The organism is Peptoniphilus rachelemmaiella, assembly GCF_943169845.1.
Classification (GTDB): Bacteria; Bacillota; Clostridia; order Tissierellales; family Peptoniphilaceae; genus Aedoeadaptatus; species Aedoeadaptatus rachelemmaiella.
The window spans coordinates 1-112,678 of sequence record NZ_CALPBW010000005.1 but is presented as its reverse complement, the minus strand read 5'-3'; the positions used below and the strand labels follow the sequence as shown (position 1 = coordinate 112,678).

The 112,678-nt window shown below is 47.4% G+C and carries 139 protein-coding genes and 1 tRNA gene (1 of these 140 cut by a window edge); 128 read left to right on the top strand and 12 right to left on the bottom strand.

Translation table 11 applies throughout. The features are described 5' to 3' along the window. From nadE to KO087_RS03315, 48 genes are all read left to right on the top strand, one after another. On the top strand, window positions 1-405 hold the 3' portion of the coding sequence (gene nadE, locus KO087_RS03550) for an NAD(+) synthase (protein WP_215507791.1). The gene continues 300 nt to the left of window position 1, outside the view; the window shows 405 of its 705 coding nt (coding positions 301-705); the start codon falls outside the window, past its left edge; its stop codon occupies window positions 403-405. Between the two features lie 46 nt (window positions 406-451). Then, on the top strand, window positions 452-1,195 hold the full coding sequence (locus tag KO087_RS03545; protein WP_215507789.1) for a YebC/PmpR family DNA-binding transcriptional regulator: 744 nt from the start codon (window positions 452-454) through the stop codon (window positions 1,193-1,195). Continuing rightward, window positions 1,192-1,833 (top strand): TIGR01906 family membrane protein, encoded by a 642-nt coding sequence (locus KO087_RS03540; RefSeq protein WP_215507787.1) that lies wholly within the window; start codon window positions 1,192-1,194, stop codon window positions 1,831-1,833. Before KO087_RS03545 ends, KO087_RS03540 begins: the two co-directional genes overlap by 4 nt. Next, window positions 1,820-2,461: a deoxyribose-phosphate aldolase gene (gene deoC, locus KO087_RS03535; RefSeq protein ID WP_215507785.1), complete on the top strand. Its 642-nt coding sequence runs from the start codon at window positions 1,820-1,822 to the stop codon at window positions 2,459-2,461. The genes KO087_RS03540 and deoC overlap by 14 nt, the downstream gene beginning before the upstream one ends. Window position 2,462: 1 nt before the next feature. After that, the gene (lgt, locus tag KO087_RS03530; RefSeq protein WP_215507783.1) at window positions 2,463-3,242 is read left to right on the top strand and encodes a prolipoprotein diacylglyceryl transferase; all 780 of its coding nucleotides are present in this window, start codon (window positions 2,463-2,465) and stop codon (window positions 3,240-3,242) included. Window positions 3,243-3,364: 122 nt separating this feature from the next. Then, window positions 3,365-3,796 carry a division/cell wall cluster transcriptional repressor MraZ gene (mraZ, locus tag KO087_RS03525; protein WP_215507781.1) on the top strand — a complete coding sequence of 144 codons (432 nt, stop codon included), beginning with the start codon at window positions 3,365-3,367 and terminating at the stop codon, window positions 3,794-3,796. An 8-nt stretch (window positions 3,797-3,804) separates the two neighbouring features. Beyond that, entirely contained in the window at window positions 3,805-4,737 is a 933-nt protein-coding gene (gene rsmH / locus KO087_RS03520; protein WP_215507772.1) for a 16S rRNA (cytosine(1402)-N(4))-methyltransferase RsmH, read from the top strand. Window positions 4,738-4,750: 13 nt separating this feature from the next. After that, window positions 4,751-5,158 (top strand): hypothetical protein, encoded by a 408-nt coding sequence (locus KO087_RS03515; RefSeq protein WP_215507770.1) that lies wholly within the window; start codon window positions 4,751-4,753, stop codon window positions 5,156-5,158. A 139-nt stretch (window positions 5,159-5,297) separates the two neighbouring features. Further along, a complete protein-coding gene (locus KO087_RS03510; RefSeq protein WP_215507767.1) occupies window positions 5,298-7,472 on the top strand; it encodes a PASTA domain-containing penicillin-binding protein in 2,175 nt (724 codons plus the stop codon). Between the two features lie 14 nt (window positions 7,473-7,486). After that, window positions 7,487-8,446, top strand: a complete 960-nt coding sequence (gene mraY / locus KO087_RS03505) for a phospho-N-acetylmuramoyl-pentapeptide-transferase (protein WP_215507765.1) — start codon at window positions 7,487-7,489, stop codon at window positions 8,444-8,446. Window positions 8,447-8,455: 9 nt separating this feature from the next. Continuing rightward, window positions 8,456-9,766, top strand: a complete 1,311-nt coding sequence (murD, locus tag KO087_RS03500) for a UDP-N-acetylmuramoyl-L-alanine--D-glutamate ligase (protein ID WP_215507763.1) — start codon at window positions 8,456-8,458, stop codon at window positions 9,764-9,766. A 7-nt stretch (window positions 9,767-9,773) separates the two neighbouring features. Next, window positions 9,774-10,871, top strand: coding sequence for an FtsW/RodA/SpoVE family cell cycle protein (locus KO087_RS03495; protein ID WP_215507761.1), 1,098 nt, complete (start codon window positions 9,774-9,776; stop codon window positions 10,869-10,871). Then, on the top strand, window positions 10,868-11,965 hold the full coding sequence (gene murG, locus KO087_RS03490; protein ID WP_215507759.1) for an undecaprenyldiphospho-muramoylpentapeptide beta-N-acetylglucosaminyltransferase: 1,098 nt from the start codon (window positions 10,868-10,870) through the stop codon (window positions 11,963-11,965). Before KO087_RS03495 ends, murG begins: the two co-directional genes overlap by 4 nt. Next, complete coding sequence (locus KO087_RS03485; RefSeq protein WP_215507757.1) at window positions 11,962-12,897, top strand: cell division protein FtsQ/DivIB; 936 nt, start codon at window positions 11,962-11,964, stop codon at window positions 12,895-12,897. Before murG ends, KO087_RS03485 begins: the two co-directional genes overlap by 4 nt. A gap of 107 nt (window positions 12,898-13,004) precedes the next feature. Next, window positions 13,005-14,096 carry a cell division protein FtsZ gene (gene ftsZ, locus KO087_RS03480; protein WP_215507755.1) on the top strand — a complete coding sequence of 364 codons (1,092 nt, stop codon included), beginning with the start codon at window positions 13,005-13,007 and terminating at the stop codon, window positions 14,094-14,096. 54 nt (window positions 14,097-14,150) lie between these two features. Beyond that, a complete protein-coding gene (gene nrdR, locus KO087_RS03475; RefSeq protein ID WP_215507753.1) occupies window positions 14,151-14,612 on the top strand; it encodes a transcriptional regulator NrdR in 462 nt (153 codons plus the stop codon). A gap of 5 nt (window positions 14,613-14,617) precedes the next feature. Beyond that, window positions 14,618-15,943, top strand: coding sequence for a replication-associated recombination protein A (locus KO087_RS03470; RefSeq protein WP_215507750.1), 1,326 nt, complete (start codon window positions 14,618-14,620; stop codon window positions 15,941-15,943). Beyond that, window positions 15,924-17,312 carry an asparagine--tRNA ligase gene (gene asnS / locus KO087_RS03465; RefSeq protein WP_215507807.1) on the top strand — a complete coding sequence of 463 codons (1,389 nt, stop codon included), beginning with the start codon at window positions 15,924-15,926 and terminating at the stop codon, window positions 17,310-17,312. The genes KO087_RS03470 and asnS overlap by 20 nt, the downstream gene beginning before the upstream one ends. 13 nt (window positions 17,313-17,325) lie before the next feature. Continuing rightward, window positions 17,326-19,734 (top strand): leucine--tRNA ligase, encoded by a 2,409-nt coding sequence (gene leuS / locus KO087_RS03460; protein WP_215507748.1) that lies wholly within the window; start codon window positions 17,326-17,328, stop codon window positions 19,732-19,734. A gap of 68 nt (window positions 19,735-19,802) precedes the next feature. Further along, entirely contained in the window at window positions 19,803-20,201 is a 399-nt protein-coding gene (locus KO087_RS03455) for an RrF2 family transcriptional regulator (protein WP_215507745.1), read from the top strand. A 3-nt stretch (window positions 20,202-20,204) separates the two neighbouring features. Continuing rightward, the gene (locus KO087_RS03450; protein WP_215507743.1) at window positions 20,205-21,443 is read left to right on the top strand and encodes an AI-2E family transporter; all 1,239 of its coding nucleotides are present in this window, start codon (window positions 20,205-20,207) and stop codon (window positions 21,441-21,443) included. Window positions 21,444-21,566: 123 nt separating this feature from the next. Then, window positions 21,567-24,206 (top strand): alanine--tRNA ligase, encoded by a 2,640-nt coding sequence (gene alaS, locus KO087_RS03445; RefSeq protein ID WP_215507741.1) that lies wholly within the window; start codon window positions 21,567-21,569, stop codon window positions 24,204-24,206. A 48-nt stretch (window positions 24,207-24,254) separates the two neighbouring features. Next, window positions 24,255-24,512 (top strand): IreB family regulatory phosphoprotein, encoded by a 258-nt coding sequence (locus tag KO087_RS03440; protein ID WP_215507739.1) that lies wholly within the window; start codon window positions 24,255-24,257, stop codon window positions 24,510-24,512. Window positions 24,513-24,556: 44 nt separating this feature from the next. Next, window positions 24,557-25,498 (top strand): aldo/keto reductase, encoded by a 942-nt coding sequence (locus KO087_RS03435; protein ID WP_215507736.1) that lies wholly within the window; start codon window positions 24,557-24,559, stop codon window positions 25,496-25,498. 1 nt (window position 25,499) lies between these two features. After that, window positions 25,500-25,916, top strand: coding sequence for a Holliday junction resolvase RuvX (gene ruvX / locus KO087_RS03430; RefSeq protein ID WP_215507734.1), 417 nt, complete (start codon window positions 25,500-25,502; stop codon window positions 25,914-25,916). A 61-nt stretch (window positions 25,917-25,977) separates the two neighbouring features. Further along, window positions 25,978-26,433, top strand: a complete 456-nt coding sequence (locus KO087_RS03425; protein ID WP_215507732.1) for a Fur family transcriptional regulator — start codon at window positions 25,978-25,980, stop codon at window positions 26,431-26,433. After that, complete coding sequence (locus tag KO087_RS03420) at window positions 26,423-28,093, top strand: ribonuclease J (RefSeq protein ID WP_215507730.1); 1,671 nt, start codon at window positions 26,423-26,425, stop codon at window positions 28,091-28,093. Before KO087_RS03425 ends, KO087_RS03420 begins: the two co-directional genes overlap by 11 nt. A gap of 26 nt (window positions 28,094-28,119) precedes the next feature. Then, window positions 28,120-28,764 carry an O-methyltransferase gene (locus KO087_RS03415; RefSeq protein ID WP_215507728.1) on the top strand — a complete coding sequence of 215 codons (645 nt, stop codon included), beginning with the start codon at window positions 28,120-28,122 and terminating at the stop codon, window positions 28,762-28,764. After that, complete coding sequence (locus KO087_RS03410; protein ID WP_215507725.1) at window positions 28,757-29,980, top strand: peptidase U32 family protein; 1,224 nt, start codon at window positions 28,757-28,759, stop codon at window positions 29,978-29,980. Before KO087_RS03415 ends, KO087_RS03410 begins: the two co-directional genes overlap by 8 nt. Further along, on the top strand, window positions 29,977-30,606 hold the full coding sequence (udk, locus tag KO087_RS03405; protein WP_215507723.1) for a uridine kinase: 630 nt from the start codon (window positions 29,977-29,979) through the stop codon (window positions 30,604-30,606). The genes KO087_RS03410 and udk overlap by 4 nt, the downstream gene beginning before the upstream one ends. Window positions 30,607-30,710: 104 nt before the next feature. Beyond that, a complete protein-coding gene (infC, locus tag KO087_RS03400; RefSeq protein ID WP_215507720.1) occupies window positions 30,711-31,268 on the top strand; it encodes a translation initiation factor IF-3 in 558 nt (185 codons plus the stop codon). A gap of 10 nt (window positions 31,269-31,278) precedes the next feature. Then, window positions 31,279-31,470 carry a 50S ribosomal protein L35 gene (gene rpmI / locus KO087_RS03395; protein ID WP_215507718.1) on the top strand — a complete coding sequence of 64 codons (192 nt, stop codon included), beginning with the start codon at window positions 31,279-31,281 and terminating at the stop codon, window positions 31,468-31,470. 15 nt (window positions 31,471-31,485) lie between these two features. Next, window positions 31,486-31,836: a 50S ribosomal protein L20 gene (rplT, locus tag KO087_RS03390; protein ID WP_215507716.1), complete on the top strand. Its 351-nt coding sequence runs from the start codon at window positions 31,486-31,488 to the stop codon at window positions 31,834-31,836. A 57-nt stretch (window positions 31,837-31,893) separates the two neighbouring features. After that, window positions 31,894-33,243: a TrkH family potassium uptake protein gene (locus KO087_RS03385; RefSeq protein ID WP_251374903.1), complete on the top strand. Its 1,350-nt coding sequence runs from the start codon at window positions 31,894-31,896 to the stop codon at window positions 33,241-33,243. A 9-nt stretch (window positions 33,244-33,252) separates the two neighbouring features. Beyond that, the gene (locus KO087_RS03380) at window positions 33,253-33,903 is read left to right on the top strand and encodes a potassium channel family protein (RefSeq protein WP_215507714.1); all 651 of its coding nucleotides are present in this window, start codon (window positions 33,253-33,255) and stop codon (window positions 33,901-33,903) included. A gap of 4 nt (window positions 33,904-33,907) precedes the next feature. Further along, entirely contained in the window at window positions 33,908-34,669 is a 762-nt protein-coding gene (locus KO087_RS03375; protein ID WP_215507712.1) for a TrmH family RNA methyltransferase, read from the top strand. Further along, window positions 34,666-35,982 carry a histidine--tRNA ligase gene (gene hisS / locus KO087_RS03370; protein WP_215507710.1) on the top strand — a complete coding sequence of 439 codons (1,317 nt, stop codon included), beginning with the start codon at window positions 34,666-34,668 and terminating at the stop codon, window positions 35,980-35,982. The genes KO087_RS03375 and hisS overlap by 4 nt, the downstream gene beginning before the upstream one ends. Before the next feature lie 246 nt (window positions 35,983-36,228). Beyond that, window positions 36,229-38,133, top strand: coding sequence for a threonine--tRNA ligase (gene thrS, locus KO087_RS03365; RefSeq protein WP_215507805.1), 1,905 nt, complete (start codon window positions 36,229-36,231; stop codon window positions 38,131-38,133). Further along, a complete protein-coding gene (locus KO087_RS03360) occupies window positions 38,126-38,659 on the top strand; it encodes an SGNH/GDSL hydrolase family protein (RefSeq protein WP_215507708.1) in 534 nt (177 codons plus the stop codon). The genes thrS and KO087_RS03360 overlap by 8 nt, the downstream gene beginning before the upstream one ends. Before the next feature lie 103 nt (window positions 38,660-38,762). Further along, window positions 38,763-40,154 (top strand): hypothetical protein, encoded by a 1,392-nt coding sequence (locus tag KO087_RS03355; protein ID WP_215507706.1) that lies wholly within the window; start codon window positions 38,763-38,765, stop codon window positions 40,152-40,154. Next, a complete protein-coding gene (locus KO087_RS03350) occupies window positions 40,144-40,587 on the top strand; it encodes a prepilin-type N-terminal cleavage/methylation domain-containing protein (protein ID WP_215507704.1) in 444 nt (147 codons plus the stop codon). The genes KO087_RS03355 and KO087_RS03350 overlap by 11 nt, the downstream gene beginning before the upstream one ends. Beyond that, entirely contained in the window at window positions 40,574-40,891 is a 318-nt protein-coding gene (locus tag KO087_RS03345; protein ID WP_215507703.1) for a type II secretion system protein, read from the top strand. The genes KO087_RS03350 and KO087_RS03345 overlap by 14 nt, the downstream gene beginning before the upstream one ends. Then, the gene (locus tag KO087_RS03340; RefSeq protein WP_215507702.1) at window positions 40,827-41,348 is read left to right on the top strand and encodes a prepilin-type N-terminal cleavage/methylation domain-containing protein; all 522 of its coding nucleotides are present in this window, start codon (window positions 40,827-40,829) and stop codon (window positions 41,346-41,348) included. Before KO087_RS03345 ends, KO087_RS03340 begins: the two co-directional genes overlap by 65 nt. Then, entirely contained in the window at window positions 41,341-42,243 is a 903-nt protein-coding gene (locus tag KO087_RS03335) for a hypothetical protein (protein WP_215507701.1), read from the top strand. Before KO087_RS03340 ends, KO087_RS03335 begins: the two co-directional genes overlap by 8 nt. 74 nt (window positions 42,244-42,317) lie before the next feature. Beyond that, on the top strand, window positions 42,318-42,875 hold the full coding sequence (efp, locus tag KO087_RS03330; RefSeq protein ID WP_215507700.1) for an elongation factor P: 558 nt from the start codon (window positions 42,318-42,320) through the stop codon (window positions 42,873-42,875). Between the two features lie 14 nt (window positions 42,876-42,889). Next, entirely contained in the window at window positions 42,890-43,225 is a 336-nt protein-coding gene (locus tag KO087_RS03325) for a CD1247 N-terminal domain-containing protein (RefSeq protein ID WP_215507699.1), read from the top strand. Window positions 43,226-43,285: 60 nt separating this feature from the next. Beyond that, window positions 43,286-43,534, top strand: coding sequence for a hypothetical protein (locus KO087_RS03320; RefSeq protein WP_215507698.1), 249 nt, complete (start codon window positions 43,286-43,288; stop codon window positions 43,532-43,534). After that, entirely contained in the window at window positions 43,528-44,298 is a 771-nt protein-coding gene (locus tag KO087_RS03315; protein WP_215507697.1) for an ADP-ribosylglycohydrolase family protein, read from the top strand. Before KO087_RS03320 ends, KO087_RS03315 begins: the two co-directional genes overlap by 7 nt. A 347-nt stretch (window positions 44,299-44,645) precedes the next feature. Here the strand turns inward: KO087_RS03315 and KO087_RS09560 are convergent, their stop codons facing one another. From KO087_RS09560 to KO087_RS03265, 10 genes are all read right to left on the bottom strand, one after another. Continuing rightward, window positions 44,646-46,163, bottom strand: coding sequence for a TerB N-terminal domain-containing protein (locus KO087_RS09560; protein WP_215507696.1), 1,518 nt, complete (start codon window positions 46,161-46,163; stop codon window positions 44,646-44,648). A gap of 405 nt (window positions 46,164-46,568) precedes the next feature. Further along, complete coding sequence (locus KO087_RS03305) at window positions 46,569-47,258, bottom strand: stalk domain-containing protein (RefSeq protein ID WP_215507695.1); 690 nt, start codon at window positions 47,256-47,258, stop codon at window positions 46,569-46,571. 165 nt (window positions 47,259-47,423) lie between these two features. Beyond that, window positions 47,424-48,518: a tyrosine-type recombinase/integrase gene (locus KO087_RS03300; protein ID WP_215507692.1), complete on the bottom strand. Its 1,095-nt coding sequence runs from the start codon at window positions 48,516-48,518 to the stop codon at window positions 47,424-47,426. Window positions 48,519-48,533: 15 nt separating this feature from the next. Beyond that, window positions 48,534-49,052, bottom strand: coding sequence for an ImmA/IrrE family metallo-endopeptidase (locus KO087_RS03295; RefSeq protein ID WP_215507689.1), 519 nt, complete (start codon window positions 49,050-49,052; stop codon window positions 48,534-48,536). A gap of 386 nt (window positions 49,053-49,438) precedes the next feature. Then, window positions 49,439-50,380: an Abi family protein gene (locus KO087_RS03290; RefSeq protein WP_215507687.1), complete on the bottom strand. Its 942-nt coding sequence runs from the start codon at window positions 50,378-50,380 to the stop codon at window positions 49,439-49,441. A gap of 407 nt (window positions 50,381-50,787) precedes the next feature. Then, entirely contained in the window at window positions 50,788-51,585 is a 798-nt protein-coding gene (locus KO087_RS03285; protein WP_215507685.1) for a DUF5067 domain-containing protein, read from the bottom strand. 115 nt (window positions 51,586-51,700) lie between these two features. Then, window positions 51,701-52,255, bottom strand: coding sequence for a hypothetical protein (locus KO087_RS03280; RefSeq protein WP_215507683.1), 555 nt, complete (start codon window positions 52,253-52,255; stop codon window positions 51,701-51,703). Then, entirely contained in the window at window positions 52,224-52,832 is a 609-nt protein-coding gene (locus tag KO087_RS03275) for a hypothetical protein (RefSeq protein ID WP_215507682.1), read from the bottom strand. Before KO087_RS03275 ends, KO087_RS03280 begins: the two co-directional genes overlap by 32 nt. A gap of 86 nt (window positions 52,833-52,918) precedes the next feature. Further along, on the bottom strand, window positions 52,919-53,314 hold the full coding sequence (locus KO087_RS03270; protein WP_215507680.1) for a PH domain-containing protein: 396 nt from the start codon (window positions 53,312-53,314) through the stop codon (window positions 52,919-52,921). 30 nt (window positions 53,315-53,344) lie between these two features. Then, on the bottom strand, window positions 53,345-53,713 hold the full coding sequence (locus KO087_RS03265) for a helix-turn-helix domain-containing protein (RefSeq protein ID WP_215507678.1): 369 nt from the start codon (window positions 53,711-53,713) through the stop codon (window positions 53,345-53,347). Window positions 53,714-53,871: 158 nt separating this feature from the next. On the opposite strand from KO087_RS03265, the gene KO087_RS03260 reads away from it, so the two are divergent. Further along, the gene (locus KO087_RS03260; protein ID WP_215507676.1) at window positions 53,872-54,087 is read left to right on the top strand and encodes a helix-turn-helix transcriptional regulator; all 216 of its coding nucleotides are present in this window, start codon (window positions 53,872-53,874) and stop codon (window positions 54,085-54,087) included. Window positions 54,088-54,357: 270 nt separating this feature from the next. Here the strand turns inward: KO087_RS03260 and KO087_RS03255 are convergent, their stop codons facing one another. Continuing rightward, window positions 54,358-54,720, bottom strand: coding sequence for a DUF2513 domain-containing protein (locus KO087_RS03255; RefSeq protein WP_215507674.1), 363 nt, complete (start codon window positions 54,718-54,720; stop codon window positions 54,358-54,360). 48 nt (window positions 54,721-54,768) lie between these two features. Here KO087_RS03255 and KO087_RS03250 point away from each other — a divergent pair, with 48 nt between their 5' ends. From KO087_RS03250 to KO087_RS03010, 50 genes are all read left to right on the top strand, one after another. After that, window positions 54,769-55,248: a helix-turn-helix domain-containing protein gene (locus KO087_RS03250; protein WP_215507672.1), complete on the top strand. Its 480-nt coding sequence runs from the start codon at window positions 54,769-54,771 to the stop codon at window positions 55,246-55,248. A 13-nt stretch (window positions 55,249-55,261) separates the two neighbouring features. Beyond that, a complete protein-coding gene (locus tag KO087_RS03245) occupies window positions 55,262-55,456 on the top strand; it encodes a hypothetical protein (protein ID WP_068457848.1) in 195 nt (64 codons plus the stop codon). Then, complete coding sequence (locus KO087_RS03240; RefSeq protein WP_215507670.1) at window positions 55,453-55,668, top strand: hypothetical protein; 216 nt, start codon at window positions 55,453-55,455, stop codon at window positions 55,666-55,668. The genes KO087_RS03245 and KO087_RS03240 overlap by 4 nt, the downstream gene beginning before the upstream one ends. A gap of 8 nt (window positions 55,669-55,676) precedes the next feature. Then, on the top strand, window positions 55,677-56,261 hold the full coding sequence (locus KO087_RS03235; protein WP_215507668.1) for a hypothetical protein: 585 nt from the start codon (window positions 55,677-55,679) through the stop codon (window positions 56,259-56,261). Window positions 56,262-56,292: 31 nt separating this feature from the next. Further along, window positions 56,293-56,475 (top strand): hypothetical protein, encoded by a 183-nt coding sequence (locus KO087_RS03230; RefSeq protein ID WP_215507666.1) that lies wholly within the window; start codon window positions 56,293-56,295, stop codon window positions 56,473-56,475. Then, window positions 56,472-56,939, top strand: a complete 468-nt coding sequence (locus tag KO087_RS03225) for a siphovirus Gp157 family protein (protein ID WP_215507664.1) — start codon at window positions 56,472-56,474, stop codon at window positions 56,937-56,939. The genes KO087_RS03230 and KO087_RS03225 overlap by 4 nt, the downstream gene beginning before the upstream one ends. A 9-nt stretch (window positions 56,940-56,948) precedes the next feature. Next, window positions 56,949-57,143, top strand: coding sequence for a hypothetical protein (locus KO087_RS03220; protein ID WP_215507662.1), 195 nt, complete (start codon window positions 56,949-56,951; stop codon window positions 57,141-57,143). Beyond that, a complete protein-coding gene (locus tag KO087_RS03215) occupies window positions 57,127-57,843 on the top strand; it encodes a hypothetical protein (RefSeq protein ID WP_215507660.1) in 717 nt (238 codons plus the stop codon). The genes KO087_RS03220 and KO087_RS03215 overlap by 17 nt, the downstream gene beginning before the upstream one ends. A 91-nt stretch (window positions 57,844-57,934) precedes the next feature. After that, window positions 57,935-58,729 (top strand): DUF4373 domain-containing protein, encoded by a 795-nt coding sequence (locus tag KO087_RS03210; protein WP_215507658.1) that lies wholly within the window; start codon window positions 57,935-57,937, stop codon window positions 58,727-58,729. Then, window positions 58,716-59,285 (top strand): replicative helicase loader/inhibitor, encoded by a 570-nt coding sequence (locus KO087_RS03205; RefSeq protein WP_215507656.1) that lies wholly within the window; start codon window positions 58,716-58,718, stop codon window positions 59,283-59,285. Before KO087_RS03210 ends, KO087_RS03205 begins: the two co-directional genes overlap by 14 nt. A 2-nt stretch (window positions 59,286-59,287) precedes the next feature. Then, window positions 59,288-59,431, top strand: coding sequence for a hypothetical protein (locus KO087_RS03200; RefSeq protein ID WP_215507654.1), 144 nt, complete (start codon window positions 59,288-59,290; stop codon window positions 59,429-59,431). After that, on the top strand, window positions 59,428-59,766 hold the full coding sequence (locus tag KO087_RS03195) for a VRR-NUC domain-containing protein (protein WP_215507652.1): 339 nt from the start codon (window positions 59,428-59,430) through the stop codon (window positions 59,764-59,766). The genes KO087_RS03200 and KO087_RS03195 overlap by 4 nt, the downstream gene beginning before the upstream one ends. Before the next feature lie 48 nt (window positions 59,767-59,814). Continuing rightward, window positions 59,815-60,264 (top strand): pentapeptide repeat-containing protein, encoded by a 450-nt coding sequence (locus KO087_RS03190; protein WP_215507650.1) that lies wholly within the window; start codon window positions 59,815-59,817, stop codon window positions 60,262-60,264. A gap of 55 nt (window positions 60,265-60,319) precedes the next feature. Then, window positions 60,320-60,658, top strand: coding sequence for a MazG-like family protein (locus KO087_RS03185; RefSeq protein ID WP_215507648.1), 339 nt, complete (start codon window positions 60,320-60,322; stop codon window positions 60,656-60,658). Beyond that, window positions 60,655-60,873, top strand: a complete 219-nt coding sequence (locus KO087_RS03180; protein WP_215507646.1) for a hypothetical protein — start codon at window positions 60,655-60,657, stop codon at window positions 60,871-60,873. The genes KO087_RS03185 and KO087_RS03180 overlap by 4 nt, the downstream gene beginning before the upstream one ends. After that, window positions 60,870-61,163: a DUF3310 domain-containing protein gene (locus tag KO087_RS03175; protein WP_215507644.1), complete on the top strand. Its 294-nt coding sequence runs from the start codon at window positions 60,870-60,872 to the stop codon at window positions 61,161-61,163. The genes KO087_RS03180 and KO087_RS03175 overlap by 4 nt, the downstream gene beginning before the upstream one ends. 52 nt (window positions 61,164-61,215) lie before the next feature. Then, window positions 61,216-61,431: a hypothetical protein gene (locus KO087_RS03170; protein WP_215507642.1), complete on the top strand. Its 216-nt coding sequence runs from the start codon at window positions 61,216-61,218 to the stop codon at window positions 61,429-61,431. Further along, window positions 61,428-61,880 (top strand): single-stranded DNA-binding protein, encoded by a 453-nt coding sequence (locus KO087_RS03165; protein ID WP_215507640.1) that lies wholly within the window; start codon window positions 61,428-61,430, stop codon window positions 61,878-61,880. Before KO087_RS03170 ends, KO087_RS03165 begins: the two co-directional genes overlap by 4 nt. A 9-nt stretch (window positions 61,881-61,889) precedes the next feature. Further along, on the top strand, window positions 61,890-62,135 hold the full coding sequence (locus tag KO087_RS03160) for a hypothetical protein (protein ID WP_215507638.1): 246 nt from the start codon (window positions 61,890-61,892) through the stop codon (window positions 62,133-62,135). After that, entirely contained in the window at window positions 62,125-62,277 is a 153-nt protein-coding gene (locus KO087_RS03155) for a hypothetical protein (protein WP_215507636.1), read from the top strand. Before KO087_RS03160 ends, KO087_RS03155 begins: the two co-directional genes overlap by 11 nt. Beyond that, entirely contained in the window at window positions 62,274-62,504 is a 231-nt protein-coding gene (locus KO087_RS03150; protein WP_215507634.1) for a hypothetical protein, read from the top strand. Before KO087_RS03155 ends, KO087_RS03150 begins: the two co-directional genes overlap by 4 nt. Window positions 62,505-62,685: 181 nt before the next feature. After that, on the top strand, window positions 62,686-63,078 hold the full coding sequence (locus KO087_RS03145) for a hypothetical protein (RefSeq protein WP_215507632.1): 393 nt from the start codon (window positions 62,686-62,688) through the stop codon (window positions 63,076-63,078). A gap of 86 nt (window positions 63,079-63,164) precedes the next feature. Further along, window positions 63,165-63,359 carry a type II toxin-antitoxin system HicA family toxin gene (locus KO087_RS09620; protein ID WP_068457876.1) on the top strand — a complete coding sequence of 65 codons (195 nt, stop codon included), beginning with the start codon at window positions 63,165-63,167 and terminating at the stop codon, window positions 63,357-63,359. Window positions 63,360-63,420: 61 nt separating this feature from the next. Then, window positions 63,421-63,831, top strand: a complete 411-nt coding sequence (locus KO087_RS03140) for a type II toxin-antitoxin system HicB family antitoxin (protein ID WP_215507630.1) — start codon at window positions 63,421-63,423, stop codon at window positions 63,829-63,831. 313 nt (window positions 63,832-64,144) lie between these two features. After that, the gene (locus tag KO087_RS03135) at window positions 64,145-64,783 is read left to right on the top strand and encodes an HGGxSTG domain-containing protein (protein ID WP_215507628.1); all 639 of its coding nucleotides are present in this window, start codon (window positions 64,145-64,147) and stop codon (window positions 64,781-64,783) included. Next, complete coding sequence (locus KO087_RS03130) at window positions 64,758-66,044, top strand: terminase large subunit domain-containing protein (protein ID WP_215507626.1); 1,287 nt, start codon at window positions 64,758-64,760, stop codon at window positions 66,042-66,044. Before KO087_RS03135 ends, KO087_RS03130 begins: the two co-directional genes overlap by 26 nt. Window positions 66,045-66,055: 11 nt before the next feature. Continuing rightward, a complete protein-coding gene (locus tag KO087_RS03125; protein ID WP_215507624.1) occupies window positions 66,056-67,351 on the top strand; it encodes a phage portal protein in 1,296 nt (431 codons plus the stop codon). 3 nt (window positions 67,352-67,354) lie between these two features. After that, window positions 67,355-68,878, top strand: coding sequence for a phage minor capsid protein (locus KO087_RS03120; RefSeq protein ID WP_215507623.1), 1,524 nt, complete (start codon window positions 67,355-67,357; stop codon window positions 68,876-68,878). Continuing rightward, window positions 68,844-69,092 (top strand): hypothetical protein, encoded by a 249-nt coding sequence (locus tag KO087_RS03115; RefSeq protein WP_215507622.1) that lies wholly within the window; start codon window positions 68,844-68,846, stop codon window positions 69,090-69,092. Before KO087_RS03120 ends, KO087_RS03115 begins: the two co-directional genes overlap by 35 nt. Then, on the top strand, window positions 69,093-69,416 hold the full coding sequence (locus KO087_RS03110) for a YjcQ family protein (protein ID WP_215507621.1): 324 nt from the start codon (window positions 69,093-69,095) through the stop codon (window positions 69,414-69,416). 48 nt (window positions 69,417-69,464) lie between these two features. Further along, entirely contained in the window at window positions 69,465-69,725 is a 261-nt protein-coding gene (locus tag KO087_RS03105; RefSeq protein ID WP_215507620.1) for a hypothetical protein, read from the top strand. A 65-nt stretch (window positions 69,726-69,790) separates the two neighbouring features. Further along, window positions 69,791-69,867 (top strand) — tRNA-Trp (locus KO087_RS03100). Between the two features lie 69 nt (window positions 69,868-69,936). Next, complete coding sequence (locus KO087_RS03095) at window positions 69,937-70,503, top strand: phage scaffolding protein (RefSeq protein ID WP_215507619.1); 567 nt, start codon at window positions 69,937-69,939, stop codon at window positions 70,501-70,503. 12 nt (window positions 70,504-70,515) lie between these two features. After that, a complete protein-coding gene (locus KO087_RS03090) occupies window positions 70,516-71,571 on the top strand; it encodes a phage coat protein (protein WP_215507617.1) in 1,056 nt (351 codons plus the stop codon). Window positions 71,572-71,573: 2 nt separating this feature from the next. Continuing rightward, entirely contained in the window at window positions 71,574-71,954 is a 381-nt protein-coding gene (locus tag KO087_RS03085) for a head-tail connector protein (protein WP_215507614.1), read from the top strand. Next, window positions 71,955-72,347 carry a DUF6751 family protein gene (locus KO087_RS03080; RefSeq protein ID WP_215507612.1) on the top strand — a complete coding sequence of 131 codons (393 nt, stop codon included), beginning with the start codon at window positions 71,955-71,957 and terminating at the stop codon, window positions 72,345-72,347. Next, window positions 72,347-72,697 carry a minor capsid protein gene (locus KO087_RS03075; protein WP_215507610.1) on the top strand — a complete coding sequence of 117 codons (351 nt, stop codon included), beginning with the start codon at window positions 72,347-72,349 and terminating at the stop codon, window positions 72,695-72,697. The genes KO087_RS03080 and KO087_RS03075 overlap by 1 nt, the downstream gene beginning before the upstream one ends. Continuing rightward, the gene (locus KO087_RS03070) at window positions 72,694-73,104 is read left to right on the top strand and encodes a hypothetical protein (RefSeq protein ID WP_251374902.1); all 411 of its coding nucleotides are present in this window, start codon (window positions 72,694-72,696) and stop codon (window positions 73,102-73,104) included. Before KO087_RS03075 ends, KO087_RS03070 begins: the two co-directional genes overlap by 4 nt. Before the next feature lies 1 nt (window position 73,105). After that, window positions 73,106-73,597: a hypothetical protein gene (locus KO087_RS03065; RefSeq protein ID WP_215507608.1), complete on the top strand. Its 492-nt coding sequence runs from the start codon at window positions 73,106-73,108 to the stop codon at window positions 73,595-73,597. A gap of 22 nt (window positions 73,598-73,619) precedes the next feature. Beyond that, entirely contained in the window at window positions 73,620-73,958 is a 339-nt protein-coding gene (locus tag KO087_RS03060) for a DUF6673 family protein (protein ID WP_215507606.1), read from the top strand. Beyond that, on the top strand, window positions 73,951-74,508 hold the full coding sequence (locus tag KO087_RS03055; protein ID WP_215507604.1) for a Gp15 family bacteriophage protein: 558 nt from the start codon (window positions 73,951-73,953) through the stop codon (window positions 74,506-74,508). Before KO087_RS03060 ends, KO087_RS03055 begins: the two co-directional genes overlap by 8 nt. Before the next feature lie 34 nt (window positions 74,509-74,542). Next, the gene (locus KO087_RS03050; RefSeq protein ID WP_215507603.1) at window positions 74,543-79,546 is read left to right on the top strand and encodes a phage tail tape measure protein; all 5,004 of its coding nucleotides are present in this window, start codon (window positions 74,543-74,545) and stop codon (window positions 79,544-79,546) included. Continuing rightward, entirely contained in the window at window positions 79,546-80,076 is a 531-nt protein-coding gene (locus KO087_RS03045) for a phage tail domain-containing protein (RefSeq protein ID WP_215507602.1), read from the top strand. Before KO087_RS03050 ends, KO087_RS03045 begins: the two co-directional genes overlap by 1 nt. Before the next feature lie 2 nt (window positions 80,077-80,078). Beyond that, entirely contained in the window at window positions 80,079-80,855 is a 777-nt protein-coding gene (locus KO087_RS03040) for a phage tail fiber protein (protein WP_215507601.1), read from the top strand. An 83-nt stretch (window positions 80,856-80,938) separates the two neighbouring features. Then, on the top strand, window positions 80,939-81,553 hold the full coding sequence (locus tag KO087_RS03035; RefSeq protein ID WP_215507600.1) for a hypothetical protein: 615 nt from the start codon (window positions 80,939-80,941) through the stop codon (window positions 81,551-81,553). Further along, on the top strand, window positions 81,550-83,310 hold the full coding sequence (locus KO087_RS03030; RefSeq protein ID WP_215507599.1) for a phage tail spike protein: 1,761 nt from the start codon (window positions 81,550-81,552) through the stop codon (window positions 83,308-83,310). The genes KO087_RS03035 and KO087_RS03030 overlap by 4 nt, the downstream gene beginning before the upstream one ends. After that, window positions 83,307-84,620: a hypothetical protein gene (locus KO087_RS03025; RefSeq protein WP_215507598.1), complete on the top strand. Its 1,314-nt coding sequence runs from the start codon at window positions 83,307-83,309 to the stop codon at window positions 84,618-84,620. Before KO087_RS03030 ends, KO087_RS03025 begins: the two co-directional genes overlap by 4 nt. A 14-nt stretch (window positions 84,621-84,634) precedes the next feature. After that, a complete protein-coding gene (locus tag KO087_RS03020; protein WP_215507596.1) occupies window positions 84,635-85,081 on the top strand; it encodes a phage holin family protein in 447 nt (148 codons plus the stop codon). After that, window positions 85,062-86,336 carry a glucosaminidase domain-containing protein gene (locus KO087_RS03015; RefSeq protein WP_215507594.1) on the top strand — a complete coding sequence of 425 codons (1,275 nt, stop codon included), beginning with the start codon at window positions 85,062-85,064 and terminating at the stop codon, window positions 86,334-86,336. Before KO087_RS03020 ends, KO087_RS03015 begins: the two co-directional genes overlap by 20 nt. After that, window positions 86,281-86,520 carry a phage holin family protein gene (locus KO087_RS03010; RefSeq protein ID WP_215507592.1) on the top strand — a complete coding sequence of 80 codons (240 nt, stop codon included), beginning with the start codon at window positions 86,281-86,283 and terminating at the stop codon, window positions 86,518-86,520. Before KO087_RS03015 ends, KO087_RS03010 begins: the two co-directional genes overlap by 56 nt. 213 nt (window positions 86,521-86,733) lie before the next feature. Here KO087_RS03010 and ychF read toward each other — a convergent pair whose 3' ends face one another. Beyond that, the gene (gene ychF / locus KO087_RS03005; protein WP_215507590.1) at window positions 86,734-87,819 is read right to left on the bottom strand and encodes a redox-regulated ATPase YchF; all 1,086 of its coding nucleotides are present in this window, start codon (window positions 87,817-87,819) and stop codon (window positions 86,734-86,736) included. 121 nt (window positions 87,820-87,940) lie between these two features. On the opposite strand from ychF, the gene KO087_RS03000 reads away from it, so the two are divergent. From KO087_RS03000 to KO087_RS02860, 29 genes are all read left to right on the top strand, one after another. After that, window positions 87,941-89,161 (top strand): ATP-binding cassette domain-containing protein, encoded by a 1,221-nt coding sequence (locus tag KO087_RS03000; RefSeq protein WP_215507587.1) that lies wholly within the window; start codon window positions 87,941-87,943, stop codon window positions 89,159-89,161. A gap of 17 nt (window positions 89,162-89,178) precedes the next feature. Beyond that, the gene (locus KO087_RS02995; RefSeq protein ID WP_215507586.1) at window positions 89,179-89,973 is read left to right on the top strand and encodes an ABC transporter permease subunit; all 795 of its coding nucleotides are present in this window, start codon (window positions 89,179-89,181) and stop codon (window positions 89,971-89,973) included. Between the two features lie 46 nt (window positions 89,974-90,019). Continuing rightward, a complete protein-coding gene (locus KO087_RS02990) occupies window positions 90,020-90,862 on the top strand; it encodes an HAD hydrolase family protein (RefSeq protein ID WP_215507584.1) in 843 nt (280 codons plus the stop codon). After that, window positions 90,852-91,715: a ribosome biogenesis GTPase YlqF gene (ylqF, locus tag KO087_RS02985; protein ID WP_215507582.1), complete on the top strand. Its 864-nt coding sequence runs from the start codon at window positions 90,852-90,854 to the stop codon at window positions 91,713-91,715. The genes KO087_RS02990 and ylqF overlap by 11 nt, the downstream gene beginning before the upstream one ends. After that, window positions 91,696-92,307, top strand: coding sequence for a ribonuclease HII (gene rnhB / locus KO087_RS02980; protein WP_215507580.1), 612 nt, complete (start codon window positions 91,696-91,698; stop codon window positions 92,305-92,307). Before ylqF ends, rnhB begins: the two co-directional genes overlap by 20 nt. 75 nt (window positions 92,308-92,382) lie before the next feature. Next, the gene (locus KO087_RS02975) at window positions 92,383-92,751 is read left to right on the top strand and encodes an Asp23/Gls24 family envelope stress response protein (protein ID WP_215507578.1); all 369 of its coding nucleotides are present in this window, start codon (window positions 92,383-92,385) and stop codon (window positions 92,749-92,751) included. A 12-nt stretch (window positions 92,752-92,763) separates the two neighbouring features. Beyond that, the gene (gene nusB, locus KO087_RS02970; RefSeq protein ID WP_215507576.1) at window positions 92,764-93,279 is read left to right on the top strand and encodes a transcription antitermination factor NusB; all 516 of its coding nucleotides are present in this window, start codon (window positions 92,764-92,766) and stop codon (window positions 93,277-93,279) included. Further along, a complete protein-coding gene (gene xseA, locus KO087_RS02965) occupies window positions 93,266-94,597 on the top strand; it encodes an exodeoxyribonuclease VII large subunit (RefSeq protein WP_215507574.1) in 1,332 nt (443 codons plus the stop codon). Before nusB ends, xseA begins: the two co-directional genes overlap by 14 nt. Continuing rightward, on the top strand, window positions 94,587-94,790 hold the full coding sequence (xseB, locus tag KO087_RS02960) for an exodeoxyribonuclease VII small subunit (RefSeq protein WP_215507572.1): 204 nt from the start codon (window positions 94,587-94,589) through the stop codon (window positions 94,788-94,790). The genes xseA and xseB overlap by 11 nt, the downstream gene beginning before the upstream one ends. After that, on the top strand, window positions 94,780-95,556 hold the full coding sequence (locus KO087_RS02955; RefSeq protein WP_215507570.1) for a polyprenyl synthetase family protein: 777 nt from the start codon (window positions 94,780-94,782) through the stop codon (window positions 95,554-95,556). Before xseB ends, KO087_RS02955 begins: the two co-directional genes overlap by 11 nt. A gap of 4 nt (window positions 95,557-95,560) precedes the next feature. Beyond that, window positions 95,561-96,355, top strand: coding sequence for a TlyA family RNA methyltransferase (locus KO087_RS02950; RefSeq protein ID WP_215507568.1), 795 nt, complete (start codon window positions 95,561-95,563; stop codon window positions 96,353-96,355). A gap of 1 nt (window position 96,356) precedes the next feature. Then, window positions 96,357-98,012, top strand: coding sequence for a DNA repair protein RecN (recN, locus tag KO087_RS02945; RefSeq protein ID WP_215507566.1), 1,656 nt, complete (start codon window positions 96,357-96,359; stop codon window positions 98,010-98,012). A gap of 8 nt (window positions 98,013-98,020) precedes the next feature. Next, window positions 98,021-98,572, top strand: a complete 552-nt coding sequence (locus KO087_RS02940) for an NUDIX hydrolase (protein ID WP_215507564.1) — start codon at window positions 98,021-98,023, stop codon at window positions 98,570-98,572. Then, window positions 98,556-99,353: a purine-nucleoside phosphorylase gene (locus KO087_RS02935; RefSeq protein ID WP_215507556.1), complete on the top strand. Its 798-nt coding sequence runs from the start codon at window positions 98,556-98,558 to the stop codon at window positions 99,351-99,353. The genes KO087_RS02940 and KO087_RS02935 overlap by 17 nt, the downstream gene beginning before the upstream one ends. Window position 99,354: 1 nt before the next feature. Further along, window positions 99,355-100,668, top strand: a complete 1,314-nt coding sequence (locus KO087_RS02930; protein WP_215507554.1) for a thymidine phosphorylase — start codon at window positions 99,355-99,357, stop codon at window positions 100,666-100,668. Further along, window positions 100,655-101,263, top strand: a complete 609-nt coding sequence (locus tag KO087_RS02925) for a site-2 protease family protein (protein WP_215507552.1) — start codon at window positions 100,655-100,657, stop codon at window positions 101,261-101,263. Before KO087_RS02930 ends, KO087_RS02925 begins: the two co-directional genes overlap by 14 nt. After that, complete coding sequence (locus KO087_RS02920; protein WP_215507550.1) at window positions 101,260-102,003, top strand: segregation and condensation protein A; 744 nt, start codon at window positions 101,260-101,262, stop codon at window positions 102,001-102,003. The genes KO087_RS02925 and KO087_RS02920 overlap by 4 nt, the downstream gene beginning before the upstream one ends. Then, window positions 101,981-102,502 (top strand): SMC-Scp complex subunit ScpB, encoded by a 522-nt coding sequence (gene scpB, locus KO087_RS02915; protein WP_215507549.1) that lies wholly within the window; start codon window positions 101,981-101,983, stop codon window positions 102,500-102,502. The genes KO087_RS02920 and scpB overlap by 23 nt, the downstream gene beginning before the upstream one ends. Then, window positions 102,499-103,209 carry a pseudouridine synthase gene (locus KO087_RS02910; RefSeq protein WP_215507546.1) on the top strand — a complete coding sequence of 237 codons (711 nt, stop codon included), beginning with the start codon at window positions 102,499-102,501 and terminating at the stop codon, window positions 103,207-103,209. Before scpB ends, KO087_RS02910 begins: the two co-directional genes overlap by 4 nt. Beyond that, window positions 103,200-103,757: a tRNA 5-(aminomethyl)-2-thiouridylate-methyltransferase MnmM gene (gene mnmM / locus KO087_RS02905; RefSeq protein WP_215507544.1), complete on the top strand. Its 558-nt coding sequence runs from the start codon at window positions 103,200-103,202 to the stop codon at window positions 103,755-103,757. The genes KO087_RS02910 and mnmM overlap by 10 nt, the downstream gene beginning before the upstream one ends. Next, the gene (locus KO087_RS02900) at window positions 103,758-104,990 is read left to right on the top strand and encodes a BaiN/RdsA family NAD(P)/FAD-dependent oxidoreductase (RefSeq protein ID WP_215507542.1); all 1,233 of its coding nucleotides are present in this window, start codon (window positions 103,758-103,760) and stop codon (window positions 104,988-104,990) included. Then, entirely contained in the window at window positions 104,971-105,624 is a 654-nt protein-coding gene (gene cmk / locus KO087_RS02895) for a (d)CMP kinase (RefSeq protein WP_215507540.1), read from the top strand. Before KO087_RS02900 ends, cmk begins: the two co-directional genes overlap by 20 nt. Further along, entirely contained in the window at window positions 105,614-106,201 is a 588-nt protein-coding gene (locus KO087_RS02890; RefSeq protein WP_215507538.1) for a lysophospholipid acyltransferase family protein, read from the top strand. The genes cmk and KO087_RS02890 overlap by 11 nt, the downstream gene beginning before the upstream one ends. Beyond that, window positions 106,182-108,260 carry a bifunctional 4-hydroxy-3-methylbut-2-enyl diphosphate reductase/30S ribosomal protein S1 gene (locus KO087_RS02885; protein WP_215507536.1) on the top strand — a complete coding sequence of 693 codons (2,079 nt, stop codon included), beginning with the start codon at window positions 106,182-106,184 and terminating at the stop codon, window positions 108,258-108,260. Before KO087_RS02890 ends, KO087_RS02885 begins: the two co-directional genes overlap by 20 nt. A gap of 48 nt (window positions 108,261-108,308) precedes the next feature. Beyond that, the gene (locus KO087_RS02880) at window positions 108,309-108,881 is read left to right on the top strand and encodes a DUF5317 family protein (RefSeq protein WP_215507534.1); all 573 of its coding nucleotides are present in this window, start codon (window positions 108,309-108,311) and stop codon (window positions 108,879-108,881) included. Beyond that, the gene (gene cdaA, locus KO087_RS02875) at window positions 108,865-109,656 is read left to right on the top strand and encodes a diadenylate cyclase CdaA (protein ID WP_215507532.1); all 792 of its coding nucleotides are present in this window, start codon (window positions 108,865-108,867) and stop codon (window positions 109,654-109,656) included. The genes KO087_RS02880 and cdaA overlap by 17 nt, the downstream gene beginning before the upstream one ends. Further along, a complete protein-coding gene (locus tag KO087_RS02870; protein WP_215507530.1) occupies window positions 109,656-110,849 on the top strand; it encodes a CdaR family protein in 1,194 nt (397 codons plus the stop codon). The genes cdaA and KO087_RS02870 overlap by 1 nt, the downstream gene beginning before the upstream one ends. Window positions 110,850-110,912: 63 nt before the next feature. Further along, window positions 110,913-112,370, top strand: a complete 1,458-nt coding sequence (gene guaB / locus KO087_RS02865; protein ID WP_215507528.1) for an IMP dehydrogenase — start codon at window positions 110,913-110,915, stop codon at window positions 112,368-112,370. A 79-nt stretch (window positions 112,371-112,449) separates the two neighbouring features. Continuing rightward, window positions 112,450-112,678 (top strand): transposase (locus KO087_RS02860; protein WP_215507526.1); only part of this gene is annotated, 229 nt, incomplete at its 3' end.

The window sequence follows — 112,678 nt, the reverse complement described above, 5'->3', positions numbered from 1 at the left end:
GCAAAGGCCAATGTGAAGCCCCGCCTGCGCACCACCACGTTGTATTACTACGCCCAAGACAGAAACTACTTGGTCTGCGGCTGCTCCAATGCCAGCGAATACTACATCGGCTACTTCACCAAATACGGCGATTCCGCCTGCGATTTAATGCCCATCGTGGACTTTGTGAAATCGGAAGTGGTGGAACTGGCCAAGGCATTGGGCCTGCCAAAAGAAGTCATCGAGAAAAAACCCACGGCAGGTCTTTATGCCGGTCAAACCGATGAAGACGACATGGGCTTTACCTACGCCGAGTTGGATCGTGCCGTTCGCGGAAACAACGAAGGCGAGCACAAAGAGGCCATTGCCCGTCGCCACCAAACCAGTGCCCACAAGCGGGCATTGCCGCCGAGGTTTGAAAGATAAGTAGGGTGCGTGTTATAATTAAGCGTTATGAATAAAGGAGGTTATCATGTCAGGACATTCGAAATGGCACAACATAAAAAATAAAAAAGGAAAGGCCGACGCCAAGCGCGGCAAGATCTTTACGAAAATGGCGAGAAAAATTGCCGTCGCCGTAAAAGAAGGGGGCGACGATCCGGATTACAATCCCGCCCTGAAGGCGGCCATCGACAGCGCCAAGGCCGAAAACATGCCCAACGACAACATCGAGCGCGCCATTAAAAAGGCAGCCGGCGAAGGCGACGCCGGCAACTTTGAATCCATCACCTACGAAGGCTACGGCCCTTCGGGCATCGCCGTCATGGTGCAATGTTTGACGGATAATCGCAATCGCACGGCACCGGATGTGCGCCACGCTTTCGACAAACACGGCGGTAATTTAGGTACCGACGGCTCCGTTTCCTTCCTCTTCGATCGCAAGGGCCAATTGGGCATCGAAATCAAAGAGGGCATGGATCCGGAAGTTGTGGAAATGGATGCCATCGAAGCCGGTGCGGAAGATATTCGCACCGAAGAGGGCGGCATCGAAATCATTACTTCCCCGGAGGATTATCAAACCGTGCGGAAAAATTTGGAAGAAGCGGGCTATGAATTCGTCATCTCCGAAATCACCTATCTGCCTCAAACCACCACGGTCTTAGATGATCCGGAAGATCGCAAAAAAATGGCGAAGCTTATCGACCAGTTGGAAGAAAACGACGACGTACAAGAAGTCATTCACAATTGGGAAAACGACGACGAAGACGACGAATGAGGCCTATTTTAGCCGCGATTGTGGCCATTTGCCTGGTCTTTTTCCTGTTCGGCACGGCCACGGATTTAATCAGCGGAAATAAAGTGTACTACCATCGGCAGATGATTGAAAATAAAATTCCTGAAGAAACGGGAAAGTCCTTGCATGAATTGGACAAAATCTCCGACGGGCTCCGCGATTATTTAAAGCGGGGCGACAATCGGGTGTTGAAGCCTTATTTTAATCAGAACGAATTGGCACATATGGCGGATGTCTACGCCCTGTTTCACCTGATGCGCAAACTTTCGGTGGCGGCGGCAGTCATTGCTTTGGCCGGATTTTGCGGCTTGGCGAAAGGATTCGGTGTCAGAGAAGGGCTGAGAAGCGTCGGCCGGGCCACCTTGGTCTTGATCGCCACCTTTCTCGTCTTAACGGCCATGGTCGCCGTGAATTTCACCAAGGCTTGGTACACCTTCCACACCCTCTTTTTCTCCAACAGGTTATGGCAAATGGATCCCGCCACGGATCTGATGATCCAAATGCTCCCCGAGCCATTTTTCTTCGGCATGGTCAAGCGAATCGGCTTGATCGTGGCGGCGGGGCTCATTGTAATGGGCTCCTTTGCCTTATTGAAAGGAAGTAAACATGAGATTAAATAAAATGATCGATCACACCATCCTGAATCCCGATGCCACGAAAGACGAAGTCATTCGGGTCATCGACGAAGCCAAGGCCCATGAATTTGCTTCGGTCTGCCTTGAACCCTGCTGGGTATCTCTGGCGGCAGAGCGATTGGCGGATTCACCTGTAAAGGTGTGCACGGTAATCGGCTTTCCCCTGGGCGCCAACACGAAAACCGTGAAGGCCTTTGAGGCGAAGGAAGCCGTGGATAACGGCGCAGAGGAAGTCGACATGGTGCTGAATATCGGCGCATTAAAAAGCGGCGACTACGATCTGGTCTTGGAAGACATGAAGGCCGTGAGGGAAGCGGCGAAAGAAGCCGTGGTCAAGGTGATTCTGGAGACCTGCCTTCTCACCGACGAAGAAAAGAAGAAGGCCTGCGCCCTTGCCAAGGAAGCGGGCTTGGATTTCGTGAAGACATCCACGGGCTTTTCCACAGCCGGCGCCACGACAGCCGATGTGAAGCTCATGCGCGAAGTTGTCGGCGACAAGATGGGCGTAAAGGCCAGCGGCGGCATTCGCGACAGAGAAACCGCCGAAGCCATGATCGCCGCCGGAGCGAGCCGCATCGGCGCGTCGAAATCCATCGCCATCGTAGGAGAGTAAAATGAATCCCGTGGCATTTACCCTCTTCGGCCTGGAGGTGCGCTGGTACGGCATCTTTATTGCCACAGGCGCTCTGCTCGCCATCTTTTTTGCGGAAAAGCTCATCGAGCGAAATCCACGCGTGCCCAAAGAGGCGGCGGTGGATGTGAGCATTTTCGCCCTGCCCCTGGGCATTATCGGCGCCCGGACCTATTACGTTTTGTTTGAGTGGCAATATTACAGCGCCCATCTATCCGAGGTGCTCGCCATACGAAACGGCGGCCTGGCCATTCACGGCGGCCTCATCGGCGGCTCCTTAGCCATATTTATTTACTGCCGCGCGAAAAAAATCAGCTTTTTTGAACTGCTCGATATGCTGGCCCCCGGCGTCGTCCTGGCACAGGGCATTGGCCGCTGGGGAAACTTTATGAACGGCGAAGCCCACGGCGGCGTGACCACCGTTCCCTGGGCGATTAATGTAGGCGGGCAAATGGTCCATCCCACCTTTCTCTACGAATCCATGTTGGATGTGGGGATTTTCCTCTTTCTTTACTTTTATCTGTCGAAGAAGCGGCGTTTTTCCGGCGAACTGGCCGGGGCGTACATGATTTTATACGGCATCGGTCGCTTCTTTATTGAAGGGTTGCGCACGGACAGCCTCTACATCGGGCCGCTGCGCACGGCGCAAGTGGTGAGCATCATCGGCATCACCCTTGGCATTCTCTTGCTGTTGGTACAATCCAAGGGCAAAAAGACCGGAGATTATACCTTAATCGACGGGAAATCATCGACAAAGGAATAAATCAGACAAGGAAACCACCTTTTTAGGTGGTTTTTTTAATTTGTGCTTGAATACCCAATAAAATGGTGTAAAATATAGTTAAGTGGGAGAAAGTGGTAGAAAAGGGTTCAAATGGGGGCGCTATGTTTTTCGGTGAAGTAAAACACACCATGGATGCAAAAGGGCGCTTGGTCTTGCCGGCGAAATTTCGCGAAGGCATCAGTGACGGCTACGTCATGACCAAGGGCTTAGATCAGTGCATCTTTTTATTCCCCATGGACGAGTGGCGCCGCATGGAAGAGAAGCTGAAGACATTGCCTCTCACCAATAAAGACGCCCGCGCCTTCGTTCGCTACTTTTTCTCCGGCGCATGTGACGGCGAGCTGGACAAGCAGGGCCGGGTGCGCATTCCGCAAAATCTCACGGATTATGCGAAATTAGACGGTAGCGCGGTGATTATCGGCGTCGGCACTCGCATGGAAATTTGGTCTGACACCCTTTGGAACGACTACACCGACGACGACGCATTGTCTTACGATCAAATCGCCCAAAAATTATCCGATCTCGGCATTTAGGAGGGAACATGGAATTTCAACACGAGCCCGTCTTAATGAACGAGGTAATCGAGGGGCTAAAGATTCATCCCGACGGCATTTATATCGACGGCACCTTAGGCGGTGCGGGCCACAGCGGCGAAATCTTAAAGCGGCTTAAAGGCGGCCTTTTGATCGGCATCGATCAAGACGACGCGGCCCTTGGGGCTGCGAGAAAGCACCTGGAGAGCATTGGCGGAAATTTTCAGCTTGTGAAGGGAAACTTCGTCGATATGCCGGCCATTTTAAAGGCTTTACATATTGAAAAAGCAGATGGGATTTTGCTGGATATCGGCGTAAGCTCCCATCAATTTGACACGGCGGAGCGGGGATTCAGTTATCGCTTCGACGGGCCTCTGGATATGCGCATGGATACAAGCGCATCCTTAAGGGCTTCAGACATCGTGAATACCTACAGCGAAAAAGACCTGGCGAAAATCATAAAGAGCTACGGGGAAGAGCGTTGGGCCGAGCGCATCGCCCAATTTATCGTAAAAGAGCGAAAAGAGGCGCCCATTGCCACCACCTTCCAACTGGTGTCGGTCATAAAAAAGGCCATTCCGAAAAAAGTGCGCCAAGAGGGCGGTCATCCGGCGAAAAAAACATTTCAAGCCCTGCGCATCGCCGTGAATCGGGAACTGGACGTTTTGGAATCTTCCATTCCGGACATGGTTCGTCTTCTAAAGCCCGGCGGAAGGCTGGGAATCATCACCTTCCATTCCCTGGAAGACAGAATCGTGAAAAACAGCTTTCAGTATCTGTATAAAGATTGCATCTGCCCGCCGAGGCAACCCATTTGTACCTGCGGCAAGAAGCGTGAAATAGAAATCATAACCAGAAAGCCCGTGACAGCATCGGATGAAGAATTAAAGCGAAATCATCGGGCCCATTCGGCAAAGCTACGTATAGCTGAAAAAATTTAAGGGGAGTGTTATAATGAAACGAGTCGAAAATAAACGTCCCCGGCGGCGGCCCGCGAAAGGGCAGAAGCGGAAGTGGGTTTCCCGTTCGGCCCTTATCGGGATGATTCTTTGTATGCTCGGGATAACCGCCTGTTTGCAGCTGAAGGCCCATACGCATATCGCCCTTTTAAATGCGGCCATAGAAACACAGAACAAGGCCTTGGTCGACATGGACAAAACCCATAGGGACATGATTGCCGACTTAGATGAAATAAAAAATTCAGACGAGATGATGAAAAAAGCAAAGTTTCAGCTCGGGATGGTCTATCCCGATAACGATCAGGTAAAATACATCGACGTCAAGGTACGCAACGAAGAAAATGACGTCAACGAAAACGTCTACCTGAATCCGATGATCTCGGTACTGCACATTTTTAAATAAATAGTGGGAGGCTCTTGTGGGGGAGCAGAATAGGAAACAAACGAAAAGAGTGAGGAAGAGAAGTAGGAATCGTCGATTTCTTTTGAACCATCTTCGGAAGATGGACAGAAAAGTGGCGTTTCTATATGCGTTTCTCTTCTTGCTCTTTTTTATTTTGTGGTTGCGCGTAGGCTATTTGCAAATTTTCGATTCCGATAATTTAACGCGCCAAGCCCTGGCATCGACGACAAAAGGCGTGGTAAAGCCTGAGCGGGGCTTGATTGTTGATGCCGACGGAAATAAATTAGCAGCCAACATCAGCAAATCCGACATCTATGTAGATACGAGGGTGTTGGCGAAAGCGAAAGACAGGGAGAAGGAAGTGCAGAAGCTGAAACGCTTCGCCCTGAAGTCCCTGGATATGACCGAGGCGCAATTTGATGCGCGCATGAAAAAAAGCGGCCACGTTCCGTTGAAGCAAAATGTGGAGCGCTCCGTGGCCTTGCGCCTGAAAGACTCCGACATACCCGGCGTCGTGGTGGAAGATTTCGAAGCCCGCACCTATCCCAACAACGACTTGGCCTCTTTGGTCATCGGTTTTGCGGCAAAAGACGGAGACGGCCGCTATGGCATCGAAAAGTATTACGACGATGTTTTGCGCCTCGCGCCAACTTTCGGCAAGAAAACAAACAATCAATTGCCCATTCAGGCCGGCGCCAATTTAAAGCTGACCATTTCCGAATCTTTGCAACGAAAAGTGGAAGATTGTTTAGATACCCACCAAGAAAAAAAGCACGCCCATCGCATGACGGCCATCGTGCAGGATACGCAAACCGGCGCCATTCGCGCCATGGCCTCCACCGATGATTACGATTTAAATCACCCCTACAGCCCCACGACGAAAGAGCAAAAGGCTGTATGGAAGGATTTAAAAAGCGAGCAACAGGCGAAAATTTTATTCGACAATTGGCGGAATTTTTCCGTCAGCGACACCTACGAGCCGGGGAGTACCTTTAAAACCATTACGGCCGCGGCGGCGCTGGAAGAAAACACCACCAATCCGAAAAAGCATTATTACTGCACGGGCTATGTCCGCGACATTCCCGGTGTAACCATTACCTGTACATCCCTTCCCAATCCCCACGGGGACATTACCATGGACAAGGCTTTTTCCGAATCCTGTAATGTGACCTTTGTAAACATCGCCAGAGAGCTTTCGAAGGAAGGACTATTTAAATACATTCAAGCCTTCGGCTTCGGCGAAGTGACGGGAATCGACTTGCCGGCGGAACAAAAAGGCATCGTCCCGAAAAGCGTCAAAGAAATCAACGAGGCGCGTCTCGCTACCATGAGTTACGGCCATGGCATTGCCGTAACGCCCGTTCAAATGGTAACGGCGATTTCCGCAGTGGCCAACGGCGGCTACCTCTTAAAGCCCTACGTCGTTGATGAAGTTCAAGACGTAAGCGGCAATGTCCTGGTAAAACAAGGACGCACCGTCCGTCGCCAGGTTATCAGCGAATCCACCAGCGAAACCATGCGCACCCTCCTGATGCACGTCGTCGATCACGGCACGGGCACCATGGGTGCGGTGAATCGCTACCATGTTGGCGGAAAGACCGGAACCGCAGGCAAGGTATCGGATACCGGCGGCTACGAAAAGGATAAATACATCAGTTCCTTTGTATCCGTGGCACCCATCGAAGATCCTAAGTACACGGTACTGGTCATTGTGGAAGAACCTGAAGGGGATTACTTCGGCGGCACCGTAGCGGCGCCCATCGCATCAGAAATTATGGCGGCGGCTCTGCAGGAAGGGGACGTGACGCCGACAGGCAGCGATCAATCGAAAAAAGTGAAGAAAGTCATCGTGCCCGATGTAAAGAACATGCTTTTGGAAGATGCCGGAAAGGTATTAACCGATGCTGGACTTAAATTCAACATGGCCTCTGAAAATGTCGGCGACTTCGGCATGGTCATTAAACAGGCACCGGAAGCCGGCACGGAAGTGGACGAAAACACCATTGTGGATTTAAAAATCGATCCCAACGACGGGAAAGAGCGCAGTGTGCCCAATTTCCAAGGGAAGACGAAAAAAGAAGTGGAAAAGATTCTGGAGTCTTCCAAATTGGACTATGTACTGGAAGGGGAAGGCACGGTGGTGAGCCAAGAGCCCCTGGCCGGCGAGATTTTGCCTAAGGGCGAAAAAATCCATATTCGATTTGAAGCCGATGTCAATGACAAGAAATCCGACAAGCAAAACAATACAAACAACGGGAATACCGCAACGAAAGAAAAGACGAACAGAGCCCGCAGAAAGGGCCATAGCAATTAAAGGAGAAGGCAAGCATGAGTATAGTCACGGGAGTAATCAGCCTGGTGACGGGATGGATTCTCGCCATGATCGGCGGGAAAATTTTCATTCCCCTATTACAAAGATTACACGCAGGACAAGAAATTCGAGAAGACGGCCCCCAAAGTCACCTGTCCAAGGCGGGTACGCCCACCATTGGCGGGGTGATCTTTCTCACGGCGGCCCTTCTCGGGACCCTTCTTACGAAAAATATGACCTACGAAGTGGTCGTGCTGTTTATTTCCACCCTGGGCTTCGCCCTCGTTGGCTTTATCGACGACTACCTGAAAGTGGTCAATAAAAGGAATTTAGGCTTTACGGCCCTGCAAAAGCTCCTGGCACAAATTTTTATCGCCGTGCTTTTATATTTTCTTATTCTTCGCTCCGACAATTTAACCACCGCCGTGCTCCTTCCGGGGACCATGCGCGCCGTGGATTTCGGCATGTTCTTTATTCCCTTTATTATATTTGTCGTCGTGGGCACGGTGAACTCCGTGAACTTAACCGACGGCTTAGACGGCCTGTCTTCCACGGTAACGACGATTCTCCTTCTCTTTTTCGCCTTAGTCAGTGCCAAAATGGGACGATATGCCATCGCCTTATTCAGCTTGACTTTAGCCGGCGGCCTCTTGGGATTTTTGTTTTACAACAAATACCCGGCGAAAGTATTTATGGGGGACACGGGCTCCCTGGCCTTGGGCGGCGCCGTGGTCGCCATCGCCATCCTTTTGAACCTGCCCCTGCTCCTTCCCATTTGCGGCGGCATTTACTTTATCGAAACCCTGTCCGTCATTTTACAAGTCATCTCCTTTAAAACGAGGGGAAAGCGAATTTTTCTTATGAGCCCCATTCATCACCATTTCGAGCAGAAGGGGATGAGGGAAGTGCAAATCGTCGCCATGTTTGCGGTGGTGGAGCTGATCCTTTGCATCATAAGTTACTTCTTGATTTTTTAGGAGCGTGTCATGGAAAATAAAAACATATTAATTTACGGATTAGGTACCACAGGATTAAGCGCCATCGACGCATTGAAGGCGGACAATACCCTTTACGTCTACGACGACGACAAAAGCCGCGTGGATTTAGTCGAAGACGAATTGCCCTTTTACGACGGCGAAGCGGTTGATTTCGTCGTAAAAAGCCCGGGGATTCCCCTGGACAGCGGCCTGTTGCCTGCCCTGGCGGAAAAAGGCGTGCCGATTATTTCGGACATCGAGGTGGCCTATCACCTGAGTGCTTGCGAAAATTTCATTGCCGTCACGGGAACCAACGGAAAGACAACCACCACGGATCTCTTGTACCATCTTTTAATCGACGGCGGAAAAGTCGCCTATGTAGGCGGAAACATCGGCGTCGGCGTCTTGCCCTTGGCGAAGCGGGCAAAAAAAGACGATTACTTAGTTATCGAATGCTCCAGTTTTCAGCTGGAAACCACCTTGGATTTTCGGCCGAAAGTGGCGATACTTACCAATATTACGGAAGACCACCTGGATCACCACAAATCCGTGGAAGCCTACAGAAAGAGCAAAGAAAAAGTCTTTGCCAATCAACGGGATGAGGATGTACTCATTTTAAATATCGACGATCCTTACTTAGCCATGATCGGCGAAGAAATGGATCAGGCGCTGGTGGTAAGCACCACACCCGTCCAACAAGACGGTGCCTTCAAGGATCAAGAGGCCCTGTACCTGTCCCTAAAAGGGGAGAAGGTCTTTCTCATGAATCGCAGCGACATGCTGCTCGTGGGGGATCACAATGTAAGAAACGCCCTGGAGGCGGCCCTTTGCGCCTACGTTCTCGGCGTAGACGTGGAATCCATTAAAAAGACGCTGATGAACTATCGCGGCGTCAGCCACCGCATGGAATTTGTGGACACCTTTAACGGCGTAGACTACTACAACGACTCCAAGGGAACCAATCCCGATTCTACCGACGTGGCTCTGGCAAGTTTATCGAAGCCCATTCATTTACTGGCCGGCGGCTTTGACAAGGGAAGCGATTTTAAAGCCCTCTTTGAAAAACACGCCGATGCCATCGCCTGCCTCTATGTCTACGGCGCCACCAAGGCTGTCATTAAAGAAGAAGCCCTGGAAGCCGGCGTGAAAGAGGTCTTGGAATTTGAGACCATGAAAGAGGCCACGGAGGCGGCCATGGATCGGGCGGTTTCCGGCGAGGCGGTGTTGCTTTCTCCGGCCTGCGCCTCTTGGGACCAATTCCCCAATTACGAAGTGCGGGGCGATGAATTTAAACAAATTGTAAGGGAGAAATGGGGCTGATAAAACCATGGAACGAATCCGAAAATACGCTGATCCGCGCCTGCTTATTGCCATGGTCTCCCTCTTGGTCATTGGCATCTTTATGGTGGCGTCCAGCTCATTTACCGGCGGCCTCGCCGACCACGGCGACGGTTCCTTTTACCTAAAGCGCCACATCGCCTTTGTCATCGTCGGCACGTTGGCGGCCGGCGCGGGCTATGTCGTGCCCTTAAAGGTATTTCAGCGCCTGGCCTTTCCCATGTGGGTCGTGAGTATGGCCCTTTGCGCCGCCCTCTACACCAAACTCGGCGTAAATGTCAACGGCGCCACCCGCTGGCTCGCCATTCCCCACACCCACATTCAGTTTATGCCGGCGGACATTTTAAAATACGCGTCGATTTTTTACACGGCGAATCTCTGCGTGCTTCACCGGGGAAAGAGGAAGAAAGGCGGCTTTATTCCCATTGTCACCGTGATCGGGCTGTCCGTGGTCATCGTTATGAAAGAAGACTTTTCATCGGCCATGGTCATCGCCATTAGCCTTTTAGGCATGTTTTTTATCTCCGGCATGAATCTCGCCGAATTTATCAGCATTTTTTCTATGGGCCTCGCCTTTATGTACCTTTTTGTATTTCGCGTGGCCTACCGCATGAAGCGACTGACATCCTTCATTCATCCCTTCGACGACATCACCAACACCGACTGGCAACTGGCCCATTCCCTTTACGCCATCGGCACGGGATCGGTGACGGGGATCGGCTATTTTCGTTCCCACGAAGTGTTTGATCGCCTGCCGGAGGCCTACAACGACTTTATTTTTGCCGTCATCGGCGAAGAATTCGGCTTTATCGGCACCACGGTAGTCATTGCCCTCTTTGCCTTGTTTATACATCGCGGGTTTTTAACGGCGTTGAAGCAAAAAAGCCTTTACGAAAAACTCATCGCCACGGGGATCTTTCTCTCCATCGGCTTCCAGGCTTTTTTCAATATGGGCGTGGCCGTGGGGATTTTACCCGTCACCGGCCTTACCCTGCCCTATGTGTCCTTCGGAGGCACGGCATTGATCTTGGTCATGGGCATGAGCGGCATACTGCTTAGATTATCGAGAAAAGGAGAATTACATTGAAAGTCATTTTGTCCGGCGGCGGAACCGGCGGTCATATCTATCCGGCCCTCGCCATTAAAGAAGCCATGGAAAAGAAAGACGACAGCATCGAATTTCTGTACGTGGGAAAAAAAGACAGCATGGAAGAAGAGCTGGCGGCCAAATACAACATCCCCTTTGCGCCGGTACACATCCAGGGTCTTCCCAGAAAGAAAATCAACAAAGAATCCATTATGACCATGATGGAATTGTTCCACGGCCTGCGCGATGCGGGAAAGATTATAAAAGACTTTCGCCCCGATGTGGTCGTAGGCACGGGGGGCTATGTCTGTGCGCCCATCGTGTTGAAAGCACAGAACATGGGCATTAAGACGGCGATTCAGGAACAAAACGCTTATCCGGGAAAAACCAATCGCCTGCTCGCCAAGCGGGTGGATTTAATCGCCTACAGCTTTCAAGAAGCGGAAAAATATTTTCCGGAACATACAAAAAAACTTTACACCGGCAATCCCATTCGCGCCTCTTTTGAAAAAATCGACGAAGAGACGGGAAGAGAAGCCGTAGGCTACAATTTAGACAAGCCCCTGGTCCTTTCCTTCGGCGGCAGCGGCGGACAGGAATCCACCAATGAAGCCGTACTTGAAATCATGGAAAAACACCCGCACTTAAACTTCCACTTGGTGCATATTACGGGAAAAGAACATTACGACGACTTCACCCATCGCATGAGCGATGTGGACGAAGATTCTTACACCATTTTGGATTACTCCCATCAAATCCCGGAATACTTGGCCGTAGCCGATTTGGTGGTGGCATCCTCATCGGCCATGACTTTGGCGGAAATCAGTGCCATGCACCTGCCCTCCATTTTGATTCCTAAAGCATACACGGCGGGCAATCACCAATACCATAACGCCATGAGCTATAAAGAAAAGGGTGCGGCCGTGGTCATCGAAGAAGATGAGCTCACAGGCCACGTGCTTTTGAGCACGGTGGAATCCCTTTTAGACGACGAGGAAAAGCGGCGTGAAATGGGCGCCAACGCCTACCACATGGTCAACACCAAGGGCACCGATGCCATTGCCGAGGCGATTTTAGGACTCGTGACGCCATGAAGCCTGAAAAACCGAGAAAACGTCCGCGGCGAAAAAAGAAACTGCAGCGAAAATACCGCAATCGGCGCATCGCTCTGGTTCTCGTTTTAGCCATCATCATCGGCGGCCTCTTCGGCTTTTCGAGATTTACGGCCATGAAAGACGTGGAAGTCGCCGGCACGAAAGCCGTGAGCAAAAACACCGTAGTGAAAATCGCCCGCGAATTCATGGGCAAAAGCTACTTCCGATTAAATAAGCAGCAGCTGAAAAATCGCCTGGAACAAATTCCCTATGTTAAAGAGGCCCATATCGGGCTCAGCTTTCCTCATACCCTCACCATTTCCATCGAAGAGGAAAAGCCCTTCGCCCAGTTATACAGCGGCGAAGGCTACATTCTCGTCAACGATGATTTCCGCGCCCTGGAGACCACCCGCTCCTACGATCCCAATTTGCCGAAGATCACCGGCGTCGTCACCCATGGGGTGCGCATGGGCCAAGTGGCCTTTAAAAGCACGGGCAACGGAAAAAAGATTCACATGATTAAGACCTTGTTTGCCTCCGAAATGAAGAAAGACATTCACACCGTCTCCATTTTGGATCGTGGTATGCGCGTGGCTTTTTCCGACGGAACCATGGTGCATATCTCCAGTTTTGACGATGCGGAATATAAGACGAAACAGCTGGAAGAAATCCGCAAAGAAATGAAGGCGAAAAACGAAGACTACCGCGAGATCTATCTGGATCAGGGGGATCATCCGGTGGCGGTGAAGCCCTCGTCTTTAGACGAAGAGGAGGCGCCGGAAAATGAAGCTTCCTTCGAAGAAGAAGGGGAAAAGCAGGCGGAAAGAGATAAAAGGGATGAAGGCGGCAAAGTCAAAAAAACCGAAAAAGACCCTGATGCCCGCAACGATGAAAAGCGAGAACCGTCGAAAGCCACAGATGCCGCTGAATAAGGTAGATTGAGCCGTGAAGGCATCTTGACTTGTAGGCTATTTGTCTATAAAATAGAATCAATTGATATGATATTAAAGGCCCATTGTGCGCGACTAGGAGGAGTAATATGTTGGATTTTGATATGGATCACGAAGAATTTGCAAAAATTAAAGTAGCCGGTGTCGGCGGTGGCGGTAACAACGCCGTCAACCGCATGATTAATGCAGGGGTGAAAGGCGTCGAGTTTATTGCCGTAAACACCGACCGCCAAGCACTTAAAAATTCCCTGGCTGAAACGAGAATTCAAATCGGCGAAAAGGTAACCAAAGGCTTAGGCGCCGGCGCCAATCCGGAAATCGGCGAACAATCCGCTGAAGAAAGCCTGGATGAAATCAGAGAAGCCCTCGAAGGCGCGGACATGGTCTTTATTACGGCAGGCATGGGCGGCGGTACCGGTACCGGTGCGGCTCCGATTATTGCCGATGTAGCGAAAGAACTTGGTGCCCTTACGGTCGGCGTCGTAACCCGTCCCTTCGCTTTTGAAGGCGCTCGCCGCATGAAACAAGCGGAAAAGGGCATCGATGCATTACAAGGCAAAGTCGATACATTGGTCATCATTCCCAACGATCGCCTCTTCAGCATTTCCGATAAGAAGACCACCTTCTCCCAAGCCTTCCAAATGGCCGATGAAATTTTGAAACAAGGGATCCAAGGGATTTCCGAATTAATCAGCGTTCCCAATGTCATTAACCTTGACTTCGCCGACGTAAAGACCGTTATGCACGACAAGGGCATCGCCCACATGGGTATCGGTTACGCCTCCGGCGACGATCGCGCCACGGAAGCGGCAAGAAATGCCGTAGAAAGTCCCCTTTTGGAAACATCCATCGAAGGCGCCAAGTCCGTACTATTAAACATTACGGCAGGCAACGACCTGGGTATGTTTGAAATGAATGAAGCCGCCGATTTGATCCGCTCCACCGTAGACGAAGAAGCCAACATTATCTTCGGTGCCGGCATCGACGAGTCCCTAAAGGATCAAGTAAAGATCACGGTGATCGCCACGGAATTCGGCGATGATCGCGATGTTCAACCGAAAAAAACAAGCAAGAGCTTTGTCGGATCAGGCGACGATAAAAAAGAAGAAAAAACAGGATCCGCCAAGAAAAATAAGGATGATGAGTTAAATATCCCGGATTTTCTTCGCAGAATGAGATAAGAGATTTTTGACGTATCCTTCAGGATACGTCTTTTCTCGTTTAGGAGGTGAATCATGCGCTGTCCCTATTGTCAACATCAAGAATCGAAGGTCGTGGATTCCCGACCCACAGAAGAAGGCGCCTCTATTCGGCGCAGACGTCAATGCATGGCCTGTGGCAGACGATTCACGACCTATGAACAGGTAGAAGTCGTGCCCATGACCGTGAAGAAAAAAAGCGGCGGCATCGAGGTCTTCGATCGCAATAAAATCTTAAAAGGGCTGATTAAATCTTGTGAGAAACGCCCCGTGCCTTTGGAAGCCATGGAAGCGGCGGTGGATGATATCGAAATGACGCTGGAAGCGAAGATGGTCAAGCAGATTTCATCGGATGAAATCGGCGAAATGATTTTAGAACGGCTGAAAGATTTGGACGAAGTGGCCTATGTCCGCTTTGCCTCTGTGTATCGCCGGTTCCAAGACATCGACAGCTTCATGGCGGAGCTGGAAGCGTTGCGGCAAAAGAAAACGGACTGATTGTTATGGATCTGTTTTCATTTCAAGCGGAAAATCATTTAGAAAAAAGCGCGCCCCTGGCCCAGCGCATGCGGCCCGAAACCCTTGAGGATTACGTGGGCCAAGAACACGTCATCGGCCCGGGCAAATACATTCACAGGCTCATGGCATCGGGCTTTATGCCCTCTTTGCTTTTTTACGGGCCGCCGGGCATCGGTAAGACCACCTTGGCCGAGATCATGGCGAAGGATTCCCATCGGGCCTTCGTGCCCTTATCTGCCGTCACAAGCAATGTGAAGGAGCTTCGCAAGGTGCTGGAAGAGGCCGAGGAGAGGCTGGGGGCACAGGGTCGGGAGACGATTTTGTTTTTAGATGAAATCCACCGATTCAATAAGTCCCAACAAGATGTGCTGCTTCCTTATGTGGAAAAGGGAAAGATCATATTAATGGGCGCCACCACGGAAAATCCCTATTTCTACGTGAACGGCGCCTTGCTTTCCAGATTGCAGGTGGTGCAGCTCTATCCCTTAGACGACGATGCCATCAAAGCACTTTTAATGCGGGCCCTTAGTGACGACGAGAAGGGCTACGGAAAAGAAGAGGTGGCCTTCGAGGCCGGTGCATTGGAGGGGCTCATCGATTTAAGCCACGGCGACGGAAGATACGCCCTGAATCTTTTAGAGATTGTGGTATTGAGCACGCCGCCGGATGAGGCGGGGCGCATCCACATTACGACACAGGATCTGGCCGATGCGTCTATGACGAATAATCAAGCCTACGACCGAGACGGAAACAATCACTACGATACGATATCCGCCTTTATAAAATCCATTCGCGGCTCGGATCCCGACGCGGCCATTTATTATATGGCGAAAATGCTGGATCGAGGCGAAGAACCGGAATACATCGCCCGGCGCATGATTATTTCCGCTTCGGAAGACATTTCCAATGCGGATCCCCACGCGTTAAATTTAGCTGTTGCCTGCTTCGAGGCCCTTCGAATCATCGGCATGCCCGAGGGGCGAATCCCCTTGGCGCAAACGGCGGCCTATTTGGCCTCGGCGCCGAAGAGCAATCGGAGCTACCTGGCCATCGGGGAAGCCATGAGTGATGTGAAAAAAGGCGTGGGCTCTGTGATCCCGCCTTACTTGCGGGATCAGCATCAGCCCATGGATCCACACGAAGGCTATCGCTACCCACACGCCTACCCCACGGGCTATGTGCCGCAGCGGTACCTGCCCTTGGATATGAACGAAAAAACCTACTATCGACCGACGGAAAGAGGCTACGAAAAAAAGCTCGCCGCTTATTTAAGAGAGATCAAACAGGAGGATACCAGTGGAAATTCGTGAAGTATTAGAGAACTATAAAGATTACTTAGGCCAAGATTTGGTGTTGGAAGGTTGGGTGAAAACCTCCAGAGATTCGAAGAATTTCGGCTTTATTCAACTCTCCGACGGCAGCGGCTTCGACGGCATTCAAGTGGTTTATGAATCGGACATCGAAAACTTTAAGGAAATCGCCAAATACCCTATTTACAGCTCCATTTGCGTGGAAGGGGAATTGGTTGAAAGCCCGGGAGCAAAACAACCCATTGAAATTCACGCGAAAAAAATCACGCCGGAACACTTGGCAGAAAGTGACTATCCTCTGCAAAAGAAACGCCACACCTTTGAATATCTACGGACCAAGGCCCACCTTCGTCCCCGCACCAATACCTTCCAAGCGGTGTTCCGGGTGCGTAGCTTAATCGCTTTTGCCGTGCACGAGTTCTTCCAAAAACGTCGCTTCGTCTACGTTCACACCCCGATTATTACGGCCAGCGACGCCGAAGGGGCAGGGGAAATGTTCCAAGTTACCACCTTGGATCTGAACAATCCCCCGAAAGACGACGAAGGCAAAGTGGATTTCAGTGAAGACTTCTTTGGCAAACATACGAATCTTACCGTCAGCGGTCAACTGCAAGGGGAAGCCTTCGCCACCGCCTTCAGAAACATCTACACCTTCGGACCCACCTTCCGCGCTGAAAACTCCAACACCCAACGCCACGCGGCGGAATTTTGGATGATCGAGCCGGAAATGGCCTTCGCCGATTTAGAAGACAATATGAATGTGGCGGAAGATATGCTTAAGTACATTATTCGCTACGTTTTCGAACACGCGCCTCAAGAAATGGAATTTTTCAATTCCTTTATCGATAAAGGCCTTATCGATCGCCTGAAAAATGTGGTTGAATCGGAATTTGTTCGGATCACCTACACGGAAGCCATTGAGATTTTGGAAAAGAGCGATCACGAATTTAAGTACCCGGTGAACTGGGGCATCGATCTTCAAACGGAACACGAACGCTACATTACGGAAGAAGTTTACAAAAAGCCCGTCTTCATCGTAGACTACCCGAAAGAAATTAAGGCCTTCTATATGCGCGAAAATGAAGACAAGAAGACCGTCGCCGCCATGGACCTTTTGGTGCCAGGCATCGGCGAAATCATCGGCGGCAGCCAACGGGAAGAGCGAATGGATGTCCTCGTCGAAAAATTAAAGGATTTCGGTCTGGACGAAGAAAGCTACAGCTGGTATTTGGACCTTCGTCGCTACGGTAGCGTGGTTCACTCCGGTTACGGACTGGGATTTGAGCGAGCTGTTATGTACATTACCGGCATGAAAAACATTCGCGACGTCATCCCCTTCCCGCGGACCGTCGGCAATGCAGAGTTTTAGAAAGGCGTAAACGATGAAAAATTATGATCCTAAAGTCATCGAGAAGAAATGGCAAGATTTTTGGGACGAACACGAGACCTATAAAACCGTCATTGAACCGGAAAAGAAAAAGTTTTATCCCTTAGTTGAATTCCCCTATCCCTCGGGACAAGGGCTTCACGTCGGCCACCCGCGCCCCTACACGGCCCTGGACATTGTGGCGAGAAAGCGTCGCCACGAAGGCGAAAACGTCATTTTCACCATGGGTTGGGACGCCTTTGGCTTGCCCACGGAAAACTACGCCATTAAGAACAAAATTCATCCCCGCATCGTCACGGAAAATAACATCGCCAATTTCAAAAAGCAATTAAAAAGCCTGGGCTTCAGCTTCGACTGGTCAAGAGAAATCAACACCACCGATCCGAAATACTACCGCTGGACCCAATGGATTTTCCTGCAATTGTTTAAACGCGGCTTGGCTTACAAGGAAGAGATGCCCGTCAACTGGTGTCCCTCCTGTAAAGTTGGCCTGGCCAACGAAGAAGTGGTTGGCGGCAAATGCGAGCGTTGCGGCACGGAAGTAAAGCACAAACGCCGCAGCCAATGGATGCTGAAGATTACCGCTTATGCCGATCGCCTCTTGGAAGGATTGAATCACGTCGACTTCATCGAGCCTGTTAAGATTCAACAACGCAACTGGATCGGCAAGAGCGTCGGTGCGGAAATTCACTTTAAAGTGAAGGATACGGACACGGTATTGAATGTATTTACCACGCGACCCGATACCTTGTTCGGCGCCACCTACATGGTGGTTGCACCGGAACATCCCATTGTAAAAGACCACCGCGACATGATTAAAAACATCGACGAAGTGGACGCCTACATTGCGGAAGTGGAAAAGAAATCCGACTTCGAGCGGACGGAGCTGTCTAAAGAAAAAACCGGCGTGGCCCTGGAAGGCCTTTACGGCGTCAATCCGGCCAACGGCAAGGAGATTCCCATTTGGATTTCCGATTACGTCTTAATGACCTACGGCACCGGCGCCATTATGTCCGTACCCGCTCACGACGAGCGCGACTGGGAATTTGCGAAGAAATTCAACCTGCCCATCGTCCCCGTCATTGACGGCGGCAATGTGGAAGAAGCGGCCTATGTGGACGTCCATACGGGCCATATGATTAATTCCGGCTTCCTGGACGGCATGGAAGTGGAAGATGCCATCCACAAGATGATCGAGTGGATTACGGAAAAAGGCCTGGGCAATCGCCAAACCAATTATAAATTGCGGGACTGGGTCTTCTCCAGACAACGCTACTGGGGCGAACCGATCCCCCTCATTCACTGCGACGACTGCGGATGGGTGCCGGTGCCTGAAGAAGAGCTGCCTTTGGAACTGCCCGAAGTGGAAAATTACGAACCCACGGACAACGGCCAATCCCCCTTGTCGGAAGTAGAGGAATGGGTCCACACCACCTGCCCGAAATGCGGCAAGCCCGCCATGCGCGAAACGGACACCATGCCTCAATGGGCCGGCAGCAGCTGGTATTACCTGCGCTACACCGATCCCGATAACGACGAAGCACTGGCGAGCAAAGATGCGCTGGAATACTTCATGCCTGTGGATTGGTACAACGGCGGCATGGAACACACCACCTTGCACTTGCTCTATTCCCGCTTCTGGCATAAATTCCTCTACGATATCGGCGTCGTCAACACCGATGAGCCCTACCAAAAGCGGACGAGTCACGGCATGATCTTAGGGGAAGACGGCGGCAAAATGAGTAAGAGCCGCGGCAATGTCATCAATCCCGACGACATCGTCAACACCTACGGTGCCGATACATTGAGAACCTACGAAATGTTTATCGGCGACTTCGAAAAATCCGTGCCCTGGTCCGACAACGGCGTCAAAGGCTGCCGTCGCTTCCTGGAAAGAGTTTGGAATCTGGCGGAAAATGTTCAACCCGGCGATGCATTCAGAAAAGAGACGGAAGTCTTTATGCATCAAACGATCCAAAAAGTCAGCTACGACTACGAACACTTAAAAGCCAACACGGCCATCGCTCAATTAATGAGTGCCGTGAACCTCTTCCAAAAAGTCGGCGTGAATGCGGCTGAATTTAAAACATTCCTCATTCTCTTAAATCCCGTGGCACCCCACATTACGGAAGAACTTTGGGATATGTGTAAAATGGGCGGCTACCTGTGCGAACAAAGCTGGCCCACCTTCGATGAAGCAAAAACCCTGGAAGATGTTATCGAAGTGCCCGTTCAATTCAACGGCAAGGTACGCTTTAAGATTACATTGCCCAGAGAGGCAACGAAAGAAGAAGCCATCGAAGCCATGCATAAGGATGAAAACTTCGCTAAACAAACGGAAGGCAAAACCGTCGTCAAAGAAATTTACGTTCCCGGCAAGATCTTGAATGTCGTTGTCAAGTAGTTTGACAGGATAGGGTGAATGGAGTATCTTATTCATAGAAAACAACTAGGAATTAAGGAGGTGAAGACATGAAGTTATCGACGAGGGGTCGTTACGGCCTCATGGCCATGTACCATTTGGCGGAAAACTATGGCAAAGGCCCGCTTTCGGTCAATTACATCGCTGAGGCGGAAGGCCTTAGTGTGGCCTATTTGGAACAACTGTTTTCACGCTTAAAAAAACGTAAATTAGTCGAAAGCATTCGCGGCGCCCAAGGGGGCTATGTATTGGCCTCGCCGCCGGAAGACATTGCCATCGGCGAAGTCATCGCGGCCCTTGAAGGTGAAATGGCATTTTCCTGCTGCACAGGCGATGAAGAAATCAATTGTGAGCGAGGCGTGGCCTGTTCAGCCAAATCCATTTTAGACCGCATACAGGACGAAGTGGACGGCGTTTTAAATTCCATGTCCCTGGCGGATATGAGGTAGCCTATGAATCAGTTTGATTCCTTCTTTAATGTAGTGACCCCGAATTTCCTCGTGGCAGTTCGGGGGCTATTGCTGATTTTGCTCATTGCGCTAAGCGTTTATTATCTCATCAATATCGGCAACCAATACATCGACAAGAGCCGGCGCATCCACGTGGATTTAAAAATCGTCGGGCTCATCCTTCTTGGAATTTTGGCACTGATCGCCATGCGCTACGTGTTTACGAAATTTCCCGTCGTGCGCACGACCCTGGCGGCCTTGGCCATTTCCGTGATACTCGCCTACATTATTAATCCCTTGGTGAATTATCTGGAGACGAAACGGCTTTCCAGGCGCCTCGGCGTTTTAATCGTTTACGTGGGCTTTATACTCATCTTGGTGCTCTTATTTGTCGTGGTCTTACCGAAGACCATTGAAGAGCTGAGGAATTTATTTATCGCCGTGCCCCAGTGGCTCAACGAGTGGAACGCCCGCATTCTCGATGTATCCGATCAAATCGAGAAGATGACGAATTTAGATATGTCGCGGATCATGTCCAGCGGGCAGAAACAGGTGGAAGCCTATGTCAATTCCCTGGAGAACAGCTTCCTGGATCAGATTCGCTCCATGGCAAGCGGCATGTACGCCGCCTTGGGCCGCATCGTCACCTTTGTTTTGGTTTTGATTCTTACCTACTACTTTACGGTGGATAAAAACCGCATCAAGGTCAAAATGTACAAAGCCATTCCCCTGAATTATCGCTCGGACATTTTAAACCTGGCCGGCGAAATCAATTCGGCCATGATGGAATTTTTGAAAGGGAAATTGCTCCTCGCCTTTATCGTCGGTCTCATGACCATGTTGATGCTCTTTATCCTCGGTGTAAACTTCGCCGTGGCCATCGGGCTCATCACCATGATCGCCGACATCATTCCCTACATCGGCCCCTTCCTCGCCTTTGTACCGGCCTTTTTCTTCTCCTTTATGGATTCGTGGACCAAGGCCATTTGGGTGGCGGTGCTCTTCTTCTTTCTGCAATGGGCTGAAAACAATTTGTTTGCACCGAAAATTTTGGGCAAGCGCACCGGTCTTCACCCGGCCATGGTGCTCCTTTGCATCTTTATCGGCGGCGGCACATTCGGCGTCATCGGCATGATTTTATCCGTGCCCATCTTCTCCATATTGGTTATTTTGAAAAACTTCGTCATGATGAAGTTAAGGGAAGACAAGAGGAAAAAAGAAGAATTAAGAAAAGTACAATAAGCGGCGGTTTATCTGCCGCTTATTTTCTTTTTCGCCGGCGGCGAAACGGTGCAAGAAAATTGACTTTCGCCCCGTACGACTTTATAATTTTATACAGAGACTATACAAATATCGGGAGGCATTATGAAACCATTGGGATTACACGAGATACGCTCCGCGTTCTTGAACTATTTTGAACATAACGAACACTTGGCTCTGCCCAGTTTTTCCTTAGTACCGCAAGGGGACAAATCCCTGCTTCTTATCGGTGCGGGTATGGCGCCGATGAAGAAATTCTTTACAGGAGAAGCGGAACCTCCCTCCCACCGCGTGTGTACCTCGCAAAAATGCATCCGCACCGGTGACATCGAAAACGTGGGAAAAACAGACCGCCACGCCACGTTTTTTGAAATGCTCGGCAATTTTTCCTTCGGCGATTACTTTAAGCACGAAGCCATTCACTGGGCTTGGGGCTTTTTAACCGGCGTCCTGGAAATTGATCCGAACCTTCTCTGGGCCACGGTCTATTTAGATGACGACGAAGCCTTTGCCATTTGGAACGAAGAAATCGGCCTGCCGAAAGAACGCATCGTGCGCTTGGGCAAGGACGATAACTTCTGGGAACTGGCTGTGGGCCCCTCCGGTCCCTGCTCGGAAATTTATTTCGACCGCGGAGAAGAACACGGTTGCGGCGATCCGGACTGCAAGCCGGGTTGCGATTGTGATCGCTACATCGAAGTGTGGAACCTCGTCTTTACCCAATTCGATAAAGACGAAGAAGGGGAATACCATCCCCTGGCCAATCCCAACATCGATACGGGCATGGGCCTGGAGCGGATCGCATCGGTGCTGCAAGAAGCCAACAATATTTTCGAAATCGACGCCATTCACGCGATTTTGGAAGATATTTGCGCCATGGCCAATTATGAATACGGCACGGACAAGAAAAAAGACGAATCCGTGCGGGTCATTACCGACCACATTCGCGCCATTACCTTTATGATCTCCGACTCCATCGTGCCCTCCAATGAAGGCCGGGGCTATGTGGAACGTCGCCTGACCCGTCGTGCCGCCAAACACGGACGCAATTTAGGCATCGAAGGAGCGTTTTTGTACAAACTTTGCGAAAGCGTCATCGATTCCTGGAAGGTGCAGTACAAAGAACTAGACGACAATCGCGAAGTCATCGCCCGCGTTATTTTGCGGGAGGAAGAGCGCTTCTTAAAGACCCTGGAAACAGGCATGAGCCTTTTAGATGAAGAAATCGCAAAATTAAAAGAAGAAGGCAAGAAGGAGCTTTCCGGCGCCGAAGCCTTTAAACTATACGACACCTATGGCTTCCCGGTAGACCTTACGGAAGAAATTCTCTCAGAAGCGGGCATGAGCCTGGATGAAGCGGGATTTGAAAAGGAAATGGAGGCCCAAAAAGTGCGGGCCAGAGAAGCCAGAGACGATTCCGACGAAATCGGATGGTCCAGTGCCTCCTCTTTCGAATTGAACGACGTGGACGAAGCCATCGAATTTGTCGGCTACGAAACCACGGAAGTCACCGAGGCGAAGCTTTTGCACATCCTCGCTAAAGGCGAAGAGGTGGAACAATTAGGCGCAGGAGAAAAAGGCCTCTTCTATTTGTCGCCGACGCCATTTTACGGCGAAAGCGGCGGCCAAATCGGCGATACGGGAACCATTACCGGCGACGGATTTAAAATTCGCGTGGAAGATACCCAAAGAACGAAAACCGGCCACATCTACGCCGTGGGTACGGTGGAAGAAGGCATTGCCGCAGCGGGCAAAGTCGATGCTGCCGTGGACAACATGCGAAGAGAAAAAATTCGCCGCAACCACTCCGTCACCCACTTGCTTCACAAAGCCCTGAAAGACCGACTGGGCGATCACGTCAATCAAGCCGGCTCCTATGTAGGCCCCGACTTTATGCGCTTCGACTTCACCCACTACGAAGCCGTCTCGAAAGAAGATCTTCAAGCCATTGAAGAAGCGGTAAATGAGGAAATTTTCAAATCCCTGCCCGTCAAGACGGAAATTCTTTCCTACGACGAAGCGAAAAACGCAGGGGCTGTCGGCCTCTTTGAAGACAAATACGGCGATGAAGTGCGCGTCGTGTCCATGGGCGACTATTCCAAGGAACTTTGCGGCGGTACCCACGTGGATAACACGGCCCAAATCGGTTTATTTAAAATCCTTTCGGAAAACGGCATTTCCGCCGGGGTACGGCGCATGGAAACCGTCACCGGCCCCGCGGTATATCAATTGCTGAACCACTCCATGGCCATCAACAAAAAAATCGCCGGCCTCTTAAAGGCCACTGACGATGTGGTTATCGACAAATTGGTTCAACACCTGGATAAGGAAAAAGGACTGGAAAAAGAACTTACGAAGCTTCACGCCGACATGGCCAAGAGCAAAATGGCCGAAGAAGTGGGCGAAGTGGAATCCATCTCAGGCGTCAATGTGATCCGTGGTCACTTCACCGACGTGAGCGTGGAAGATTTAAGAAACATGGCTGAAAAACTTCGGGATAAGGAAAGCGCGCTGATCGTACTATCCACTGTTTCGGAGGGAAAAGTAAACTTCGTCAGCGCGTCCCCCAAAGCCTTAATCGAAAAAGGCTTTAAAGCCGGCGACATCGTGCGCGAAGTGGCAAAAATTGCCGGCGGCGGCGGTGGCGGTCGTCCGGACATGGCCACGGCCGGTGCCAAAGATGCAAGCAAAGTCGAAGAGGCCATGGCGCGGGTAAAAGATATTGTAAATGCCATAGGAAACTAATGTCCCCTGATGGAATTTATGGTATAATACGCTTATGGAGGAGATTATATGGACAATAATCAGTTTGAGACGCATATATTCGAGAAAACCAATGGCGACAGCGAGAAGATTCGCACGGGAATAACCACTGTATTTCATGCGTTAGAAGACAAGGGATACGATCCCATCGATCAAATTATTGGCTATATATTATCCGGAGATCCCACCTATATAACCAGCCACCTAGACGCGCGCAGTATCATTCAATCCATTGAACGTGACGAACTTCTGTCAGAATTACTGACATTCTATTTAAAGGAAGATTAGAGATGGGCTTGGGCTCATCTCTATTCTATTTTTAGGAGCGATTTATGGCAGTTTTAGGGAAAACAGGGATCGAGGTGTCGCCGCTTTGCTACGGCTCGTTGACCTTTTCGAGGTTTCAGGCGAATTTACCCTTAAAAAAAGGCACGGAATTATTGGTTTATGCCAACGAAAAGGGTATCAACTTTATTGATACGGCAGAAATCTATGATAACTACGCCTACATCGACGGGGCGATAAAAGAACTCGGGCGAGAGGCATGGGTGATTACATCCAAGGCCTATTGTTACGATGAAAAAACGGCCGACGCCAGCGTAAAAAAAGCGCTGGAGGAATTGGGAACGGATTACCTTGATATATTCATGTTACACGAACAGGAGTCCCTCCTGACCCTAAGGGGCCACAAAGGCGCATTAAACCGCCTGGTGGAATTAAAACAGGCGGGCTTTATCCGTGCCATCGGCATTTCCACCCATTTCATTGGCTGCGTCAATGCCACGGCGCTTTTCCCCGAGATCGAAGTGATTCACCCCATTATCAATCGAAGAGGCGTGGGGATTCAAGACGGAACGCCGGAAGAAATGCTCAACGCCATAAGCGAGAGACACAAAAAAGGCATCGGCATCTATTCCATGAAAGCCTTGGGCGGCGGCCACTTAATCGCAGAAAACAGAGCGTCTTTAAAGTGGATTTCGTCCATCGACTGCATTGACTCGACCGCGATCGGCATGCAGTCCAAAGAAGAAATCGACTACAACGCGGATCTTTTTTTGCGTGGCAAGGAAAACGAAAAGGCATTGGAAGATGTTTCGAAAAAGAAACGGAAGTTAATTATCGGCGATTATTGCATTGGCTGCGGCAGTTGTGAAAGTCGCTGCAAACAAGATGCGATACATGTACAAGAAGGCCGCGCCGTGGTAAACGACAAGTGTATTTTATGCGGCTATTGTGCGACGGTATGTCCGGAATTTTGCATTAAAGTGATTTAAAATGAAACGATTATTGGGACTCGATATTGGTAACAAGACCATCGGTGTCAGCGTCTCCGATCCCTTAGGCATTACGGCTCAAGGGGTGACGACGATTATTCGGACATCGAAGGCGGAAGATGTCGAAGCGCTGAAGGCGCTTATCGACAAGTACGACGTTGAAAAGTTGATCGTCGGATTACCGAAAAACATGAACAATACATTGGGTTTTCAAGCCAAAAGAACCATGAATTACGCCGATTATTTAAAAGAGGCCCTAGACATGGACATTGTTTACGTGGACGAACGACTCACCACATCCGGTGCTGAAGCGGTGCTGATGCAAGGTGGCGTGCGCAGAGAAAACAGAAAAAAGCACGTGGACAAATTGGCGGCTGTATTGATTTTGCAAACATATTTGGATCAAATGTCCCTTTGATAAAGGGATTTCAGTGTGACTATCGGCGATCGGTGACAGTAAAAAATATAGGTGGTGCCCCATGGAAAATACATTTAAAGAATTCTTGCAAGGAAAAGGCTATAAGTTTACCAGACAGCGTCAAGTCGTAATGGAGGTTTTTGCTGAAAGAGAAGGCGAACACATGACGACGGAAGAAGTGTTTCAATACGCGGGAAAGAAAATGCCGGAAATCGGTATCGCCACGGTTTACCGTGCTGTGAGCTTGTTGGAATCCCTCGGTTTTTTAACCGCACTCACCTTTGAAGACGGCACGACCCGCTACGAACGCCGCATTGAAGATGAAAAGCATAAACATCACCACTTGGTTTGTAATATCTGCCACGAAATTACGGAAGTGAATGTAGACTTACTGGACGATTTAGAAGAAGAAATAGAAAAAACCGTGCATTTTCATATTACCGACCATAATTTAAAATTTTACGGTATCTGTGATAAGTGCAGTCGGAAACAAGAAGGAGAAGCCAATGAAGAATAAACAGAAACTTCGCATCATACCCCTGGGCGGGTTGCGCGAAGTTGGAAAGAACATGACTGTCATCGAATTTAAAGACGAGCTCATCGTCGTCGATTGCGGCATGACCTTTCCTGAAGATGACATGCCGGGCATCGACATCGTCATCCCGGACATTCAGTATTTAATTAAGAATAAACATAAAATCAAAGGGATCGTCATTACCCACGGCCACGAAGACCATATCGGAGCCGTGCCCTATGTATTAAAACAGATTAATGTACCGGTGTACGGAACCAAGCTGACTTTGGCGCTTTTGGAAAACAAACTGAAGGAACATCGCCTCCTGCGCTCGACGAAAATGGTAAACGTCAGCTACAAGCAGCCGGTAAAAATCGGCAAGTTTTTCGAAGTGGAATGGGTACAGGTCAATCACTCCATTCCCGATGCGGCGGCCTTGGCCATTACCACGCCGCTGGGCGTGTTGGTTCATTCCGGGGACTTTAAAGTGGACTTTACGCCCATCTCCGGCGATCCCATCGACTTAAATCGCCTGGCGGAAATCGGCAATCGCGGCGTTCTGGCCTTGTTTAGCGAATCCACCAATGTGCTCAGGGAAGGCTTTTCCATGAGCGAGCGAAAAGTCGGTGCCACCTTCGACCGCCTTTTCGCCCTGATGCGCAACAACCGCATCATTATTGCCACCTTCGCCTCCAATGTGTATCGGATCCAACAGATCATTACGGCGGCGGAGCGCTACAATCGCAAGGTGGTCTTAAGCGGCCGAAGCATGTTAAATGTCATGGGCATTGCGGAAAATCTGGGCTATTTAAAAGTGAAGCCCAATACCATTGTGGATATTAAGGACATGAATAAATACAATCCCCGCCAACTGGTGTTGATCACCACGGGGAGCCAGGGCGAACCCATGAGCGCAATGACCCGAATTTCCACCGGCGAGCACAAGCGCATTCAGCTTACCAAAGACGATGTGATTATTCTTTCCGCCCATCCGATTCCCGGAAACGAAAATGCGGTGAACACGGTCATCAACCGTCTTTTGGACAAAGGGGTCCGCGTTATTTACGAATCCCTGTCGGAAATTCACGTCTCCGGCCACGCTTATCAAGAAGAGCATAAATTGCTCATCAATCTTTTGAAGCCGAAGTTCTTTATCCCGGTACACGGGGAAGTGAAGCACTTGTTAAAACACGCGGAAGTGGCGCAAAAGATGGGCATTCCCAAAAACAATATCTTCATGATGGACAACGGCAATTGCCTGGAGATGACCAAGACCGAAGCCCGTCGCGTGAAAGATGTGGAAGCGGGGCAAGTGTTAATCGACGGTTTGGGCATCGGCGATGTGGGCAATGTCGTGCTTCGGGACAGAAAGCATCTCTCTGAAGACGGCTTAATCATTGCCATTATTGCCATGAACAAAAAAACCGGTCAAATGGTTTCGGGCCCGGACATTATTTCCAGAGGCTTCGTCTACGTTCGCGAATCCACAGATCTAATGAACGACGTACGGGACATGGTGACGAAATCAGTGGAAAATTGCAAGACGCAAAACATCAAGGACTGGTCTTCGATTAAATCGCAAATTCGCGACGATTTAAGAAACTTCATTTTTAAGAAGACGAGAAGAAACCCCATGATTCTGCCCATTATTATGGATGTTTAATAGCCGGTTTAACCGGCTTTTTTCTCATGCACGTAACAGAACCATTTATCGAAGCCTATTTGGCGGAGCTACTTCCGCCGCAGACCGGGTATCTAAAGGAATTACGCGCCTTTGCCGAAGCCGAGGGCGTGCCCATTGTGGATGTGCAGGTGGAAAATTTTTTGAATTTCTTCCTGCCCCTTCTGGGTGCAAAAAAGATACTAGAGCTTGGGACGGCAGTGGGCTATTCCGCCTCCATGATGGCGAAGGCATTGCCCGAGGCGGAAATCACCACGGTGGAGCTGGATCCGGACCGGGCCATTAACGCCCGTACCCATTTTCAAAATCAACAGTTGGAAAACAGGGTCCGCTTAATCGTCGGCGATGCCGAGGAATTTATTCAAACGGATGAAGGCAGCTACGATTTTATATTTATCGATGCGGCGAAAGGGCAGTATGAGATCTACCTGAAAGAAAGTTTGCGCCTCCTTTCAGAAGGCGGCGTCATCCTCATGGACAATGTCCTCTTTCACGGTATGCTCGCGTCGAAAAAATTATTTAAGCGCCGAAAAATCACCATCGTGAAGCGGCTGAAACGCCTCTTGCGTCGCGTTTTAAATGCACACGATTTATCGGCTACGGTGTTGCCCATCGGCGACGGATTGTTGTTATTAAGGAGATTGGATGGATAAGATAGAACTATTGGCACCGGCCGGGGATTTGGAGAAGTTAAAGACCGCCATCGACTATGGCGCCGATGCGGTTTACCTGGGGGGAGAAGCCTTCGGCCTGAGAAAGGCGTCGAAAAATTTTTCCATTGAAAAAATCAAAGAAGGCGTCGCCTATGCCCACGCCCGGGGCAGGAAAGTGCACGTCACCTTAAACATTATTCCTCACGACAAGGACTTCGACGGCTTGGACGAGTACCTTCACGCTTTGGAAGAAGCGAAGGTGGATGCGGTAATCGTCGCCGATCCCGGCATCTTTATGCGGGTGAAGAAGGCGTCGAAGCTTCCCGTTCACATGAGCACCCAAGGGAGTTTGACCAATAGCGAGACCGTGCGTTTTTGGCGGGATTTAGGCGCCGAACGTGTGGTGCTCGCCAGAGAGCTCACCTTGGATGAGATTCGCGCCATTGAAAAGGATGTGGACGGGGTGGAAATCGAGACCTTCGTCCACGGCGCCATGTGCATGAGTTACAGCGGCCGCTGCCTCATGAGCAATTACATGACGGGAAGAGATGCCAATCAGGGCGACTGCGCCCAGCCGTGCCGCTACAAGTACCGTCTCGTGGAAGAAAATCGCCCGGGGGAATACTTCCCCATTGAATCTACGGAGGAAGGCAGCTTTATCTTAAACTCCAAGGATCTTTGCATGATCGAACACATCGATGAATTAATCGAAGCTGGCATTCGATCCTTAAAGATCGAAGGGCGGGTGAAAAGCGCCTACTACTTGGCCACGGTAATACGGGCCTATCGCATGGCCATCGACGCCTATTACGCAGATCCGAAAAATTATCGCTACGACCCCCGTTGGCTGGAAGAGATAAAAAAAGTGTCCCATCGAGATTTCACCACGGGCTTTTACTACGGGGAAGCCAAGGGGCCTGAAGGAATCAGCGATTTCGTGACCTACATCAAAGATTACGATTTTGTCGGCGTCGTCTTAGACTACGACCCCGAGACGAAACGGGCCACCATCGAGCAGCGTAACCGAATTTTTGTCGGCGACGAGGTGGAGGTTTTCGGGCCGGGGAAAGACTATTTCACCTGGACCATCGAGGACATGGTTGATGAGGCGGGCACGCCTCTGGAGGTAGCCAACAAGGCGCGGCAGGTATTTACGGCAGCCATTCCCCACCCGGTGGAAGCGAAGGATATGATTCGAAAGAAGGTAGAGGATTGAAACCCATCTTAATCGGCATTTGCGGCGGATCGGGAAGCGGCAAGAGTACCGTCACTGAACAATTGTTGGAAAATACCGGCGATGCCCGTTGTACCGTGATTCGTCAGGACAATTACTACAAAGATCAAAGCCATTTATCGCCCGAAGCGCGGGTGAAGACCAATTACGATCACCCCTTTGCCTTTGACAACGAGCTGTTCATCGACCATTTAAAGGCATTAAAGGCGGGCAAAAGCGTGGAGATGCCGGAGTATGATTTCTCCGTGCACAACAGAAAAAAAGAGACGATTCGCCTGGAGCCCAAGGAGATTATTCTCATCGAAGGGATTTTGCTCTTCTCCGAACCGCGGGTCTTGGATCTTTTGGACATGAAAATTTTTGTCGATACGGACAGCGACGTGCGCATTCTCCGCCGCATCAAGCGGGACATGAAAGAACGTGCCCGCAGCTTGGATTCGGTCATCGATCAGTACATGGCCACGGTGCGCCCGGCTCATTTGCAATTTGTAGAGCCCTCGAAACGCTACGCCGACATCATCGTGCCGGAAGGGGGCCACAACAAAGTGGCGGTGGATTTGATTCAAACGAAGCTAAATCATATTTTGGCTGAAATAGAAAAAGCTTGACACATCTTGTAAAATTTGATAGACTAGTCGAGCATGAAGAAGAAGTCCGCTTCTCACCTTACGACAATGGTTTTAAGGTTTTGTTCCAATCATTTGGCGGGTCTTTGTGTGCCCGCTTTTTTTGTTGCCTATGGAGGTGTTTAGTCATTAAAGAAATTCAAATCAATGGAGAAATTCGCGCGAAAGAAGTGCGCTTAATTGATCCGAAAGGTGAACAGTTAGGTGTTGTATCCATTGAAAAAGCAAGAGCCATTGCTGACGAATTTAAATTGGATCTCGTCAATATTGCGCCGAAGGCGAAGCCGCCGGTCTGTCGCATCCTTGACTACGGAAAGTATCGTTACGATATGATGAAGAAAGAAAAGGAAGCGAAAAAGAAACAAAAGACGATTACGGTAAAAGAACTTCGTTTGACGCCGAAGATCGAGACCCACGATTTAAACACCAAGGCCAATAAAGCCAAGGATTTCTTAAAAGACGGCAACCGCTTAAAAGTCGCCGTACGTTTCCGCGGCAGAGAAATGGGTCATACCGAAATCGGTCGCGAAGTCTTGGATGAATTTACGGAACTTGTCTCGGAATACGGGGAAGTAGACAAAAAACCGAAGATGGAAGGCAGAAACATGGTCATGTTTTTCCGCTCGAAATCGGAGAATAAGTAGGAGGAATACAATGGGTAAAATGAAAACGCACAGAGGTTCCGCCAAGCGTTTCACTAGAACGGGAACCGGCAAATTAAGAAGATTCAAAGCCTACAAAGGTCACTTAACAGGCAAGAAGACAGCAAAGAGAACGCGGAATCTGCGTAAAGGTTCGTTGGTTTCCACGGCCGATGTTCGTCGCATCGACAACATGATTCCGTAATCGGGGAGGTAAGACATGGCTAGAGTAAAAAGAGGCGTCAACGCAAAGCGTCGTCATAAAAAGGTATTAAAACAAGCGAAGGGCTACTTCGGAGCGAAATCGAAATTATTCCGCGTAGCAAATCAAGCGGCAATGCGCTCCATGAGCTATTCCTTTGCCGGCAGAAAGCAAAGAAAGAGAGATTTCCGTAAACTTTGGATTACGAGAATCAACGCTGCCGCACGTTTGAATGGCATGAGCTACAGCCGCTTTATCAGTGGATTAAAAAAAGCCAATGTAGACATTAACCGCAAGGTTCTTTCCGAACTGGCTATTCACGACCCGGATGCATTTGCACAACTCGTTCAAGTAGCTAAGGGAGAATAAGTGCTACACCCCATGGGGATACTCCCTGTGGGGTGTATTTTATTTTAGGAGTAGAGCGTGAAATTACGGAATCGTCTTCAGAAAAAAATTTCCCATAACCCGTCTTTTGTCTTGGCCATTTCCTTTTTGGTTTTAATTTCAATCGGCACATTGCTTTTAATGCTCCCGCAAGCCTCGGCGGATCACACATCGGCGGGATTTGTCGATGCCTTGTTCACCGCCACCTCGGCTTCTTGCGTCACCGGACTCATCGTGCGCAACACCGCCGCCGGCTGGACGATCTTTGGGAAATGCATTATCCTCGGATTAATTCAAATCGGCGGTTTAGGCACCATGACCATGCTGATGTGGATTTCAATTTTTACCGGTCAGCGCATTTCATTAACGGGGCGGCTGTTTATAAGAGAGCAGCTCAATGCCGACAGCTTAACGGGTTTGGTGCGTTTGTTAATATTTGCCACCCTCTTGACCTTGGCCATCGAAGGAGTGGGGGCGTTGGTGCTCTCTTTTCATCTTGTGCCACTTTACGGCATGAAAAAAGGCATCGCTTTTTCGGTTTTTCACTCGGTGAGCGCCTTTTGTAACGCCGGTTTCGACCTGTTCGGTGATTCCCTCGTGCCCTATCAAGGGGATTTCTTGATCACCCTCACCATCGCCGCTTTGATTATTTTAGGGGGATTGGGCTTTGTCGTGTACGCGGATCTTTGGCGCTACCGAAGGCGCCGCCGCTTGAGTCCTCATACGAAATTGGTCATCGTCACTACGATCGCCTTATTAATTGCCGGGACGATGATGGTCTCGGTATTCGAGTGGAACAATCCCCTCACCTTGGCATCCATGCCCTTACACGAAAAGCTCTTGGCTTCATTTTTTCAGTCCACGACATTTCGTACGGCGGGATTTAATTCCTTAGACATGGGCGCCACCACCGACCCCACCGCCTTCGGCAGTTGCCTCTTAATGTTTATCGGCGGTTCCCCGGGCTCCACGGCCGGCGGATTAAAGACCACCACCTTCGCCGTCGTCTTGGCGGCCACGTGGGCCAGTCTTCGCGGCAGCGACGATACGGAAATGTTTCATCGCCGCGTGGGAAAAGACATTGTACGAAAGGCCTACTCCCTCTTCGTCATCGGGGTGGCTTTGGTCTTTACCGTCGCCTCCGCCGTCGTCATGTTTGAGGCGGGAAATGTAAAGTTGTTGGACGCTTTATTCGAAACTTTTTCCGCCTTCGGCACCGTCGGCGTCACCCGTGGCATTACCATGATGCTGAAGAATTCGTCTAAATTAATTCTCGCTTTTACCATGTATTTGGGACGAATCGGCCCGACCACCTTTGCCATGGGGCTGTTTCACAAAGAACACAAGCGCAAATTCCGCTATGCGGAAGGAAAATTTATCGTGGGATAGGAGAGAGGTATGGTTAAAAGTTTTATTATCTTTGGCCTCGGTCGATTAGGTTCCACCGTGGCAAAGACCTTATATCATATGCACAACGACGTTTTGGCGGTGGACATGAATCCCGAGCGGGTGAAGTACGTGTCGGAGGATGTGACCACGGCCATTCAGGCCGATTTAATGGATGAAGATGTCTTCGACGATTTGGGCCTGAGCAATTTCGATTGCGCCGTCATCGCCATCGGCAGCAGCTTGGATTCCGCCATTATGGCCACCATCGCCTGTGTGGAAGCGGGGGTTCCTTTAATCGTCGCCAAGGCGCCGACGAAGCGTTACGGCCATATTTTAAAACGCTTGGGGGCCCACACGATAATCTATCCGGAAATCGACATGGGTATACGTCTCGCCAAACAACTGACGGACAACGGCATTACCGATTACTTTGAACTTTCCGACGACTACGGCATCATTGAATACGAAGTGTCGGAGAAATGGATAGGAAAGAGCATTCGCGATCTCCAACTCCGCCGAGACTTTCACGTCAATGTCATCGCCATTCGTCGGAGCAAAGACCTGATCGTCCGTCGTGTCGCAGAAGAAGAATTGCAGCGCAATGACATCATTATTTTCTTCGGTAGCGACGACGACTTAAAGCAGCTTCAACACGAGTAACGCGATGAAGACCATTGATTCAAAAGACAATCGCCGCCTAAAGTCGTGGAAAAAGTTGAAGGACAAAAAGTACCGCAATGCATCCAATGCCCTCTTAGTGGAAGGCGCCGTGGTCATTGAAGAGGTACTGGCTGAAGGTTTTGTTAAGGAGCTTATCGTGGATAAAGACAAGCTCAATGAGCACCGTGATCTTATCGAGGGCGCAGCGGTGGAAACCACCGTGCTGGATCACCGCTTGTTTAAGGAGCTGGCATCCACGGAGAGCAACCAGGGCATCATCGCCCTTTGCCGTAGTTTTTTAGTGGAGGCGAAAAGCTTGCCGAAAGCGGGCCGCTTCCTCTATACAGACGGCATCCAAGATCCGGGAAATTTAGGCGGCATGATTCGATCCGCCGAAGCCTTCCGCTTCGACGGCGTGCTTATCGGGCCCGGAACAGTGGATCCCACCAACGACAAGTGCATTCGCGCCTCCATGGCCTCGGCATTTCGCTTGCCCGTGGCCTATGTGTCAGACGAAGAGCTATTGGTCTATAAGGAGCATTGCCGCTTTGTGGCCCTGGATATTCGCGGCGAGGGCATGACCATTGACGGGGAAAACAAAGACATCGTCTTGCTCGTGGGCAACGAGGCCCATGGTTTGCGGGAAGACATATTGAATGAAGTGGATCTGCGCTTGCGGATTCCCATGAAAGAAACCATCGATTCATTAAACGCCAACGTGGCCGCATCCATCGCCATGTTTGTAATAGAAGGAGGAGGACAATGACACAGATCGTACAACCGTCCACATTGCCGGGCTTTATGGAACTTCTGCCCAAAGACCAATTGGTCTTTAATCGAATGAAGGACATCATTCGAAAAAATTACGAAGAAAAGGGATTTTTGCCCATCGACACGCCGGTTTTGGAAAAAGAGGAAGTCCTCTTAGCCAAAGGCGGCGGCGAAACGGAAAAGCAAGTCTACGCCTTTAAAAAAGGCTCCACAGACATCGCCATGCGCTTCGACCTTACCGTGCCCCTGGCGCGCTATGTGGCCCAACACTACAGCGATTTAAGCTTCCCCTTCCGCCGCTACCACATCGGCAAAGTTTATCGCGGCGAGCGGGCACAAAAGGGCCGCTTCCGTGAATTTTACCAATGTGATATCGACATTATCGGAAACGGCTCCCTGTCTTTGTTCAACGACGGCGAAATCCCCTCGATTATCGCAAAGACCTTCCAAGACTTGGGCTTTGAGGCATTCACCATCCACATGAACAACCGCCGAATTTTAAACGGCTTTTACCGAGCCCTGGGCGTCAGCGACTCCCAAGAAGTGCTTCGCATCGTGGACAAGGTGGATAAAATCGGCGTGGAATCGGTGAAAGAAGAGCTTTCAAAAATCGGCTTGACCGACGATGCCGTTGAAAAAATCGCCGAATTCATCAATATTTCCGGCACCACCGACGAAGTGTTTGCAGCCCTCGACGCCATGGCCATCGACGACGAGGAATTTAAAACCGGCGTCAGCGAATTAAAAGAAGTCTTTTCCATCGCACGCACATTAGGCGTATCGGATAAGCACATGATTCCCGACATGAAAATCGCTCGCGGCCTGGATTACTACACAGGCACCGTCTACGAAACCATTTTAGACGACTACCCTGCCATCGGCTCTGTCTGCAGCGGCGGCCGTTACGACAATTTGGCGGGCCACTACACCAAGCAAAAACTGCCCGGCGTCGGCATTTCCATTGGCCTGTCTCGCCTCTATTACCAATTAAACGAAGCGGGGCTCTTAAAAAGCTACGATGATGCAGCTTCAGCCTGCTTGATTATTCCCTTCGACGAGACGAAAGAAGAAGGCCTGCGCTTGTTAAAGACCTTGAGAGATGAAGGCATTCGCTGCATCTTCTACGGCGAATCGGGAAAAATCGGCAAGAAATTTAAATACGCCGATCACCTGAATGTGGCCTACGCCATCGTCCTCGGTCAGGCGGAAGTAGAAAGCAACATGCCCAAGCTCCGCAACATGAAAACAGGGGAAGAAGTGGCAATGAGCCCGGAAGAAATAATCAAATTTTTAAAGCGTGAGGTATAATGCAGAAACACAGTTGCAAAAGCAACAGGGATCTGCTATACTTCTTACCATGAATGAAGGGACGAGTACACAAAGCCTTAGCGAAAGAGGATGGTGAAAGCTCTTAATTTTGTGGAAAACCAACCCGGACGTCTGCCTTAATCGGCAGCGCTTAACAGGCGTTACATGTTTTGAGAAGTAATGAAGGTGGAACCACGGTACCGATCGTCCTTTTGGGGCGGTCGGTTTTTTTAATTGAGGTGAATGATGTTTAAAGTAAGTTATCCGGACGGAAGTTCAAGAGAATATGATTCGAAGAAATCGGTCAAGGAATTAATCGCCGATATTTCCCAAGGCTTGGAACGAGCCAGCGTCGGCTGTGTTTACAACGGCGTAATTTTAGGAAAACACGATTTTATCGACGAAGACGGCGCCATTAAAGTCGTTAAATTCGAAGACGAAGAAGGCAAACAAATCTTCTGGCACTCCACGGCCCACTTAATGGCCTGTGCCATCAAGCGGTTGTGGCCCAACACGAAATTTGCCATCGGCCCTTCCATTGAAAATGGCTTCTACTACGACATTGACTTAGATGAACAATTGAGCACCGACGATTTGGAAAAAATCGAAAAGGAAATGAAGGCCATCGTAAAAGAAGGCCCGGTCTTTGAACGAAAAGTCCTTTCCAAAGCCGAAGCGGAAGAACTCTTCAAAGATGAACCCTACAAAATCGAGCTCATCGAAGATCTGCCTGCCGATGAAGAAATTGCCATTTATACTTTAGGCGATTATGTGGATTTGTGCCGTGGACCCCATTTGGAAAATGTAAAAGACATTAAGGCCGTGAAGCTCACGTCCATTGCCGGCGCTTACTGGCGTGGCGACGAAAAGAACAAGATGCTGCAGAGAATCTACGGCATTTCCTTCCCGAAACAAAAAGAATTAGACGAATACATGGAACGCTTAGAAGAAGCCAAGCGCCGCGACCACAGAAAGATCGGCCGCGAACTGGATCTGTTCAGCTTCCGCGAAGAAGGCCCCGGCTTCCCCTTCTTCCATCCCAAGGGAATGTTGGTTCGAAACGAATTGGAACGCTTCTGGCGCGACCTGCAAATTGAAAGAGGCTACGGCGAAATTAAGACGCCCATGATCTTAAACGAAGACTTGTGGCACCGCTCCGGTCACTGGGATCACTACCGCGACAACATGTACTTCACCAAAATCGACGGCGAAGACTACGCCATTAAGCCCATGAACTGCCCGGGATCCATTTTGGTTTACGAACAATCCATGCACTCCTACAGAGACTTCCCCATTAAGCTCATGGAATTCGGCCAAGTCCACCGCCACGAACTTTCCGGCGCCCTGCACGGCCTGTTCAGAGTCCGTACCTTTACCCAAGACGATGCCCACGTCTTTATGCTTCCTTCGCAAATTCAAGAAGAAGTCATTAAGCTTATCGACTTAGCCGATGAACTTTACAATACCTTCGGATTCGACTACACCGTCGAACTCTCTACCCGTCCCGAAGACAGCATGGGTACTGACGAACAATGGGATATGGCCATTGACGCCTTGAGAAAAGCCCTGGACAGCAAGGAAATGGACTACGAAATCAATGAAGGCGATGGCGCATTCTACGGCCCGAAGATCGACTTCCACCTGCGCGATGCCATCGGTCGTACCTGGCAATGTGGAACCATTCAATTGGATTTCCAAATGCCCCAAAGCTTTGAATTAACCTATATCGACGAAAACGGTGAAAAACAACAACCGGTTATGAGTCACCGCGCCCTCATGGGCTCCATGGAACGCTTCTTCGGTATTTTGGTCGAACACTTTGCCGGTAAATTCCCTCTGTGGCTCGCACCGGTACAAGTCAAAGTGCTTCCCATCAGTGAAAAATTCGAAGATTACGCCCTGAAGGTGACCAAAGAATTTTCCGATGCAGGCATTCGCGTCGAATACGATGAACGCAATGAAAAGATCGGCAAGAAGATTCGCGACGCACAAATGGAACGAGTCAACTACATGGTCATCGTCGGTGAAAAAGAAGCGGAAAGCGGAAAGATCTCTGTTCGCGACCGCGACGGCAATGAACGCAGCGATGTAGAATTCGCCGATTTCCTCAGCGAATTGAAAGAAGAAATCGAAAGCAAGAAAATTGACTAAAATCTTTGCCTTCGGCGACTCCTATGTGGCGGGCTACGGCGTCGATTTCGATCAATGCTGGGTCAGTCGGCTGGCGGAGATACTGGATAAGCCCATTGCCAACTTAGGCATGAACGGCGCCTGGATCACAGAGCTTTCTCAAATGCCTCCCGTGCTCAAAGAAGGCGATGTGCTGTTGGTTTTAGGCGGCGCTAACGATCTCCTCGGAGAAGGAACCGTCCCGCAGGTCATAGGGGCTTACGAAAAACTCGAGGCCTACGCCCGCGGGCGAAACGCCAAAGCGGTGATTATCCTGCCTCCGACCCCTGAAATCGTAGACGACGATCTCTTTGTGGGAATGAACATGATCGTGTCACTCCAAGAGAAGATGAAAGAGCTGAATCAAAAGGCCCAAGGCCTTCACTTGGATTCGGTTATTCCGAAGGATCCGGCCCTTTACATCGACGGCATTCATCTCATGCCCGAGGGCCACGAAATGATCGCCCGCGCCGTATATGATTACGGAAAAGCCAATGCTGTTTTTTAAAAGGAGAGCTTGCACCTTGTGCAGGCTCTTTTTATTGTTTTTCACGGAAATTCCATCGACAGGCACGAGGCCCTTTGATACAATAATCGGAAGAGGTGATGGTGTGAATTTTGACTTTTTTTCTTCTCGCAAAGGGGACATTCCCGAGCGAAACAGCGAGATGAAGCCATACATTAAAAATGTAATCAATCGAATAAAAGAAGGAAACTTTTCTAAAAAAGAACAGGCGGCTTTAGCGGCGGTGCTGATTTTAGCGGCATCGGGTACCGGCTACGGCGCCTTTGTTCACGCGCCCATGGCGCAACAGGAAGCCCTTAAAGCGGCGCTCAATGCCATGCCTTCTGTTGCCCACGCCCAAGAAGGCGACGGCGCGGCCTTTGCCAATAAAAAAACCACATTAAAAGAAACGGATGTGGAACAGGCCGTGGCAAACGACGTGGCCTCGGATCCCAATGTTGAGATCACCAGCGAAGAAGTGGTGCCCGACGGCGAAAATGCCGGGCTCATGAACTTGGTGGTCGAACACAGCGGATCCACCGATGCCTTGAGTCAGTATTTGGAAACCCTGCAAGGCGTCTCCTATAAATTAAACATCGATTCCATTAGCTACAATAAAGACCCATCCAATGTGGAAACGACGACCATTCGCCTGTCCATTCCCTACGATATTGTGGACAATTCCTTGGCATCGAAGACATTCAATACCCCGGCACCGGAAGCAACCGCCCCTGCGGCACCGGACACGACGGCTACACCGGGAAGCGGCAGCACCTTTACGCCGCCGCCGAGCACATCGAGCTCGAGCCACAGCACATCGTCGAGTACATCCACCTGGCGACCCGTCTATCCCTCCACATCGAGAACCACCACGACGCCATCTGCGACGAGGCCCGCAACGTCGACGCCGGCACCGAATCCCGTGCCTCAACCGAAGCCCGCGGCGCAGGCAAAACCGCAAGTGAAGCCTCAATCGGATACGCCGCCGAAGACGAAAGATACCGTCAACTTGGCACCGGCTGTTACCCGGTATTCCGTCTTCGATTGTCTCTTGTCGGCCACCACGGATGACGGCCTGCCCGTCGTGCTGGAACCGCAAACGGGAAAAGACGTAGACAAGCTCTATCAAGCCTTGCAAATGAAATTTGATACGCCGAAACGAGAAGGCGCCGAGCCCATTGCCCGCGTCATCGCCATGGATACAGGAGGATTCTACCTGCCGAAAAACGGCTATGAATTCAGCATCGATGTGGCGGCCGGTGCAAAGACAGAAGGCAATTTCAGCCTGATCCTGGCCGATCTCGAAGGCAACAGCAAGGAAGTGTTGCCCCTTCGAAAAGAAGATATGGGCGACGGATTCTTCCGAATTTTCTTCCCCTTAAACGGCATGGACGGCACGATTCGCGCCACGCAAATCCGCTACAGCTTTGTCGATCCGGGGTCGGTGAATGAATCGATGGCCATTCGAAACGTTCAAATACTCTCCCATGAAAACTAAATGTAAAGCCATGACCCTTGTGGAGCTGATTTGCGTCATCGCCATTGTGGCGGTCCTCATCACCATCGGGGTCATGGGCATGAAAGGCGTTCGGCGATTTAAAGCTGAACGCCAAATTCATACCATGGCAGGGGAATTGAGCGATCTGAGAAAGCGCGCCATGATGACGCGCAAACACACGCGCATGAACTTCCGGGGCGACAGTTACGTGGTGATCTGCGACGAAAAGGAAAAAGTCGTCTCTTATGAAAAAGACCTGGAATTCGTTGATATGAATACATCGGAAAAGCACAACGATTTCGCCTTCAGTCCCTCGGGCAGGCCTTCCAACAGCGGAACCGCCACATTTCGCGTTGGCAAGAACACCTTTCATCTCATCGTAGCCCCGGTGAGCGGACGCATACGAATGGAGAGAGCCAATGAAGAAAACTAGCTTTACCTTATTAGAAGTCATGGTGGCCGCGGCCATTATCGGCCTGATTACTATGATGCTCAGTGCCTTTTTAGGGGGAAGCTTCAAACAATTAAACGAACAGGACACGAAACGAGACAGGCTGAATCGCAGTGTCAATACCATGGAATCCTACATGGCCTATGCCGATAAAGCTGAAGAGGGAATCCGCGTGCGCATTACAGACTACGACAAAGCCACGGAGAGAGTGGAGGTGCTTGATGAAACGACGGGGCAGAGCCTTTTGGTATCCCTCCGACCGAAAAAAAGCCTTTACACTCCTTGAGCTCTTGCTGGCATTGGCCATCGGCGCGGTCCTTATCGCCCTGTTGGGTCAAATCCTATTCAGCGGGCTTCGCGGCGCGGCCGGCTTCACCGAGCGTGTGAATCGCGACAACGACGTCACCTTTGCTTTAAACAGCATGGTGGATGAGCTACAGGGCGCCGATGCCGTCTACCGCATTCAAGAGAACGCCGTTCAATTTTACGTTCGAGAAAAAGGGGAAGAGGGCCATAAAGTCGTGACATACATTTTTGAGGGCGATATACTGTCGCGATACGCCTTTCATAGCCACATAAAATACGAAAAAAATCGATTGGGCCTTGCAAAGGGCATCCGCACCCTTCTATTGAAGCATGTGGATCAAATGACTTTCGAGAAAAAGGGAGACCTTTTAGAGATCCGCCTGCGTGCGGGGAAAGAAACGAAGCGAACCGTCGCCTTGCGAGGGGCCTATGAATAGGCGCCGCGGTTCCATCGCCTTAATGGCGATATTTATCTTTGCCATCATCAGCCTCCTGTCTTTGGTGATTTTTTCTCGCATCGAAGACAATCTATTGTTGATTCGCACGGAAAAAGATGAGAAACAAGCTTCTTACTACGCCGAGTCCCTGGCCTATTTAGCCAATGAGGGGGTCAACAAAGAGCTGATCGCTCGCGTCGTAGAACACGGTATCACGGAGCAATTGCCTGCAGTGTCCTTTGACGATGTGGAAGACAAAAAGCCGACGCTGTTTCCCGTCAAGGAAAAGGGAGCCTACACCGCACTAAAACTGGAAACGGCCTGCACCTACAAAGGCATTAGCGGAAAAGCGACCCTTAAATTCAACGGGGTGAACCCTCTTTTCAATCAACAAGACGGCGTGCTCAGCGTAGAAGAGATGAAAGACGCCGGCGTCTATGACAACTGGCAGTCCCTGCTTGAAGAAAATTTTAAAAAACCATCGAAAGACGGAACGCGCCTGCTCCATACCGAAGGCCCGCTCCATTTGAAACAAAAAGACGGCCGCATCCTTCAAGTCGCGCCGGACGGGACAGAAAGCCCCTTTCTCGACAACATGAGTAATCTGCGGTGGGAGATGGCAGGGGCCCTTGAAACAGAAAGCCCTCTGGAGATGGTCGGCGTCCTATGGTTAAAAAAAGGCGCCTCCGTGAAAGGCAACATCCATCTAAGCGGTGTATTCATCCGAGAGCCCGGTTCGGCAGTAGAGGGACAAATCATCGTAGACGGCCTTCTCATAGGGGAGAAGAACGGGCCGATAAAAGTAAACTTTCAGCCCCGGTCCGCGGAATTACACTTCTGTTTTTTCGACGATTTCATTAAACCCAGCGGCTACCGTTTAAAAAAGCTTTACTAAGGCGGCAGCTCACATCTTGTGGGTTATTTTTCAATTTGATATAATAAATAGGCAGTACAATTAAGGAGGAAATTATGATCTCAGCTGGTGATTTTAGAAAAGGTGTAACTTTTGTTAAAGACGGAGACGTCTACCAAGTCGTGGATTTTCAACACGTTAAACCGGGAAAAGGTGCGGCCTTCGTTCGTGCTAAAATTCGTTCGGTTTTAAACGGCGGTGCGAAGGAAACCACCTTCAACCCCTCGGAAAAGTTTGAAAGTGCCGTTATCGAAACGAAGCAAATGCAATACTTGTATTCCGACGGCGAACTTTACTACTTTATGGACACCGAATCTTACGAACAAATGCCCATCGAAAAGGAATTCGTGGAAAACGCATTAAATTTCATGCGTGAAAACGACATGGCGACGATTCAAATCTATCAAAACAAGCCTTTCAACGTCACCCCGGAAAACTTTGTCGAATTAGAAGTAACGGAAACCGAGCCCGGCGTAAAGGGCGACACCACTTCCGGCGCGACAAAACCCGCTACCGTTGAGACAGGTTTCACCCTACTTGTGCCCTTGTTTGTCGATCGGGGAGATATTATTCGCATAGACACACGTTCAGGCGAATATATGTCCAGAGTGTAGCCAAGGAGGCAACCATGAAAAACATTTTGCAACGCATCGCTTACGTTCAAGGTTTAGCAGATGGATTGGGACTGGAAGAATCGTCGAAAGAAGGCCAAATTTTACTGGAACTCGTCGACGTGGTCGCGGAATTGGCAGAAGTCGTCGATGAAAAATTCGAAGACATGGAAAGCTATGTCGATGTCGTAGAAGAAGACTTAGCTGAATTGGAAGATTATGTTTACGAAGACGACGATTTTGACGATTACGACGATTTCGATCTGGACGATTACGACTTCTTCGATACCTACCCGGAAACATCCGAGGAAGCATTCGAAGACATTGAAGTATCCGAAGACGAAGCTGAATAAAAATGAACCGCCTGCGGGCGGTTTTTTTGTATAAGATCAGAGCACAAGGGCGGTATGAAAATGGCGAATCAATTTAAACATGAATCAGACGACTACATTCCCTTGTTAGATAATGGGAAAATTTACATTAGGCCAGATTGGATGCCTTACGACGAGCTGTTTGTTGATTTTGTTAACCCTTTGAATAAGAATGACATCATGCAGAAGTTTGTAAAAATCAATTCATTAACCAAAGAAGAATTCATTAAATACCAAAAAGCAGGAAGAATTCCCGCGGATTATAAAATCGAGGAGTGGATCAAATGTTGAAATCGGCGATTTACGGCTTCGCTATCGGCGATGCCCTGGGCGTGCCCTTTGAATTCAAAAAACGGGGAACTTTTACTTGTGAAGGCATGACCGGCTACGGCTCGTGGAACCAGGCGCCGGGCACTTGGTCCGACGATACGAGCATGACCTTGGCTACATTGGATTCCATCAAAGAAAGAGGCTGCATCGACCCGGAGGATATGCGGAAGCGGTTTTGCGAGTGGCTCTACCAAAGCGCCTACACGGCCAATGGCGAGACATTCGACGTCGGCACGACGACGCGCATTGCCTTAGAGCAGGGCGGCGGACTGGACGATTACCACGCCAACGGGAACGGTTCACTGATGCGCATTTTGCCCTTGGCATTCACAGAAGCCACAGACGACGAGATCAGAGCCGTATCGGCCATCACCCACGCCCATAAACTCTCCAGGGAGGCCTGTGTCGAATACGTTCATTTGGCGCGGCAATTGATTCGCGGCGAAACACTCCGCATGGACGAAATAAAAACCAAACGAGTGGAAGATATTCAATCCACCGGCTTTGTTTTGCACACATTGGAAGCATCCATTTGGTGCTTGCTAACTACCGCATCGTATCGAGAAGCCGTGTGCACGGCGGTAAACCTCGGCGATGATACGGACACCACCGCAGCGGTGGTCGGCGGCTTGGCAGGGATCATGTACGGCTTCGACAGCATCCCGAAGCAATGGATCGATCAATTGAAGAATAAAGCACTTATCGATTCGATATTGAATAAATAAAAAAGGACGCAATACAATGATGGAGCCCAAATTTTATCCCTATTTAACCGAGAAAAGAGCGAAGACTGAGCACGGCTATAAATACATAGTCTTGAAAGAAGATACACCGAAAGACTTAAAAGATAAATACATGAAAATCGTTGCTGAGCAAGATGAAAGATTGAAAAGGGGAGAAATGATCATTATGCTTTAAAAAGGCAAAAGAGCTTTTCTGAATCCTTCGTTTTCTAAGAGAGGGCAGAAGAGGAAGCAAGGATCAAAATGTACAGTTGCAAGGAAATAAAGTAAAAAAACGTCTGGGGCGTGTGAATCCTTAGACGTTTTTTCATTGGCACTAAAAAATCTGTTTACTCGGCGGTTTTCATCTTTCTCTCTTCGCGAAGCTGCAATTTGGTTTTTTCGTGGGCTTCCTGAAGAAGACCATAGAGTGCGCTTTGAATATCCGGATGGCTTAGGATATCGGGAAGTTCTGAAAACCGACTTTCTTGAGATAAAGAATAATTAGCAAGGAATATCGTTATGGAGTCAGTTACTTCCTTATACTGCTCCTCTTGAATGATAAATTGATTTATTCCAAACTGTTCTTTTAAACAACGAGAAAGATTGGCTTCAAATTTTTGAGGTTCATTTTTAATATAGCGTGGATTCGTCCACCCAACTTTTTTAGCAAACAATATTATTTCATGGGTGGTGAAACATTTCGTAACGGCACCTTTTATTGTGGCATAAAGTGGTATGCTCAAATTTCGCAGATTTAAACGTGCTATCCAATCGGGTCTTTTTGCCATCATAGCGGCAATTAAAATGGCATCGTTGGAATAGCTATTAAAAGAGTTATTCTCGGAATGATATTTTTTAAGTTCAAAAATCATTTCTACGGCTTGCTCAATTTTTTCAGTAAATAAAAAGCGCTCCAAACCGTAATAAAAAATAAAAACGTATGAAATGTCGATGGGCTGAGATATGTCTTGAAGCCATTTTAAATAGATAAAACGCTCTACGGCAGTAAGCTTGTCGTAAGCCGGGTAATAGCCTATTTTTTGATCTTGTGTTCCCTCAACAATGGGTAAATGCACATTAATAGCAGAAGGTTCAGATTGAAAACTGATTTCGAAAGAGTAGAAGCCATTGTCGAAGGTTTGTGTTTCTCGTTCTATATTTCTATACGGGCCATTAATAAACCAGAGCAGATCAAATACATTCGGAGGGACAAGTTCACGTAAGTTTCGCACATCCATATTGTCTTTGGTGGGAGCAATTGCAGCATTGTCTGTATCGGGAACTTTGGGAGCAGAAGTCGGTAAGACATCGACTGCTTTTTTGTCGTCGATAACGGGGCTTTTCGTTTGTGTAACCGCTTCAGTTTTCGGCTTAGATAGAATATTTATTCGAGGCTTCGATTTTTGATATGCGGCGTAAGCAAGAATGCCGTAGAGAACGCCGAGGAAAATGTTCGGATGTCCACCGAATAAGGCACCCCATGAAGCAAGTCCCAGAATTATCGCGATAAATTTTAACCACCGACGTGGTGGCCGTGTCAAATATTGATCCGGAGAGTCGCCTTCGTTTTCCAATCCCTGCTTTACGGTTTCGGGTTTTGTTGCACTGTAATGAAACTTTGTTTTTTTCGGTTGCTTCGCTTTCTTCTTCTTTGGTGAGCTCACCGGTTTAATGGGTTTTAGTAAATCTACGGTCGTTTTATTGTAGACTTTGTTATAAACAGCCTTTTTTGGATTCTTTATGTAACCCATGCCTTTTTTTCCGTAACCGGGAATAAGTGCTTTTTTTACAGAGCGTTTCAACCTGCCGGTCGTTCTGGCTTTAAAGCTTTTTTTCAAGCTGGGCTTCCTTACGCCAAACTTCATAGTACTCCTCCTAAACTGCGAATTTTTCCATTCTTTCACATTTATAATTTAGTCAAGTCGCCGTGGGTGAAATAAATGGCGTTCTCTGGATTTTAAAACAAATGTACTTGTCGCTAAAAGTATATCCAAGAAGTTTTCGAATAGCAATGAGCTTGGGGAAATTGAGATTTCATAAAACAGAGATAAATGCCGTTTCTATATTTTCTTCTAAATTAATTGGGATGAAAGCAAAACCGAAAGTGTAAACGACACTCAATACCATGGGTTTGCAGCCATTACAAAAATAAAATGAACTTAAAGCCTACGGGACGATGCAAGACTTTAGGAAGTTTGCACGCATATGTCATCAAAATAAAAAGCCGTTGGTCACTATAACCAACGGCTTCTACTATCTGTACATAGACCTTATCTTTTCGCGCGTCTGTAGCCGGCTGCCTGGGCCTGAGCTTCACTTTCAAATAGAATAGTATTTCTTGGTGAGATTTTGTGGTAGCTTGCATCCTGGGGAAGGTGGTAGATACGAGAATTTCTATTTCCGCGTATATGTCCTTTTCCCTGTGGGGCACCTATTGCCTGTGCTTTGTTATTGCTTTGTACAATTGGTGAAACAGGCTTTTTTTGCACGATAGTTTCAGTTATATTTGAATTGTTCGAGGACACTTCGGGACGATAACCCGTCCCAACAATGGCCGTATAGGTTGTCTGATCCCAAGATACCGGTTTACCCATGGCTTCAGCAATGACGCGAAGGGGTAGGAAGGTACGGTCATTACGAATCATGGTCTCCGTGTCCATAGCTACTTTTGCATCCCCGGCACGATAATAGGCCTCACCGGGGAAGAAGATGTAATCCTTATCATTGATTTTAATAAGAACTTGACGCTCCTGCGCTTTCCACTGAATATCAAGCCCCAAAGCTTCAGCAACTTGGCGCAGAGGAACCAGCGTTCGGTCTTTATGAATAAAAGGTGACACATCGCCTGTAATATAACGACCTTCGACCCAAAGTCTGGCATCACGGGCATTTGCCGATTGCGGAACAAAGCCTATCAGCATGGACGCGGCCAGCAAAATAGATAGAAATTTTCTTTTCAAATCAGAGTCCTTTCCATGAGAAATTCATAAATGTTCGGATGAAAATTGCTGTTAATTTGTTATGAAAAAAACGCCTAAAGCGGATCAGACATTGAACTTGAAATGTCTAATGTAACGCGATAACCATGCGGGTTACAGATATTTTTACGCCATTCGTGCGCCAAATTATAAGATGCTATACGTATCTATCACATCAATCTTTTCATCGTCGAAGACTTCAGTGTAGATGTTTAGGGTGGTGGTCACTTTTGCATGGCCCAATAACTGAGAGACGGCTTTAATGTTGGCGCCTTGCTCAATGAGGCGCGTTGCGAAGGTGTGGCGCAGCATGTGTGGTGTCAGCTTGCGTTCGATGCCGGCTTCCTCAACCAGTCGATCAAAGTATCGCCTAAAGTTTGAGAGGGTCCTGAAGTTGAATGTCGACGAGTAGAAGACGAGGTTCAAGACGTTGTTTTCCGGGTCGTTGTTTCGTTCTCTTTCTTTTATTATAGCATAGGCATCATCTGAAAGGGGAACAGTACGAACGCTGTTGTCTGTTTTTGGGTAGGGTTGCAAGCGGGGATTTCCATGTTCTTCTACCATGATTTGGGCGACGGCGAGGGTACGGTTTTTAAAGTCGACGTTGTCCCAGGTAAGTCCCGTCGCTTCGCCGATGCGTAGGCCGGTGGTGAGCAGGAATAAAATGAGGTTGGCATATTCTTCCCGGCGGCATCGTTCGACAAGTTTGTCTTGTTCCTCTCGGGTGAGGGCGCGAACGGTGACGGTTCTTGTTTTGGAGAGTTCGGTTCCTATTGCCGGGTTTTTGTCGATAAGGCCAATGTCCACTGCTTTTTTCAAGCAAGAGGTGATTCTAGACTTGATTGCCCGGGCCAAGGCGCGGGAGTGTTTTTTATCGATTGTATTGATGTGGGTTTGTAATTGGATGGTCGTAAGATCCTTTACGCGATAATCGCCCAACGGTTCAATGAAGTGGTTGCGCAGCTGGTGTTCGTAGGTGAGGTAAGTGGTGCTGTTTATATTCGGGCGTTTGTACTCTTCGAGCCATATTTCAGCCCATTCCGCGACAGTTATATTTGATCCGTCAAAACCATTAAATGCCTTCAACTTGATATTAACTTGTTCGCGAGCTTCTTTCTTCGTTTTGCCTGTACCGCTTATACGTACACGTTCACCTTTGGCGTTTGTACCGACGCTTATGGTCAGCTGCCAATTTCCGGATGCGAGTTTTCTCCAGGTGCCTTCGCCATAGCCTCTTGCCATAATGATTCTCCTTTCTTAGACACCGCCACGTATATCACGAGTGAGGTTATCTTGGTAGTAGTTACGTTGGACAGCGGTGTGATAGTGGTGATCTTTGATAATTTGTTTCCTGCGAATGTCCATGGCCTGCTCGCTTACGGCCATGAACCCTGACAATATGCGGGTTTCATAGTCTCTGTAAGCGACCATGAAATGAAAGGGCATGAGTAGGGCCCCGGCCATATCATTGGCTTCTTGCTCTTTTTGCGCATAAGGGATGTGCTTCCGTTTGTCGAGGTGGCCCAATGCTATGTGGGACAGTTCGTGTGCAATTGTGAAGCGATTGTGGGTTACGCGGTGGTTTTCCGTGTCGATGCAGATGAGGAAGTGATTTTTGTATTGAAGAATGTAGCCACTTTCACCGCGAAGATTGCTTTTAACGATGGAGGCATTCAGTTTTTTTGCGACTTTTTTCAAGTCGGTGGGGAAGTGCAGGGGGTGTTCTGTTGAAAGTAGCAGATTGGCTGCCAGCTGCTCGATGGTTTCTTGCGTCATAAGGTCACCTTTCAAAACGTTTGTTCTTAAAGACGTGAAAAATAATAGGATAGCACCTCACCTGTTAAAACAGGGAAGAGGTGACTCTATCCTTAATATGGCTATTTGACGTTAACTAGGCTCATGTTAAATCACTGAAAAGGCATTTTCAGTTAGACGTCTGTTTCTCTACGTAACACAAAAAGGCTTCCGCACCGGAAGCCTTCATGGTCGGACAGAAACCCTGTCCAGTCACATTGTTAATATGATTGTACCATGAGACTTCGATTTGTAAACACGAAAATGGAGAGTACATTCATTCAAATTGAATATCGCGGTTTGATAATTGCCGATGCAGCTATACCCTGTTGCAGCAGGGTAGGGGCTTTTTTATTTCTAGTTAACTGCTACTGTTGTAATTTCTCTAACTGCTCGGGGAAGCCTAAGTCGTCACAGATTCTTTTGTAGGCGTTGAGATCGATGTGGCGTCTGAGTTTATTAAAACGCTTCACGATCGCATTATTTAATTGCGTAAATTCATTTGGGGTTAAAAAACATTGCATAGTGAGAAAGGCATTATAAACATCGTTTCTAGGTGCACGTTGATCAATGTTATAGGGGGCATGCAAATAACGGTTGAATCTATTGTTCTTAATGCATTTGTAGTCAATTACTTTGTTATTATGGGCAATGATGTTCCTCAATTCTACAATGTTTATTAAATAAGATTCAAGCTGATCGGCCTGGAGAATAGCGGCCTGATTTTTGCAGTTTTCTTTCAAAAAATAGCTGTGATCTTTGGATATCGTATTTCGAAGAGACATAGTCATAATTGAATAGAGTTTTGAAGTCTGGCCAAAGGTTAGATTGTTAACCAGAACCCACATAGGGACATCATGGTGTTCGCTTACATAGTGGGAAATTGAGTTATCACGATTTCTAGACTGTTTTAGAATAATATTAGATAGTTGCGAGATATTTTTAGAGGCATTCAGTTTTTGCTTGTCCTCGTAGTGGTTAATGTCAAGGTAGGGAAATGGAATATCCCTATAAAATTCGCTATAACGGTACGCAAATATTGATTTAAAGGTTTTTTCCGCATCTATAATGAATTTAAATAGTGTTGATTTTAGATTCTTATCGAAGTGGTGCACAGCAACAATATGATCAAATGTCGTGCCTTGTTGATAGAAGTCCTTTTTCTCAAAGAAGTACTTACTGTAGCAGTTAATAAGATTGTAATAGTTATTGTGCAAAATGTAATTGGCGGTTTTTTCTTCGTCTGTGATTATGAGTTCACGTTCTCTCAAAATATCAATTTGTTCGCTTAACGTTTTAAAAGGTTTCATAAAAAAAGGTCCTCCACTACTAGAATGGAGGGCCTTTTCCGCAAGCAAGTTCCCTTGGGATACTTACTGCTAATCTCTATCCTCATTTTACATTCTAGGTTTTGTTTTTGCAAGCAGTTTTACGAATTTATTAATGTGTTTTTCTATCTACCGGTATTGTCGGGTTCGTTTTTCTTTAAAGCAAAAAATCCTTGGTTTTGCCCGTCCCCGTATGGTGGGGGAGCTACTTCCAAGGATTGATATCAGTTTCAGAGGTTTCCCTCTTAAAATAATTGTAACAATCCTTGACGAGTTGTCAATTCTTTATTCCAATAAATCGAAATAAATTGGAATAAGATAGCCTCATAATTATCGCGAGTTCTTACCCTGAGAACGAAGGTAGGGCCTAGTTATCTTCCTAATCCAGGCTATTGTTCGATCAACTTTTCAAAGTCATTGCCGAACATGGACCTTAGATAGACATTGGCCGAAGGATCGTTCAGTTGGAAACCAACGACAACTTCAACCGGCGTGTTAGGCTTTACTTGAGTTTCGCCCATTTTGACCGCTTCGGGCTTATAATCATCAGGGAATAAGCCATTCGCCCCATTTAGTAAGTCGACAGTAGCATCCGTTTCTTGCTCGCCCTTAATGGCAGTAGCAAAGTTTAACCAAGGGTTTTGCGGCTGGTCTGTTTTATTTACGTAGTCCATGGTAATGGCCAAGATTTTCTTTCCATATTTTCCATCAAGGAATTCGAAGTTTTTCATGTCGAAAGAAGCAAAATTCGTCTCATAGTTGACAACCTCTTCAAAATCGACGGTTTTGGAAATAATTTTGTCTTGCTTAACCACAAGGAACGGCGTTTCAGAATCGTCTTCGAAATAAAAATACAGCGTAAAGTTGGGAGAAACATTTTCTTTTAATAGCTTTGCCTCATTAAACGCAGCATCTAAAAACTTGGTAGTGAAAGTGGGGTGAGCTCCGTCGATGTTAAACACGGTATGATTGATTGCCATCTTTTCTATATCGTAAGTAGCAGAAATGGAACTATTTTCATTGTAGCCTTCGTAAAATTCTTGAAGTTTTTTTTCATCAATCTTCTCGTGAGCTGCAGCTGATTTGGCGGGCGCATTCGAAGCAGCATCGTTCTTTGCTACTTCTTGGTTTGAACATGCGGTGATCAAGGTGATTGATAAGAGTAACGGGAGCAATATTTTTTTCATGGGATCCTCCTTATGTAATCGAACATACGAGTCTACGTCTATTTAACGGCGAAGGCGGCTTAACATAGTAAAGGCGAACGTCTTGCTGCGTTGGCGTGTGGTAAAGGCAAGGGGTTTATCGTTGTTGTACTTGTGTTGTGGTTGATTCCGATGTGATCGATTGAATTATTGAAGTGAAGCCTTGGTTGATTTGGGTGAGCCCTACGAGGAAAGCAATGACTAATCCTATAATCGCAACGAGGTTAGCAATGTTAAAGTGACGATTTTGTTTTTCTATATCTTGTACCTTCTCTTGTGTCTGATATAGAATCGTCTTCATTTCAGCGACTGATTGATTAAACCTCTCTTCAGATTGCCGTTGAGATTCCGCTATGCGCGATTCCATTTGTTGTAATCTTTCTTCGGCACGCATATCACGTTCGCGCATCTCATTTCTAAACTCTCTATTATCCAGTTCCATTTTTTCAATGTATTTTTCCAGTGATCTATTGTCCATATCATCTCTCCCTTCGCTATCATTCCATCCATTATCTATAGTATACCTAGAATTGACGGTCTTTTCAGTAAAGAAAGGAGATGCGTTGTTTGAGGAGTTTTGTATTATATGAAAATCTATAACTTTAGCTTCATTCGGCATATCAGTCCTCAAATCTGTTACGAATGGCTTCAAACGAATTGATTACAGCATCGAGGTTATGTCTGTTGAGCAGCAAAGAAAGTTCTTCGCCGTCGTTTCTTTTTAAGAGAACATTGACATGGTCTGTATCATCCAATTGATTTTCAATGTATCGGATAGAAGCCAGGCTAAAGGGATTAATGTTACCTGAATTGAGGAACATGGGATTCGAAAAGAATGATTCGTTGAATAAACAAAAATTTGTAAACTCTCTTTCAAAGGCCTCCAATAATTCTATGTCATATTGCTTTGTCAGATCGGAGAATAACTCATCATCTTCGGCTGTTGTTTCTCCGTACTTCATGGAATTATAAGCGTGATGCCTGTTCCATATTATGGTATCTCCATTTTCATGGATGGGATTGCCTAAGAATAGAAGGTCTGAAATATGGAACCCGAGAAATTGAACGGTAAAATCCGTAATTTCTGAATAGTAAAACGGCAAGTTCGGCTTATCTCTATAATGAGCGAAAAATGCGTTACCGGTTTTAAAGATCGTTCGATCTTTTGTGAATTTTAGGAAGGTTTCATAGTAGATGGAATAAAGTTGACCATGTGACCCTGCAGTCATGAGGGAGGCTCCTTTCCGATAATAAGAGAGAATAATAAAACCTATGTTCGACACAAAGTGATTTTTAAAAGGGCTAGTGCCCTTTTTTATTCTTCTTTAAAGTCTGATAAATCGCCACCTAGAGTAGCGGCAGCGATGATTCTGTCAAGTTTCCGAACGTCGGCTTTGGTGCCAAGTTTTATTTTTATACGACCGGCTTTTGTCCAGAGTTCAATCTCCGAATTCCAATCTAGCGTACCTGCGTTTTCGGAAGAATACATAATGATGGAACTGTAGGGGAGAGAGTAAATTTCAACCTTTTTCCCGGTCAATCCTTGTGCATCTCTTACGATAAGTCTCTTGTTTGTAAAAATTGCACAATCACGAATCGTTGAATAGGCACAAACAGCTGTTTCACCCGGTATTAAGAGCTCACGTATGTCAGCAGGGACGGTACACTCAGAACTGAAAGTCCAGGCTAAAGGTGCAAGATCTTGTGGCATAAATTCCTCCTATCACATATGTAGTAAAAATTACTTATTTTTTTCTTCGTTTTCTTTCGCGTTGACGCTATCGATGAAGATGTTGGCGATTTCGATCATTTTCGCTTTCGCTTCCGGAGTGAGTTCGCGGTTGGCCCGGCGTAAGATTTGCACGCCTTCCGGAAAGCCTTCGAGGAGAGGGTCGCGATTAGAACTAACTTCAGATTTACCGGCTAGGTAATCGATGGAAGTGTCAAAAATGGTTGCTAACTTGGCCAATGTATTAATGTCTGGTGTGCTGTATCCAGTCTCATAATTTGAGATAGTTGACAATCTAACCGACATTTTCTCAGCAAGTTCCTTTTGGGTCATGTTGTTGTCCTGTCGAAGTTTTTTAATGCGTGCCCCAATAGTATTCATAATCTCCTCCTACAAATAAATTGTATTCGATTGACGGATGAATTTCAAACATTCTGTAAGAAATACAAGAATATTGTAAAAATGCCTTGACAGTACAAGTAACATGTAATACCATAAATACAAGATAGTTGTAATTCGAAGGCGCTTGGAGGTGAATTATGGAAGTTAAATTACAAAATCGGTTAAAGAACCTTCGAGTAGAAAAAGGATACACTCAGCAATTCATGGCCGATTATCTTGGATATAGCGGAGTTTCAGGCTATTCAGAACTCGAGAGAAATGGAAATAATATTGACCTAAAGAAGGCGATAAAGCTTTCAAAGCTATTTGATGTTGAAATCAATGAAATTTTTTTGCCTGAAGAGTACAAATAACTTGTATAGCGCCTTTCCGTTCTACCTATATACTACGTCAATCACGTCGCTTCCTCTATAGCACGTGGTTGCAGGGAAGGCCGGATGTACGGAATGGAGTTGCAAGGAAGGAGGAGTGAGTGATGAATTTATCAATTACAGATACGAGCGAGGTTTTCAGTATAAAAATAGACGACAAAGAAATTGAAAATGTTTCAAGTTATTCTTTATCGTCTGATTCGGATATTCTCCGTTTACGTTTAGAGCTAACAATACCGAAGTCAAAAGTTTCTATTCAAGTTGACCATTGATCAGGTCTGTCGTTACTTTGACTGCAATCTTGCTAAGTATATCTAAAGATGCCCCGCCAATTTGTTTTGATAGGCTTTTGGTCTTTTCCCAGCTGGTTTTGGGGCGAATATTATCTAAAAACTGATGGCCGTCCCAGGTAATTGACTGAATGATGATTAAGCACCCTCCGCCGATAAAGTGGCTGACTGAACCTTTGAGATAGCCTGCTTCTATTAGTTTTGTAGCGGTGTAAAGGGTGTCGGGGTCGGTATCTCCGGTTTGTAGATGGATGGCTTTGTCGAAATCAAGATTCTCCTCTAAATGGAGAAGTAGGTTTCTAACGTTATCGGGATTTAGTTTCACGTTAACATCTCCTTTCGAGGTGATTATAGCAAATAAAGGAGGTGAGTGATGGGTGGTTGTCACAAGCGTACGCAGGAAAACCCGTTTTACAGGGCGCGTATGGATGCGGCGGCGTACAACGATGCCTTAAAAAGTCGTGAAGGTGCGGCTGAGGCGCTGGGGGTACATCCGTCGACGATTGCAAATTATGAGCTGGGGACACGATGCCATCCGCAGCCGGATTTGGTGCTTATGATGGCGGATTTGTATCGTGCGCCGGAGCTTTTAAATTTCTTCTGTTCGAATGAATGCCCAATCGGCCTTGAAACGGTGGCGGAGCTTTCCCTGAATGGGATTGATCGCATCGCGATTCAGACGCTTTCGAGCTTGAAGGATGTGGAGTCGGTAAAGGATTCCTTGATCGAGATCGTGGCCGACGGTGTCGTCAGTGCAGATGAGGAAGAGGCGTTGGAACAAATTTTGGAGCATTTGGAGGCCATTGCTAAGGCGGCCAAGGAGCTTCGGCTATGGATAGAAAAGAATGTTTAGAGAGGGGGCTTGTATGAGTCGACGGCCTGAAATTATTGATGCGAAGACGATTATGGCTGACTACCATTTGAAGAAGCATGATGCTTATCGCATTTTACACAATGCGGATTGCCCAGTGTTGACGGGTGGAAGCGGTGGCAAGTTTTTGGTTGAGCGCAGTGCGTTTGAGGCGTATTTGTTTCGCGGAAGGGAGCGTGTGAAGGAATGAAACGAAGAGCGTGTGTGATGTATAACGACGCGAAGTATATACGGCGCAGGACCATGGCGTTCTTGGCCATTATCGGCTTGGTGGCGCTGGTGAGCTTTATGTTGGCCGTTGCTTGTGATGAGTTGGCGGAAAGTGCCTGTGTGACGCAGCTTAACAATAAAGCGGCGTGGGCGGTGGCTTACAGTAAGGAACGCGGCCAGTACCCCTATTAGGAGGAAGCATGAATAGTCAATGGAAGTCGCTGGCGGACATTCGCCCGAAGGTGATCGCGCTGCTTAAGCACCACGGACCTACCGAGGTTGTGGCCGATGTGGTCGGCATCGCCGATGAAACGGTGCAGCTTATTTACTCGCGGAAAAGGGAGTATGTAATCGGTCCAGTGGCAGAAAAGATTGAAGCAGCATTTGATGCTTTGCCCAAGTGGCGTCAACAGCAACCTGTCGCGGCACGGTGTAGTCAACGGCAGCCCATCGTGGCACGATGCAGCGAAGACATGAGGCCTTTAATTGCAGGTGAAGACACGGGCATGTATTGGGATGCGCCGAAGCCGAAAAATATAGGCGGAACGCTGCGGGCGTTGGAAATAGGAAAGTGGTATTTCGTGACCTACAACAAAATGAATGGAACTAGACATAACAAGAACTTCGTTTCCGGGAAGGTCATCGGTGAATACACCCATTATTATTTGTTTGAGGATGAGCGCGGGTTGAGGTCTTCGGTGCTAAAGAATGATTTGTGCCGAGAGACGACGCGCGTAAATGAAAAAATCTCGCCGGACAGGTGTCCAAGCGAGATCATTCAATAACCACCATTAGTATAACACAAAGGAGATCAAAATGTATTACGAAGACGTTGAACCCTCGACAATCGGGGAAATGTTGGAAGGAAAATTGGAGGAATTAAATCGATGCGAAATCAATATTCGCATCGGTGAGGCGGCGAAAGAAAAGAAGCCGGTGCTTTTAGTCGAGATTAACAACTTGTGCCGGCAGTTGATGGAAGAGGAGGGCGTGAAATGAGGCTTTACGATATTACTGAGATTTATGAGAATCTCGAGAACATCGACGACGAGGTGGCCGTTGCGGCAGCCATGGATGGTGTGGAAGCAGCCCTTGAAGAAAAGTTGGAATCCACGGCGAAGGTGATTCGCAATCTGGAAGCGGAAGCGGAGGCACTTGAAGCAGAGGAAAAGCGGCTGAGAGCCCGGAAGACGGCGGTAAAAAATCGCATCGCGGATATTAAGGGCTATGTGCAACAGAATCTGGAAGCCATGGGCAAGGACAAGGTCACTTCGGGGATCTTTAAGTGGAGCATTCAGGCGAACGCGCCGAGCGTCAACATTCTCAATGAAGATCTTATCCCCGATGCTTACTGGAAGATCGAACGCAAGCCCATGAAGACGGAGATCAAGAAGGCCATTGAGGCCGGGGAGCTGACGGAAGGCGTAGAGCTGGTACGCACGAAGTCGCTGCGGCTTAGATAGGAGGCAAACATGGATTTGAAGTTAGACCGGAAGATTAAAATCGCCGCTTTGCAGACATTTTTTGAAGAGGACACGGATTTAAGCAAGCTTTTCACGCGTCGATTGGCGGCTTATGTCTACGACAATTGGGAGCTCTTGGACCGGGTCATCGCCGGGAAAGTGGAAAATTTAAGTGAGGAGGTTCGTTATGTCGAATGTGAATGAAATGCAAGTGCAAGAGGTAAATGCCCTGTCTTTGATTGAATCGACGAATTTGCAGTCGATCCAAGGCAGTATTCAAAAGATCAAGCAGTTTCAGACGTTGGTGCAAAGTCAATTTACACAAAATCACGATTTCGGCGTGATCCCCGGCACGGGGAAGCCGACGCTTCTTAAGCCTGGCGCGGAAAAGCTGATTATGCTCTTGGGCCTGACCAGTGAATTTGAAATTCTGGATTCGACACGGGATTTCGATACGGGTTTCTTCCAGTATCAGGTGGCATGCCGGTTGAAAAAGAACGGCGAGGTCATGACGGAAGGCTTCGGCAGCTGCAACACGCGCGAACGAAAATACATTAAGCAGGATCCTTATACCATGGACAACACGGTGCTGAAGATGGCCAAGAAGCGTGCCATGGTGGATGCAGCATTATTGGTAGGCTCTCTGAGCGACGTCTTTACACAAGACATTGAGGATATGGATTTATCCGGGAATCAGTACACGAATCAACAAAAGGTCTATACAGACCGCGACGGCACGATTTCCCAAGCGCAGGCGAAGCGGCTCTATGCTATTGCCAAGGGCGATGCTGAGTTGTGTAAGTCGGTGATGAGTAAGTACGGCTATGGCCACAGTGACGAGATCAAGAAGACGGATTACGAAAAGATTTGTCAGGAAGTAGAGGCAGAAGCAGCCAATAAATAATCGGTGAGGGGCATAGGCCCCTTGCCATGCCTTTTGTACGCATATCTAGCGCCGAATCGGTTCTTGGTATGCCTACAGTGATGGAGGTAGTATGGCAACAACACAATATTTCCCGCATTATTCCAATGCCAGGAACGACGAAAAGATCCTTGCATTGCGCATGAAGCATGGGATGGAGGGCTACGGCGTTTTCTTTGCTATCCTCGAGCGACTCCTAGATAGTACAGACTACATGCTTTCCACAAATTACAATTTAATTGCTTTTGACTTCCGGGTGAGCAATGAGTTTATAAAATCGATCGTCGAAGATTTCGGTTTGTTTGAGTTTACGGAAGATCACGAATCTTTTTATTCGGTCCGCTTTTTGGAACACATGGACTATAAGGATGACGTCTCCAAAAAGCGTGCTGAAGCCGGCAGAAAAGGCGGGCTTAGTAAGGCGAAGAAGCAATTGTCTAGCAAATGCTTAGCAAATGCTAAGCAAAGCTCTAGCATTAAACGAAACGAAACAAAACAAAACGAAACGAGACGAAACGAAACGAAACCAAACCCCGCGGCGGTTTCTTTTTTCGAGACCGCGTGGCAGGCTTATCCCAACAAAAAAGGCAAGAGTGCCGTAACGAAGAAGGCCAAGGCGGCGATTCAAGACCTCGGAGAAGATGCTATTTTGCGCGCAGTGGAGAACTACAAGCAAGATGTGCTGAATCAACGCGCCAATGGGTTTACGTCTCTTGCGTTTATGAACGGGTCGACGTTTTTTAACGGGCGTTATGAAGATTTTTTAGATGCGAGCAGCATCACGCCGTTGAATGGGCCTCGGCCGGCATCGGGGACGGAGCGCACAAGGCAGGTACTGGAGGAGATGATGCAGGATGAACGAGAATAAAATACCGCAGGCCTATGCGAATTTGTTTATGGGCATCAAAGAGAGCTACCCGAAGTCCGGCCTTTTTGAAAATCGATTGGCCATTGAATTCTGGTTCAAGATGCTCGGAGACATTCCCATTGATGTTCTCACAAAGGCTGTGGCAAAGCACATCGCGACCAACAAGTTTGCGCCGACCATTGCAGAGATTCGGGAACTCGCCACTGAAGAGGATGTGGCGATTCGTGATTTCTCGTATGGTTACGGGCTGGTGCAGCGGGCAATATCACGTTTTGGAGGCTATCGGGAAGCAGAGGCCATTGCTTGGATTGAAGAGCGAGACCCGATCGCCGGGAAGGTGATTCGCCGCTTAGGCTTTCAAAGCTTTTGTTTGAGCGAAGATCCGATGGCGGACCGGGCGAATTTTCGCATGGCCTATCAGAACACAAGCGCCATTGAACGTAGGGAGGCACAATTGCCAGAGAATCTGCGAAGCCATGGGAAGGAACTGGAAAGTAAAAAAATGAAAATCGAAAATATGCTCGAGGAAGTGGCAAAACAAAGTCCATGGAGGTAGGGATGGTTCAAGTTCTGATGATCCCTTACCGCAGCTTTAAGGAGCGGGTGAGGCTGGTAAAGGCGCTTGTCAGCAAAGGCTATTATGTGGAGGTTGAAGGCGGCTATTTGTATTGCATTCGGCATGTGGAAGGGAGCGTGTTTTGAGAGGCAAGGAAGGGAAGATTCAGCGAGAGATTGCCGATGCCATTAACGGCACCGGGCTGGGCCGCTGTTGGGTGGCGACCAGCGGGCTTTTAAAAAGTCCGGACGGGAAGCGTTTCGTGCGGGCGCTGCCGGAGGGTTTTCCGGATCTCTTCGGCTACCGAAAAGCGGATGGCAAGATGTTTTTCATCGAAGTGAAGACGGCATCGGGCAGGGTTTCCCAGCCGCAGATTGATTTTATGCGGTCGGATGTATCGGCGAAGGTGCTATACGGCATCGCGCGGAATGTGGATGATGCTTTTGAAATCTTGGGATATGAGCAAGGGAAGCTGTTGTAGTTAAGGTTTGTTAAGGATTTATGCGGGCTTGGAAGAACGGGGCAGATTATGAACAAAGATGAACTGCGAGAAGTATTGCGAGAGCACGAAAATTGGTTGTGCAGTCACAAAAAAGAAGGCGTCCGCGCGAATCTAAGAAACGCAGATATAAGAGGAGCGAACCTCAAAGGTGCTTTTTTAGAGCTTGCCATTTTTAGCGGTGCAGACTTGAGAGATGCAGACTTATGCGACGCTTGTTTAGTAGAGGCAGATTTGAGCGGCGCAAATTTAAAAGGCGCAGATTTAAGCGGTGCGAATTTAGGCTGGGCAAATTTAAAAGATGCCTGTTTGGCAAATACAAATTTAGCATATGCAAGCATGATAGGCGCAGATTTGAGAGGTGCCGACCTAACTGGTGTAGACTTGTGCGATACAGACTTAACCGACGCAGACTTAACCGGTGCGGACTTGACCAATGCCGACTATGTCGAGGGAAGTTTGGAAGTGGCTAAATTATAAAACACAGGGCTAGATAAACATGTCGGAAATCCCGACAGATTGAAGGGAGTCGAAGATGAACGAATTGATTAAGAAAGTGGAAGCGTGGGGCGAAGAAAAGGGGATCGTGGATCCTTCCAACGCGGACAAGCAGTTCATGAAGTTTATGGAAGAGGTCTTCGAGTTTAAGACCATGCTGGATCTTGAGGAAATCAATTTTGGCGGCGGAGGATACTATATACAATTCGACAACACGAAGATGGAATTCGGCGATGTATTGGTGACTCTGGTCATTCTGGCCAAGCAATTAGGGATCGACTGGGAAGAGTGTTTATCCATGGCCTATGAAAAAATCAAGGACCGCAAGGGCAAGACCATCGACGGCGTTTTCGTAAAAGAGGAGGATTTGGCATGATTCAACGAAACTTAGACGGCGTGTATTTCAGAGTGGAACGCGACGGGAAATGGGTGAACCGCTGCTTTTCCGATCTAACGGAAGACGAGATGCACCAGGTGATGGCCGGGCGGCCTATTGCGTGGGTGCAGTCCCTTTGCGTGATTTTGGGGCAGTCTATACGGGGAATAGGCGATGCCCTCGATTTGTACAACGGGGAGGATGATGAGGAGTGACAGACTTCAATACGCCGGCGCACTATGTTCTGGAAGACGGGTCGGACAGTATGGCGATTCTGGCGAAGCTCCTCGGGGAAGAACAGTACGTCGGCTTTCTTCGTGGCAATGCCTTCAAGTACCTAATTCGCTATGCCCTTAAAGGTGGGCTGGAAGACTTATACAAGGCAGAGGATTATGTCGCGAGACTTGCGGCAAAAGTCGAGGCCGAAGAAAAAGAATCGGGAAGCCATTCCCACGGTATAAACATTCCGGCGCATTGTTACGTTAAGAAAAACGGGGAAGAGTAGTTAAGAGTAGTTTCTAGTAACTTTCTAGTAACCTTCTAGTAGGAGGCGGAAAATGAGGTTAAAGATTGAATTTGATTTAGTGGAAGATGTAGAAAAGCAGGAAAAAGATTTTGGGATAAAACCGGAACTTATATCCAAATATAAAAGCGATAAAGAAAAGTTTTACAAAAAACATATGGAAGATATAAAAGAGGCGATAAAAAAAGAATTTACGTTCGATGAATACGCATGGGTTGAGAACTTAAAAGTTAGAGTGGTGGAAGAATGAATCTAGTCGCACTATACGGGCGCCTTACACGCGACCCGGAATTAAAATACAGCCAAGGCGGCACCGCGAACTGTTTCGCCACGGTTGCCGTGGATCGGGGAATGAGTCGCGAAAAGCGCCAAGAAGCGGAAGCAGCGGGGCGGCCTACCGCCGATTTCATCGGCATCAAGGCCTTTGGGAAGACCGCCGAGCTGTTGGCCAATTACTTTCGTAAGGGCAATAGAGTGGCCTTTGAAGGACGGATACAGACGGGAAGTTACGAGAAGAACGGCGAACGGGTGTATACCACGGATGTCATTATTAACCGCGTCCACTTTATCGAGACCGCAGCAGAAAACGGCGGCAGCAATGGCAGCAGCAATGGCGGACAAACGTTCGGCCCGCAGGGCGGAAGCAATGGCGGTGACGTGGGATATTATCCGATAGACAACGCGGACGTGCCTTTTTAGGGGGAGAAAATGAGAATTGAAATTCATTTAAGCGACAGCGAAGTCGTGAAAACAAGGATCGAAACCCAAAAACACAAAAGCGAAGAAAGGATAATGATGAACGTATCAGGGACCTTGATGGAACAAATCGAGGATACCGGATTCGTGTGCATCCCCGAAAGCGGCGGCTATCGCGTAATAAATGGCGACGAAATCAAAGAAATAAGAATCATTGGCGATGAAAAAGAAATGAGCATCATTGCCGATGAAGAATAAAAATAAAACGCCGACCTATAACCTCACCTGGGCGCAGATCGAGCAGATCAAGAAAGACGCAAAAGCCGAGGCAGCGGCCGAAACGGTGGGGCGTGCCCTGGAAGAGGAGATCGGCCTGGAATTTACGTGGAGGGAAAAATGAACACAGCAGAAAAACAAGTATTATATATAGCAGCGTTTAGATACGCGCTGGGGCGAAGCACGTATATCGTGGATATTATCGCGCGGATTCTAAAAGATAACAGCGACGAATTGACGGAAAAGAGCAAAGACCTAATTATAAAAGAGATCGCCGAGTGCAAAAATCTGGGGATGGATTGCGACGCGAAAGCATGGCGCGGTCTTTCCGAGCATTTATCGGACCGGTGAAAAAATATGGTGGCGACGGCAGAAAGCAAACACAACATCTTTTTCGACTTTTTACGTTTAGTGGGCGAGAGCCCAAGCAAGCCGTCGCGGAGCGCTACGCGGCACAATGAGCGCGGGGTGGGACCTTGCCGCGATACATAACATAAGGCGCAGGGAAAAGGCGCAAGCATAAGGGGGCAGCATGGACAAAGAAACGCTGGAAAACTACAGATACATTAAGAAAGAGATTCGACAGTTGGAACGACGCATTAGCCGGCTCCATGCCCCTTTATCTGATCGGGTGACGGCATCGAACGCGGAGTTTCCATATCAGCCGATACATGTGCGGATTGAAGGCGTAGACATAAAGAAGCAAGCCCTCGAAGAGATTCTGCGGAAGCGCCTTGCAGCTTGCCTAGATGAGACGATTCGCATCGAAGATTTCATTTCGTCGATCGAGGACAGCAGGACGAGGATGGTCTTTCAAAGGCGTTATGTCGACGGGTGGAGCTGGCAGAAGATATCGCGCAGCATGGGAAGCATGGATGAAAGCCATGCCAGAAAAATACAAAATAGATTTCTCAAAAACCATTGACACGTATTGAAAACACGTATATACTAATAATGTCCCAATCGCCCATATTCTTATCTTAAAAAATCTTTCTGCAGAAAGGATGGAATATGCCAAGAAAAAAATACAAAGAAGTTGTTGAGAAACTACTCGCAAATGGTTGGGAACATGTAAGGACTAACGGTTCACATGAAATTTACCGAAATAAAAAAACCGGTGTAAGTGTACCTATAAAATGCACCTCTAAGGAGATTCCGGCCGGTACTGTGAGTAGCATTCAACGGATAACAGGGCTCAAGTTTTAACCCTGTTATCCAAACACCTTCTTATGTGACAATATTAAATGTAAATGAGAAGGAGGAACTTATGAAGGATCGCTATATTTTTCCTGCCATCATTTCATTTAGTGAAGATGAAGGGATATACGATATAATATTTCCTGACATAAGTAATGGATTTACTTTTGCAGAGAGTGAAGACGAAATCATGGAGTCGGCTAAAGAAGTTTTAGAGCTCTGTTTATATGATCTTGAAGAAAATGGGAATGAAATCCCTTCACCAACGAGTTTTTCGAGTTTATTGAACAAAGGACTATCCGTTGTTTTAGTGGAAGTGTGGATGCCCTTAGTAAGGGATAAGTTTCAAAATAAATCGGTAAAAAAGACACTGACTATACCTAAATGGCTTAACGATGCGGCTCAAGAATATAACATCAATTTTTCTCAGTTGTTGCAAACGGCCATTAAAAATTATATTGGAATTGATACAAAGAGGTAGCGCAGGCCGCCTCTTTTATTTTTGTCCGTTTTGTCCGATTTTGCCGTGGCATAATGGTAGTATGGATAAGTAGAGAGATCTCCCGCGGGAGGTTTCTTTTTTTATGTCCTGAGGTAGCTCGGAGGGGCCTTCTTAAATGAATCGTAAGCATGGACTGTTTCGAACGGATGGTACATTTTGATCTCCTATTTCCTCGAACCGAGCGGGGCGCAAAGCACGGCATTTCAGTTGCGCGGGGTGGGTTTCAGCCGTGATACATAAGACAGAATATATAGAGAATAATCTATGAATAAGTTTTTAAAGAGGTGGGGTGATGTCGAGCCGTAAGTTGAATTATTGTGGCGCAAAGACGCGCGCAGGGACAGCGTGCAAGAAAACAGCCGGATGGGGGACGGATCATGTGGGAACCGGCCGATGTAAATTACATGGCGGAAAGAGCACCGGGCCAAAACCGGAAAACATGCGCGGCAACAAGAATGCAGAGAAGCACGGTCTGTTCAGTAAATACTTGCCGGAAGAAACACAGGCACTTTTAGATGCCATCGAATCATTAAGTCCGCTGGATATCCTATGGGAGAACATCAAAATTCAGTATGCGGCCATTATTCGGGCACAGACGATCATGGAGGTAAAAAATCGTGAAGACCTAGTGCGACTAGAGAAAAAGAAAAGTGAGGGTGAATTCGGTGATGTCGTCGAGTACGAATATCACACGGCTTGGGATCGCTACGAACGCTTCTTAACATCGCAAGCGAGAGCGATGACAAATCTAACAAATATGATTGTGAAGTACGAAGCACAATGTAATCAAGGACTTGCTACAGAAGAACAGAAGCTTCGGATCGATAAACTCAAGACTGAAATCGATAAGCTGAAAGGAATTTCAGAAGAAATTGAAGACTTAGATGAAATCAAGGAATTAGTTTATGAAAAAAAAGACGATTCCATTTAATTTTAGCGATAAGCATATCAACTATATTCGCGGATGTAAAGAAAACATGTACAACGTGGCAGAAGGTGCGGTTCGTGCCGGTAAAACGGTGGATAACATATTCGCTTTCGCTATGGAATTGATGATGGTACCCGACAGAATCCATCTCGCAACTGGATCAACGGTAGCCAATGCAAAATTAAATATCGGAGATGCTAACGGCTTCGGTCTTGAATTTATTTTTCGAGGACAATGCCGCTGGAGCAAATATAAAGACAATGAGGCCTTGATTATAAAAGGGCCTCATACTAATTTTAAAGAGAAAATTGTTATATTTGCGGGCGGTGCGAAAGTTGACAGTTATAAGAAGATACGCGGTAACTCGTACGGAATGTGGATCGCAACAGAGATCAACTTGCATCACGATAATACGATCAAAGAAGCATTCAACCGAACAGCGGCTGCGAAAGTAAGAAAGTTCTTCTGGGATTTAAACCCGTCACATCCGAAACATAAAATTTATGTCGAATACATTGACCGGTACCGAGATATGGGCGACGAATTGATCGGCGGATATAACTACGAGCATTTCACCATTGACGACAACATTAATCTTCCGAAAGAACGTATTTTAGAAATCAAAAGTCAATATGATCCTAATACGGTCTGGTACCATCGAGATATTTTAGGTCGCCGTATGGTGGCAGAAGGTCTGATCTATCGGAACTTTGCCAACAATCCGAAGAAATATATCTTAGAGAAAATCTCAGAACCGTTGATCATTCAAATCGGCTTAGACTTTGGTGGATCTGGTTCAAAGCATGCGTTCGTCGCAAGTGGAATAAGTCGAGACTTGAAACGATTGTACGCACTGGCAAGCAGAAGAACAGAACCTGAAGATCCTGAAACGCTTTATAGAGATTATTTAGAGTTTGAGCGGTTTGTTTCGATGAAATATGGACCGGTCGCAGCATGCCACGTAGATTCCGCTGAACAAGTTTTAAAACGAGGCATTCAAACAAAAACTGTTACGCCGATAAAAAATTCAATAAAGAATGAAATCAACGACCGAATTAGAGTGACTGACCAACTTATGAATTCAGGTCGTTTTTATATGACAAAAGATTGTGAGAGTTTGTCCGAAGCATTGTCTATGGCTGTTTGGGATCCGGATAAACCAACTGATTTTATAAGGTTAGATGACGGAACATCCGACATAGATACGTTGGACGCGTTCGAATATTCGTGGGAAAGATATATTAAAGCATTAAATGTACTGTAGGAGGTGAAAGCGTGTTACAAGATGAGATTAGACAACGGCTTGGAATCAATAAATCAAGCAATCAAAATGATTTTATGTTGTGGATGGATTGCTACCATGGCGAATACCCCTGGCTCGGTGGTGACAATTTAGAAAGTCTAGGTTTAGCTGCGAGCATTTCGTCCGAGTTTGCAAGACTTGCGACCATTGAATTGGAAAGTGAAATTGTAAACGACGAAGAACTAAATCAAATCTATCAAGAAGTGATCGATCATTGTAGGAACTTTACAGAGTACGCCATGGCATTTGGCGGTTTGATTATAAAGCCGTACCCAGCGGGCGATGAGATTAAGTTTGATTTTGCCACACCCGATCGTTATGTTATTAAAGATATTAACAGTCACGTGGTTTTCATCGATCGAACAATCAAGTTTGAAGATGATAAAAATGTTTATTACACGCGGCTTGAAGAGCATGTGAGAGATGACCATTGGATCGTGACGAATTCATTCTATCGCTCTGAAAACTATTCAACATTGGGCGAATTATGTACTCAAGATAGTATTGCCGAGTGGGAAGGAATTGTTCCTGAATCTGTGATTGATTATGATCGACCGTTATTCGCCTATTTGAAGAATCCTCAAGCGAATAACCTGGATTGGCAAAATAAAGAAGTAGTTTCGTGTTTTGCAAGAGCATTGAGCTTGATTCAAGATGCAGACGAACAATACCAACGCACCTTATGGGAATTTAGAGGTTCTGAACTTGCCATTGATGCCGACGTAACTGTCTTAACACAAAGAGGAGAGCTTCCTCATGGTAAAGAAAGATTATTCCGAAATCTCGGGATTGATCAAGAGTCGGGATTTTATGAAGTATTTAGCCCCGCGATTCGAGATTCTTCTTTGTTCAATGGTCTAAATAAAATCCTTCGCCGAATTGAATTCACTGTTGGGCTTGCTTATGGAACACTGTCTGAAGTAGATCAAGTGGACAAGACGGCAACTGAAGTGAAGGCGAGTAAGCAACGATCTTATGCCACAATCGTTGACATTCAAAAAGAAATTCAAAAAGCGTTGGTCGCAACAGCTGAGCTGATTTGCTTCTGGCTAAACAAACAAGAACCCGACATTAGTTTTAGTTTTGATGATTCCTTGATCGTGGATAGCGAAACGGAACAGAAGATTCGAATGCAAGAAGTGGCAGTCGGTTTGATGAAGCCTGAAAATTATTTGATGTGGCGCTATGGAATTTCTGAAGAAGAAGCAAAAAACATGCTACCTGGTGTCGAAGAAACGGATGATGAAGATGACGAAACGGTGGAGTAGCCTATGCTTAGCCCAGATTATTTTGTCGGAGCTGATAAACAGATTCAGAAGTATTTAGAACAACTTGAAGACGATGTGCTTCGGGATGTAGCGAGACATTTAAGAACCGCGACCGGGAGAAATCAAATGGAAGCAATGATTGATGTAGATTACAGCCTTAATGACATGACGAAGAAGGTTGCAAAGTTTTCAAATCAATCGGTCTCCGAAATTGAAAAGATCATGGAAGCGGCAGGTGTAAAATCATATGCCTATGACAAAAAGCTATATGCAAAAGGGAAAAAGCATCTTCCGGATTACCAAGACAATTTATCGGTCATGAAGTTCGTTGAGGCAATTAAAAGACAAAGTGGAAATGATTTAAAGAATATCACCAAAACTACCGGTTTCGCCGGCAAGGGGTTGACGCAGTTTTACCGGACAGAACTATCTCAGGCAGTTTTAAATTTAAGATCCGGCGCCTTTTCTTCCGATCAAATTATTCGACAAATGGTCAATAAATGCGCCGACCGCGGCTTGGTAAGCATAGACTATGCCTCGGGAAGAACGATACGAATAGAATCTGCCGTGCGAATGTGCGTAAACACAGGATTTAGACAGTTAACGACGCAAATGGGTCTCATGAACGCGGAACTTGTCGGCCAAGATTTAATGGAAATATCCGCGCATGCCGGCGCAAGACCCACGCACCAAGAATGGCAGGGGCAGATTGTTTCATTAAGTGGGAAACCTGATTATTTGTCGTTGAATGATATTGGTTATGGCTCTGCTGACGGTTTTAGTGGCGTTAATTGTAGGCACAGCTGGTACCCCTTCTTTGAGGGAATCTCTGAACCTGCATATAGTGATTTCGAAGAACCGCGACCGTTTGAGTATAAAGGGAAAAAATACACTGCGTACGAAGCAGGTCAACGCATACGGCATCTGGAAAATTCCATCAAGAAAGAAAAACGAAAGATTACTATGTATGACGAGCTTGGCTACGAAGAGAGTGTAACGACGCACAAAGTGCGAGCACAGCGGTTGCGCCATGAACGGGATAAATTCAGCAATCATGCGAAGGTGTACAGGACAAAAAAAGATGGGTATAATAGGAGTGATAGAAACATTTCCGGCGCAATATCGGATGAGCACTCTCAAGAGGCAAGAAAGCATGCGAAGCTCTATTACAATGAGATTCGGAGCCAAACTACTGACGTAGCAAGAATCGCAGCGAGCACTGGTTATGAAGAATCTATTATAAAAGAGATAAAAGAGTATCTTTTCATCGATAAACACCATTTGATTGACGGTTATCGTAGATTCGATCCGGACTTTGCCATTGCTCAAAGCTGGCAACGATTAGCTCAAAATGACATTAAGAAACATGATTTAACATTGTTAAAGCACGAAGTCCATGAACGAAGGCTGATAGCTAGAGGAATGACGCAAGACGAAGCGCACAAAGAAACATCGAAGTTATACAACTATAAGAAAGAGGCAGGTGAGTATTATGCTAAACTTAAGAAACGTAAGAAAAGAAAATAATGTCATTTCTGCGGATTATTACCCTGAAGATTGGGGTGAGTTTGGCACCGTTTCTGTCAATTGTAACGACTTAGATGATTATGAAGTCAATCTTAGCCCGAAGGATAAAAGGGAATATAGTGGCTATCCGTATGCAATTAACGCATTAAATGCCCTTAGAGATATGGTAGAAGGTGAGCGCGAGATAAAAGACTGCGTAGTGATGTGGTATTAGATGATTGAAGATTTCAAGATAATTTACAGCATTCTATCAACGCTTCAAACCTCTCTAGATTATCCGAAGGTTGATGTCGAACGCTTAAGTGCAGAACATTTGGAAATCAACAAGCATCGGCGCGATCATCTATTAGAAATGCTCATAGATGCAGGATATATTAAAGGAGTCCAGGTCCGGCGCTACGAAGACGGAAGCTATCTTTTAATGTTGAATGATGTTCAAATTACCCTGAAAGGCTTAGAGTACTTAGAGGAAAACTCTATTCTAAGGCGAGTTCAACGTGAGTTAAAGGGAATCAAAGAAACAATTCCCGGGTTATAAAGCAGAGCTCTTATTCTGAGTAAATAGGAGCTTTTTTAATGCAAGAATATGAAGCTGACAATAAAACATTATCCAAAGTTAGAGCGGCCTTGGTTATTAAAAAGAGAGTATGGAGATTACGATCAACATGCTCATTTTTATACCGAGAAAGAAGCAAAATGTTGCCGTCGATTGATCGACCAAGGTCGTTATCCCTATGAGAAAAAATATAAAATCGCCATGAAGCGACTTTTATCAGAAGAAGAATTTAAAGCGTTGCGTAAGAAGCAACGCTATTTTAATAGTCAAAAAGGAGTCCGTTGGTCCTGAGTAAGACGTTAAACTGCTCCATGTTTGGTCTCCTTTCGATCAAGGCGGCGAAAAGCCGCCTCTATAGAAGTGTAGCTTAGTTAGGTAAAGCATCGGTCTCCAAAACCGAAGATCGAAGGTTCAAATCCTTCCGCTTCTGCCAGATTGGCGAATCTAAAACGCAAACACAAGACAGAGCGACGTCTCAAAAAGCTAAGTGTAGGAGGAACACATGACAACAGAAGAACTGAAAGCACTAGGGTTAGATGAAACGCAGATTAAGGAAGTTTTTAGGCTGCATGGATTAGTCGTAAGCGAATTTAAAGACTTAGAAAACGAAAATAAAATCTTAAATTCGGAAAAAGAAAACTTAGAATTGCAATTAAAAAATGCGAACGAGAAAATTGAAGAATTTAAAGATTTAGACGTGGATGCAATCAAGAAGGAAGCCGAAGACTATAAGCAAAAATACGAAGAATCGACAGTGAGTCACCAATCGGACATTGATCGATTAAAACGTGATTTTAATATTGAATCGGCTTTAATGGGTGCCAAGGTAAAGAATACGAAAGCCGCAAAAGCGTTGCTGGATATGGACGCGTTAACAACGGCAGAAGATTTTAATAAGGCACTTGAAGCACAGATCAAAGGCATTCGCGAAACAGATGCTTATTTATTCCAACCGCAGCAAGGAAGCGGCTCGGTCGGAGGAACTGCAAATCCTGAAAAGCCGAAAGAAAACATGACTTATTCTGAGATGATGGATTATTTATCGACACATCCAGGTGCTGAAATTTAAGGAGGAAAAGAAATGGCAGGATTATTTGACAGCAAAAACTTTAATGCCGAAGTGTTCGGCAAGTATTACGACACAATCCCGAAACTGAAAAGAAATGAATTAGTTAAGTCGAAAGCGATCGTGATGAATGACCGCATTAAACCGACCATGGCTGAACAAACAGGCGGAAACATTGTTACTGTTCCCTTGTTCGGTCGCATTGGCGGTACTGTTTCGAACTACGACGGCCAAACGGACATCGTAGAAAATGACACCCCGACTTTTACCCACACTCGGGTTGTCGTCGGTCGTGCGAATGCATGGGTTGAAAAAGATTTCGCTTATGATATTACAGGTGGCGTCGACTTTATGGACAACGTGGCAAAACAAGTCTCCGAATATTGGGATGAAATCGATCAAGATACGATTCTTTCTATCTTACAAGGCATCTTCGGTATGACCGGCGCCGAAAACAAAAAGTTTGTCGACGGCCACACTTCCGATATTACGAAAGTTGATAGCGGCAAATTTAATGAAGTAACGCTGAATAACGCACTTCAAGCAGCCGTGGGAGAAAACAAAGTTAACTTTAGTTTGGCGATCATGCATTCTCAAGTTGCCACGAACTTAGAAAATCTCAACTTGCTTGAGCATCTGAAATACACTGATGCGACAGGCGTTCAACGCGACTTGACCTTGGCAACGCTAAATGGTCGCTCTGTTATTATCGACGATTCCATGCCTACTGAAGTTGAAACGACTTCCGGCGGCGATGTGGTTAAGTACACCACTTATATTTTAGGCGAAGGTGCGTTCGAATTTACTGATGCAGGCGTAAAGGTTCCCTTCGAAATGGATCGCAATCCTAAAGTGAATGGCGGTCAAGATACTCTGTACTCTCGTCAACGTCACTGCTTCGCCCCCTATGGAATTAACTTCACCAATAAATCTATGAAGACCTTATCTCCGACCAATCAAGAATTGGAAAACGGAACGAACTGGGAATTAGTCAACACCAATGCATCCAGCGGAAAACAATACATCGATCATAAAGCCGTGCCCATCGCCAGAGTTATTTCTTTGGGTTAATCATGGAAAACTTATATAAGGAATTTACAGGCTCGGGCAGAGATATGACTCTGTCTGAGTTTTCCTTAAAGTTTAAACAGGCGAAAGCTCTGATCGATTATTTGACCTTTGGACGAATTGATTATACTAATCCTCAATTGGTAGAACAATTCAATAATTGCGTTATGGAGTTGATCACTTATGAATTCGACCAGAACAAAGACTTTTTAAAAGGTCATCGTTCGGACGGCATAAAGTCTGAAGCTGTCGGATCTCAACGCGTCGATTATTTGACCGCTACCGTTGATGACATTAACAAGCTAGATGCAATGAAGCAAAACAAATATGTTGGGATTGTAAAAAAGTATTTTGGATTGACTGGTTTAATGTATCGAGGTGGTTGAATGCTGACAAATGCAGATTTAACAATTTTCAATCGATACATTGAAAACAGGGAAACAAAATATCAAAAATCCTACGTTTACAATGTTCATTGGGAAGACAATCAAGGCGCAAACATCTTGCAATCTGGGCTTGTAAGCGCCGATCGATCGACGATTTATATCCCTTTCGATTCTTGCAAAGATTATGTTCCACCTTCCGAATTCAAAACAAATCATCATGGAAAAATTACTTTTCAACCGGAAGATGTAATTGTTAAAGGCATCATCGACGATGAATTTACCACGGTAAAAGATTTCGAAAAGAAATATGATTTTGTGCGCATGGTGACGACCGTTGATACGAGAGACTATGGGTCCCAGAGAATGCGTCATTGGGAAGTAGGTGCGAAGTAATGAAAATTTTACTGAAGAAATTTGATTTCGATCAAGGTGCGGCCTACAGGAAACGAAAGCTTGGAAAAGGCCAGGAAGTGCAGCGATTTATTGATTCTGAATGTATGCGTTTAATGAATCCTTATACACCATTTCGGCAAGGGATGTTGATTGGTGCCGCAAGTAACGGAACCAATATCGGTTCTGGAAAGATCATTCAACAAACGCCTTATGCAAAGCGCTGGTATTATGAGCCCGCAAACTTTTCAGGTGCCCCAATGCGTGGGAATAAGTGGTTTGAGCGGATGAAGCAATCGCACAAACAATCTATTTTAAAAGGTGCAGCAGCTATTGCAGGAGCTAGATCATGACGGCAATTGAAGCGATTAGACAATATTTTATGGATTGCCCCTTATTAGATGCAGAAGCCAGAATCAATGTAAATTACATTGGCGTTGAGCCACTGGAATATATTATTTATTCAGATCCCATGGATCCGATTTATAAGAAATATTCTGATGGCGGCGTCATTAAACAATATGGATTTACTTTCGCCACACTGAATTACCATTCTTCAGAAGTGATTCAACAATTAGAAAATTCAGGCTTTTATGAAGATTTTTCGCGCTGGATTGAAGAGAATAATGAAAAAGGTGTGCTTCCCGAAGTGGACGGCGCACAACGAATAGAAGTATTGACCAACGGCTATTTGCTCAATGCGGAAGCCGACAGAGGACAATATCAGATACAATTAAAACTTTTATATTTGGAGGTTTAAAATGACTACAAAATTAGTACAAAGAGCAGACAAGGTCGCTTTTATGAAGGTAGACGACACCTACCACAGAATGAAAGGCTTTACAGGCCTATCGAATTCTAAGAATCCGAAAGAATATACTCGTCAATACGTCGATGAAATGTTCGAAACCACTGACGTTGTTGGTATTTCGGCATCCATTGAATGGGGCTTCGACCAACTACTTGGCGATCCTGTTCATGATAAATTGGCACAACTCATCGACGACGAAATTATCGGCACCGATGCTGTTGTAGAAATTTTAGTCGTCGACTTTACAAAGAGTAAAGGAAAAGGCTATGAAGCAAGAGAACGAAAATATTCTGTTATTCCTAACACTGACGGCGGCTCTATGGACGCGTACACGTATGAAGGTACTTTTAGAGTAAACGGCGACTTCAAGAAAGTGACTGTTACGTCTAAAGACGAATGGCAAACGGCAACCATCGACGCCTCGGCTGCACCGCAACAGTAATTAAAGAAAGGAGACCATTAACATGGCAAAATTAAAATTCACGAACAATGAAATTAAAGTCGACATTGAAGACAACATTTTTTATATCGACATTTTCGATGATGTAGCAAATGAAGGATTTAAAGAAATCATTGCCCTTGCAGACGAAATGAAAAGCGGGAGCTATGGATCTTATGATGATTTAATTGCCAAAATGATTCCCATCTTCGATAAGATTCTCGGAGAAGGTGCGATTAAAACCATCTTCGGTGATAAAAAACCGAAAATGATGCACATCATTCAACTTGCCTATTATTTGACCGATGAGATGAATGTACAGAGAGAAGAAATTTTTAAATCCATCTATGTAAAAAATGAGTAATGTTATCTTAGATGATTTACCCTACTCGGTAAAAATCGAAGGTCTAGAATACCAATTTAAAGCCGATTTTAAAACGTTTATGCGATTCGAAATCTTGATGGAAGACAAAGAAATTGACGATGAATTAAAAATAAAAATCGCATTGGAAATGTTTTATGGTGACCAATTTATTGTCAATGAATCCGAGGCGATCACTCGGATTCTTGACATTTATGTAGGAGACACTATCGAAAAATCAACTGAAAAAGTTGATCCCGTTTATTCATTTTCGGAAGACGGCGATTTGATTTATGTTAGTTTTGTAGACGCGTATGGGATTGACTTAACCGAATCAAAGATGCATTGGTGGAAATTCAAAGCCTTATTTTACAATCTCCCAGAAACAACAATCATGGCAAAAGTCATGGGTTATCGGGCGAAGAAAATTACAACCACTATGTCGCGGGATGAAATTAAGTTTTATAAAAACATGAAAAAGCTGTATGCACTGAAACAAAACAAGACGGCATCTGAAAAAGAGCAAGACTTCGCAGATTCTCTGTGGGGTTAGGCTCTATTTTTTTATATAGAAAGCGAGGTGAGAAATGGCAAGTGATGGAAAACTAATATTTGACACAGAGTTAAATGATTCTGGGTTTAAAAAGGGCATGAGTAAGCTCGGGAAAGTAACGGGCAAATTCGCAAAAGGAACTGTAAAAGCTATTGCCGCTGTATCAACCGCAATTGGCGGCGTCGGTCTGGCGGCGGTTAAGGTTGGATCTGATTTCGAATCGGGCATGAGTCAAGTGGCGGCAACCATGGGATTCACGCAAGAACAAATTCGAGGTGGATCTAAAGAATTCAAACAGTTGGAAGCTGCAGCCCGTGAAATGGGTGCAACGACGCAATTCTCAGCCACTCAAGCCTCTGAAGCATTAAACTATATTGCCCTCGCAGGTTATGATGCAGACGACGCTATTAAGTTGTTACCGAAAACCTTGAATCTAGCTGCAGCAGGCGGTTTAGATCTGGGTTATGCAACCGACATTGTAACGGATGCAATGAGTGCATTGGGTTTATCGATCGAAGATGCCGACTCGTTCATCGACCAGATGGCAAAAACATCTCAAAAGTCGAATACAAACATTGCTCAACTTGGTGAAGCCATCTTAACTGTAGGTGGTACCGCGAAAGATTTGGCAGGCGGCACAGTTGAATTAAATACCGCATTAGGGATTTTAGCAAATAACGGGATAAAAGGTGCTGAAGGCGGCACGAAACTTCGAAACGTCATTATGAGTTTAACTGCTCCAACAGACAAAGCGCGGAAAGCGATGGAATCCTTGGGGATTTCGGCATTCGACGCTGAAGGCAACATGCGACCGTTGAAAGACGTGTTCCGTGATATTTCCCTTGAGATGGCCAATATGACCACCGCCGAGAGGAAAGAGTGGCTGAATACCGTCTTTAATAAGCAAGACTTAGCTGCCGTTTCGGCACTGTTAGCTGCCAACGCGACCAATATCGACGATATTTCCATGGCCTTGGAAGCCGCCGGCGGCCCTGGCGAAGAATTTAAAGAAAACATCGCCGCCCTCGGAAAAGAATTTGACCAATTTGCCGACAAGCAAGATTTCGTCAATCATGCAATGGAGGCCTTTGGGCTATCCGCAGAACAAGCCAGCATTTTGTATGAAGGTTTGAAGTCGTCCATTGAGGGTGGCGAATGGAACCAGCTTGAACAAAACATCAGGAATTCTGCTGGCGCGGCTGAAGAGATGGCCAAGGTTATGATCGACAACCTAAAAGGCGATCTGGTCATCATGAAATCGGCATTGGAAGAATTGGGTATTGCATTTTACCAAACTTTCCAAGGTGATTTGAGAACCTCGGTTTCGACAGCCACAGGCTATATTGACGCCCTTTCCATGGCGTTCCGCGGATTAGACATGGGAGAACTTAAGTCGAACCTGGAAGACGCAGGAATTAGCGTCGATGAACTCGGGATTAACCTCGTACAAGCCAGCTTCAAGATGGAACAATTCGCCACAAAAGCAGAATTTGTCGACTGGGCAATGCAGCAATTCGGATTAAGTTCTGAACAGGCAAGCACCCTATTCGATCAACTCGCCGCAAGCATGGAGAACTCTGGTAGTCGGATGGAGTTAATCGGTAAAGTTATCGGCGAAACCATGGCGAGTGTTATCGCTGATATTTCGGGCGTTGCGCCTCAATTCATGCAACTCGGCATTGACATTATTCAACAACTGATTAACGGTGTTTCTCAAAATATCGGTCAAATCGGCGAAAGTGTCTCGCAAATTGCAACAACGTTGATCGAAGGTGTTACGACACTACTTCCACAATTTTTAGCATTAGGCGCTCAATTAATTGTTAGTCTTGTTCAAGGGTTGGCACAAAATGCACCGCAAATCGGAACATCAATTATGGCCGCGATTGGCCAGGTTGCAAGTGTGCTAGGCACCGCCGTTCCGCAATTTATACAATCAGGCGCCCAGATGATTTTGGGATTGGCCCAAGGAATCGGGCAAAACATTCCTCAAGTCATGACGACCATTTTACAAATGGTAGTCAATATTGCCGATTCAGTTATTGGTGCGATTCCGACGTTGATTCAAGCTGGGGGTGAAATCCTTAAGGGTTTAGCTCAGGGTATCGCTCAAAATTTACCTCTGGTCATTCAGGAAGCCCCGAGACTAATCAATAAATTTGCATCTGCGGTTTATAGTGCGATCCCTCAAGTCCTAATGATTGGGATTCAAATCATTGGTACCATTGCAAAAGGCTTGATCCAAGCGATTCCGACGTTAATTGCTAATATACCCCAAATTATTTTGGCGATCATTAATGTATTTAGTTTGGCTAATCTCGCAAGCGTTGGTAAAGGTTTAATTAAATCGCTAGGTGCAGGAATTAAAAGTGGTGCTGAAACAATTTATCTTAATGCCATGTATCTTATTGAAAGATTAAAGACTGGTCTTTTGTCTGATCCAGGCGCTATGTTAAATTCTGCAGTTAAACTGATTCAAACTTTTATCGGCGGCATTGCCACGAATGGCGCTCAATTACTCAGCACAGGTGTACAACTAATTGGCCGATTTATTGCTGGAATCGGCACACAAGGACCGGCATTGCTTGCAAAAGGCGCCGATTTGTTAACACATTTGGCCGTCGGCATTATTCAAGGCATTCCTACTGTATTAGCTGCGGTTCCAGGCATTATTGCAGCAATCGGCACAGGCATCGTTAGTGCTGGCAGTCAATTAATATCTGCTGGCGGAAATCTTATTAAGTCGTTTGCATCAGGATTATTGGGTGGAAAAGGCGAAGTTGAATCTGCAAGTCGATCCGTCGGCGATGCTGCCACATCTAATTTAGATGATGGCGGTCAATCGGCAGAAAAAGGCCGATCTATGATCGATAATTTTTTACAAGAATTATTGTCTGGTTCGGGCGAAGCGTCTTCTGCAACTTCGGCCGTAATGCAGTCGGCAGTGAGTGGTCTTGACGATGGGGGTCAGTCTGCAGCGCTGGGAGATCAACTTTTCCGTAATTTTGTCGATCCGCTGGCCGGCGGAGCTGGTGAAGCGGGAGCGAGTGCTGCCAGCATGAAAGATGCGGCGGTGGCTAACCTTAACGGAACAGCAGAAGCCTCAGGACAAGGGGACGCATTTGCAAACGCATATAATTCACAAATCAAGAGTAAAGCTGGAGACAGCGGTTCTGCGGCTTTAGCTTTGTCCGATGCTGCGGTTAATAAATTAAAGACAGCGCCCCCCAAAACAAAATCGGCAGGCACCGACGGGGGCAAGAGTTATGCTACAGGCTTTGAGGGTACGCGAGGAGAAGTACAGGCAGCAAGTAAATCTTTAACTGATGCTGCGGTTAAAGGTGCACAAACATCTAAGTCTCAAATGCAAGCAGCGGGCTCTCAAGCGGGTCAAGCGTTCGCAGCAGGGTTTAAATCACAAGTCGGCGCCATTTCTTCTGCCGTATCTTCTGCAATGACTTCTATGGTCAGTGGCGTGAATGCTGCCAGAGGTCAAATGCAATCGGCGATGACGTCGATCATAAATGGCTTGATTCAAGCAATTTCGACAAGTAAAAGCCGTTTCCAAAATGAAGGCTGCCAGCTGATGACGTCGACAACGAACGGAATTAGAGCATCTCAAGGGCAAGTTGTATCGGCAATTAGAGCGATATTAAATGCGGCAGTAAGTGCGGCTAATTCCTACCGTGGGCGATTTGTTTCAGTTGGTCGTAACATGTCAGCAGGTATGGCAAGTGGGATTCGCGCCGGTCGTAGCGGCGTAATATCTGCGGCAATTTCAGTTGCGTCCTCGGCATTAAAAGCTGCACGACGATCGCTAGACATCCATTCGCCATCGAAGAAAATGGCAGCTGAAGTCGGTTTGCCGGCTGGTCAAGGGATCGCTGTCGGGCTTGAAGATTCAATGCCTGCAATCGAACAATCCATGCAGATTATTAGTGACGGCATGATTAAAAGCATGACCGACCAACACATGAACATGGCATTATTTGAGCGGCGAGAAGTTGAAGAACGTCATCGAAAGTTAACCAGCCTTGGTATTCTGAACATCGGGAAGATGTATGAATCTTTCCAAGCGCTTCATAAGGAAAAAATCCAACAGGTTGAATCTGAGATTGAAGCATTGGAAAATCAGGCTGAAAAAAGAAAAAGCGGAAAGAAATCTGAAGCCAGAAAAAAAGACCTTGAAGCCGATAAAAAAGCACTTGAAGAAAAGAAGAAAAACTTAGAAGACTATGCCAAGGCGTTCGATGAAACGTACGGCGGTATTGTATCGTCTTATGAAAAAGCCGCTGAATCCATTAAAAATAAAGCGGAAAGTCTGAAACAAAAACTTATTGATTATGGCGATGTACTTGAGGTGGTCAGAGACGCCGAAGGTAAAGTCGTGAAAAATGAATTTGGCGAAGACATGTTGAAATTGACGGACTTAGAACCTCAGGTACAACAAGTTGCACATTATGGAAGTCTCCTTGATCGAATAAGCGAAAAAGGAGCCGACGCCGACGCCATTGGGCGGATGCTGACCCTGGACATTGATAAAGCTGTGAAATACGGTGAATTCTTGTTGAATCAGTCACAAGAAGGATGGGATCGTCACATGGATCTTCTTAAACGCAAGCGTAATCTTGCAGAAAGCATCGCGAAAAAGTATTACGATCGAGAATTGAAAAACTTGAAAGGTCAATACACCGATAAACTCGTCACAAATCTTGAAGAGATTGTGAAGACGGCAGGCGAAGTTGGGAAAAAGTCCGCGGACAAGCTAACGAAAGGCTTCGACAAAAATAAAGACAGTTTCATTAAGTCGGTCAAGGATGTTTTAAATCAAATGCGTCAAATGGCTGAGATGGAAGTCAATGCGACGATTCAACAATCGCAGCACAAGCTCAACAACTTGAAAACGCAGATTTCCAATGCACAAGGCGCAGTCAATAATATCAATGTATATCCGCAAGCGGCAGGACCGTCTCCGTACCAAGCCGGCACGCAAATGGGACGGGGAATCGACCGAGAATTAAGACGAAGGGGGATTTAATGCAAGGAACCATAAGCGATTCTTTTGAGTTTCGCGGCGTCAATTTTAGAGATCGGTTTAATATCAAAGTTGTAAAAACCGATTTTATTTTGCCCCCGAAGCGCGAAAGAAAAATCGCCATACCAGGGCGTCATGGTCAATATGACTATGGCGCCGAATGCTGGGAGGAAAGAACAATTCGACTGGAATGCGACGTCGTTGAAAAGTTGTCGCGGGCCGATTTGAGAGAAATTTCTTATATCTTAGGTAAAAAAGGCAAGTTGTATCTGTGGGACGAGCCGGACAAATACTATATCGGTGAAATTTACCACGGCGGTGAGATCATGGATTTCCCGAAACAAAATATGCGGACATTTACCCTTGAATTTATTTGTGAACCTTTCGCTTATCGGGAATCTAAAACCATTGAATTTGAAGGTGAATTACAAATCGATTATCGAGGAACGATGGACACACCGTGTATTCTTGAATTGGAAAACCCATCAAAAGGATCAAGCGGCTTTTTGATTACACACTTAAAAAGGAGATAATTATGTATGCGACAAATTATTTAGAAAGAGCATTTTTAAACACATTAAAAGGCATTCAGTTTACCGCGCCCGCAGTGGTTTATGTTGGGCTTTATATTACAAGCCCCAACGAAACCGGCGCGGGAGTAGAAGTTAGTTATAACGGTTATGAGCGACAACTTGTTCGTTTTAATTCGCCCGCAGAAAAAGATGGCGTCATTAGTATTTCCAATGAAGAACAAATCAACTTCCCGCAAACGGAGTCGCCGGCGGGCACAGTCACCTATATAGGGATCAGCGATTCGAAATTGGGTGGAAATATGCTGGCCTATGGGAAGCTAACAGAAGATCTGGAAATCAGGGCACAAGAGGCGCCTGTGTTTATGCCCGAAGAAATTAAGATCTATTCCACAGGCAATTTATCGACGGCGTACAAGAAGAAGCTTTTGAATATTTTCAACGGTAGAAGCATGAACGGGGTATCGCCTCATTTGGCATTATTTAATAATTCCCCCGATAAAGGCGGAAGCGAGCTAATCGGCGACAATTATGCCCGAGTCCCGATTGAGTTTTCAGCCCCCGAAGAAAACGAAACAGGGCAGTCGGTCATTAAAAATGCCAACAAGCTGAACTTTAATCGACCCACAACAGATTGGGGAACGTGGGATCATACTGTTGTAATGGACAGTTTAAAATTAGGTGAAGCGATTTGGATTTACGATCGCGGTGCAGCCAAGGAACTCAAAAAAGGCTATATGCCCATCGCAAATATCGGCGCATTAAAATTCGCTATTAACTAATCATGAAGTACAACTTAACCCCATTTAATATTTCAGGAGTTGATACGCAAGAGCCGATAATTACGATGCATTGTTCGGCGACTGTGGAACTAAGTGTCAATTCTTATGCAGATATTTCACTGTCCATGACGGGGACGAATCAAGTGGGCATGGGCGCTTTGCTGTCTGGCGGCACACTCGTCGAATTTAGCTTTGGCGAAGAAATCACGTCAAGTGGCATCGTGACTTCGACATGCATCATGCAATTTCAGCTGGATGAAAAGTTGAACGTGAAAGGTCGATCTTCCGAAGACATTATGATTGACGATCCATTCGAAGAAGAAATATATTGCAATACGCATATCTCAGAAGACATTGCAATTGGTAATGATTTTATTGAAACCTTTGATTCGGCCGTCATACTAGATAAATTTATCGACATGGTCATGATGGAACTAAGGGAAAACCTTGGAATAAATACGCAGAGCGCCTTCTTAGATGTGACGATTATTCCTGTTTACCAAAGAACTTCCAATGGCCAACGTGTGACTGTGAACTCTGAAAATTATACGGTTTATCATGACGGGAAAAATATTCTGGATAGTTATGACAGCAACGAATGGATCGAAATCGGGCGCGGCACCAAAAAAATCAGCGTCTATTCCAACGGCGGCATGCCTGTTAAGGGTCGGTTGATTTATAAGGAGCGATTCTTATGATGCTATTGGAAGTACAAGATGCTAATCGAAAGAAAATCGCCTATTTGGAAAATGCCTTTGGTATTACTGAAGAATTAAAAATCAATTCAATTAATTTTGTCAATTTTTCCATGCCAAAAAATGATCTTAAGAATGAGCATTTAAAAATGTTCAACTATGTAAAAACACCTCACGGGTTGTACCGCATATTAAAGGTGACTGAAGATGAAAATTCTTATGAGTACGAGGCGGAGCACGTTATCGCAACGCTATTGGATCACGTGATCTTCGGCACTGTTGTATATGGGAATTTAGGCATCTATACTAAAAACGTTATTCAATATGTTCTGAATAAACAAAAAGTAAAAAATTGGGTTCTGGACGAGTGTGATTTTTCCAGGCAATTTGAATATTGCTGGGAAAATGAAAACTTGGCTGGGGCTCTTTTTAGTATTCCAAAACCGCTGGAAGCGGAATATATTTGGAAATTTAATACGGATCAATACCCGTGGAAATTGAGTCTGAAGAAGCTGACGAAGGACGAAGCAAAGCTGCACATTCGCCCGAAGAAAAATCAGATCAGCCTAAAAGCCACGTCGAATCCGAGAGATATTTGCACGCGAATCTATCCGCTCGGTTATGGTGAGGGCGTGAATCAACTGACAATTAAATCAATTAATAATGGGATCCCTTATTTACAGGCTGAACAAAAATATATTGATAAGTATGGTCTGCAAGAGCGAGTGTGGGTTGATCGCCGTTATGAAAAAGTAGATAGTTTGAAAGATGCTGCGCAAGTTATGCTGGATCGGTTAAAAGAGCCGATTATGGAATTTGAAGTTGATTTCGCTTTATTTAAAGATGATGATTTTACTCTTGGTGATACTGTTGTCGTCAGTGATAAATACAGAGACACCATTATCGGCATCCAATACAATTATTCCGATATTATGACCAGCAAAGTCACCATCGCTAATGATTCCACGTCAATTGCTGGTACAGTCGCAGATTTAGCCGACAGGCAGCGAATTGAAATGACTTATGCGCAAGGAGCCACACAACTTTACGCACAGTCCATTCAAGTAAACGCCGATGACCGTTATGGAGCGGAGTTGAATTTTTATGTACCGCAGGAAATGCGCGTTATAAATAAGGTGATTGCCAAAGTAAAGATTGATTCATTCCGAGCTTATTCTAAAGCGATCAAAGGCGGCGGCGGATCCACCGATTCCACAGAATCAGGTGGTGGTTATTACAATGGTTCTTCCACAGAAGGCGGCGGCTATCAAACAGCCACTTCAGATATTGATCAACTTATTTACGGCACCATTGGCGGTCACAATCACGGGATTCCGTCTGGATGGATTCAGCTTTATAATCGCGACGGAAATCCGTGGTATAGAGAAAAATTTCTTCAGTCCGGTAACCACACACATTTTATAACGTTAAAAAATCACACGCATGATTTCCGCATAAATATTCCATCCCACACTCATCGCTTCGAAGTAAGAGATCATACCCATGACATTGAATTTGGTATTTTTCGAAGCCACGGAAACGTGCGATATTTTACAGTGAAAGTAAATGGCAAAGTGAAAGATACAATTTATGACACGTCGGGAGAAATCGATCTGACGACGTACTTGCTAAATAACAAGAATGTTATTTCCAGAGGATCGTGGCATTCTATCGAAATTGTGCCGAGCGATTTAGCTTATGTAACAATTGACTTATTTTTCCAAGGATTCGTACAAAGTAGAGGTGATTACACAGTATGAAAGAAATGTATAAGGGCATGGTTAATTCTCCACAAACAAAATTGTCGAAAGCGATTAATTCTGCAGATACTGATATTTACGTAAAAGATGGATTAGCATTTCCTAAAGGACCGAATCTTGCGGTAATAGGAACAGACAAGAGTGCTGAAACTATATTGTATAGTTCTGTGAATAATGACATTCTGGTCGGATGCACTCGCGGCTATCAAGGAGAAGCTAAAACTTGGGATGTGAATACACCTATTGCAAGAAATTTTACTGAGGCGGATTTAGATGCGGTTCAAGAGAACATTAAATCTTTAGACGAGAATAAAGTCAGTAAAGAAAATGGAAAACAACTGTCAACGAATGATTATACAACCGAAGCTAAAGCTAAAGTAGACGCTATTCCAGCAGATCCTAAGTATACCGATACTATTCAAGATTTAAGTGGGTATGTTAAAAAGAGCGATGTTTTTGACCGTCTAACATACAATGGAAATGAGGAAGAACTTAGCAACATTCCATTTAGCGCACAGCAAGGAGTTTTTTTGTGGGGTAGATTAAGTCAAATTGCACCAGGTGGATTTATAGATCCAGATAAGATCGTTCCAAAAATTTCAATTCAAGATAGAGAACCAATCCAAGATAGCGAACTACAAGGAATACTTCTTAGTGGTGCTCTGAATGAATTGTTTTTGCGTACTACAAAACTGAACGAAAGAAAAGCTGATAAATCAGCGATCAAGGACGTATCGCGATTTAAAACAAAAGGAGAGATTTCAGATTTAAAATATAGCACATTAAAGAACCTGAAGCCCGGCTTTTATAATGTTAATAATATAGACATTATCAGTGACGGTAAGACTCTAGCAACAAGCGTATTTGTCAATTCACTGTACCTTTTGCCTCAAATAACAGGAAGTCTTTTTGTTGGTGTGGAATATATTCCCCCTGCACATTACCCTTTTATTTACATGTGCGCTTCGACTAGTAACGACGAATTATATTGGTATAAAGTGGCTTCAGGGTTTGACATTAATAACATTAAGTCAAAATTACCCAAAGTAGCTACGATTGACAATCTAACCTTCACAAAAATTGACAATCTTGTAACTGTGACAGGTTACGTGCAAGGAAGTTATTCAAACGGTCAACTCGTTTCAGCTATGCCTTATGCCGCTAAGGAAGAAATGACTGTGGCGGCGTATCCAAGTGATGATCCCATTCCGTTCTATTTAAAAGTTATCGATAGTGAGATTAAATATATCGGCCAAAAAAGTGTAAATGAGAGGTTATCATTGAACTTCGCATTTGTTACAAAAAGTTAGAAAGGTGGTGAATTATGGAAGTAACACCGGACATGGTAATTGCCGCTTATTCAAGAATTACAAAGATAAATCTATACCATCTATTTACAATCTTGGTGATTCTTGATGTAGTTAGCGGATGGGCGAAAGCAATTGTGAACAAAGACTTAGACAGTAAAGTGGGCGCCGCCGGCATTGCAAAGCATCTGGCGGTCATACTACTGATCTTTTTAACCTGCCCCTATTTGTGGCTGCTGGGTTTTGGTTGGTTAGCTAAATTCCTTATTTATTCTATGGGAGCCACTTATGGCGTGTCCATCGTTGAAAATTATTCGGACATGGGGATGCCGCTTCCAAAGTGGTTTGCTCAATTTTTTAGAAGAATACAATCAGAAATCAACGAGGTAAGTTTAGACGAAATCGAATCTCTAAAATTAAAACATCATATTAAGGAGGGTGAGAATGACAAAGATAATGCTTGATCCAGGTCATGGGGGAGGGCGCGCCTATAATCGCGGTTTTGTTCCTGTCGTTGGTTGGTCCTATTGCAATGAAGGGGACAATAACTTTATTTATTCAAGAGATTTTTTAAAGCCGGCACTGGAACGTGTCGGCTTTTATGTTGAAATGACAAAATCAACGATCGGCCCTGATCCGTCCTTAAAAGCACGAGGTGCAAAAGCCAAGGGGTTTGACCTTTTGATTTCTGTTCACTCTAACGCAGCAAACGGAAGAGCAACGGGCGTGGAAATTTATGACAGCACAAATCCAAAAGAATCTTGTAAATCTTTATGTGATCAATTGTGCAGCGCCATTGCCACCGCGATTGGAACAAACAATCGCGGCACGAAATATAGGAGAAACCGCAACGGCTCGAATTACTACGGGATTCTCAGGCACGGTCTAGCAAAGAAAAATATTATTATTGAACATGCTTTCCACGACAACCACGAGGACGCTCGAAAATTTGTAACGAACCTTAGGGCATGTGCAGAAGCTACCGCCAAAGTTCTAGCAAATTATTATGGAATTAAAAAAAGCGCTCCGTCACCGACGAATTCTCCAGACAAAGACTTTACGGAAATAGTGTTAGAGAATTTAAAAGGCACGAAATTAAGACTTTTGCCATCTGTGGCCATTGCTCAAGCAATTTTAGAAAGTGATTGGGGAAGAAGCGATCTTGCAAAAAATGCAAACAATCTATTTGGGATTAAAAATTCTTTAGATTGGCACGGAGAAACCTATACGAAATCCACATGGGAGCAAAAACCGTCGGGAGAAAAATATCATATCAATGCCGCATTTAGAAAATATCCTACTATTAAGGATAGTATTATTGACCACGACAATTTTTTTGTTTCCACTGATTGGAGAAGGTTGAATTATACTCGGGTGCTAAATGCTAAAAATTATAAGGATCAATGCAAAGCACTTCAAGAGTGTGGGTATGCAACAGATCTTAATTATGCTCAAAAGTTAATCACTTTAATCGAACGACTTGGTTTGCAAAGATATGATAAAGGAGTAATTATGGATGTTAACAAAATTTCCGATTGGGCTAAAGACGCCTGGGAGTGGGGGAAAGAAAAAGGAATCACAGACGGCGCTCGCCCTGGTGCTGAAATGACACGCGAAGAAATGGTAACAATGCTCTATCGCTATGATCAAAAAGGAGGCAAAAATGCAACATGCAATTGTTCTGACGTCGGCAGTAGTCGGATTGACACAGGCCTTTAAAATTGCAGGAATTCCAAGCAAGTATTGTCCGACCCTTGCTGTTATAATAGGAATGATTATGCAATTAGCTTTAGCAGGACTATCCGCGGAGAATGCGATTACAGGAATTGTGATTGGTCTTTCTGCTGTTGGTTTATATGAGAGTGGAACGCGGATGGGAGAAAGAATTGAATATGAGGAGTGATAAAAGGCGTCTAGGGAGCGGATCCTTAGAAGCCTTTTTTATTTAGATGCTCAAGATAAAAAGACGTTAAATCTATTTCGTGTGCGCCATTTGTACGCCATTCATGCGCCATTTAATTAGGAATAGGTGGAAAAGATGGACTATTTAGAATAGAACGGATAAAAAGAATGGCTTAGTAGTGCGCATTGCAGCAACTAAGCCATTCTAAAAAATTTACACATTGAACTTGAAATTGACGACATCGCCGTCTTCCATGACATAGTCTTTTCCTTCGCTTCGTACCCAGCCTTTTTCTCTCGCCTGCGCGATGGAGCCGGCTTCAACAAGTTTTTTGTATGCGATGGTGTCGGCTTTAATGAATCCGCGCTCGATGTCGGTGTGAATTTTTCCTGCAGCTTCCGGCGCCTTGGTGCCTTTTTTAATCGTCCAGGCCCGTGTTTCCATTTCCCCTGTGGTAATGTAGCTGATTAAGCCGAGGAGGGAATAGGATGCTTTTACTAAGCGGTCCAGACCCGAGTCGGCGAGGCCCATGGCTTCGAGAAATTCGCCCTTGCTTTCGTCGTCTAAGCCGGAAATTTCTTCCTCGATGGCGGCGGAGATAATAATGGTTTCGTCGCCCCTTTTATCGGCAAAGGCTCGCACTTGATCCACATAGGCGTTTCCTGAAATAATATCGTCTTCACTGACATTGGCCGCATAAATCACGGGCTTCATGGTTAAAAGACTGAAGGAGGATAAAAGCTTCCTGTCTTCTTCCGTGTAGTCTAAAGAGCGGGCCGGATTTTCCGCTTCCAAAGCGGCGATGATTTTTACGATTAAATCGTGCTCCGCTTGCAGACTTTTGTCGCCCTTCATTTGTTTTTTCACCCGTTCCAGACGTTTTTCCAAAAGTTCCAAGTCGGAGAAGATCAGCTCGAGATTAATGGTGTCGATGTCCCGCACGGGATCGACGCTGCCTTCCACGTGAATGATGTTGCCGTCGTCGAAACAGCGCACCACGTGCACCAGGGCGTCTACTTCGCGGATATGTGACAAGAATTGATTGCCCAGGCCTTCGCCTTTGCTGGCACCTTTCACCAAGCCGGCGATGTCGGCAAACTCGATGGTGGCGTAGATGATTTGTTTTGAATGGCTCATATCGCTCAGCGTGTCCAGGCGACGGTCTTTTACCTCTACCATGCCTACATTGGGCTCGATGGTGGCGAAGGGATAATTGGCCGCTTCGGCACCGGCTTGAGTAATGGCGTTAAATAATGTGGACTTGCCTACATTGGGCAAGCCGATAATTCCTAATTTCATAAATACTTCCCCCTCATACTAATCCAGCCCATTATATCATAGTTTTTGCCCCTCTTTTATGGGATAGGATTACATTTTACGAGGCATTCATGTATAATATGAAAGTAAAGCGAGGTGACACATGAGTGCGATAGTAGTAAATGAATTGACAAAAAAATTTCGTCGGAATTTAGTTTTCAATGATTTTAATTTGGAAGTATTCGACGGTGAGATTTTTTCGATTATGGGAACGGAAGGTAGCGGCAAGACAACCTTGGCCCGAATTTTGTTCCATTTCTTAAAACCGAATAAGGGGACGATCCGCATTTTCGATATGGACGGCCAAAAGGAGTCTAAATCCGTGAAGGAGTTTACCGGTTATGTTCCCGAAGATGTTTGGATTTACGATAATTTAAAACCCATGGCTATTTTTAATCATACCTTGGGATTTCATGGATTAAAGAATACGGACGACATTCAATCTTTAATGGAATATTTTGAACTGGATAATCGGCATAAGTTTTCCGATTTAACGGATTCCGAACGCAAGCGCGTGGCAATTATTAATGCCCTCATAGCAAAGCCGAAATTATTGATTTTGGACAATCCGTCCAAGGCTTTGTCTCGAGCCATGTTGGATAAGCTTTTTACTCACATTAAGCGGCTCCAAAGTTCGGAAGGCCTTTCCGCATTGCTTTTGACAGACGATTTATCCATCGGTCAACGTTACGGCGACCGGGGGGCTTATTTATCCGGCGGCCGTTTGACCGGCATTGAGTATTTGAAGGATAAAAAGAACAACGACAAGGTGCTTCGTATTTTCGATGAACTGATCAGTGTCGGTGCCTTTGAAGAAATCGGCGCGACGCTGTTAAAAGATGAATCCGGCGACGTGGAATTTTTCTACGACGGGTATTTGCCTACCCTGACCACGGTATTGCATCAACAAAAAGTGAAAAATTACGTCTTGGAAGATGCGGTCTTGGAAAACAAGGTGGAAATCTTTAAATCCGGCGTCGTGAATAAGCGTCCGGCGAAACCGGCGGAAGCTCTGTCCGATGACACCATTGTGGTTTCCGACGACAAGGCCTTTGAGGCCGAATCAAGCGAACAACCGCAAGCAAAAGAAGCGGACACGGTGGTTTTAAGTGAGCCGCCGGTAAAGGATGAGACGCCTTCGGCTGAAGTGCCTGAAGGTGTCGATAAACCTGAAGTGTCGGATGCGCCTGCCGAAGAAAAGGTGGCCTATGACGACGATTTGATGATTTTGGACAGCCGCAAGACCCAGTCCATCGAACCGGTGGATACCGACGATGTACTCGAGGAAAAATATTCCTTTAAACCGAAAAAGGGGGATGCGTGATGGTTTTTAATCTCGAAATGAAAAATAATCGAGGCAAGGCCTTTGCTTGGTTCTTGGTTGTCGGAATTTTAACCGGCTTGTTAATGGCCTTTTTCCCGCTTTTGCAAGACGACAATCTTCTATCTTTGGCCAATGGTTTCCGCGACGGTTTTTCCGAAAACATGCAGCCGATTTTGGGCTTTGGTCGCGAAATTTCCTTCGATCAATTTACAGACTACGTTCCCTTTATTTTCCAATATTTGGGCGTTCTATTTGCTATTTTTGCCATTCAATTAGGGGCAAAGAGCTTGTCTCGTGAGCAAAGCGCAGGTACCATTGAGTATCTCTATGCCAACCCCATTACCCGTACGGAGATTTACAGCGGCAAATTTTCCGCCAATATGTTGCATTACGGCCTCGTCTTGATTTTCGTCTTGGTCGTGGCGTTTGCTTCTCTCTATGTCTTCGGGGTTCACGATATTCGCAATCTGGCCTTGGTGCTTTTACAGGTATTCATTTGCCTGCTGTTGCTGGGCTTTGAATTTCTTTGCATCGGCTTTTTCTACTCGTCGATTTCTTCCCGTGCTTCTCACGCGGAAGGAGGAAGCCTTCTCTTATTTATTGCCATCGCCCTGGTTTGGGCTGCGTTGCAATTGATGGGAAGTGCAACACAAGCCATTGCGGATTTCTTCCCCTTCACGGCGTTGAATCCGCTGAGCATGGCTGGAAGCGGCGATTTCCAATGGATCGGCATGGTGATCAACATCGTGCTCGGACTGGTCTTCTGGGGACTGGGCTGTATTATCTACAAGGGAAAAGAACTAAAATTTTAAACAAAGACGAGCGGCTCTATGAGTCGCTCTTTTATTCGGAGGGATTATGATTCGATTAATTGCATTAGATTTCGACGGCACCATTGCCGCAAGAAAACAACCTTTCGATGAAACTATGATCCAATACGTGCAACGATGGAAGGACATGGGCATCGAAACCGTGGTGGCTAGCGGCCGTCCCTTTCGTTCGCTTAAAAGAGAGCTTTCCCCGTACAAGGATGAAATGGTCGTCATCAGCAACAACGGCAATTTGATTCGCTATAAAAATTCGGAAGAGACCCTAGACCGCTTTGTTTTCGACAAGGCGGCCATCCGTCCCCTAACGGCGGCCATCGAAGCCAGGGGGCTGCATCCGATTTTTCACGTGGACAGTTACGACAAAGGCTACGATTTGGTCACCCTCCACGAACAAACGGAGCGAGAAGCCTCCTACATTGTTTTTTACGAAAACATGTATAGAGAAATGACCATCGACGATGTCTTAAAAGAAGATGTTCTCGCCGTCGCCGGCTATACCACCGCCGATGTCTTCGAAGGTTTAATTCAGGAGCCGGTGATTAAAGAAGGGGGTCTCACGGCCCATTTGCTGAAAAGCAGAGACCCGAAGCTCTCTCTTTTTGAAATCATCGGCAAGGGAAGCGACAAGTGGCGGGGGCTGAGCACCTACGGCAAAATGAAAAACATCGCCCCGGAAGAGATGGTCGTCGTCGGTGACGATCGAAACGACGGTGCCATGATTACCCATGGTGGGATCGGCATCGCCATGGCTTCGGCACCGGAGGATGTAAAAAAAGTGGCGGATATCATTTGCGAAGAGAAGCCTGAAAATTACGGCGCCTTTCGCTGTGTCGACGGTATTGTGAGAAAAGAGGTGGACAATGAACATTAATTGGTACCCGGGGCACATGAAAAAGACCATCGAGTCTTTAAGAAACATGAAGGCCCAGTGCGATGTGGCGGTGGTTTTATTAGATGCCCGCATTCCCGTAAGCAGCTACAATCCGCTTCTCGACGAGGTGCTCACCTCCATTCCCGTGCTCATGCTCTTAAATAAATCGGATTTGGCGGATCCGAAGGAAACACAGCGCTGGATCGATTATTTTAACGGACAGACGCGCACCTCGGCCATTGCCTGGTCTGCCACATCGAAGCTCAATGAAAAGCGGCTGACAGAAGCGTTAGAAAATGCCGTCACTGATTTGCGGGAAAGAGAAGCGAATAAAGGCATGGAAAAGCGAAAGCTGCGCGTTATGGTGGCGGGGATTCCCAATGTGGGCAAGTCCACCTTTATTAATCAACTGGCGGGAAAAAAATCCGCCGCCATCGGCAATCGGCCGGGCATTACCAAGACCAATCAGTGGATTCGCCACCACAAAGCCTTCGATCTCTTGGACACGCCGGGGGTTCTGTGGCCCAAGTTGGATCCGCCCATTCGCGGCCGCCATTTGGCTTACACGGGCTCCATTAAAGACGAGATCATGGACGTGGAGACCCTGGCCTTTGAGCTGGTGAAAGAAGCCATGAAAAAGTTCGAAGCCCCCATGATGGCCCGCTACGACCTTAAAGAAACCTACGATGATCCCGTGGCGGTTATGGATGCCATTGGCAAGCGGCGAGGCTGCTTAATTCGCGGCGGCGAAATCGACTACACAAAAGTGTCTCACTTAATCTTAGACGAGTTTCGCGCCGGCAATTGGGGCGCGATTAGCTTGGAGCGTGTTGATGACCGATCTGAATTTTGATCTACAGCGGCTGAACGAAGGCTACGATTACATCGCGGGCATCGATGAAGTGGGCCGCGGTTGCCTCTTCGGCGACGTGGTGGCGGCTTGCGTCGTCATGCCTTTGAATGAGTCCATCGAAGGTGTGACGGATTCAAAAAAGCTTTCGCCCAAAAAACGGGGCCTTTTGGAAGGGACCATAAAAGAGCAGGCGCTTTTTTACACCTACGCCAATGAAAGTGCAGAAGTCATCGATGCCATCAACATTAAACAGGCCACCCGACGGGCCATGAAGAGGGCGGCGGAGGCGACATTGACCCATTTCCCGGACAAGAAGATCTTGTTCTTAATCGATGCGGAAACCATCGACCTGGATTGTCATCAAGGGGCGATCATCCACGGCGACGATTTGTCTTACGCCATTGCCTGCGCCTCTATTTTGGCCAAAGAATACCGAGACAGGCTCTGTATTCAGTGGGATGAAAAATACCCCGGCTACGGCATTAAAAAACACAAGGGCTACGGCACGAAACAGCATCGAGAAGCCATACTCGCCCTCGGGCCGTCGGCGGGCCATCGAATGAGTTTTTTAACGAAAATCCTAAACAAATAGAGGACTTCGGAGGTAGGAGGCCTGTGTTTGTCGGCCTGCGGTTTATGGTATAATAGGTTAAAATAGGAGGCAGAAATGGTTGAAAAATATTTTGTTGACCCTTCGGGGAATTCCAATGTAAAAATTGCCGACGACGTCATTACGCGCATCGCTCAAGAAGCGGCCACGCGCGTCGAAGGCGTTTATAATAGCTACACCACAAAGAGAGAAATCGGCGATTTCTTGCCCGGACGGGGCCAAGGGAAGACTAAAGTCACCGCCGACGAAGAAAAAAGCGTGGTGGATATTTCCATCGTCGTAGAATACGGACGCAACATCGTTGCAGTGGCGGAAGAAGTACAAGATGCCGTAAAGGTCAGTCTTGAAAATATGACGGATTTAGATATTACGGCGGTTAATGTTCACGTCAACGGCGTACGCGCCCAAGAAAAAGAATCCGTGTAAAGGGTAAGAATTTTGTTAAGCAATAAGTTGAGCAGAAAACTGTCCAGAATCGGCACCATGCAAATTCTTTTTGCCATGGAGCACAGAGGCGAATTTGCCATGGATGTGGCGGAATCTTTTTTCGAAAGCGTCTGGGACGAACACGAAGTAGAGGAGATGTATCGCCACGTCTTTACCGAGAAGAAAGCGGCTTTTCGTTTAGAATCCGCATCGGATGGTCCATTTTCCCCCGATGAAAAGGCCTACATTATCCAAAGCGTCGAAATCATTGTTAACAACAAAGAGGCCATCGACAAAATCATTGACGATCACTTAAATGACGGATCCATTCGTCGCATTTCCACTGTAGATCTGTCGATTTTGCGTGTGGCTGTGGCGGAAATTATGTATCACGAAGACATTGCGCCGCCGGTTTCCATTAACGAAGCCGTTGATTTGGCGAAAATGTACAGCACATCCGACAGCGCCCGCTTTATTAACGGCGTGCTGGGTCACATTGTTCGAGAAGGCGGCCATGAATCCAATTAGTGTATCGGAGCTTCTCGCCTATACGAAAAAAGTGCTCAAGACGGATTACATGTTGAACCACGTCTTGATTAAAGGGGAGCTTTCCGAAATCAAAACAGCGTCCAGCGGCCACATGTATTTCACGATCAAAGACGACAAGGCCCGCATGGACTGCATCATGTACAGAGACGACGCCGAAGCGTCGGACATGGATTTTCAAGTGGGCATGGAAGTGGAAATGAACGGCTCCGTGGCCATTTACGCCCCCTCCGGGCGGCTGCAATTTGTGGCGAAAACCATGGAACTCACCGGGGAAGGCGCCCTTTACAAACTTTTTCTAAAATTAAAAGACCTTCTAAGCAAAGAAGGTCTATTTGATATGGACAAAAAGGTGGCTTTGCCCGAGATGCCCAAGACCGTAGGCGTGGTTACCAGTACGGCCGGGGCGGCCCTTCACGATTTTCTGCAAGTGGCGGCCAACAGAAACCCCGCCGTCTCCGTCATCGTCTCGCCTACCCTCGTACAGGGCGAAGGCGCCGGCGCCTCCATCGCTCGTGCTTTTAAGCGGCTGGATGCACGGGATGATGTGGACGTGATCCTCATTACCCGCGGCGGCGGCAGCATGGAGGATTTGTTTTGCTTTAACGACGAAACCTTGATTCGTACCTTGGCCGAAAGGCGTCATCCGGTTGTTTCCGCCGTGGGCCACGAGGTGGACACCACCCTTTGCGATTACGTGGCCGATGTGCGTGCGGCGACGCCGACCCACGGTGCGGAGATTATCGTCAGCCCGAGGGAAGAGATTTTATCCACCTCAAGGGGCCGCCTTCAGGTGATGGAACACGCCATTGCCCTATCCCTACACGAGGCGAGACGGCGAAACGACGTGCTGGGCCATCGCCTGCATCAAACCGTGTCCATGGAGGCCATTTTAAATAAGCGTCTGGCTCAAAAGGCCGTAAAAGAACGGATGGACTTTCGCATGAAAGAGGCCGTGAATCGCCACGTACAATCCCTAAATCGCTACGGCATACGCATAAAGGCCGTGAATCTACCGGCACGGGCGGCGCGGGATGCAGAAAGTCTCGCGCTAATGAAACAGCGTATGGTGCGACAATCCGCATTGGCGGTAAAAAATGCCCGGCGTGATTTGGCGGAGCTGGATAATCGCATGAAGACCATGGGCAAGGAGCGGGTAAAGCCGCGGGTGCGCGTTCAGAATCGCTACATACGATCGGCAACTGAGGTCGACGTGGGGGATGTGTTAAAGGTGGATCTTTTAGACGGATCCATTGCAGCTCGGGTGCTTTCCATAGAAAGGAACGGTCATGAATTATAAAGAAAAGTCGGAACAGCTGGAAAAAATCGTGGAGCGCATGGAAAATGAAGACCTTTCTCTGGAAGAGATGGTAAAGCTCTACGAAGTGGCCACATCTCTTTACCGGGAACTGGAAAAAGACTTAAAGGGCTTGGAACAAAAGGTGCGTGTGCTCACTGAAGGCATGGAAGAGGAGGGCGACAATGAACTTTGATGCGCGTTTAAAGGCATATTACGAGGCCATTCCCTCGGCGGCCGACGAACTAAAAGAAGCCATGATCTACTCCCTGTTTACGGGAGGCAAGCGGGTGCGTCCCACGCTGTTTTACACCGTATTAAAGGATTTCGGCTACGAAGGCGACGCGGCCTTTTACTTTGCCGCCGCCATGGAATCCATCCACACCTACAGCTTGATTCACGACGATTTGCCCGCCATGGACGACGACGATTTCCGGCGGGGAAAGCCCTCCTGCCACAAGGCCTACGGCGAAGCTTTGGCCATTCTCGCCGGCGACGGGCTTTTGTCGCAGGCGGCAGAGCTTGCCGCGGAAGGGGCGTCTTTGGATCCCGAAGGCGGCATCGACGCCATGAAATACTTATTTAAAGCCGCAGGTACCACGGGCATGGTGGACGGTCAGGTGCTTGACATTCGCGCCGGTGCATCCTCAGGCGACGAAGTGATCTACAAGCGAAAAACCGGTGCTTTGTTGGGCGCCTGCTTCGCCATGGCCGGTGCCTTGGCGGGAAAATCCAAAGAGGTTAACGACACCTTGTACCGCGTCGGCGAAACCTTGGGCCTGAGCTATCAATTCCAAGACGACTACTTCGATTTGGAAGAAGACGGCGCGGAAGTGAATCCCGACGACTACCTGTTGAAGGCCCGTGAATACACGGAAGAATGTTTAAGCCTTCTCGCCTCTGTCGGACAATTCAAAGAAACGGAAGCGCTGATCGATAAGATTTTAAAACGAGACAGGTGATGGCGTGAAAGAGCGTGCAGATGTCCTTTTAGTGAAGAAGAATTTAGCGCCGTCCAGAGAAAAAGCCAAGACCATGATTATGGCCGGAGAAGCCTTTATCGGCACGGAGCGCATCGCCAAGGCCGGTCAAATGATCGATGTAGAAGCGGAAATCAGCGTCAAGGGCCATAGTTTAAAATACGTTTCCCGCGGGGGATTTAAGCTGGAAAAAATCATCGAAAACTGCGGGATCGATTTAACGGACAAAGTGTGCATGGACATCGGCTCCTCCACCGGCGGCTTTACCGATTGCATGCTGGCCCACGGCGCGAGAAAGGTCTACGCCGTGGATGTGGGATACAATCAACTGGCCTATTCTTTGCGGGTGGATCCCCGGGTCGTGGTCATGGAGCGGACCAATGTGCGCTATTTGGATGCGGAGGATCTGGACGATGCAATGGATTTTATTTCCATCGACGTGTCCTTTATCTCCCTTGAATTGGTGCTTCCCAAGGCCGTGAGCTATTTGTCCGACACAGGGAAGATCGCCGCGTTAATCAAGCCCCAATTTGAAGCGGGCAAAAACAAGGTAGGCAAAGGTGGCATCGTCTCCGACCCCGAAGTCCACCGAGAGGTTTTAAATAAAATACATGATCTCGTTCAAGACTTGGGTATGTATCCCGAGGTACTTACTTTCTCGCCGATTCAGGGCGCGACGGGGAACACGGAATTTTTAATGCTTATGACGAAGGACGGCGCCGCATCGAAACCCATCGACATCGACGAGGTAGTGCGGGCGTCCGGGGAGGAGTTTCGCTAATATGTTTTTACGCCTTCAAATCGATGACTTCGCCATTATCGATCACTCGTCCATGGAATTTCACGACGGCTTTTCCGTATTGACCGGGGAGACCGGCGCAGGAAAATCCATTATTATGGATGCCATCGGATTGATTCTCGGCGGGCGGGCTCAAAAAAATATGATTCGAAAAGGCGCGGAGCGGGCGTCGATTCAGGGCGTTTTTATCACGAAGAATAAAAAGGCTCTGGACTTTCTCAAAGAGCACAACATTCCCTTTGAAGATGTGATTATTGTGGAGCGAAGCATCGAACGGGAACGGCCGTCCTTGTCGGAGATCAACGGAAAAATCGTGACCAACGGGGTTTTAAAAGATTTCGGCTCCATTCTCGCTCTGTCGGAAGTGCAAGGCGAAAACAGCTTTCTCATGAAGCCGGATTTTCAGCTGGAGCTATTGGATCGCTTCTGCGGCGAAGAACAAAAAAAGGATCTCGCCGAGCTAAAGACCATTTACGGCGAATACCGCCAACTGACAAATCGCCTGAAAAGCGAGGTGAAAGATCCCGAGGCCTTGGCCAGAGAAGGGGATCTCTTGCGGTATCAAATCGATGAGATCGAAACCCTGGCCCTTCAAGAAGGGGAAGACGAGGCCTTGGCCGAAGAATTTCGCGCGAGAAACAGCCACACGGAAACCTTGGAACTTCTTCAGGAAATGAATCAGCTGGCTTATGAAGAAGGGGGCATTCGCTCGCTTTTGGATCGCTACGGCACAGCACTGGAGAAGGTGGCGAATAACGACAATCACTTCGCCGATCTCTTCGAATCCTTTGAAGACATTCGCTACGGCTTTCAGGATCTGGCTCAAAGCATTCGGGACAAGGGCGAGAATTTCGACGACGATCCCGAGCGTTTGCAGGAAGTTACGGATCGGCTGGACGCCATTCATTCCATGAAGAGGAAATACGGCGACAGCTACGAAAAGATTCAGGCTTTTTTAGAACAAAGTAAGGAGCGGCTGGCCTTCATCGGCGATTACGAGCACGTCGTGGAATCCATGAAGCAGGCCTGTGAGGAGAAGAGGGAAGCGGCCACATCCCTCGCCCTTCGCATGAGAAAGCGGCGGATGGATGCGTCGCAAGTACTTGAAGGGCGCATGGCCCGTGAAATGGAAGAGTTGGACATTCAGGGCGCGGCCTTTCAGGTGGAATTTTCCGAAAGTGCCCTGGCGGCAGAAGGCATGGACAGCGTGCGCTTTCTCGTCGCCACAAACAGAGGCGAAGATCTCCTCCCCATGGCGGACATCGCATCGGGCGGCGAGATCAGCCGCATCTTTCTAGCGTTTATCAGCATATTCTCCGATTTGGATGAGCGGGAAATTCTCATTCTCGACGAAGTGGACACAGGCATGAGTGGCAAGACGGCAAAAGTGGTGGCAGAGAAAATGAAACGCCTCTCCCAAGACCGGCAACTCATCGTCGTGAGCCATCTGCCTCAGGTGGTGGCGCGGGCCGATCGCCAATACCGCATTCAAAAGCGGTTGGAGGCAGGTCGCACCGTCTCCTTCGTTCAAAAATTAAGCGACGAGGAACGCATCGCCATGCTGGCCACTATGATTAGCGGCGAAGACACGGAAAAGACGAGAGAAACGGCACGCGAAATGTTACGAAACCGAATTTAGGAGGTTTTATGATTTCTGAAGAGCGCATTATACGCAGCGAAAAAATTTATGAAGGAAAGATCGTCTCCTTAAGTTGTCATACCGTGGAGCTGGACGGCCAACGTTACGGCAAGCGGGAAGTGGTAGAGCACGCCGGCGGTTGCTGCATGGTGGCTCTCTGTGAAGACGGCAAAATTCCCTTTGTGAAGCAATACCGTATCGCCACGAAAAAAAGTCTCCTGGAACTTCCCGCCGGACTCATCGAACACAACGAAAACCCCATGAAGGCCGCCATTCGCGAACTGGCCGAGGAAACGGGGCTTGTGGCAGAATCTGCCGAGTTTCTCTTGGAAGCTTACACATCCCCGGGCTTTACCAACGAAAAAATCCATATTTTCTATTGTGAAAATCCCACGCCCGGTGAAATGCACTTAGACGACACGGAAGACTTGGAAGTGGTCTATATGGACCTGGACGAAGCCTTGCACATGATTAAATTAGGCGAAATTATTGACGCGAAAACCATGATCGGCCTCTATGCCGTAAAAGAAATGAGAGATGCTAATGAACAAAACCATTGAATACTTAAGAAAACAAACCGACTTGCGGCCGGAGATCGGCATTATTTTAGGAAGCGGCTTAGGTGACTTCGCCGAATCCATCGAAGATGCCGTGGCCATTCCCTACAAAGACATTCCCGGATTTAAACAATCCACGGTTGAGGGCCATAGCGGCGAGCTGATTTTCGGCACCTTGGCGGGAAAAAACATCGTCGCCATGAAAGGCCGCATCCATTTCTACGAAGGCGTGGATATGGCTGATGTGGTCTTCCCGGCGAAGATTCTCTGCGAAATGGGCATTCAAACCTTGATCGTAACCAACGCCGCCGGCGGGGTAAATGAATCCTTCGAACCCGGCGACTTAATGATTATCACCGATCATATTAATTTCAACGGGAAGAATCCCTTAATCGGCCCCAACGACGGCAAGGGCGAGCGTTTCCCGGATATGTCTTATGCCTACGAACCGAAGCTTGCGGCCCTGGTGAAATCCGTAGCCGAAGAATTAAAGATCAAGCATCAAAGCGGCGTGTATATGTACATGACCGGCCCCAGTTACGAAACGCCGGCGGAAGTGCGCATGGCCCGCATTTTAGGCGCCGATGCCGTGGGCATGAGCACAGTGCCTGAAGTGATTATTGCCAATCACCGAGGCGTGAAGGTCATCGGCATTTCCTGCATTACCAATATGGCGGCGGGCATTTTGGATCAACCTTTGGAACACGAGGAAGTGATCGAGATTTCCGCCCGCGTCGCCGACGATTTTAAAGCATTGGTCACGAAAACCATCGAGGCGATTTAACATGAGCGTATTAGAAGTCATCGAAAAGAAAAAACACGGCGAAATTCTGTCGAAAGAAGAAATCGAAACCACCATTGCCGGCTACCTTTCCGGCGCCGTTAAAGATTACCAAATGAGTGCCCTCTTAATGGCCATTTACTTTTCCGGCATGGAAGGGGATGAAATCGCCCATTTAACCCGCACCATCATCGACTCCGGCGAAACCGTGGACCTTTCCTCCATTAAGGGCACGGTGGTGGACAAGCACTCCACCGGCGGCGTAGGCGATACGACCACCCTTATTATCGGGCCCATTCTCTCTGCCTACGGTTTGCCCTTCGGCAAAATGAGCGGCCGCGGCCTGGGCCACACCGGCGGCACTTTGGATAAGCTGGAATCCATTCCCGGCCTTCGGGTGGATTTAAGTATGGATGAAATCGTCTCCTCTACCAATGCCATCGGTATGGCCATTGCAGGACAGACGGCCAATATTACGCCGGCGGACAAAAAGCTTTACGCCTTGAGAGACGCCACGGCCACGGTGGATTCCATTCCCCTCATCGCATCGAGCATTATGAGCAAGAAGCTCGCCATTCACGGCGATTGCTTGCTCCTTGATGTAAAGGTAGGCGACGGCGCCTTTATGAAGAATAAAGAATCGGCTCGGGAATTGGCGGAAACCATGGTGCACATCGGCGAGACCTTCGGCAGAAAGACCCTGGCCATTTTAACGGCCATGGAAGAGCCCTTGGGACGCGCCGTAGGCAATGCACTGGAAGTGGAAGAAGCCATCGCCACATTAAAGGGCGAAGGTCCCGAGGATTTAACAGCCCTTTGCATCACCTTATCCACGAAGCTGATTCACCTGGCCGAAGGCGGCGACGAAAAGGCAATTGAACAAAAGGTGAAAGACTTAATCCAAAGCGGCAAGGCCCTGGATAAGCTCAGAGTATTTATAAAAAATCAAGGTGGCGACGAGAATGTCATCGACGATTTTGATCTTTTCCCGCAAGCTGAAAAGACCTACGACGTGATCAGTGAAACCGAAGGCTATTTAAGTCATTTGCCTGCCCACGAAGTCGGCATTATATCCAGAGATTTAGGTGCCGGGCGCGTGAGAATGGACGATGAACTGGACATGGCCGCCGGCGTGTACCTGCACAAGAAGCGCGGGGACTACGTGAAGAAGGGCGAGGTGCTGGCCACCTTTTACGGCGGAAAGAACCGCCTCTTCGAAGAGCTGGCGGAGCGCTTTTTATCCATTGCCCGTTTTTCCGACGAGTCGGTTTCCGTGGAGCCTTTAATAATAGACGAGGTTTATTATGGACATAAGTAACTACATCTGGTCGATACCGGCACTGATCATCGCCATCGTCGGCCACGAAATCGGCCACGGCTACGTCTCCTACTTTCTAGGCGACGACACGGCGAAGCGAGACGGCCGATTAAGTTTAAATCCCCTGGATCACATCGATCCTGTCGGACTTCTATTTATGATCGTCTTTCGCTTCGGCTGGGCGAAAGCCGTGCCCATTAATCCGGCCTATTACAAAAACCGCAAAACCGGCACGATCCTCGTGTCTTTGGCGGGGGTGACGGTGAACTTTATCTTTGCCCTTCTCGGCGCCTTTTTCTTCGTGTGGACGTCGAAACATCAATTTGTCATCAGCAATTTCTTTCTGCACTTTCTTTGGTACAATGCCATGCTCGGCGTCTTTAATCTCGTGCCTCTGCCGCCTTTAGACGGCTCGAAAGTGTTGGCGTCCCTCTTGCCGCCGAAGACGGAATTCGCCTTCTACCAATATGAAAAATACTTCTATTGGATTTTATTTCTCGGCGTGGTCACCGGTGCGATCCCCCGTATCATCGGGCCGGTGGTTGAAGGCTTCATCCAAGTCTGCGTGGGCCTCGCCATGATCCTTGTCTCATGAGCTACGAATTCGTTTACGGCTCCTTTTCCGGGCCCATGGATGTGCTGTTGGATTTGATTAAAAAGCGGGAGATGGATATTTACGACATTCAAATCCACGTCCTCGTAGAAGATTTTCTCGCCTATTTAGACGGGATGACGGGCCCAGTATTGGATGCCATGGTTGATTTTCTCGCCATGGCCAGCTACCTTCTCGCCATTAAAAGCCGCATGCTTTTGCCCAAGCCCGTGACGGAGGAGGAAGAGGAAGAAGAGGATCCTCGGGATAGCCTCGTGGAGCGGATTTTAGAATACAAGCGCATGAAGGCGGCGAGTTTATTGTTGGATGAAATGGCCGCCTATGAAGACGGCGCCATTTATAAAAAGCAGGAAGACTTCTCGGATTTTTCCGAGGAGGAGCTCTTGGCCGAAGGCGACGCATCCCGTTTGGCGAAAGCCTTTCGCGACGTCATGGTGCGCTTTGAAATTCACGAAGCGGCGCGGCAATCCTTGGAGAAAATTCCCGCCGCGGAATTTAGCTTCAAGCAGGCTGCGGAGAAAATTGACGCCGCCTTCAGAAAGTGGGAGAAGCCGCGATTTTTTCAAATGATGGAAGATGCACAGAGCCGAATCGAAATCGTGACGGTATTTCTCACCCTCTTGGAGCTGATGAAGCTTGAAAAGATCAGCTGCCGTCAAGAAGGAAAAGACATCGTACTGATAAAAAAAGGAATGATCCATGGAACTGAAAGCCAAAGTTGAAGCCCTTTTATTTGCCTGGGGCGAACCCATTACGGAAAAAGAAATGGCAGAAGCCTTGCAGGTAACAGCCATTGAGCTTCAGGCTGCCATCGGTGAATTAAAGGCGGATTTATCCGGCGAGGAGCGAGGCCTGCGCCTGGTTTGTGTCAACGACAGCTATCAGCTCTCCACAAAGCCGGAGCTTTTTGAGGCCATTAGCGATTTCGCGAAAAAAACGCGGACGAAAAGCTTATCCAATGCCGCCCTGGAGACCCTTTCCATCGTCGCCTACAAGCAGCCGGTATTAAAATCCGAAATTGAAGAGATTCGGGGCGTGCGCTGCGATCAGGTGCTGAAAAGCCTTGAGCGCATCGATTTAATCGCCGTCCTCGGCCGCATGGAAATTCCCGGTCGCCCGAAAGTTTACGGCACCACGGAGACCTTTTTACGAAAATTCGGCCTGTCCGGCTTGGAAGACTTGCCGAAAGAAGAAGCAATGGTAGAGATGGAGGAATCATGAGACTTCAGAAATACATGGCTCATGCCGGTGTTGCCAGCCGCAGAAAATGCGAAGAAATTATCGATGCCGGCCGCGTTAAAATAAACGGTGTGACCGTAACGGAACAGGGCATGAAAGTAGAGGAAGATGTTCGGGTCACCGTCGACGGAAAGCTTCTTCGCCTGCCGAAGACCAATCACTATATTTTATTAAATAAACCACGCGGCGTCGTCTCCACTGCAGACGACAACAAGGGGCGCAAGACCGTCCTCGATCTGGTTCCCTTAAGAAAAGGCCAGCGCCTGTATCCCGTGGGTCGGTTGGACATGGATTCCTCGGGGCTCTTGCTTTTAACGGACGACGGCGAATTGACTCAGCGCTTACTCCATCCGAAATACGAGCTGGAAAAAACCTATCGCGTGACGGTAAAGGGCATCGTCGATGAAGAAACGGCGCACAAACTTTCCTCGGGCATTGAACTGAACGACGGCATGACGGCGCCGGCAAATTTTAAAATTTTAGAACATAGAAACGCAAAGACCCGTATGGAAGTTGTGATCCACGAAGGACGCAATCGCCAAATTCGCCGCATGTTTGAAGCCGTGGGTGCGGAAGTGGTGGAGCTTGAGCGGATTCAAATGGGCCCATTAAAGCTTGGCATGTTAGGCAAAGGGGAATACCGCCCCCTTCGGGAAAAAGAAATTCGGGTGTTGAAGTCATGGAAGTAATCCCGACATCGGCGGTGGCCTGGTCCCACACCGTGCTGGAAAATTTCTTAACGAAGGACCATGTGGCCGTGGATCTCACGGCGGGCAACGGAAAAGATACCTTGTTTCTTGCCGAGCGGGCAAGTCGCGTTTTGGCCATGGACATACAACAGGCCGCCATCGAGAAGACAGAGGCCTTTTTAAAGGAAAAGCATGTAAAGAATGTGGCGCTGATTCGCGACAGCCACGAAAATGTATCCCGCTACGTGGATCTTCAAGCGGTGGATGTTTTTGTCATGAACCTGGGCTATTTGCCCGGCGGTGACAAAAAAATCACCACCACATGGCCTACCACGATGCACACATTAAATGAAATCCTCGCCGCCATGAAACCCGGCGCCCTCTTGAGTCTCGCCATCTATCCGGGCCACGAGGAAGGCAAGGTGGAGAGCGAGGGCATCGAAGAGATGATCGGCGCATTGGATCAGAAAGTGTACAAGGTGGTGAAAATCACCTTTCCCAATCAAAATCATTGCCCGCCCTACTGGGTCGGCATTGCGAGGTGTTAGATGATATTGGTCATAGGAGGCGGACCCGCCGGCATGATGGCCGCCATCAAAGCGGCGGAGAAGGCAGAGGTCACCTTAATCGAAAAAAATGAGAAATTGGGAAAGAAGCTGTTTATTACAGGCAAGGGACGGTGCAATCTCTGTAACGACTGCGACGATCCCTTTTTCTTTGAGGCATTGAATCGAAATGCAAGCTTCATGTACTCGTCCTATTACAGCTTGACCGCCGTCATGCTGAAAGATTTCTTCGAAAGCCGAGGCACCCCACTAAAGGTGGAGCGAGGCGATCGAGTCTTTCCGAAAAGCGACAAGTCCTCGGACATCATTAAAACCTTGGAACGGGAGCTTGAGAAGAGAAAGGTAGCCATTCGCCTAAACACGACGGCGGAATCCATTGAAAGAGAGAAGGGCGGCTATGTCGTAAGGACAAATAGAGACACTTTCCGCACAGACAAAGTCATCGTCGCCACAGGGGGGATGACCTATCGCCTCACCGGCTCCACCGGGGACGGTTATGGTTTTGCCGAAGCTTTCGGCATGGGCGTGGTGAGACCCGTGGCGGGACTCGTGGGCTTAAAGCTAAAAGAAGACTACTTAGAGGCATTGTCCGGCCTGTCCTTAAAAAACGTGGCCCTGACGGCGACGACGAAAGAGGGACGCTTTTCCGATTTCGGTGAAATGCTCTTTACCCACTTCGGCATCAGCGGGCCCATCGTTCTGAGCCTCTCTTCGAAAATTAATCGCTCCGATAAAGTGGATCTTTCCCTTGACTTCAAGCCCGCACTTACAGAAGAGGTGCTTGATAAGCGGCTTTTGCGTGAAGTGAAGGACAATTCCAATCGGGCCATGCATAATTTGATGAAGCATCTTTTGCCCAAGTCTTTAATCGCACCGGTATTGGATCAGGCGCAAGTGCCGCAGGATTTGCCTGCCCATCAATTGTCCCAAGAAATGCGCCGCGAACTGATTCACACGCTGAAAAATTTCCGCCTCCACTACGACAGCCTGTTTAACGAAAACACCGGGATTATTACCACCGGCGGCGTGGATGTGAAGGACGTGGATCCGTCGACCATGGAAAGCAAAAAAGCCGAAGGCCTTTACTTTTGCGGCGAAGTTTTAGACGTGGACGGACCCACCGGGGGCTTTAATCTACAGATCGCATTTTCAACCGGCTACTTAGCCGGACTGTGTTCCGGGGAGGAGGAATCAAATGAAAACCATCGCCATTGACGGCCCTTCCGGCGCGGGGAAAAGCGCCATAGCCGGCGCTTTAGCGAAGCGCTTGGGCTACGAATACATCGACACCGGTGCCCTCTATCGCACCATCGCCTACATCGCCGTAAACGAAGGCGAAGACCTTACGACAGAGGAACTTTTATCGCGGGTGGACGATCAGTCCATCGACTATAAAGACGGCGCCGTCTTATTAAACGGCGTGGCACTGGGCGATGTCATTCGCACGGAGGCCATCTCCCAGAAGACGTCGCAGCTTTCGAAAGAGCCGGCGGTGCGGGATTACCTTCTGTCTCTTCAGCGGCGCCTCGCTGAAGGCGGCGGCGTGGTTATGGAAGGCCGCGACATCGGCACCGTGGTCCTGCCCGCGGCAGATGTAAAATTTTTCCTCACAGCATCAGAAGAAGAGCGGGCGCGCAGACGCTACGAACAGCGCCAGGCCTTTGGCGAGTCCGTCGATCTGGAAACGATCAAAGCCGACATCCACGCCCGAGATGAGCGCGATAAAAACCGAGAAGTGGCCCCGTTAAAACAGGCGGCGGATGCCATACTCGTAGATTCTACCGATATGAGTGAAGACGAAGTCTTGGATACCATGGCGAGCTATGTGGAGAACGACCATGTTCTATAATGTCATTAAGGCGATTACCGGGTGGCTGTTAAAAATCCTCTATCCCTACGAGGTTGTGAATATGCCTGCGCTGGAAGAGAAGGCCTACCTCTTAGTGGCCAATCACAAGAGCAATTGGGATCCTCTTTTCCTATCGATCTTGTTTCCCAAGCAAGTGCGTTGGATGGCGAAGCGGGAGCTTTTTGAGATACCGATACTGAAACAAATCCTTCAGGGCGTCGGCGCCATTTCCGTGGACCGGAACCACGGCGATGCGAAAAGCACCATCATCGCCATGCGCGCGTTGAAAAACAAAGAAATTATCGGCATTTTTCCGGAAGGAACGCGGGTAAAGACCGTGGACTACGATCAAGGCAAGCCCGGCACCATTCTTTTGGCCGCCCGCACGGGCACTGAAGTTTTGCCGGTGTACATTGAAGGGGACTACAAACTCTTTCGCAAGCGGCGTTACATATTCCGAACGCCCATTCCCTTCGAAAAAGAAAAGCTCACGGAAGAGGTGTACCAAAAGCGGATGCACGCTTTAATGGCCACGATTTACGAAGGGAGAGACTACCTTGGAAATACTTTTGAGTGAATGCTACGGCTTTTGCGGCGGCGTGAAGCGGGCCGTAGAAAGCGCCTTTCAGACAGCACAGGCCTACGACGACGTCAAGATATTGGGCGAGCTGGTGCATAATGCACAAGTAAACGACGACTTGCGGGCAAAGGGCGTCGAGCTCATCGACGAAGGCCATTTGCCGAGCAATGCCACGGTGATTACGAGAAGCCACGGCACGACAAAGGCTTTAAAGAAAGAACTGAACGCAAAGGGCAATCGCGTCGTGGACACCACCTGCCCCTTTGTCTCGAGAATTTACACCATGGTGGAGGAAAACAATGCCAAGGGAATCCCCGTGGTCATCGTCGGCGACAAAGACCACCCGGAAGTAAAGGGCATCGCTTCTTATGGCGACGATGTATATATTGTCGGTGAGGCCGATGAAGTGGACGCACTGCCCTTAAGTGAGAAAAATCAAATTGCCCTTGTTTCCCAGACGACGAATCCCAAGAAATTGGTTGATTCTGTAGAAGAAAGGCTAAAAGGTATTTTCACGGGAGAGATTTTAAGGTATAATACCATATGTAAAGCCACAAACGACCGTCAGGATGCCTGTCGCATGTTGGCTACTCATGTGGATTGTATGCTCGTTATAGGTGGTAAGAATAGTGCAAATACGAAGAAACTCGTAAAGATTGCGTCAGAACATTGCGAACATGTCTATCATATTCAAACCATATATCAACTCGATCTACGTCCATTTAAAAAATTCAATAAAATTGGTATTACCGCCGGAGCATCCACTCCGGACTCGGTAATCAAGGAGGCTGTTAGTAGAATGGATAATATGAACAGGGACGAAATGAACAATGAAATGATGGAGGCCATTGAAAACTCTTTCACGCGTGTACGTCGCGGTGAAATTGTCGATGGCGAGGTATTATACGTAACCGACGACGAGGTTATGGTTAATATCGGCTACCGCGCAGACGGTATCATCTCCAGAGATGAATTGTCCAACGACCCCAATGTAAAACCGAATGAAATCTTCAACCAAGGAGATCAAATTCAGGTTTACGTTATGAAAATGGACGATGGAGACGGTAATGTCGTTTTATCCTTTAAACGCGTGGAAAACATGAAGGTTTGGGATGAAATGGAAGAAAAATTTGAAAACGGCGAAACGGTTATGGCTCATGTCACCAATGTCGTCAAAGGCGGCTTGACCTGTGATGTCGACGGCTTAAACGGATTTATTCCCGCATCTCACGTTTCCGTACGTTTCCAAAGAGATTTAAGCAAATACGTCGATGAAGATTTAGAATGCGAAATCATCGATTTCGATAAGGGCAGAAGAAAATTTGTCCTCTCTCGCAAAAACATCGAATCCAAGGAAATCGAAGAAAAACGCAAAGAAGTATACGGTACCCTTCAAGAAGGCGAATTCATCGAAGGTACGGTTCAACGCTTAACCAACTTCGGCGCATTTGTCGATGTCGGCGGCGTAGACGGATTGATTCACATCTCCGAACTTTCCTGGAACCGCGTTAAACATCCCAGCGATGTCGTAAGCCCCGGCGAAAAGGTAAAAGTATTGGTTCTGAAGATCGACGAAGAAAAGAACCGCATCGCCCTCGGTTTAAAACAAACCACCCAAAAACCCTGGGATACTTTCGTTGAAACTGTACAAGTCGGCGACGACGTCAAGGGTACGGTCGTAAACATCTTGGACTTCGGCGCATTCGTTCGCCTGGAATCCGGTGTAGACGGCTTGCTCCACGTTTCTCAAATTTCCAGACAACACGTCGAAAAACCGTCTGATGTCTTAGAAATCGGTCAAGAAATCGACGTTCGCGTCACCGATATTAACTTCGAAGACAAGAAGATTTCTCTTTCCATGAAGGCCCTTCAACCGGGCGGCGAAGACGAACAAGCGCCTCGCGAAAGAAAGAAAGAGCAAAAACCTCGTCGCAGAGAACAACCGCAAGTCGAAGCAAAACCTGAAGAGGAAAGCTTCTCCATGGCAATCGGCGATTTGATCAACTTCGATCAACTTGAAACCGTCGAAGCGGAAGAACCCCAAGACGAAGAATAATAAAACAAATGCGCTTTCTGAGGAGAGCGCATTTTTTGTAGGTGAAGAATGACAACTGAAGGGATTATCTTGGGCGTATGGCTGGGCCTCATTCTGGCGTGGAAAAACAAGTTTTTTTTACAGGAGCCTCGCTTTAAAAATTTAATCGTCGCAGGTACCGGCGCCGCACTCTTTATTATTGCACTAAAGGCGGCGCCTTCAGTGCCTTTTCTTGCGGCACACTTTTCGGCCGTTCATGCCCTCGCACTTTTTATCATGGCTGTAGGCTGCCTGATGGGGCGCCATTTAGGTTATATTCTATCCGGCGTAGGACTTGCCCTAAACGGCGTCGTAGTTGCTTTAAACGGCGTCATGCCTGTGGAGGCGGAGGCGCTGTTAAAGATCGGCGATGTCCGTGCCCTCACTTTAATTACAGAGGGCCGGGTCTTGACCCACGGCTTGGCCAATGAGGCGACGCGCCTTCGCTTTTTATGCGACCGCTTCTGTTACGCTTCGGCCATCTCTTCGGCGAAGGTCATGAGTCTCGGCGACGGTTTGATCGCCATGGGATTATTTTTATTTGTAGCCAGTGCTACATCGTATTTATTTGGAAAGGCGGATCGCCATGCAATGGATAAGTGAAACCTTATCGATGCTGCGGATTCAAGACGTCATCGACATCGCCATCGTGGCGGTGATTATCTATTGGCTCTTCAAATTAATCAAGGGCACCCGCGCCGAGCAATTAAGCAAAGGGATCGTCGTGGTCTTGATTCTGACGAAGCTCAGCGAAATTTTACAAATTTATATGCTTAACTACCTGTTGAAAAGCATGTTGACCTGGGGATTTTTGGGCCTGTTCATCGTCTTTCAACCGGAAATCCGGCGAGGTCTTGAATTTATTGGCCGCAACAGCTCCATTCGAAAGGGTTTTGTCCTGTCGGGAACGCGGGATGAATCCACCATTAATGAAATTATCGGCGCCGTGGCCTCTTTGTCTCGCCAGAAAATCGGCGCATTAATGGTGATCGAACGGAAAACCGGGCTAAATGAGATTATCGAAACGGGGACACCTATTTACGGCGACCTGTCCTCGGGCCTGTTAATCAATATTTTCATTCCCAACACGCCGCTCCACGACGGTGCCGTGATTATTAACGGGGATAAAATCATCTCCGCCGCCTGTTTTCTTCCCTTAACAGAGGAAAAGGGCCTGTCCAAGGAATTGGGCACGCGCCACCGTGCGGCCATTGGAATTAGTGAAAAAAGCGACGCCTTTGCCATCGTGGTCAGCGAGGAAACGGGCTCGATCTCCGTCGCCGAATATGGAAACATTAACCGCCACCTGGATCTGTCCACTTTAGAGCAGATGCTTAGGGCCATCTATTTTCCGAAGAGTGACGAGGAGGAAATGTAATGCGCGATAAATATTTAAATTTAGTTGCGAATAATCAAGACACGATTAAGAAAATTTTCTCCCTGATTTTGTCTATTCTACTTTGGTTCTTTATAATTACGGAAATCGATCCGGTAATCACCAAGGATTTCACCAATGTGGAAGTGGAACTCAGAAATCAATCCACCATGCGTGAAGCGGGGATGGAGCTCTTAAAAAGTGACGATTACACCACCAATATCGTGGTCTCCGGCAATCGCAGCGCCATCATCGGATTAAAAGAAGAGGATATTTCAGCCTATGTGGATCTCGGGGAAGTGCAACCGGGCTCTCAACGGCTTCCCATCCATTTCCGCCTTTCCGACGAGAATCTGAAAATTAAAAAATCCAATCCTTCCGCCATCACCATCTCTGTGGACGAAATGGTCTCTATGAAAAAACCGGTCACGGTGACGGCCAAGGGCAATCCGGCCGACGGCATGGTTCTGGACAGGATTATTGTGAATCAAGATGAAGTCACGGTAAAAGGGCCGAAAAAATCGGTGGACAAAGTGCATTCCGTGGCGGGCCACATCCTTATTACCGACGCAAAAGAAACGGTGGTCTCTTCTGTCGAATTAACGCCGCTGGATCAAAACAAGCATGTTATCGAAGGCCTTGAAGTGACGCCGAACACGGTGGGGGTACAGGCCGCCATATCCAAGGCAAAGAGCGTGCCCATCGAGGTAAACTATGAACAGGATGAGGGCGGCGAGTTTAATCGGGACCGAGCCATTCTGACGCCTGCCACCGTCACCATCACCGGGGATTCCGGTGCCATCGACGGCATCGAGAGCATTACGACGCGCCCCGTGAATGCGAAGGAGCTTATGAGCACCAACGCCGTGCCCGTGCGTCTCATCGTGCCCGAAGGGATCCATTTGGTCAATCCCGATGAATCCGTTATTTTGCGTTACATGAAAAAAGAATCGGCGCGGCGCACCTTGGAAGTATCCACGGAGCACATGACGTCTCTAAAAGGCGTGAATTTAAGCGATTTCAATGTACCGAAGAAAATCGACGTGGAAATTTACGGCGACGCCTCTTTAGTCGATGTGCTGCGAGCGTCGGACATTCAATTGACCGTCGACCGAGAAGGCAAGGTAATCGCCAAGGGGCCGAAGGATCTGGAGATTATTCGCATCAAGCCGAAGCGTCTCACATCCTCGTCTTGAATGACGGCTTATCTTTTGCTAAAATAAATGTCTATCATAGTAGAGGAAAGTGAGGAGGCTTTGATGAAATTTTTAGGAGACGGTTTAACATTTGACGACATTTTGCTCATGCCGGGGTTTTCGGAAGTGTTGCCCAATGAAGTGGAATTAAAGACAAAAATCACCCACGCCATTGAGCTGAACATTCCCTTAATGAGTGCCGGCATGGACACGGTAACGGAATCGCAAATGGCCATTGCCATGGCACGCGAAGGGGGCATCGGCATTATTCACAAGAGCATGCCCTTGGAAGAACAGGTCAAGGAAGTGGACCGCGTTAAACGCTCGGAACACGGCGTCATCACCGATCCCTTCTCTTTATCCAAAGATCATGAAATCAAAGATGCCATGGAATTAATGAGCCACTACCGCATCAGCGGCGTGCCCATTGTGGACGAAAATAATGTTTTAGAAGGCATTATCACCAATCGCGACATTCGCTTCGAAGACGATTTAAATAAAAAAATCGCCAGCGTCATGACCAGCGATAATTTGGTCACGGGCAAGCAAGGCATTTCCATGGACGACGCGCTGAAGGTGATGAAGCAATACAAAATCGAAAAACTGCCTCTCATCGACGACAGCCATCATCTCATGGGCTTGATTACCATTAAGGACATTGAAAAAGCCATTCAATACCCGAATTCCGCCAGAGATGCAGGCGGCCGCCTCCTCGCCGGAGCCGCCATCGGCGTTACCCACGACGTCTACGAACGGGTGGAAGCCCTTCGCGCCGCGGGCACGGACTTGTTCGTCATCGACACGGCCCACGGACAATCGAAAGGCGTCTTGACCACGATTCGCGAAATTAAAAAAGCCTTCCCCGACATTCAATTGGTTGCCGGGAACGTGGCCACCTATCAAGGCACTATCGACTTAATCGAAGCCGGCGCCGACTGCGTCAAAGTCGGTATCGGTCCCGGTTCCATTTGTACCACCCGCGTGGTCACCGGTATCGGCGTGCCCCAAGTGACGGCGATCTTAAATTGTTCGGAAGCAGGCAAGAAAAAAGGCATCCCCATTATCGGCGACGGCGGGATCAAGTATTCCGGCGATGTGACCAAAGCCATTGCGGCTGGCGCCGACGTGGTTATGATGGGCTCCATGTTTGCCGGTACCGATGAAAGTCCCGGAGAAGAAATCTATGTCGAAGGCCGTCGCTTCAAAACCTACCGCGGCATGGGCTCCTTAGGCGCCATGAGCAGCGGATCCAGCGACCGCTATTTCCAATCGGAAACGAAGAAATACGTTCCCGAAGGTGTGGAAGGTCGTGTACCCTACAAGGGAAAAGTCGGCGACGTCATTTACCAACTTATCGGCGGCTTAAAATCCGGTATGGGCTACGTCGGGGCGAAAAACATTCACGAGCTCAAGAACAATACGGAGTACATGAAAATCACCCCCGCTACCTTGCAAGAAAACCACCCGCACAACATTACCATTACAAGAGAAAGTCCGAACTACATCAGTTCTCGAAAATAGACACAAAAATTGCCGCTCCCGTGGAATGCACTGACCCCCAAAAGTTGGACCAAGAAATCCAACCTTTGGGGGCCTTTTAATGGCAAAATATAGTTATGAATTGAAGAGAAAAATTGTTGAGGAATACTTGGACGAAAAAGCAGGTTATAGAATCCTGGCTAAGGAATACCAAATTAGCTCCTCGTTGATCAGACGCTGGGTGAACAATTACAAACAATTTGGCGATGAAGGCTTAATGCGCTCTAGAAATAATCGTGCGTACAGTGTAGAGTTTAAGTTAGAAGCCATCACACGCTACGAAACGAGCG

Bases quoted from the DNA above. Each gene is read 5' to 3' on its own strand.
- KO087_RS03545 (WP_215507789.1), top strand. From the start codon at position 452: ATGTCAGGACATTCGAAATGGCACAACATAAAAAATAAAAAAGGAAAG.
- KO087_RS03540 (WP_215507787.1), top strand. From the start codon at position 1,192: ATGAGGCCTATTTTAGCCGCGATTGTGGCCATTTGCCTGGTCTTTTTC.
- deoC (WP_215507785.1), top strand. From the start codon at position 1,820: ATGAGATTAAATAAAATGATCGATCACACCATCCTGAATCCCGATGCC.
- lgt (WP_215507783.1), top strand. From the start codon at position 2,463: ATGAATCCCGTGGCATTTACCCTCTTCGGCCTGGAGGTGCGCTGGTAC.
- mraZ (WP_215507781.1), top strand. From the start codon at position 3,365: ATGTTTTTCGGTGAAGTAAAACACACCATGGATGCAAAAGGGCGCTTG.
- rsmH (WP_215507772.1), top strand. From the start codon at position 3,805: ATGGAATTTCAACACGAGCCCGTCTTAATGAACGAGGTAATCGAGGGG.
- KO087_RS03515 (WP_215507770.1), top strand. From the start codon at position 4,751: ATGAAACGAGTCGAAAATAAACGTCCCCGGCGGCGGCCCGCGAAAGGG.
- mraY (WP_215507765.1), top strand. From the start codon at position 7,487: ATGAGTATAGTCACGGGAGTAATCAGCCTGGTGACGGGATGGATTCTC.
- murD (WP_215507763.1), top strand. From the start codon at position 8,456: ATGGAAAATAAAAACATATTAATTTACGGATTAGGTACCACAGGATTA.
- KO087_RS03495 (WP_215507761.1), top strand. From the start codon at position 9,774: ATGGAACGAATCCGAAAATACGCTGATCCGCGCCTGCTTATTGCCATG.
- KO087_RS03485 (WP_215507757.1), top strand. From the start codon at position 11,962: ATGAAGCCTGAAAAACCGAGAAAACGTCCGCGGCGAAAAAAGAAACTG.
- ftsZ (WP_215507755.1), top strand. From the start codon at position 13,005: ATGTTGGATTTTGATATGGATCACGAAGAATTTGCAAAAATTAAAGTA.
- nrdR (WP_215507753.1), top strand. From the start codon at position 14,151: ATGCGCTGTCCCTATTGTCAACATCAAGAATCGAAGGTCGTGGATTCC.
- KO087_RS03470 (WP_215507750.1), top strand. From the start codon at position 14,618: ATGGATCTGTTTTCATTTCAAGCGGAAAATCATTTAGAAAAAAGCGCG.
- leuS (WP_215507748.1), top strand. From the start codon at position 17,326: ATGAAAAATTATGATCCTAAAGTCATCGAGAAGAAATGGCAAGATTTT.
- KO087_RS03455 (WP_215507745.1), top strand. From the start codon at position 19,803: ATGAAGTTATCGACGAGGGGTCGTTACGGCCTCATGGCCATGTACCAT.
- KO087_RS03450 (WP_215507743.1), top strand. From the start codon at position 20,205: ATGAATCAGTTTGATTCCTTCTTTAATGTAGTGACCCCGAATTTCCTC.
- alaS (WP_215507741.1), top strand. From the start codon at position 21,567: ATGAAACCATTGGGATTACACGAGATACGCTCCGCGTTCTTGAACTAT.
- KO087_RS03440 (WP_215507739.1), top strand. From the start codon at position 24,255: ATGGACAATAATCAGTTTGAGACGCATATATTCGAGAAAACCAATGGC.
- KO087_RS03435 (WP_215507736.1), top strand. From the start codon at position 24,557: ATGGCAGTTTTAGGGAAAACAGGGATCGAGGTGTCGCCGCTTTGCTAC.
- ruvX (WP_215507734.1), top strand. From the start codon at position 25,500: ATGAAACGATTATTGGGACTCGATATTGGTAACAAGACCATCGGTGTC.
- KO087_RS03425 (WP_215507732.1), top strand. From the start codon at position 25,978: ATGGAAAATACATTTAAAGAATTCTTGCAAGGAAAAGGCTATAAGTTT.
- KO087_RS03420 (WP_215507730.1), top strand. From the start codon at position 26,423: ATGAAGAATAAACAGAAACTTCGCATCATACCCCTGGGCGGGTTGCGC.
- KO087_RS03415 (WP_215507728.1), top strand. From the start codon at position 28,120: ATGCACGTAACAGAACCATTTATCGAAGCCTATTTGGCGGAGCTACTT.
- KO087_RS03410 (WP_215507725.1), top strand. From the start codon at position 28,757: ATGGATAAGATAGAACTATTGGCACCGGCCGGGGATTTGGAGAAGTTA.
- rpmI (WP_215507718.1), top strand. From the start codon at position 31,279: ATGGGTAAAATGAAAACGCACAGAGGTTCCGCCAAGCGTTTCACTAGA.
- rplT (WP_215507716.1), top strand. From the start codon at position 31,486: ATGGCTAGAGTAAAAAGAGGCGTCAACGCAAAGCGTCGTCATAAAAAG.
- KO087_RS03380 (WP_215507714.1), top strand. From the start codon at position 33,253: ATGGTTAAAAGTTTTATTATCTTTGGCCTCGGTCGATTAGGTTCCACC.
- KO087_RS03375 (WP_215507712.1), top strand. From the start codon at position 33,908: ATGAAGACCATTGATTCAAAAGACAATCGCCGCCTAAAGTCGTGGAAA.
- hisS (WP_215507710.1), top strand. From the start codon at position 34,666: ATGACACAGATCGTACAACCGTCCACATTGCCGGGCTTTATGGAACTT.
- thrS (WP_215507805.1), top strand. From the start codon at position 36,229: ATGTTTAAAGTAAGTTATCCGGACGGAAGTTCAAGAGAATATGATTCG.
- KO087_RS03350 (WP_215507704.1), top strand. From the start codon at position 40,144: ATGAAAACTAAATGTAAAGCCATGACCCTTGTGGAGCTGATTTGCGTC.
- KO087_RS03345 (WP_215507703.1), top strand. From the start codon at position 40,574: ATGAAGAAAACTAGCTTTACCTTATTAGAAGTCATGGTGGCCGCGGCC.
- KO087_RS03340 (WP_215507702.1), top strand. From the start codon at position 40,827: ATGAAACGACGGGGCAGAGCCTTTTGGTATCCCTCCGACCGAAAAAAA.
- KO087_RS03335 (WP_215507701.1), top strand. From the start codon at position 41,341: ATGAATAGGCGCCGCGGTTCCATCGCCTTAATGGCGATATTTATCTTT.
- efp (WP_215507700.1), top strand. From the start codon at position 42,318: ATGATCTCAGCTGGTGATTTTAGAAAAGGTGTAACTTTTGTTAAAGAC.
- KO087_RS03325 (WP_215507699.1), top strand. From the start codon at position 42,890: ATGAAAAACATTTTGCAACGCATCGCTTACGTTCAAGGTTTAGCAGAT.
- KO087_RS03320 (WP_215507698.1), top strand. From the start codon at position 43,286: ATGGCGAATCAATTTAAACATGAATCAGACGACTACATTCCCTTGTTA.
- KO087_RS03315 (WP_215507697.1), top strand. From the start codon at position 43,528: ATGTTGAAATCGGCGATTTACGGCTTCGCTATCGGCGATGCCCTGGGC.
- KO087_RS09560 (WP_215507696.1), bottom strand. From the start codon at position 46,163: ATGAAGTTTGGCGTAAGGAAGCCCAGCTTGAAAAAAAGCTTTAAAGCC.
- KO087_RS03300 (WP_215507692.1), bottom strand. From the start codon at position 48,518: ATGGCAAGAGGCTATGGCGAAGGCACCTGGAGAAAACTCGCATCCGGA.
- KO087_RS03295 (WP_215507689.1), bottom strand. From the start codon at position 49,052: ATGACGCAAGAAACCATCGAGCAGCTGGCAGCCAATCTGCTACTTTCA.
- KO087_RS03290 (WP_215507687.1), bottom strand. From the start codon at position 50,380: ATGAAACCTTTTAAAACGTTAAGCGAACAAATTGATATTTTGAGAGAA.
- KO087_RS03285 (WP_215507685.1), bottom strand. From the start codon at position 51,585: ATGAAAAAAATATTGCTCCCGTTACTCTTATCAATCACCTTGATCACC.
- KO087_RS03275 (WP_215507682.1), bottom strand. From the start codon at position 52,832: ATGACTGCAGGGTCACATGGTCAACTTTATTCCATCTACTATGAAACC.
- KO087_RS03270 (WP_215507680.1), bottom strand. From the start codon at position 53,314: ATGCCACAAGATCTTGCACCTTTAGCCTGGACTTTCAGTTCTGAGTGT.
- KO087_RS03265 (WP_215507678.1), bottom strand. From the start codon at position 53,713: ATGAATACTATTGGGGCACGCATTAAAAAACTTCGACAGGACAACAAC.
- KO087_RS03260 (WP_215507676.1), top strand. From the start codon at position 53,872: ATGGAAGTTAAATTACAAAATCGGTTAAAGAACCTTCGAGTAGAAAAA.
- KO087_RS03250 (WP_215507672.1), top strand. From the start codon at position 54,769: ATGGGTGGTTGTCACAAGCGTACGCAGGAAAACCCGTTTTACAGGGCG.
- KO087_RS03245 (WP_068457848.1), top strand. From the start codon at position 55,262: ATGAGTCGACGGCCTGAAATTATTGATGCGAAGACGATTATGGCTGAC.
- KO087_RS03240 (WP_215507670.1), top strand. From the start codon at position 55,453: ATGAAACGAAGAGCGTGTGTGATGTATAACGACGCGAAGTATATACGG.
- KO087_RS03235 (WP_215507668.1), top strand. From the start codon at position 55,677: ATGAATAGTCAATGGAAGTCGCTGGCGGACATTCGCCCGAAGGTGATC.
- KO087_RS03230 (WP_215507666.1), top strand. From the start codon at position 56,293: ATGTATTACGAAGACGTTGAACCCTCGACAATCGGGGAAATGTTGGAA.
- KO087_RS03225 (WP_215507664.1), top strand. From the start codon at position 56,472: ATGAGGCTTTACGATATTACTGAGATTTATGAGAATCTCGAGAACATC.
- KO087_RS03220 (WP_215507662.1), top strand. From the start codon at position 56,949: ATGGATTTGAAGTTAGACCGGAAGATTAAAATCGCCGCTTTGCAGACA.
- KO087_RS03215 (WP_215507660.1), top strand. From the start codon at position 57,127: ATGTCGAATGTGAATGAAATGCAAGTGCAAGAGGTAAATGCCCTGTCT.
- KO087_RS03210 (WP_215507658.1), top strand. From the start codon at position 57,935: ATGGCAACAACACAATATTTCCCGCATTATTCCAATGCCAGGAACGAC.
- KO087_RS03205 (WP_215507656.1), top strand. From the start codon at position 58,716: ATGAACGAGAATAAAATACCGCAGGCCTATGCGAATTTGTTTATGGGC.
- KO087_RS03200 (WP_215507654.1), top strand. From the start codon at position 59,288: ATGGTTCAAGTTCTGATGATCCCTTACCGCAGCTTTAAGGAGCGGGTG.
- KO087_RS03190 (WP_215507650.1), top strand. From the start codon at position 59,815: ATGAACAAAGATGAACTGCGAGAAGTATTGCGAGAGCACGAAAATTGG.
- KO087_RS03185 (WP_215507648.1), top strand. From the start codon at position 60,320: ATGAACGAATTGATTAAGAAAGTGGAAGCGTGGGGCGAAGAAAAGGGG.
- KO087_RS03180 (WP_215507646.1), top strand. From the start codon at position 60,655: ATGATTCAACGAAACTTAGACGGCGTGTATTTCAGAGTGGAACGCGAC.
- KO087_RS03170 (WP_215507642.1), top strand. From the start codon at position 61,216: ATGAGGTTAAAGATTGAATTTGATTTAGTGGAAGATGTAGAAAAGCAG.
- KO087_RS03165 (WP_215507640.1), top strand. From the start codon at position 61,428: ATGAATCTAGTCGCACTATACGGGCGCCTTACACGCGACCCGGAATTA.
- KO087_RS03160 (WP_215507638.1), top strand. From the start codon at position 61,890: ATGAGAATTGAAATTCATTTAAGCGACAGCGAAGTCGTGAAAACAAGG.
- KO087_RS03155 (WP_215507636.1), top strand. From the start codon at position 62,125: ATGAAGAATAAAAATAAAACGCCGACCTATAACCTCACCTGGGCGCAG.
- KO087_RS03150 (WP_215507634.1), top strand. From the start codon at position 62,274: ATGAACACAGCAGAAAAACAAGTATTATATATAGCAGCGTTTAGATAC.
- KO087_RS03145 (WP_215507632.1), top strand. From the start codon at position 62,686: ATGGACAAAGAAACGCTGGAAAACTACAGATACATTAAGAAAGAGATT.
- KO087_RS09620 (WP_068457876.1), top strand. From the start codon at position 63,165: ATGCCAAGAAAAAAATACAAAGAAGTTGTTGAGAAACTACTCGCAAAT.
- KO087_RS03140 (WP_215507630.1), top strand. From the start codon at position 63,421: ATGAAGGATCGCTATATTTTTCCTGCCATCATTTCATTTAGTGAAGAT.
- KO087_RS03135 (WP_215507628.1), top strand. From the start codon at position 64,145: ATGTCGAGCCGTAAGTTGAATTATTGTGGCGCAAAGACGCGCGCAGGG.
- KO087_RS03130 (WP_215507626.1), top strand. From the start codon at position 64,758: ATGAAAAAAAAGACGATTCCATTTAATTTTAGCGATAAGCATATCAAC.
- KO087_RS03120 (WP_215507623.1), top strand. From the start codon at position 67,355: ATGCTTAGCCCAGATTATTTTGTCGGAGCTGATAAACAGATTCAGAAG.
- KO087_RS03115 (WP_215507622.1), top strand. From the start codon at position 68,844: ATGCTAAACTTAAGAAACGTAAGAAAAGAAAATAATGTCATTTCTGCG.
- KO087_RS03110 (WP_215507621.1), top strand. From the start codon at position 69,093: ATGATTGAAGATTTCAAGATAATTTACAGCATTCTATCAACGCTTCAA.
- KO087_RS03105 (WP_215507620.1), top strand. From the start codon at position 69,465: ATGAAGCTGACAATAAAACATTATCCAAAGTTAGAGCGGCCTTGGTTA.
- KO087_RS03095 (WP_215507619.1), top strand. From the start codon at position 69,937: ATGACAACAGAAGAACTGAAAGCACTAGGGTTAGATGAAACGCAGATT.
- KO087_RS03090 (WP_215507617.1), top strand. From the start codon at position 70,516: ATGGCAGGATTATTTGACAGCAAAAACTTTAATGCCGAAGTGTTCGGC.
- KO087_RS03085 (WP_215507614.1), top strand. From the start codon at position 71,574: ATGGAAAACTTATATAAGGAATTTACAGGCTCGGGCAGAGATATGACT.
- KO087_RS03080 (WP_215507612.1), top strand. From the start codon at position 71,955: ATGCTGACAAATGCAGATTTAACAATTTTCAATCGATACATTGAAAAC.
- KO087_RS03075 (WP_215507610.1), top strand. From the start codon at position 72,347: ATGAAAATTTTACTGAAGAAATTTGATTTCGATCAAGGTGCGGCCTAC.
- KO087_RS03070 (WP_251374902.1), top strand. From the start codon at position 72,694: ATGACGGCAATTGAAGCGATTAGACAATATTTTATGGATTGCCCCTTA.
- KO087_RS03065 (WP_215507608.1), top strand. From the start codon at position 73,106: ATGACTACAAAATTAGTACAAAGAGCAGACAAGGTCGCTTTTATGAAG.
- KO087_RS03060 (WP_215507606.1), top strand. From the start codon at position 73,620: ATGGCAAAATTAAAATTCACGAACAATGAAATTAAAGTCGACATTGAA.
- KO087_RS03055 (WP_215507604.1), top strand. From the start codon at position 73,951: ATGAGTAATGTTATCTTAGATGATTTACCCTACTCGGTAAAAATCGAA.
- KO087_RS03050 (WP_215507603.1), top strand. From the start codon at position 74,543: ATGGCAAGTGATGGAAAACTAATATTTGACACAGAGTTAAATGATTCT.
- KO087_RS03045 (WP_215507602.1), top strand. From the start codon at position 79,546: ATGCAAGGAACCATAAGCGATTCTTTTGAGTTTCGCGGCGTCAATTTT.
- KO087_RS03040 (WP_215507601.1), top strand. From the start codon at position 80,079: ATGTATGCGACAAATTATTTAGAAAGAGCATTTTTAAACACATTAAAA.
- KO087_RS03030 (WP_215507599.1), top strand. From the start codon at position 81,550: ATGATGCTATTGGAAGTACAAGATGCTAATCGAAAGAAAATCGCCTAT.
- KO087_RS03025 (WP_215507598.1), top strand. From the start codon at position 83,307: ATGAAAGAAATGTATAAGGGCATGGTTAATTCTCCACAAACAAAATTG.
- KO087_RS03020 (WP_215507596.1), top strand. From the start codon at position 84,635: ATGGAAGTAACACCGGACATGGTAATTGCCGCTTATTCAAGAATTACA.
- KO087_RS03015 (WP_215507594.1), top strand. From the start codon at position 85,062: ATGACAAAGATAATGCTTGATCCAGGTCATGGGGGAGGGCGCGCCTAT.
- KO087_RS03010 (WP_215507592.1), top strand. From the start codon at position 86,281: ATGCAACATGCAATTGTTCTGACGTCGGCAGTAGTCGGATTGACACAG.
- ychF (WP_215507590.1), bottom strand. From the start codon at position 87,819: ATGAAATTAGGAATTATCGGCTTGCCCAATGTAGGCAAGTCCACATTA.
- KO087_RS03000 (WP_215507587.1), top strand. From the start codon at position 87,941: ATGAGTGCGATAGTAGTAAATGAATTGACAAAAAAATTTCGTCGGAAT.
- KO087_RS02995 (WP_215507586.1), top strand. From the start codon at position 89,179: ATGAAAAATAATCGAGGCAAGGCCTTTGCTTGGTTCTTGGTTGTCGGA.
- KO087_RS02990 (WP_215507584.1), top strand. From the start codon at position 90,020: ATGATTCGATTAATTGCATTAGATTTCGACGGCACCATTGCCGCAAGA.
- ylqF (WP_215507582.1), top strand. From the start codon at position 90,852: ATGAACATTAATTGGTACCCGGGGCACATGAAAAAGACCATCGAGTCT.
- rnhB (WP_215507580.1), top strand. From the start codon at position 91,696: ATGACCGATCTGAATTTTGATCTACAGCGGCTGAACGAAGGCTACGAT.
- KO087_RS02975 (WP_215507578.1), top strand. From the start codon at position 92,383: ATGGTTGAAAAATATTTTGTTGACCCTTCGGGGAATTCCAATGTAAAA.
- xseA (WP_215507574.1), top strand. From the start codon at position 93,266: ATGAATCCAATTAGTGTATCGGAGCTTCTCGCCTATACGAAAAAAGTG.
- xseB (WP_215507572.1), top strand. From the start codon at position 94,587: ATGAATTATAAAGAAAAGTCGGAACAGCTGGAAAAAATCGTGGAGCGC.
- KO087_RS02955 (WP_215507570.1), top strand. From the start codon at position 94,780: ATGAACTTTGATGCGCGTTTAAAGGCATATTACGAGGCCATTCCCTCG.
- recN (WP_215507566.1), top strand. From the start codon at position 96,357: ATGTTTTTACGCCTTCAAATCGATGACTTCGCCATTATCGATCACTCG.
- KO087_RS02940 (WP_215507564.1), top strand. From the start codon at position 98,021: ATGATTTCTGAAGAGCGCATTATACGCAGCGAAAAAATTTATGAAGGA.
- KO087_RS02935 (WP_215507556.1), top strand. From the start codon at position 98,556: ATGAACAAAACCATTGAATACTTAAGAAAACAAACCGACTTGCGGCCG.
- KO087_RS02930 (WP_215507554.1), top strand. From the start codon at position 99,355: ATGAGCGTATTAGAAGTCATCGAAAAGAAAAAACACGGCGAAATTCTG.
- KO087_RS02925 (WP_215507552.1), top strand. From the start codon at position 100,655: ATGGACATAAGTAACTACATCTGGTCGATACCGGCACTGATCATCGCC.
- KO087_RS02920 (WP_215507550.1), top strand. From the start codon at position 101,260: ATGAGCTACGAATTCGTTTACGGCTCCTTTTCCGGGCCCATGGATGTG.
- scpB (WP_215507549.1), top strand. From the start codon at position 101,981: ATGGAACTGAAAGCCAAAGTTGAAGCCCTTTTATTTGCCTGGGGCGAA.
- KO087_RS02910 (WP_215507546.1), top strand. From the start codon at position 102,499: ATGAGACTTCAGAAATACATGGCTCATGCCGGTGTTGCCAGCCGCAGA.
- mnmM (WP_215507544.1), top strand. From the start codon at position 103,200: ATGGAAGTAATCCCGACATCGGCGGTGGCCTGGTCCCACACCGTGCTG.
- KO087_RS02900 (WP_215507542.1), top strand. From the start codon at position 103,758: ATGATATTGGTCATAGGAGGCGGACCCGCCGGCATGATGGCCGCCATC.
- cmk (WP_215507540.1), top strand. From the start codon at position 104,971: ATGAAAACCATCGCCATTGACGGCCCTTCCGGCGCGGGGAAAAGCGCC.
- KO087_RS02890 (WP_215507538.1), top strand. From the start codon at position 105,614: ATGTTCTATAATGTCATTAAGGCGATTACCGGGTGGCTGTTAAAAATC.
- KO087_RS02880 (WP_215507534.1), top strand. From the start codon at position 108,309: ATGACAACTGAAGGGATTATCTTGGGCGTATGGCTGGGCCTCATTCTG.
- cdaA (WP_215507532.1), top strand. From the start codon at position 108,865: ATGCAATGGATAAGTGAAACCTTATCGATGCTGCGGATTCAAGACGTC.
- KO087_RS02870 (WP_215507530.1), top strand. From the start codon at position 109,656: ATGCGCGATAAATATTTAAATTTAGTTGCGAATAATCAAGACACGATT.
- guaB (WP_215507528.1), top strand. From the start codon at position 110,913: ATGAAATTTTTAGGAGACGGTTTAACATTTGACGACATTTTGCTCATG.